This is a genomic window from Caldinitratiruptor microaerophilus (genome assembly GCF_025999835.1).
In the GTDB taxonomy this organism is placed as follows: Bacteria; Bacillota; Sulfobacillia; order Symbiobacteriales; family ZC4RG38; genus Caldinitratiruptor; species Caldinitratiruptor microaerophilus.
Genome location: NZ_AP025628.1, coordinates 286,451 through 401,412 on the forward strand (window position 1 = coordinate 286,451; position 114,962 = coordinate 401,412).

Here is a 114,962-nt window from a genome sequence, read left to right on the forward strand (position 1 = left end):
ATACGGCTCTGAGCTACTACGTCTTCGCCCGCATCCTCAACGTTCCCCTGCCGTAGGCTGCCGCTGGGGGTGTAAACGTGCTTGAAAACTTGTTAAGCGGGTTTGTGCTCGTCGCACAGTGGCAAAACCTCCTGGCCATCCTGGTCGGGGCCCTTCTTGGCTACTTCGTGGGCGCCTTGCCGGGGCTGGGGCCGGCTGTATCCGTCGCTCTGCTCCTACCCTTTACCTACGACCTGTCCCCGCTGACGAGTTTGGCCTTGCTCACCGCGCTTTACGGAGCCGCCGAGTACGCGGGTTCCATCACCGCCGTCACGATCAACGTTCCGGGCGAGGCCTCCGCCACGCCCACCACGTTCGACGGTTATCAGTTGACCCTCAAGGGGATGCCCGCCAAGGCCTTGGGCATCTCAATGATGGCCTCCTTCTACGCAGGGACCGTCAGTACTCTCGCGCTCTTCGCCCTCTCCGTGCCCCTGGCCAACGTCGCCCTGAAGTTCGGGCCGCCGGAGTATTTCGCGCTGGGCCTCTTCGGGTTGACGGTGGTGGCGAGCTTGGCCGGCAAGTCCTGGGTGAAGGGGACCATCTCCGTGCTGCTGGGCCTGCTGATCACCTCCGTGGGCCTCGACCCCATCACGGGCATGGCCCGCTACGCCTACGTCCCCGAGTTGTACGAGGGTATCCCGCTGATCCCGGCACTGGTCGGGCTCTTCGCCATTTCGGAAGTGCTGGTCACCATGGAGGAAGTCACGAAGGGGAATGTGACCTATCGGAAGATCTCAGGTGCGCTGCCGACCCTGAAGGAATACCTAAGCACCCACATGGCGATGCTCAGGGGCACCATCATCGGCTTCCTGATCGGCGTGATTCCGGGGGCCGGAAAGGCCATCGCCTCCTTCATCGCCTACAACGAGGAAAAGAGAGTCTCGAAGCACCCGGAGAAGTTCGGCACCGGCGTGCTGGAGGGCGTCGCGGCCCCCGAAGCGGCCAACAACGCGGTGGTGAGCGGAGCCTTGGTACCGCTCCTCGCCCTCGGGATCCCGGGCTCCGCCACCGCCGCGGTGCTAATCGGTGCCTTCATGATCCACGGCCTCCTGCCCGGGCCCATGCTATTCGTGAAGAATCCTGACCTGGTCTACGGCCTCTTCGCCGCCCTCCTGGTGGGCAACGTCTTCATGCTGGCCATAGGCCTGCTTGGCACGCAGCTCTGGGCCAGAGTCCTCACCATTCCCAAGTACGTCCTGATGCCCATCGTCCTTGCCGTCAGCCTGTTCGCGGCGTACGCCGAGTCCAACGACCGCTTCACCATGTGGCTGGCTGTTGGCTTCGGTGTGGTGGGCTATTTCATGCGCCGATTCGAATTCCCGGTCTCTCCGGTCGTACTGGCGATGGTACTTGGGGACATGATGGAAAGCTCCCTCCGCCGCACCCTGATCATCTCCGGCGGGAAATTGACCCTCCTGTTCACCCGCCCGGTGGCCCTTTCGATTCTGCTGCTCACGGCACTCTCGGTGGGTTACCAGGTTTACCGGGCCTTTCGCACCCGGAAGACTGAGACAGCGGTAGCCGAGCCTGTCCTTAGGCAGGCCGCCGAGTAAAGAGGAGGAAGCCAGATGACGGCTGCCATGCGCCGACTGCTGACAGGCAACGAGGCCATCGCGCATGGAGCATTCCACGCCGGCGTCGGCTACGGGGGATGCTTTCCCGGCGGCCCCACCACGGAGGTGACGTACACCCTCCGGGACCTGGCAGCCGCCGCCGGGGGCAAGCCATACCTGGAGTGGGCCATTAACGAAAAAGTGGCCTTGGAGGCCGCATCGGGGGCCGCCATGAGCGGGGTCCGCTCGATCTCCGTCATGAAGCATTTCGGCGTCAACAACGCAGCCGACCAACTCTTCGCCGTGGCGCTGATGGGGGTACCTGGGCTGGTGCTGGTGGTTGGCGACGACCCCGGCGGCCACAGTTCCCACAGCGAGCAGGACACCAGGAACTACGCCTTCGCCGCGGAGCTGCCTCTCATCGAGCCTGCCAACCCTCAGGAGGCATATGACCTCATCCAGGCGGCCTTTGTCCTCTCGGAGCAGGCGAAGCTGCCGGTGTACTTCCGGACCGTCAAGTGGCTTTCCCACTGGGCGGCCCCGGTGGCCCTGACCAGTAGCCCCCGCACCCCGGTGGCCCGACCCGCCTGGGACGCCACCCAATACGAGACCCGCCCAGTGGTAGACAGGCACAGGGCCCTGCACGAAAAGCTGGTTGCAGTCGGCGACCTCGTCCGTTCCTGGACCTGCAACCGGACCGAGGGGCCCGAAGGCTCGGCCAGGATCGGCGTCGTCGCCGCAGGGTTCGCCTATACCTACGTGCGGGAGGCCCTGGAGGTCCTTGGCCTTCGTGCGAGTGTGCCGCTATGCAAGGTCGCCACGCTCAACCCCCTCCCTGAGTGGGTCCTGGTCCCGTTCTTGAGCCGCTGCCAGCAGGTGCTGGTGGTAGAAGAGGGCGAGCCACTGGTACTCGACCGGCTGAAGCAACTCGCCCACACAGCCGGGCTGAATTGTCGCCTCACCCGGGGCACCGTCCCCACCGTGGGGGAGTTGACCCCGGATTCAGTTCTGGAGGCCATCGCCTCCCTGGCCGGGGTGGGCGTGGCTTCGCCTGCCCCACCGGCGTCGCTGAAGGCCCTGGCCGCCACCCTTCCCGAGCGCCAACCCGCTCCTCGTGCCGGCAACCCCCACCGTGCCACGTTCTACGCGGTGCGACGCTTCATCAGGGAAGCCCCCCGACAGGTGATCTTCATGGGGGATGTCGGGGAAGCCCCGGTGGTGGCCCGGCGGTGGATGAAAAGCCACGCCACCATGGGGGGCGGGATCGGCATGGCCATCGGCGCCGCCGGGGCTGACCCCGATGTCATCGCCCTGACCACTTGCGGCGACGGCACCCTGTTAGGCTTCGCCCTCGGCGGGCTCGCCAGTGCCGTCTACAACCGGAACCGGGTGATCACTCTCATCTGCGACAACGGCACGATGGAGTCCACCGGCTGGCAGGAGACGGCCACCACCGGCCGGAACCTTACGGGTCCCGCTCCGGTGCTGGACATCCCCGGTACCTTGCGGGCGCTAGGGCTGGACCGGGTGGAGGAGGTCGATGCCCGGGACGCCGGTGCGGTGCTCGCTGCCCTGAACCGGTGCGCCGCCGAGAACGGCCCGACGGCAGTGGTGGCAGTGGGACGTTACACCGATGACTACCCGTATGTCTCGGTCGAGATCGACGAGGTCCAGGCCCCCGGCCTAAAGTCCTTCGTGGAGGACTTTGCCTGCCCTGCCCTGGGTTGGGACGGCCAGCGTGCCTATATCGACAAGGCGGCCTGCGTGTGCTGCGGCGATTGCGCCAGGGCCGCCCCGACTGGAGCGATCCGGGCCATTCCGAAGGGGGTGGCGAGATGAAGAGCGTTCAGATCGTGGTGGCCGGAGTGGCGGACCAGCCGGTGTACGAAATTGCCTCACGGCTGGCTGAGAAGGCGATGGGGCGTGGGTTGGATGTCGCCGTCTCTGGCTCGCCGGAGGCTCGGGCGGGCAAGGGCGTCACGGCTGTGGTGAGATGGGGCCAGGGAGCTCTGTCCCCTCTGGTTGGCAGAGGCAGGTGCACGGCCGTGATCGGCCTGGAAGCCCTGGAGGGCGTCCGACAGGCCGTAGCCCACTACTCGCCCGGGCTGACGTTGATACTGAGTACCCGACAGATCCCGCCCACCAGTGTGCTCCACAAGGGGAAACGCTACCCCGACATGCGGGAGGCCACGAGAGAGCTGGAGACTGCAGGGATAAGGGTGATTTCGATAGACGCCGCAGGTAGGAGCGACATGGAGTTGGTACCGGAGATCGTGGAAGTGGCCGTATCTGTCTTGTTATGAACCGCATGGAATCGCTCCGGCGGCATTCCGTCGATGTGCCCTTGCTTCTGGGCCCTCCGGCAGCGGTGGTGGCGGGCAGCCTTCTCCTCGCTATGGGATTCCCGTGGCCCCAGGCCGGTATCGGGTCCATCTTGGTGCTCTCCATCGGCCTTTGGTCCAGTAGCACCCTGGCGCCGCCCCTGGCGGGGCTCATGGTGATCGCCCTCCTGCCCGTGCTCCGGGTCACCAACTTCGAGGCCGCCGTGGCGGGCCTTGCTTCGGGCACCGTGTGGCTCTTCCTCTCTGTCTCCATCCTCGCCATCGCCCTGCGGAAGGTCGGCATCGTCGCCTGGGTGGCAGACTGGGTGGTCCGGCTGGGACGGGGGAACGCCTCCCGGACTCTGTTGGCGATGATGGGGGCGATACTGCTCCTGACCACTGCCGTTCCCACTGCCGTCGCCCGCTCGGGCCTTGTGGCCCTCCTTCTGGACGGGATCGTTGCCGCCTACGGTCGGGAGCGGGAGGACATTCCTCGGGCCTTCGCCCTGGGGGCGGCCATGTCGGTCTTCGCCTTCCAGCTCAGCGTGATGACGGGTACGAACGGGGCGCTGTACGCCGTTGCCTGGTTTGAGCTGCATGGCCCCGTATCCATCACGTTTGGACGCTGGCTGGCGCTCATGGCCCCCCTTGGCATCATCCAGGCCCTGCTGGTCTGGTGGGTGCTGAGGCGCGAGTACCGGCTGGACCGGGTCCGGGTGGACCGAGCGACCGGAGGGCAGAAGAAGCTCCTGCTTTCGGGACAACAGGCCCGAGTGTTGGCCGTCTTCGCCGTCCTGCTCCTGGTCTGGGTCCTGGGACCATGGGCCGGACTGCCGATCCACCCCTACACCCTCCTGTTCGCGACGCTACTCTGTGTGCCCAAGGTGGGAGTCCTGGTCTGGGAGGACCTCAAGGAGGGCATACCCTGGGGAACGGCCTTATTGCTGGCCTCTGCCATCGCCGTGGGAGACGCCTTCAAGCAAACCGGCATGGGTACCGTGTTGGGTGCGTACCTGACAGAGGCGATGGGCGGCATCCCTGACTGGTTGGTCACCTTTGCCGTCCTGCTGGCGTTTCTCGTGGGCCGAATCCTCTTTGTCAACTTGCTCTCCTTGCTGGTCACCCTCCTGCCCCTAGTGGCCTCGGTCGGGCAGGACCTGGGATTCAACCCGGTCTGGCTCGTTCTCCTCGGCCTCTATACCGGGAGCATGGGGTTCTTCCTGCCTGCCCAGTCTCCGGTGGCCGTGACCCTGGCTGCCCAGGGAGATCTCCCGCTCGTCGAACTGAGCCGCCTGGGAATGCGCTTGGCCCCTCTATGGGTCGCTGTCCTCCTGGTGTCAGCCTACACCTGGTGGCCACTGTTAGGACTCCGCCCGTTCCCGTAATACGACTGATGAGGAGGATCCAGTGTAGATGTGGAAGCGTATGGTCATCCGAGGAATCGGCGTCGTCGTGGCTACTCCGCTGCGCCCAGACGGTAGCATCAACGAGCAGGAATACCGGCGCCTCCTGCGCTGGCTGATCCAATCCGGCGTCGGCTACGTCCAGCCCTCGGCGGCCACCGGTCAAGTGATGCAGACCACCGACGAGGAGTACATGCGGCTCTTGGAGATCGCTGTGGAGGAGTGCAAGGGGACAGGGACCCTGGTGACCGCCTATCCGGGTCGCGCAGATACTGCTCACACGATCCGGTTAACGCAGTACGCACAGAAGGTGGGGGCGGACGCCTACTTCCTTGTCCAGCCCCTCTTCAGCCGTCCCGACGCTGAGGGACTCTACGCCCACTACAAGGCCGTGATACAGTCCGCCCCGGGCTTCCCGGTAGTGCTGTACAACAACCCCGACCGCACCTGCGTCCAGCTTCCCCTGGAGGTGATCGAACGGCTTACCGACGAGTTCGAGGAGGTCGTGGGCCTGAAGCAGGCCGACCCGAACCAACTTATTGAAAGCTGCCGCCGCCTCATGCACAAGATCCCGGTTTGGTCCAGAGGCGAATTTGACCTCCTCACCGTTCTGGCTTTAGGTGCCCCCGGATCCATCAGCTTCTCGGGGAACATCATCGCCCCACAGCTGGTGCAGATCGTCAGGCTTTGGGAGGACGGGAAGATCAGCGAGGCCCGACAGCTCTTCTACAAGATGCTGCCCGTTATTCAGGCCTGCCACTGGGGTCCCATCCCAAGCACCATCAAGTACATGATGCGGCGCACCGGTTGGGATGTGGGCCTTCCCCGGCTTCCAATCCTGGACGTCTCCGAAGCGATGGCCAGGAAGCTGGACGCGGCCCTGGCGGAAGCCGGCGTGATCTGAGGGTGGTGGTTCGCGTGGACCGTATCTTGCGTGTGGACATGGCGGCGTTGGCGGCGCGGGTCGAACCGCTTCCGCAGGAGTATCGCCTACTCGGAGGTCGAGCCCTGACCAGTAGGATCGTAGCCGACGAGGTGGATCCGCGCTGCGACCCTCTAGGGCCGAAGAACAAACTCGTCCTCGCCCCCGGCCTCCTCTCTGGGACCCCGCTCTCCAGTTCCAGCCGGATCTCCGCGGGCGCCAAGAGCCCCCTGACCGGGGGTATCAAGGAGTCCAACGGCGGCGGACAGACAGGTGCCCGGCTGGCACAACTTGGTTACCGGGCGGTGGTGATCGAGGGCGCCCCCTCCGGCAACGGCTGGTGGCTGATGGTGGTGGAGCCCAATGGCGCCCGCTTCGAGCCGGCGGATGACCTGCTCGGCCTGGGCACTTTTGAGACGGCGCGGCGGCTCTTCGACCGGTTCGGTAAGAAGGCGGCCCTCATGGTGCTGGGCCCCGCGGGTGAGCAGATGATGAACATCGCCGGGATCTGCAACACGGACGTGGAGGGTCGCCCCAGCCGCCTCTGCGCTCGGGGCGGCCTGGGAGCGGTGATGGGTAGCAAGCGGTTGAAAGCGATCGTCATGCCCGACTGCGGCTGGAAGCCGCCGGTACCCGTGGATGAGAGTCTCTGGAAGATAGCCTCCAAGGCCTACATCAAGGAACTCCGAACCCAGCCGGCCACCTCCGTGCGATATCCACAGTTCGGCACAGCCGCCACGCTGGAACTGGTGAACAAGCTGGGTGGGCTGCCGATTCGCAATTTCCGATACGGGCAGGACCCCCGGACGGATGCGATCAGCGGATTCAGGATGCGGGAGATCATCCTCAAGCGAGGGGGTCGCCCCACCCACTCGTGCATGACGGGTTGTGCCATTCAGTGCTCCAACGTGTATACCGACGAGGAAGGCAACGAGATCGCGTCCTCCATGGAGTTCGAAACCAACGGGCTCCTCGGTGCGAACCTCGAGGTGTTCGACTTCGATGCCATCGCCCGGTTCACACGGGAATGCAACGACCTTGGAGTGGACACCATCGAGACCGGCGGGGCCATCGGGGTGGCCATGGAGGCCGGGCTGATCCCCTGGGGTGACGTGGACGGCATTTTCCGGCTGTTCCGGGAGATCCGGTCGGGAACCGTCCTGGGGAAACTCCTGGGCCAGGGGGCAGGAACCACGGGCAAAGTCCTGGGCGTACGTCGGGTGCCCGTGGTAAAGAACCAGACCTTATCTGCCTACGACCCGCGCGCCATCAAGGGGAACGGGGTCACGTACGTGACGACTCCGATGGGCGGGGATCACACGGCCGGGAACACCATTGCCCTACAGATCGACCACCTGGATCCAGCTGGCAAAGTGGCCATCTCCCGTCAGATCCAACTCCAGACCACATTGTTGGACGTCCTCGGATTCTGCAGCTTTGCGCGAGGCGTGCTGAACGCGACCCCGCAGACCTTTGCCGACCTGTTCAATGCACGGATGGGCAGCAACCTAACCCCCGACGACATGATGGCCTACGCGCTGGACGTGATCCGCCGGGAGGTCCGGTTTAACGTGGCGGCGGGCCAGCCGGCGTATGAGCGGCTGCCGGAGTGGATGAGGGAGGAGCCGCTCCCACCGCACAACGCGGTGTTCGACGTTCCCGAGGAGGAGTATAGCCGGATCTGGGATCTGTGATCCCGCTGGCGGGGCAATCCATGCCTCTAAGGAAGGGGGCCACCACGGCCCCCTGTTCGTTTTCTCCGTTCCCCCGACGGTCCAGCCATCGGGACAGGCCGGTTGACTACAGACAACTCCTCTGTATATAATTAGGTTGTCGCTTTCTCGGCGTGAGCTGACGCGGGACGCAGCGGCCGCGGGACCACCGGGGCCGCGCTTGTTTGGTCGGCTGCCTTTGCCAGCACGCCACGGGGAGGTGAGGAGGCAGGATGATTCGCTTCGAGGACGTGACAAAGGAGTACCCGGACGGCACCCGGGCCGTGAACCGGCTGAACCTCACCGTGAACCGGGGTGAGTTCGTCTGCCTGATCGGCCCGAGCGGCTGCGGCAAGACGACGACCCTGAAGATGGTGAACCGCCTGGTCGAGCCGACGAGCGGCCGGATCTACGTCGACGGCAAGGACGTGATGCACCAGGACCCGGTGAGGCTGCGGCGGAGCATCGCCTACGTCATCCAGCAGATCGGCCTCTTTCCGCACATGACGATCGCCGAGAACATCGCCCTGGTGCCGCGCCTTCTGGGCTGGGATGCGGAGCGGCGCCGGCGCCGGGTCGACGAGCTGCTCGCGCTTGTGGACCTCGACCCGGAGGTGTACCGCAACCGCTACCCCCGCGAGCTCTCCGGCGGTCAGCAGCAGCGGGTCGGGGTGCTGCGGGCGCTGGCCGCGGAGCCCGACCTGATTCTCATGGACGAGCCGTTCGGTGCCCTCGATCCCATCACCCGGGAGTCCCTGCAGGACGAGCTCAAGAAGCTGCAGGCCCGGCTCCACAAGACGATCCTCTTCGTCACCCACGACATGGACGAGGCGCTGAAGCTGGCCGACCGGATCGTCCTGATGAAGGACGGGGAGATCGTCCAGGACGGGTCCCCCGAGGACCTGCTGCGAAGCCCGGCCAATGACTTCGTCGCGACCTTCATCGGGCGGGACCGGCTGGCCGCGGCGGCCAGCAGCTTGCCGGTGTCCGACCTGATGATCCGCCGGCCCGTGACCGCCGGGCCGGAGCGCGGCCTGGCCGAGGCCATCCAGCTGATGCGCCAGAAGCGCGTGGACTCGGTGGTCGTGGTGGACGGGGACAACCGCCTCCTGGGCGTCGTGACGGCCCGGGACATCCAGCAGGCACCGCGTGAGGCCCGCACCCTGGAGGAGCTCATGCGCGCCGAGCCGGCGTGGGTCGACCCCGGTGCGCCGGTCTCGGAGGCCCTGCAGCGGATGTTTGTCGAGCGGCTCGACCACCTGCCGGTCGTCGACCCCGACGGGCGGCTCGTGGGGCTCATCACCCGGACCACGCTGGTGGACCTGCTCTCCCGTGGGGGCTGGCCCCAGAGCGGTCAGGGGGGAGCCGCATGAACGAGTGGGAGCGCATCCTGGAAGTCCTGAGCGACCCGGAGATTCACCGCGCGATCGTCGTGCAGGTCGGCAAGCACATCTACCTGTCAGTGGTCCCGGTGCTCGCGGCGGTCGTGGTGGCGGTGCCGCTGGGCATCTACCTCACCCGGACGCGCCGGATCGCCGAGCCGGTCATGAACGTGGTCGGGGTCCTGCAGACCCTGCCCAGCCTGGCGCTTTTGGCGCTGATGATCCCGCTCCTGGGCATCGGCGACCGGCCGGCCATGACGGCCCTGTTCCTCTACGCGTTACTCCCGATCCTGCGCAACACCTACACCGGCATCCGGGGAGTCGACCCGGCCCTCATCGAGGCGGGCAGGGGGATGGGCATGACGCCGACACAGCTCCTGCTGCGGGTGGAGCTGCCCCTGGCTTTCCGGGTGATCATGAGCGGGATCCGCGTCTCGACGGTACTGATCATCGGCTGGGCGACCCTCGCGGCGTACATCGGGGCCGGCGGGCTCGGCGACCTGATCGTCACCGGCTTCGCCACCGTGTCGAGCGGCCACATCCTCGCCGGCGGCATCCCGGTGACCCTGCTGGCGCTCCTCGCCGACTGGGCGCTGGGCCGGCTCGAGCACGCCGTCACGCCCCGGGGCATCCGGATCGGGTGACCGCTGCCGGCGGGACCGGGGAGGTGGGGATCGTGGAGTTCCTGTCCGACTTCGCGCGTTACCTCGGGAGCAACTCCGGGCGTCTCCTGGAACTCACGTGGGAGCACCTGCAGATGTCCCTCGCGGCGGTGTTCTTCGGTCTGCTCGTCGGGGTCCCGGTGGGCATCCTGATCGTCCGCTACCGGAAGCTCGTCCACCCGGTGCTGTGGGTTGCCAACGCCTTGCAGACCATCCCGGCCCTGGCATTTGTCGGGTTCCTGATGGTCCTGTTCGGACTCGGGCGGGACACGGGCATCGCCGTGCTCTTCTTCTACACGCTGATGCCCATCATCCGGGCGACGTACACGGGAATCACGTCCGTGGACCCGTCGATGGTGGAGGCGGCCCGGGGCATGGGGATGACCCGCTGGCAGATCCTTCGCATGGTGCAGCTGCCCATGGCCTTCTCGGTGCTCCTGGTCGGCGTGCGGGTGGCCACGGTGATCGCCATCGGCACGGCCACCATCATGTCGCTGGCCGGCGCCGGGGGTCTGGGTTACGAGATCTTCTCCGGGATCCAGCGGGTGAACGACGTGCGGATTGTCGGCGGGGCCATCCCCGCCGCGCTCCTGGCGGTGCTGACGGACGCGGTGATCGCCTGGCTGGAGCGCCGGCTCACTTCGCCGGGGCTCCGCATCCGGGCCGAGGCGGTGCGCTGAGCGGGCGCCTGTCCGCTCGCGGCCACCGTCCTGGCGAAACCCGATCAAGGAAACCAGGTCAAAGGGGGTTCGACCGTTGCGGAGGACGCTTGTGACCCTTCTCCTCGCGGCCCTGGGCGTCACGGCCCTGGCCGGCTGCGGCGGTGGCGGCAGCGGTGGCGGCAAGACGCTCGTGGTGGGTTCCAAGAACTTCACGGAGAACATCATCATGGGCGAGATGCTCGCCCAGCTCATCGAGGCGAAGACCAACTACAAGGTGGAGCGCAAGCTCAACCTGGGTGGCACGGACGTGAACTTCAAGGGCCTGAAAAGCGGCGATCTCGACCTCTACCTCGACTACGACGGCACCGCCTACGCCTTTCACCTCGGCATGAAGGACCCCATCACCGACCCGACAAAGGTATACGACCTCGTCAACGAGCGGCTCCAGAAGGAACTGGGGATGAAGTTCACGAAGCCGCTGGGCTTCAACAACACGTACACCCTGGCCCTGCCGAAGGAACTCGCGGAGAAGCACAACGTCAAGACATACTCCGACCTCGCCCGGGTCTCGGACCAGTTCGTCCTCGGCGTGGAGCACGAGTTCCTGAACCGGGAGCAGGACGGCTGGCCGGGCCTGCAGAAGGCCTACCCGTTCAAGTTCAAGAAGGTCGTGCCGATGGATACCGGCCTGAAGTACAAGGCCATCGAGCAGGGTGAGGTCCAGGTCATCAACGCCTTCGCCACCGACGGCATGCTAAAGAAGTTCAATCTCGTGATCCTCGAGGACGACAAGCACTTCTTCCCGCCGTACAACGCCGCTCCGCTGGTGCGCCTGGACACGCTCAAGGAATTCCCGGAGCTGGAGAACGTGCTGAACCTCCTGGCCGGGAAGATTTCCGACGCGGAGATGCAGGAGCTGAACTACCTGGTCGACAGCGAGGGGAAGTCGGAGGCCGAGGTTGCTCGGGATTACCTGAAGCAGAAGGGGCTCATCGACTGAAGCCGTAGCGACAGAGGGGGCCGCCCCGCCCCCTCTGTCGCTTTGGTGGCGCCCACCCGGCCGGCGTCCCCGGCGGCCGCACGCCGCTGGTCCACGTGCCGGCACGGCTGGCCGTCGAACGGGACAACTTGCACTGACTGCACCCCAGGTGGGGGCCAAGAAACGCGCTTTGACCCCCGTGGAGCGCCTCAAACGCCGCCGCACAGGGGTCAAGGTGCAGTTTCTGCACAACTACGCCGCCGTCCCACTGGCCCATCTCACCGTACCGCGGTGACGGCCGGGCCCCGATCACGCGATCCGCCCCATCTGCCCGAGGCCGTAATAGATGAAGTAGCTGGCGAGGGCGATCAGGAACACCCCGCTTCCTGCCAGGAGCCAGGCATGGGCGCGGGCGCCGAGCACCCGCCGGCCGGCGGCGACGCCGTACCCGACGGCACCGAACCAGATCACGTCGGCCAGGTAGTGGCCGATGTAGAACAGCGCGACGCCCAGGACACCGTGGCGCAGCCCCGCCACGACGTAGGCCGTACCCACCGTGGCCCACCACAACACCCAGTAGGGGTTGGAGACGCTGGCGATGGCGCCGCCCAGAACCAGGCTACCCGCGGGGGGGCTTCCTCTCGTCTCCGCCCCTGCGGCGACGAGGTCAGCCGGAGCGCGCAGGAGGCCCCACCCCATCCAGGCGAGCATCAGGCCGCCTCCGATGCCGATGGCCGCCGTCACGCCCGGCAGGGCGAGGAAGCGCGTCAGGCCGAAAGCGAGCCCCACCACCAGGGGTGCCTCCACGAGGCCGTGGCCCAGGGCCGTCAGGAGCCCCGCCCGGCCGCCGATCCGGGTGGCACCCGCCACGGTCATGGTGAAGAGCGGCCCCGGCACCACCGCCCCCGACAGGCCTACGACGAAGGCCGTGACGGCCAGGAGGACGAGTTCCAGTCCCTCTGCGATGGTGTCCCCCTCCCGCCCTGAAAAAGGCTTGTCCAGAGTCGCAAGAGGATTCGACGGGCCGGCGCACTTCCCCTACCGGGGGCAAACGGCTGCGCACTTCCCTTGCCGGTTGAGGCCATGGTTGCGTTTCCCGCCCCCCACCGGCACAATTGGGGGAAGGAGGGAGGTTCGATGTTCAATCAAAAACTGAAGCAACACGTGGTCATCGCTCTCGGGGCGGTCCTGATCGCCGTGCTGGCCGGCTGTAGCCGGGGCACGGCGCCCGCGGCCCAGCCGGCGACCCAGGACCAGACGCACGGCTCCGCCGGCTCCGGCCACGACGCGTCCGGTCCGGCGCAGACCGGCGGGAGCGGCCAGACCAGCGGCGCCACAGGGGGCGGCCAGGGAGCGGATCAGGCGGCCGGGCAGCGGCTGCGGATCATCGGGGACCGGTCGGAGGCCGCCTACCACGTCGACGAGACCTTCCTGCAGCGCCAGCAGTTCAACACGGCGGTCGGCCGGACGCAGGCCATCGAGGGCGAGCTGGTCGTCGACCTGCAGAAGGGGCTCGTGCTGCCGTCCTCGGTTCGCGTCGACCTGAGCACGCTCAAGAGTGACCAGGAGCGGCGGGACCGGGCCGTCCAGCGGGCGCTCGGGGTGGCGGAGTTCCGCTACGCCACCTTCCACATCGAGTCCGCCGGCGGCGCGCCGACGTTCCGCCCCGGACAGGAGGAAACCTTCACGCTCAGCGGGACCATGGAACTGCACGGGGTGAAGAAGCCCGTCACCTTCGAGGTCCGGTCCCGGCGCGAGGGCGAGACGCTGAACTGGGTTGCCTCCACCACGCTGAAGATGACCGACTTCGGGATCGAGCCCCCGAGCGTCGCCGGCATCGTTTCGGTTGAGGACGAAGTCCGGATCGAGGTGAAGATCACCGCACAGCCGGTTGGCTGAACCGGCCGATGGCCACGCAGACCGCCGGCCCTTCCGCCGGGTCGGCGGTCTGCTGGTCCCCCGGGGCCTGGCTCCCCGGACGAAGGAGTTGGGGGGCACCGGTGGGAATTCGACTTGCAGGCCCGTGAGACCCGCGGTTCCCGGTCGGGTCACGAATGGGGGAGGGACGGCCCGTGCCCGAAGCCCGGCTCTACTTCGCCTACGGCAGCAACCTGGACCGGGCGCAGATGGTCCGGCGGTGCCCCACCGCCCGTCCGCGCGAGCCGGCCGTGCTGCGGGATTACCGCCTCACCTTCCGGGCGAGGTCGGGCCGCCACGGCGTGGCCGACATCGAGCCGTGGTCCGGCGGGGCGGTTCCCGGCGGCCTGTGGGACGTGTTCCCGGCCGACCTCAAGGCCCTCGACATCTACGAAGGGGTCCCGTACCTCTACCGGCGGGAGACGGTCACCGTGGAGACAGCCATGGGGGCGACGGAGGCCCTGGTCTACGTGATGCAGCCCGGGCACGGGTACGCGGCGCCTCACCCCCGGTACCTCGAGGTCATCCAGCGGGGATACCGCGACTGGGGTCTGGACCCGACCCCGCTCCGGGAGGCCGTGAGACGGGTGGGCGGACCTGCGGTTGGGTGACGGAGCCCCCAGACCGGGTGAGCCCCCTGCTGCGCCAGCACGTGCCGATCCGCCGGCCCGGCGGCTACTTCCGCACCGCGAGCGGCGGCCTGGGCTGGGCGCTGCCGGCGGCCGTGGGGATCAAGCTGGCGTGGCAGGGCCGCCCGGTCGTGGCGGTGGTGGGGGACGGTTCGGACGTGACGGTTCTGATGGACGGCCGCACACCCACCGGAAGGGGGGCTTGGCGGTGCGGCAGCGGGTGGCCGGGTACCTGACCCTTGCCGGCCTCATGTCGTTGAGCGGAGGGCTACTCTACCTGCCCGTCGGCCACCCGTTCGCCCGACTCCTGGCGCTGTACGCACTGGCCGGCGGGGGGATCGGCCTCTACGGAGCGGCCCTCCTTCATGCCGACCCTCCGAGCGGTGCCCGGCGCCGCGCCCTGCAGCACCTGACGGCGCTGTCCGGCCTTGCGCTGTACGCGCTGGGCCAGCTACCGCCTCTCGTCGTCTATGCCGGTTTGCTTCGCCGTCACCCCCAGGCGACGCTTCCGATGATCGGCCATGGGGCGCTGTTCCTGGTCGCGTTGGCGGCGTTGCTCCCGGCCGCCCGGCTCGTGCTGGCCGAGCGTGTGAGGCGGTCCCTGTGGGTGACCGCACTCGCCGGCGTGACCGCGATCACGGTGTCGCCGTTCGCCATGCTGTGGCTGTGGAGTTCGGTGTGGAGCGTTACAGCCGATCCTCCCCCCGGCTCCGAGGTTCCACTCGACGCCGTGTTCCGTTTCACCTGGCCGGCCTGGCAGGGGGTCGGGACGACCGGTTACGTGGCATACGTGGATGCTACGGGGGCGCGGGAATACGTCGAGAGCGTCACGCGGGCCGGGTTCGGTCGTCTGATCGTCACGCCGGAACCGTTGGCTCCGGGCCGTGAGCTCGAGGTCATGGTCTGCAGTGGCCTGCGGTGCCGCCAGTTTCGCTACCGTACCGTGCCGGCTGTAACAGGTCGTGCCGCTCCGTCGGGGAGGTCCCGGGGGCCCGAAGAGACGCCCGTGCGAACGGCCGGCTGGCGTGTGAAAGATCGCTTGTGAACGCGCGCGGCGAGGCGAGGCCTGCGCCCCGCCTGTCGCATCCGACGAGGGCCTCCGGCCAGCTACGCCGTCACCCCCGCACCTCTCCCGGCCAGGATCCACCCGGCGACGGTGGCCAGGCGCTTGCCCTGGAAGCGGGCCGCCTGGAGCACGGGGGCGGGAATCTGGCCATCCGGGCCCTCCGGTACCGTCGCGCTCACCCCGTAGGGGTTGCCGCCGGCCTGGAACTGGATCGGGTCGGTGTAGCCGGGCGGTACGATGATGCAGCCCCAGTGCGCCAGGGTATGGTACAGGGCCAGGATCGTAGCCTCCTGGCCGCCGTGCGAGTTCTGGGCGCTGGTGAAGCAGGTGGCCGCCTTGTTCATGAGCTTGCCCTGTGCCCACAGGGGGCCCGTGGTGTCCAGGAACTGCTTGAGCTGGGCGGCGACGTTCCCGTACCGGGTGGGTGTCCCGAACGCGTAGGCGTCCGCCCACTCGAGGTCGGACAGGGTGGCCTCCGGGATGTTCGCCGTCTCGTCCAGGTGCCGCTTCCAGTCCGGGCGGCTGTTGATCGCCTCCGGCGGGGCGAGCTCCTTCACCTTGCAGAGCTTCACCACGGCCCCGGTCTCCTGAGCGCCTGCCACAACTTCCTGCGCCAGACGGTAGATCGTGCCGGTGGAGCTGTAGTAGATCACGGCAACCTTCGGTTTCACGCCCTCACCCCACCCCTTCCTGAAGTGAACCGGCGTTAGGGTGTGGCGCCAGGCGTGCGGGCATGCAAGGCGGCCAAGTCATGAGCTCCATCCCGGAGGCCTTCGGAACGATCCCCCCTCCTCGTAGATCGGTCTTCCGACAGGGGTGGCTTGCAGCCAGACCCGCCCGACGCGCCTTCCTGGGGAGGCGGGTCCATTCTACCCGGATGCCGCCGCCAGTCCCCGCCCACGCCACTCGGGACTGGTGTCTGCACCCTGTAGCGCAAAATGGCGGGGTGCGGGGACACCGACGGGCTCCGTGCGGGGCAGGGGACGGGCCGAAGTAGGAGATCGGTTCCCTCGGGTGGAAGTCGACACGGGAGCGAGAGGACCGGAGGTGCCAGCCGTGGGCGGCAACATCGATTGGAGTGCGCAGGCGGCCCGGGAGCCGTATCCCGGCGTCGTCGCCCGGCGCTGGGACGGCGCCAACATGACGGTGGTGCGGTACGAGTTTGCTCCGGGCGCCGTCTTTCCAGACCACCACCACCCGGAGGAACAGCTGGCGATCGTGCTCCAGGGGACCATCGAGTTTCACGTGGGCGCCCGGACGATCCTCCTCGGCCGGGGGGACGAGGCGTTCGTGCCCGGCGGGGTGCCACACAGCGCGAGGGCCGGCCCTACCGGGGCGGTCATGCTCAACATCGTCGCTCCCCGCCGGGGCGGCGAAAGCTTCCCGTATGCCGGCACGTAGCCGGGGAGAGGACGAGCAGCGCGCCGTGCACTCCCTGCCGACCGAGCCGACGACAAGACCGGGGGTGACATCCCCCGGCCACCGTCACGGCTTGCCCCGGCACCGCCCTTCATCCCCTTGCTCCATGCCCCGTCTACTTGAGCGGTCGGACTACCCGGTCACTACGCGCTCTGTTCGAAGGCGTGAGCGGCCCGAAGAATCGTTTCTTCCTCGAAGTGGCGGCCCACGAGCATCATCCCGACGGGCAGCCCGCCCGAGTCTCCGCAGGGGACGTTCATGGCCGGGTGACCGCTCACGTCGAACGGGCACGTGTTGTGAATCATGTGGAGGGCCATGGTCAGGTACTCTGCCAGATCGGGTGACGCGTTGAGGCGCATGGCCTTCTGCGGCGTGGTGGGCATCACGAGAAGGTCCACGTGCCGCAGAGCCTCGTCGTAGGCGGCCGTCAAGGCGCGCCGGAGGTTCTGTGCCCGGGCGTAGTACCGCCCGTGGTAGCGGTCACTCATGTAGTGGCCGAGCAGGGTGACAATCTTCACCGTGTGCGAGAAGTCGTTCGCCCGTACCCGTCGGGACCGGCCGTAGAACTCCATCACGTGGGTGTCGTAGTACCCGATCCAACCGTGCCCCATCCCCTCGTCACGCACCATGATGCTCCAGGCGCCCTCGACCGCGATGGCGTTCCAGATGTGGATGCCTTCGTGGTGGAGGGGGATCGAGACCTCCTCCACGCTTGCCCCCAGATTCTCGAACCGGGCCGCGGCCTCCCGCACGGCCTCGTCGACGTCGGGCTCGGAGGCGTTCGGCCAGGCGAAGCCCTCCCGCACGACCCCGATGCGAAGACCCCGGACGCCCTGTTCCAGCGCTCGCGTGTAGCGCGGCAAGTCGGTGGGTGTACGCGCCTGGCGGGGGTCGAGCCCGTCCCGTCCGGCGATGACCTCCAGGAGCAGCGCGACGTCCCGCACGGTTGCGGCCATGGGGCCGGTGTGGTCGAGGGAGAGTTCGATCGGGAAGACGCCGGTGTAGGGGACGAGGCCGTAAGTGGGCTTGAGGCCGAAGATGCCGCACCACGAGCTGGGGATGCGGATCGACCCGCCCTGGTCCCCGCCGATCGCCATGTCGCACTCCCCTGCCGCCACCAGAGCGGCGCTGCCGCTGGACGATCCGCCGGCCATGTACTCGGGATTGCGGGGATTGCGGACGGGCCAGGGGTGGGAGGTGTGGGACCCGCCGGAAAAGCACAGGTCCTCGCACGTGGCCTTGCCGACGATCTCGCCGCCGGCGTCCAGGATCCTGCGGACGATCACGGCGTCGACGTCCGGGATGAAGCCCTCCAGCAGCGCGGAGCCGTTCATCATCGGTACGCCGGCCACCGCGACGTTGTCCTTGATGGCGATCCGCTTGCCTGACAGGGGTCCTCCCTCGCGCCCCTTGATGGAGCACCGCCACGCCCAGCCGCCCGTGGGATTCTCCTCCGGCGCCGGGCGGCGGCCGGGATCGCGCGGGTAGGCGACCGGCAGCTTGGGTTCGGCGAACTGGTCCAGCCGGTCGTACGACTGGAGCGTTGCGTCGATGGCCGCCCGGTACACCTCCGCCTCCTCCGGCGTGATCTCGAAGTGGTACAGCCGCGCGATGCGCTCCAGTTCCTCCGCTGTAGGTCGGCGCACGGGCATCCCGCATTCCCCCTTGTGACTCGCACATGGGGCTCGTCCGGAAAGGACGGGCCCAGCGCCTCTTAGCGTACTATGAAATCGGTATTCATGCAATAGAATGGTAATTGTATGAATGGTAATTGTATAGACACACGTGGGCACACTCGGGTACCCAGGAGTGTGGGAGGCCTTCCGAGCCTCGGTGAACTTGTTGCGCGGGTGAGGTGCAGTTCCCGCGGTTCGATCGGGCGCGGCCGGCCCCCACATGGATGTTCGCGGCAACCGCGTCAGGTCGACGGCGGTACCCCGCGTCGATCACGTCACACCCTGCGCGGAGCCCATGACACGCCGCGAACGGTTTGATACGCTAGGGTCTGGACCTTGACCATCCCACCATGTCCTGATCCGGAGGAGGCGGAAGCGTTGGCCGTTCGGGAGCTGCACGTGGACCAGATCACCGACGCCGTCGCCCGCCTGGTCCAGGAGGCGAACTTCGTCCTCTCCGAGGACGTCAAGCTCGCCCTGGCCCAGGCCCGGCAGCGCGAGGAGTCGGCCGTGGGCCGGGCGATCCTCGAGGAGCTCGTCGAGAACTACACGATCGCCGAGACCGAGTCGGTGCCCATGTGCCAGGACACGGGCGCTGCCGTGGTCTTCATCGAGGTCGGCCAGGACGTGCACCTGGTGGGCGGCGACCTGAAGGAAGCCATCAACCGGGGTGTCGCCAAGGGGTACACGGAGGGCTACCTGCGGAAGTCCATGCTCGACGACCCCCTGCGCCGGAAGAACACGGGGGACAACACGCCGGCGATGATCCACATTGACCTGGTGCCCGGCGACAAGGTCCACATCGCCGTCGACTGCAAGGGCGGCGGCTCGGAGAACATGAGCCGGCTGGCGATGCTGAAGCCGTCCGACGGGTGGGAGGGCGTGAAGAAGTTCGTCATCGACACGGTGGCGAACGCCGGCCCCAACGCCTGTCCGCCTCTCATCGTCGGCGTGGGGGTGGGCGGCACGTTCGACAAGGTGGGCTACCTCGCCAAGCGCTCGCTCCTGCGCCCCGTGGGGCAGCCCAGCCCCGACCCCGAGTGGGCCGCCCGGGAGCAGGAGCTCTTGACCGAGATCAACAAGCTCGGCGTGGGCCCCATGGGCCTGGGCGGCCGGGTCACGGCGCTGGCGGTCCACATCGAGACCATGGGCTGCCACATCACGGCCCTGCCGGTCGCGGTGAACATCGAGTGCCACAGCCACCGGCACAAGCACACCGTCCTGTGAGGAGGCTCCTGCCATGGCAGAGCAGCGCGTGCACCGCGTGACCGCCCCCCTGAGCGACGAGGCCGTGGCGGCCATCCGTGCCGGGGACCGGGTGCTCATCACCGGCATCATCTACACCGCCCGCGACGCCGCCCACAAGCGGATGGTCGAGTCGCTGGAGCGCGGCGAGCCCCTGCCCTTCGACCCCAAGGGCGCGGTGATCTACTACGTGGGGCCGACGCCCCCCAAGCCCGGCCAGGTGATCGGCTCCGCCGGGCCCACCACCTCCGTCCGCATGGACAAGTACACCCCGGCCGTCCTGGCGCAGGGTGTCAAGGCGGTGATCGGCAAGGGGTACCGGAGCGAGGAGGTCAAGAAGGCGCTCGTACAGTACAGGAGCCTGTACCTCGTGAGCACGGGCGGCGCGGGGGCACTCCTGGCCCGGCAGATCAAGGCGGCCCGGGTCATCGCCTACGAGGACCTGGGGCCGGAGGCGATCCGGGAGCTGCAGGTCGTCGACTTCCCCACCGTCTGCATCCACGACATCTACGGCGGCGACCAGTACGCCGAAGGGCAGAAGGCCTGGAAGCTGGCCTAGGGCGCCGCCCTGTCCGTCAGGCCGGCGGCAAGAGGCGGGAGGCTGCCCGCCGCAGGTGCGGGGGCGGCCTCGCCGCGTCCGGAACTCACCAGATCCCGATCACCTTCCACCAGAGTCCGCCGAGCCCGACCCAGACGGCGAGGTTCACCAGCGACAGGAGGAAGCCATACTTCCACCACGTGGCCTGGTCCACGTACCCGGCGCCGAAGTAGATTGGTGCCGGACCGGTGCCGTAGTGCGTCAGCGAGGCGTTCAGGCTCGAGAACACGCCCAGGGAGATCGCCACGAGGTAGGCCGGCGCCCCGAGGGCGATGGCGACGGCCGCCAGCGGCACGAAGAAGGCCGTGACGTGCGCGGTCATGCTGGCGATGAAGTAGTGGAGGTAGAGGTAGAGCACGATGACCAGGAAGAGCACCAGGACCCAGCTGCCGACGCTGCCGAGGCTGGCCTGGACCGAGCCGGCCAGCGCCTTGATCACGCCCCACTTGCTGAGGCCGTTCGCCAGCGAGACGAGCCCGCCGAACCAGACCAGGGCGTCCCAGCCGCCGGTCTCGCCCAGCACGTCCTTCCAGGTGATGACCCCGAGGACGATGAGGGCCGCGACGCCGCCCAGCGCGATGGCCGTCTCGTGGAGGCCGTTCCACTGGCCGGTCGCCCACAGCACGAGGGTGAGGAGGAAGACCGCCAGCATGGCCTTCTCGCCGCCGCTCATGGGCCCCATGCGCTCGAGTTCGATGGCCGCGGTACGCGGCGCGTCCGGCGACTGCTTCACCTCCGGGGGGTACAGGCGGTAGAGGAGGTAGGGGATCAAGAGCAGCGACACGAGGCCGGGGACGATGGCGGCTGCCGCCCAGCCGAGCCAGGTGATCTCGACGTTGAAGTTCTTCCGGGCCAGCTCGGCGACGAGCGGCGCCGGCGCGACCGAGGTCAGGAACATCGCCGACGTGACGAGGTTCACCTGGTACTCCGTCAGCATGAGGAAGGCGCCGGCCTTGCGGGCGGTCGGACCCGGTTCCGACCCGAAGCTGGCTGCCAGGCTGCGCACGATCGGGAAGAGGATGCCGCCCGCCCGGGCCGTGTTCGACGGCGTGGCCGGGGCGATGATGAGGTCGCTGGCCGCGATGGCGTACGATAGGCCGAGCGTGCTCTTGCCGAAGGAACGGATCATCAGGTAGGCGATGCGCCGGCCGAGCCCGGTCTTGATGAAGCCCCGGGCGAACAGGAAGGCGGAGACGATGAGCCACACCGTGCTGTTGGCGAAGCCGTTCAGGGAGTCGCCGACGGACAGGGTACCCGTCAGGGCCGTCAGGGCGACGCCCAAGAGGACGACGGCGCCCTGTGGCAGGGGCTGCAGGATGAGACCCAGGATCGTGCCTACGAAGAGACCGATCATGTGCATGGCGCCGGGCTTGAGACCCCAGAAGGGGGGCAGGAACCAGAGGACGAGGGCGACGGCGACGGGGATCGCTGCCCTCCAGGCGGGCGACAGCCCGCTGCCGGCACGCGGGGGCTCCTTCGGAACTGCCGGTGCTGCCATACGTAGACCTCCCTCGGTCGTGCGTGGATTTGGAGGTGACCGCCTCCACCGTATCCTTCGCGTGTGTGAACGTGAACTCCTTCACATACCGACCGACGGTTTCCCGGCCGCGAGGGGCCGCCGCCCTGGGTGGCGAATCCTGAGAGGCAAGACGGACGGATGGCCACGGCGAAGGAGGGGGCGGGTTGCCGGGTCCGGTCCGGCCGACCACCGGAACGGCGTTCCGCATCGCGGCCCGGCACGGCCCGGGCCGCCCCCGGACAGGGTTTCACGCTCAGAGTCTGTCTGTTACAATCGGAAAGGACGCGCCGCCCCCGGCCGGGGACGGGCGCCGCAGCAGCTGGAGGTGTAGGGATGAAGCTCTACGAGTACCTCGCCAAGTCCTTCCTGGCCGAGGCGGGTGTCCCGACCCCGAAGGGCAGGCTGGCGACCACGCCGGAGGAGGCCGAAGCCGCCGCCCGGGAGATCGGGCCGTGCGCGGTGAAGGCCCAGGTGCTGGTCGGCGGCCGGGGCAAGGCCGGGGGCATCAAGCTGGCCAGCACGCCCGAGGAGGCCCGGCAGCGCGCCGCCGAGATCCTCGGCATGAATCTGAAGGGCTACGTCGTGGAGAAGGTGTGGGTCGAGCAGCAACTCAACATCGACCGGGAGCTCTACCTCTCCATCACCGTCGACGGCCAGACCCGGCAGCCCCTCGTCATCGCCTCCGCCCACGGTGGCGTGAACATCGAGGAGGTGCCGGAGGAGCACATCGTCAAGCGGAACGTCGACATCACGACGGGGCTCCTGCCCTTCCACGCCCGGGAGGTCGCCAGGCGGCTGGGGCTTTCCGGTAGCCTGGCGAAGCAGTTCGCCCAGATCCTCACGAACATGTACACGGTTTTCCGTCGCTATGACGCCGAGCTGGTGGAGATCAACCCGCTGGCGGTGGTCGGTGACCGGCTCGTCGCGGCGGACAGCCGCCTGAACGTGGAAGACGATGCCCTCTTCCGCCACCCGGACCTGCCGAAGGTGGAGGAGGGCACTGAGCTGGAGCGGAAGGTGAAGGCGGCGGGCCTGGCCTTCGTGCAGCTCGACGGGGACATCGCCGTGATGGCCAACGGCGCCGGCATGGCGATGGGCACGCTCGATGTGCTCTCGCACTACGGCGGCCGGCCGGCCAACTTCCTCGACGCCGGCGGCGGGGCGAGCGTGGAGCCCACCGCCCAGGCGATCCGGTTCCTGCTGGAGACCCGGCCCAAGGCGATCCTGATCAACATCTTCGGCGGCATCACCCGCTGCGACGACGTCGCCCGGGCCATCATCCAGGTCAAGCAGAGCGAGGGCATCCCGGTGCCGCTGGTGGTCCGCCTCGTCGGCACGAACGACGAGGAAGGGCGCCGCCTCCTGGCGGAGGCCGGGATCCACGCCTACACCGATATGGGCGAGGCCGCCCGTGCCGTGGTCGAGGCGGCCTACGGCAAGGGGGCTTGAGCGGGCATGGCGGTGATCATCGACGAGAACACCCGGGTCGTCGTCCAGGGCATCACCGGGAACCAGGGGTCGTTCCACACCGGGCAGATGCTGGCCTTCGGCACCCGGGTCGTCGCCGGCGTCAACTTCGACAAGGCGGGGCAGGAAGTCCACGGGGTGCCCGTGGTCGCCACGGTGCACGAGGCCGTGGAGAAGTACGGCGCCAACGCCTCCGTGGTGTTCGTGCCGGCCCCGTTCGCCAAGGACGCCGCCTTCGAGGCCATCGACGCCGGGATCAAGGTCCTGGTCCTGATCCCGGAGCACATCCCGACCCAGGACGCCATGGAGATCATGGTGCTGGCCCAGCGCCACGGCGTCCGGGTGATCGGGCCGAACTGCTTCGGCATCATCTCGCCCGGCAAGTGCAAGATGGGCATCATGCCGAACCACATCTACAAGCCCGGGCCCGTCGGCATCGTCGCCCGCTCCGGCACCCTATCGTACGAGATCGCCTACAACCTGACCCGGGCCGGCCTCGGCCAGACCACGGTGATCGGCATGGGCGGGGACCGGGTGATCGGCACGAACTTCGTCGAGGCCCTGAAGCTCTTCGAGGCTGACCCGGAGACGAAGGTCGTCGTCATGGTCGGCGAGATCGGCGGGATCCAGGAGGAAGTGGCCGCCGAGTACATCAAGACGATGTCCAAGCCCGTCGTCGCCTTCCTCGCCGGCAAGGCCGCCCCGCCCGGCAAGCGCATGGGGCACGCCGGGGCGATCATCGAGGGGAACCGGGGCACGTTCCAGTCGAAGGTCGACGCCCTCACCGCCGCCGGCGCCAGCGTCGCCTCCCTGCCGTGGGAGGTGCCGGAGCTCGTGCGGCAGCGGCTGGGTTAGGCCAGCCGGGCCCAGGCCGGTCCGTGTGAATCCGCGAGGCGCCCAGGCCGGGGTGGCGTGGGCGCCTCGCTTCCTGAGCCGCTCAGCGGGTGACCTCCACCCGCAGGGCCACGGACATGCGGTTGAAGGCGTTGAAGGCCCCGACGGCCGCGACGAGCTCGATGATCTGCCCCTCGTCGAAGTGGGCGGTGAGGCGGCTCCACAGCTCGTCGTCGACGGGTTCGTTGCGGGTCATGCGCTCGGCCAGCTCGAGGGCCGTCTTCTCGCGGTCGGAGAAGGCCGGGCTGAGCTTCCAGAGCGCCAGGTCCGCCAGCCGTTCTTCGGAAGCTCCGGCGCGCCTTGCCAAGGCGCTGTGGGAGGCCTGTCAGTAGGCGCTGTCGTTGATCTGCGAGACCCGCAGGATGCACAGCTCCTTGAGCTGCACGTCCACCGTGCCCGTGTAGGTGACGGCGTGCAGCAGGTTGGCGTACGCCGTCATGATCTCGGGCCGCCGGGCCAGGGTGCGGAAGAGGTTGGGGATGTTGCCGCGCTCCTGCAGGAAGCGGTCGAAGACCGGGCGGGCGGCGGGGTCGACTTCCTCCGGGGCGAGCGCCCGCATCCGCGGGGGCAGGGACATGGTGGGGCCTCCTCTCGATGGCGAACTGGCTCCCCACGGGGGTTCGACGGGTGGGGCAGCGGTTCCTGGCCGCCCCCGGTCACGCCCGGGCGGTGATCCGCTTCACGAGGCGGCCGGACACGTTTTCCTCCTTGACGATCTCGAACCCGGCCCGGCGGATGTTCTCCACCGTCCGGCGGTTGATGTTCACCCCCGTGAGGCCGACGCTGATCGGGTTGAGCAGGTCCATGAGCGTCCCGATGACGGGCGCGTCGATTCGGACGTGCTCCAGGAAGAAGGCCATGCCGCCCGGCTTCAGTACCCGGCGGATCTCCCGCAGGCCCAGGACGGGGTCGGGGACCGAGCAGAAGACGCACGTGGCGACGGCGGAGTCGAAGGTGTGATCCGGGAAGCCCATGCGCTGTGCGTCCATCTCCAGGAGGGTCACCGGCACCGGGCACAGGTGTGCGCGCCGGCGGGCCCGGGCGAGCATGGCCGGGCTGAAGTCGATGGCCGTCAGTTCGGTCACCCGGCCCGGGTCGTAGTAAGGCAGGTTCTTCCCCGTCCCCACGCCGACCTCCAGCACCTTGCCGAAAGCCTGGCCCACGACCGACCGGCGCCACTCCTCGCGGATCGCCCGGTCCATCGCGTCGTAGAAGATCGCGTTGCGGTTGTACCGGCGCCGGATCACCGCCGTGCGCCGCTCGTCCACGCTGCGGCCGGGCTCTGCCAAGGTGATCCCTCCCCGCGCTGCTCGGCGGTGTGAGCCACGCGCCTCTACGCCAAGTCTACCAGGGCCCGGGCGAGCCCGCAAAGGAAGGGCCGGCGCGGGTGGCGTAATGTAAGGGACAGGCCCTGCCGCCTGCGTAACCGGATCCGGCGGCCGGCCGTTACAAGGGTGGGCCGCCCACAGGGGGGATGGCCGTGTCCGCCCCGGAGCTGTCGGAGCAGGCCCTGGTCGAGCGGGCGAAACGCGATCCGGAAGCCTTCGGACAACTTTATGATATTTACTTTCCGCGAATCTACTCGTTCATCTACCGGCGCGCAGGGGACCAGGCGACCGCGGAGGACCTCACGTCCGAGACGTTCTTGAAGGTCCTGCGGAGCATCGGGCAGTACCAGTACACCGGCCAGCCCTTCTCGGCGTGGCTGTTCCGGATCGCCACCAACGTGGTCACGGACCATTTCCGCCGCAGCCGTGGGGTAGAGACGCTCACCGACCGGCTGCCGGTCCCGGACGGCGCCCCGGGGCCGGAGGAGGCGGCGCTCCGGGAGGACCGGCGGGAGGCCATCCTCCGGGCGCTGGCGGAGCTGACCCCGGAACAGCAGGACGTGGTGCTGCTGCGGTTCCAACAGGGGTTCCGGCTCAAGGAGATCGCCGGGCTGCGGGGGAAGACGGAGGGGGCCGTCAAGGCCCTGATGTTCCGGGCCCTGCACAGCCTGCGGGCGAAGCTGGAGGAAAGGGGGGTGCGGTCGTGACGCAGCCCGGAGCCTTCGGAGCCCTGCCCGAGGACGTGTACCAGCTCGTGCTGGAGCATGCGGACGGGGAGGCGGAGCGGGAGGCGCTGCTGGCCGCAGGACGGCAGCTGACCGCCGCGCTGGCCGCCCCCGTCGAGGCGCGCCCGGAATTCGTGGCCGCGCTGCGCGCCCGCCTGGTGGCCGAGGCCGGCAGGATCCTCGCCGGAGGGGCGACCGGCGCCGGGGAGGCCGGGGGCCCTGGGGAGGCGGAACCGGCCCGTGTGCTGCCGGTGGCTGAACCCGGTGGCGTGGTCGGGGCCGGCCGAGCGGGCAGGCGTGGACGGCTGCGCCTCTGGCTCGGGCTCGTGCTGCCAGCGGCGGCCGCGGCGGCGGTGGTGTCGGCCGCCCTCCGTGCGGACGGGTTGCCTCTCTGGCGGCGCGCGCGGCCCCTCACCCCCGCGGCCCAGATCGTCAGCGGGACCGCAGCTACGCAAGACCTGCCGGCCCCACCCGGCCGGGAGCCCGCGCCGGGCAGCGGGAGCGGTTCCGGCGGCGCGGGGATGCCCGGAGGCCCGGCGGCTCCCGACCCGGGCGGCGGAGGCGGGCGTGGGCTGGCGGGAGTGCTGGCCCAGACCGGGATCGCCAGCTACGCGCCGGCGGGCACCGAGCTCGTCCTGCCCGTGCCCCGCTTCGTGCCGGTCGACGACGGGGTCCAGGTCCCCCCGGGCGCGCAGCCGGTTGCGGGGCTCGCGCACGTCGACCTGGACCTGCAGGTCCTCGATGTCCCGCACAGCAACCCACCCGTGTTCCGGCTCCTGCCCGTGGGCTGGCCGGCCGAGCGCCTGGCGGCGGTCGCGCAGGCTCTGGACCTCGGCGCTCCGGGCGTGGGCGGGCCAGGAGAGCGGGTCGCCTCGTCCCCCGACGGTTCCCGGCGCCTGCGGGCCACGGCCGCCGGGGAGCTGGTCTACGAGGAGCGCCCGTCCCCTCCCGGTGACGCCCGGCAGGCCGGCGAGGCCGAAGCCCGCGCGGCCGTGGAAGCCTTCTTCGCCCGGTCCGGCCTGATCGCGCCGGCGGGCGACGCCACGGTCCGGCGGGCCACGTTCCCTGACCGGGGTATCCCCGATGCGCTGTGGCTCGAATGGCCCGGGCAGCTGCCGGGCGGGTACGTCCTCCTCGGCGCGCCCGACCGGGCGGTCGTGGCGCCGTGGGGGCAGGTGCTGCAGGTCCGCCTGCAGCCGATCCGGGCGGAGCGGCTGGCGATCGTCCCTCTCAAGTCGGTCGAAGAGGCGGCGCAGGAGCTGAACGGCCTGCCGATCGCCGCCCAGGGCCCCGTCACCCTCACGGCCGTGAAGCTGGTGTACGGGCGGCCGGAGGCCGTCGAGGCCGGGGAAGACCTGGTGGCTCAGCCGTACTACCGCTTCGTGGGACGAACTGCCGAGGGCTGGCCGTTCACGGGTTACGTCCCGGCGACCGCCGGGGCTCCCGGACCGGCGCGGCCAGGCCGGGCGGCGCCGGAGGCGCCCGCGCCGACCTCCGGGACACGCTAGGCCCCCAAGCGGCGGATCAGAACCAGGGCGAGACAGGTGGGCGCGCCGGACGGGAGGGCGCGCCCACGGCTTCCCGGAGTTCGTTCGTCACGTCCGGGCTGAGGGCGGCGGGCTCGGTCACCACCAGGACCCCGTCGGGCGCGGCCGGCGCCGGCAGGGCGGAGCGGGACGCCGCCTGCAGGATCGCGCCGGCGGGACCTCGCAGGGCGTGGTCTGCCCGCCCGGCCCGCACGTCGATGTCGAGGTGCTCCAGGCCGGCCGCCGTCAGGCTGCGGCGGACGCGGCCGGCCTGCACCCAGTCGGCGGCGAGGAGCACCACCCGCGTCGCCGCCGGCAACGTTCGCAGCCGCTCCCAGGCCGAGCGGACCTCGGGCCCCGCCGCGGCGATCACCGGCACGGCCAGCCCGAGCCGGGCGAGGGACTGGGCCGCCTCCGCGGCGTGGAAGAGGGTCGCAACCACCGCCCGGTAGCGCGTGAGGACGGGGGGCGGCGGCAGGTCGTCGCTCAGCGCCGTGTCGGCGTAGACCGGCAGGGCGGCTTCCAGTTCGGCCCGCAGCGCCTCGACCACGCGGCGGTGGCCGCCGACCACCAGGACCCGCTCGGGGCGCGTGGTGCGCCGCTCGACGAGCTGGCCGTACGCGAGGAGGGCGAGGCCGAGCTCGGCCGGCGCCACCCCGAGCGCGGCGGCGCGCTCCCGGCCGAACTCCAGGGCGGCGCGCAGGGTGCTGCCGGCGGGGCCGGGGGGGCGGTCGGCCACGAAGATGCCCCGGCCGTGCTCGCTGTGGACGTATCCCTCCGCCTCGAGCTCGGCGATGGCGTGGATCACCGTGTTGCGGTTGAGGCCCGTGCGGCGCGCGAGCTCCCTCAGCCCGGGCAGGCGGGCCCCGGGGCGCAGGAGGCCGAGGCGGATCTGGAGGCGGAGCTGTTCCTTCAACTGCAGGGTGAGCGGCACGGGGCTGGTCGGGTCGAGGGAGAAAGGCTGCACGGTCGGGTCCCCCGTCAGGGATGGGGTGCGGGGACGGGTGCCGGGCCCTTCACGGCTCGTCCACGGCCTCAGGGCCCATGCCCTGCCACTCGGCGTACAGGCCGCTGCGAATGCCGAAATGGTCCAGGACCCGGCCGACGAAGTGGTCGACCACGTCCTGGAGGGTCCGGGGCCGGTCGTAGAACGCCGGGACGGGCGGCATGATGATCGCCCCGGCCCGGCTCAGCCGTAGCATGTTCTCCAGGTGGATGGCGTGGAGCGGTGTCTCCCGGGGGCACAGCACGAGGGTGCGGCGCTCCTTCAGGCAGACGTCGGCGGCGCGGGTGAGGAGGTCGGCGGTGTAGCCGGCGGCCAGGGCACCCAGGGTCTTCATGCTGCACGGGAGGACCACCATGCCGGCCGTCTGGAAGGAGCCGCTGGCCACCGGGCTGCTGAGGTCCGAAGGGTGGTAGGAGGCCGTCGCCAGGGCGGTGACCTCGGCGGCCGGGCGGCCGAGTTCGTGCTCGATCGTCCGCCGCGCCCAGCCGGTCGCGATGAGGTGGGTCTCCACACCCAGCTCCCGCGCGACCTCCAGGAGCCGGACGCCGTAGATGACCCCGCTCGCCCCGCTGATGCCGACGATCAGCCGCATGCCTGTCTCCCTTCGCCTCCGCCGGGTGCCGGATGTGACGGCGCCATGGGGCCGCATCGTAGTAGTGTTCGACCTGCGGCGGGCAAAGCCTCCTGGACGGCCGGCTCAGGAAGTCAGCCAGGCGGGGTTCTGACCGTTGACCCGGATGTGACCCTGCTCCTCCCTCACTGGGTGGCGCGGCTGGCTCCTGCGGCCTCGACGGCCTGCCGGAGAGCCTCGGCGATCCGAGTCGGATCCGGGGGAGGAACCGGTGCTGTGGCTTCGACACGGATGGGCCACCGGAGCCAGCCCGCACGGGCCTCGATGCTCACGGTGGCGGTGGGTCGCGTGCCGGACGGGGTGGCGACCCTGACGTCGGTCACGCGATAGGCGCCCCGTTTCGGGAAGCCGAGCGAGAGCGCAGCCGTCGGCACCAGCCGCCTGGCCTCGGCGGTTGCGGCCGTCGGAACGCAGCGGGTGTTGAGGAGCTGGCCCATCCGGGCCGGGTTCAGGTCGTGCTCGAGCAGCACGTGTTGGGCCGACGTCTCCACGTCGCCGCAGCGCTGCGTCAGGGTGACGACGACTTCCGCCGTGTAGCCTCCGGCCGCTGCCACTGCGGCTTCCCGCACCGTGCGTAGCAGCTGCCTGCGGGCGACCTGGGCCCGGGCGAAGTCGATGGCGATCGCCGCGAGGAGCACGACGGCCGCAGGAGCCAGGAGTCGCATTCTGGGCGTCATCGGCTCACCTCGTGTGCCGTTCTCTGGCTTCAGGGGGACGCGGCCCACCCGTAGCACTTGCCGTGCGGGTAACGGGGGAGGGGGAACCCCGACCGCCACCGGGGCCGTCATATCCTTGCACGGTCCCGAATCTTCGACACCCGGGGCTACAGACGGGGGGTTTGCGCGGCCGGCGGTCCTGCCCCGGGCGGCCTGACGGATAGCCGCGAGCCCCGACGGTTGGATTCGACGCGCTTGCCGGATTCACCGTCCAGGGGGCCCTCCGCCCTCCAGGGGGTGGACGCTCCCAGGTGCCACCGGTCGTTCGCGTGGGGGAGGCGACGGGTCCCGTCGTGCCGGCGGAACGAGCGCCGTCGGAGCAGCCCGGACGGCGGTGCACGGGGCCACCCAGGAAGCCGGCCCGGGTCCCGGGCGGCGGGAGGCGGGACAGGGGCTGAGATGGCCACTGTGCTGCGGAAGGAGGGACAGCGTGCGTCGCCAGCGATCCACGAGCCTGGTCACAGCCCTCGTGCTGGCCGTCATGCTGCCCGCGTGCACGGCCGGCCGCCGCGGGGTCGGGCCGACCGACCCGGCGCCTACCAGCGCGATAGCGGCGGAGCGGCCGGAGGACACGCTTCTGGTCTCTGCGGAGGACGGCCTGTGGGCGGTCACCGGATCGGGTGAGCGGCGCCCGATCGCCGGCGTCCAGCCGGCCGCTCTGGTGGCACAGCTGAGTGACGGCGAGGCGGTTCTCTACCGGTTCCGGTGGGAGGACGGGAACGTCCCCACGACCGTGCTGGAGGCCGAGCGAATGCCATCCGGCGAGCCCGTCGTCTCCCACCGGCTCGAGGGGCGGTTCAACCCCATCGCGGCGACCGGCGACCGCGGGGTGTACCTGGCCAAGACCGTCGGCGGGTCGGCGAACGACCCGCCCGAACGGGTGGAGCTGTGGGCCCTCGACCCGGGCACGGGCAGGCTGCGGGGCCCGGCCCGCGGCGGGTGGGAAAAGGGGCCCCACGCCGGCTTCGGCGTGCCGTGGCAGATCGTGGTGGCCCCCGACGGACGGCGCCTCTACGCACTGTATCTCAACCTGGGCGTCCGGCGGCTGGAGGGCCCCGACGCCAAGGTGTTCGTGCGGCGGATCGACCTGGACGCGCTGGCGATCGGTCCGGACCTGCCCCTGCCGGTGCCCGAGGACCTGCAGTCCGACGAGGGCCTCATGGTCTACTCCATCGCCCTCTCGCCCGACGGCCGCAAGCTCTACGCGGCCTCCGGCGGCCTGCGGCAGCTGGCGGTGATCGACACCGCCGCGTGGAACCTGGAGCGGACCCTGGCCTGGGCGCCGGCGGGCGACACCCGGGCGGCCCGTTCGGCGAGCGTCCGCGCCGGTCTCTCGGTGCTGGCGGAGGTAGCCCGCCGGCTCGGGCTCGCCGCTTCCGTGGCGGAGGCCAAGCGGGCGCTCTTCCCCGGGGTGGCGATGGCCCCGGACGGCAGCGTTCTCTACGTGGTGGCCTTCCGCGAAGGTCGCTCGGGCCTGCTGCAAGGGGACGGCCTGTGGGCCATCGATCCGGCGACGGGTCAGGTGCGCGCCCAGTGGCTGGCGGGAAAGGAGGTCTTCAGCGTGGCGGCGGGCACGGACGGGCGGTTCGTGTACGCCGTGGCACAGGACGGCCTCTCCCCGCAGGCGGAGCGCCGCCTGTTGGCGGTCGACACCCGGACCGGCCAGGCAGTCGACCTGTGGCCGGATGCCACGGCCCGGCCTTGGCGGATCGAGACGGTGCTCCCGTAGGTCGGCTCAGGCACACGGAGACGGGGAAGGAGGGGGGTTGTACACGTGAGACGGGGTCCGGGCCGCCCGGGTTGGCGGGTGGCTCGTCCGCCGCTGCTCGTCGGCGTGGTTCTGACCGTAGCCTGGGCCCGGTGGAGCGTGAACGGCCCCCAGGCCCGTGCCCGGGAGACCGCGGCCCGGTTCTGGCGGGCGGTGGCGGACGGCGACGTCGGCACGGTCCGATCGCTCCTCCATCCCGACGCCGATCAGACGGCGGAAGAACTCGTGGCCATGTACCGGACGTACCGGTACGGCGGAGGCGCCACGGTCACCGACGCCGCCCCGCATCGGCGGGCGCAGGTGATCGTGACGGTAGGCCTGGGCAAACCCAACGGGTATACCACGCTCCAGCTGGTCGCCATGGCCCGGCACGGCGGCGAGTGGCGCGTGCTGCACGCCGGTCCGGGTTATGAAGAGGCGCCGGTGCCCGCGCCTTCGGGGAAGGGGTGAGCGGGTGCGGAGACATGCAGGCGACCGGGCGGATGTCGCCGGGATGGGGTACGGGTCCCTCGGCGTCGTGCTGTTCAGCCTCACGCTGCCGGCGACCCGGGCTGCCGTGGCGGCTTTCCACCCGGCAGTGGACGGGCCGGGGCGGGCACTGATCGCCGCCGTGCTGGCTGCGGCCGCCCTGTGGCTCACGCGCCAGCCCCGACCTGACCGGGCCCAGTGGCGTGGCCTCTTGGTGGTGGCGGCGGGCGTGGTGCTGGGATTCCCGCTCCTGACCGCCTGGGCCCTGGAGCGGGTGCCGGCGACGCACGGGCGTCGACCGGCAGCAACACGAGTTCTCCGTCCATCTCCCCCACCAGGGTGCCATACCGCTGGGTGCCGTGGAGGTAGTAGCGGACCGAATCCACCACGCGCGCGTACAGGGTCCCGGGACGCCACGGCCAGCGCAGCCCCTCGCCCTGGGAAACGTCCGTCCGGTCCATCCGACCACCCCTTCCCGCGGCCCGGCGGCGCCAATCGACACTGTTGCGGCTCGGGTGCTTGCCCTTTCCAGTACGCCAGACCCGCTGTACTCCCCTGCGGGGAGGTTTCGACGGCCGAAACGCCGTCACTGTGGGTGGAACGAAACGCATATCTTGACACGCTAACGTCCCCGTTGCCTGTCAGAATCTGCGGGCGGAGGCCCTGGCAGCGGTCGGCGAGAGGGGATAAACGGTAAAGTCGACGGCCACAGTCGACGAAAACCAAGTGTTATGTCTACTAGATCGCATGGCGGGCCAGGCCAAAACGCAGAAGTTGAACCCCATTGCCAGATCTTACCGCGCAACTTTTGCGAGGCGGGGGAAGACGCCCCGCTCAGCGGGACCATGTCCCGATACGCGGGACAAACCCCGCGGGCCGTCCACGCCCGACAGGCGGGGGAGACGGGGAGTTCCCCACGACCGGGAGTCTGTGCACCGACCGGGCCCCGGGTCCGCGTAGAAGCCGGGCCTCGGGAGGCGGTCACCTGGCCTCGCAGCCGACCACGGCCCCACCGCACGGGCCACACACCACACACGGGGGCCCCGCGTTGACACCCCCCTGCACCGCCGGTACACTGAAGACGGGCGCCGCCCCCCGGCGGGCGGCGCTTTTGCGTGCGATCGCACCCGGCCCCGGCTCGGCCGGGGCGTGGCAGGGGAGTGCATGGCGTGGCATTCCGGGACATCCAGGAGTTCGCGGCGGCCCTGGAGGAACGGGGCTGGCTGAGGCGGATCAAGACCCGGGTGAGCCCGATCCTCGAGATCACCGAGATCGCCGACCGGGTGATGAAGCAGCCGGGCGGCGGCCCCGCCCTCCTGTTCGAGAACGTGGAAGGGTCCCCATACCCGGTCCTCATCAACGCGTTCGGGTCGATGGAGCGGATGTGCCTGGCGCTGGGGGTGGAGCGGCTCGACCAGATCGGCGACGAGATCCGCTCGCTCATGGAGCTGCCCTCCCCGGGCACGGGCCTCCTGGACAAGCTTGGGGCGGGCCTGAAGCTGGTGGAGGCGGTGCGGCACACGGTCCCCCGGGTGGTGAGCCGGGCGCCCTGCCAGGAGGTCGTCGAGGAGGAACCGGACCTCTCCCGGCTGCCGATCCTCCAGTGCTGGCCGCAGGACGCCGGGCGGTTCATCACCCTTCCGCTCGTCTTCACCAAGGATCCCCGGACCGGCGTGAAGAACATCGGCATGTACCGGATGCAGGTGTACGACGCCCGTACAACGGGCATGCACTGGCACAAGCACAAGGTGGGCCAGCAGCACGCCGACCGGGGCCGGGAGGCAGGACTGCGGCGCCTGGAGGCGGCCGTGGCGCTGGGGGCCGACCCCGCCACCATCTACGCGGCGACCGCGCCCCTGCCCCCGCAGGTGCCCGAACTCGCCTTCGCCGGGTTCCTCCGCAAGCAGCCGGTGGAGGTCGTGAAGTGCCGGACGGTCGACCTCGAGGTCCCGGCGCACGCGGAGTTCGTGCTGGAAGGGTACGTCGACCTGGACGAGACCCGCGTCGAAGGACCCTTCGGCGACCACACGGGCTTCTACTCGCCTGCCGAGCCGTACCCGGTTTTTCACGTGACCACCATCACGCGCAAGCGCAACCCGGTGTACCCCGCCACCATCGTGGGCCGGCCGCCCATGGAGGACTTCTACCTGGGCAAGGCGACCGAGCGGATCTTCCTGCCGCTCATGCAGGCGGTGCTGCCGGAGATCGTCGATGTCAACATGCCCGCCGAGGGCGTCTTCCACAACTGCGTCCTCGTGCGCATGAAGAAGCGCTACCCCGGGCACGCGCGTAAGGTCGCCTACGGCCTCTGGGGCATGGGCCTCATGATGCTGGCGAAGTGCATCGTGCTGGTGGACGACGACTGCGACGTGCAGAACCTGTCCGAGACCGCGTGGCGGGTGCTGGCGAACATCGACCCGGAGCGGGACGTGTTCTTCGCCCGGGGACCGGCGGACGACCTGGAGCATGCCTCGCCGGCGTGGCGCTACGGCTCCAAGATGGGCATCGACGCCACGCGCAAGCTGCCGGAGGAGGGCCACCCGCGGCCCTGGCCGGACGACATCGTCATGAGCCCGGAGATCAAGGCGCTGGTGGACCGCCGCTGGCGGGAGTACGGGATCGACTGACAGACCGGCGGCAACGGGGGGAGGGACCGCACGGTGCCGGGGAAGGTCCGGACCTTTGCGGAACTGGTCAAGTTCGAGCACACGATCTTCGCGCTGCCCTTCGCCTACCTGGGCACCTTCCTCGCGTCGCGGGGGTGGCCGAGCCCCCGTGTGCTGCTGTGGGTGACCGTGGCGATGGTGGGCGCGCGGACGGCGGCGATGGCGCTGAACCGCCTGATCGACGCACGCATCGACGCCCTCAACCCCCGCACGGCCGGCCGGCACCTGCCGTCCGGGAAGCTCCGGCCCGGCGAGGTGCTCGCCCTGGCGGTGGGCTCGCTGGCCGTGCTGGGCGTGGCGGCCTGGCAACTGAACCCGCTCGCCCTGAAGCTGTTCCCGCTGGCCGTGCTGACGCTGGTGGTGTATTCGTACACCAAGCGCTTCACGTGGCTCTGCCACCTTGTGCTGGGGATCGCCGACGGCTGGGCGCCCTTCGGCGGCTGGGTGGCCGTGACGGGCAGCACCCATCCGGTGGCGTACCTCCTCTGGGCGATCGTGGCGCTCTGGGTCGGCGCGTTCGACATCCTCTACGCCACGCAGGACCTGGAGTTCGACCGGCGCCACGGGATCCACTCGATCCCGGCCCGCTTCGGCCTGGCGCCGGCGCTCCGGATCGCCCGGGCGGCCCATCGGGTCGTGGTGGGCCTGGTGCTGTGGGCCGGCTACCTGGCGGGGCTCGTCGGACCGGACCCGGCGGCGTGGGGCCTGAAGGGCTGGCTCTACATGGCCGGGTGGGCGGTCATGGCCGCGCTGCTCCACTACGAGCACTCGATCATCTCGCCGACCGACCTGTCCCGGCTGGACGCGGCCTTCTTCAACGTGAACGGGTACATCTCCGTGAGCTACTTCGTGTTCACCGCGGCCGCCGTCGTGGCGGCGTGACGGCGTGGCGACGGAGGGGCCGCGCATGTACCGGCATCCGACGCCGGAAGAAAAGGAAGCATACGTGCGGGCGCTGTTCGACCGGATCGCGAGCCACTACGACCGGATGAACCAGATCATGTCCCTGGGGCAGTGGGGGCGGTGGCACCGGATCTTTGCCCGCATGGCCGGGTACAGGCCGGGCATGCGGGTCCTGGACGTGGCCTGCGGCACCGGCGACCTCACCCTCCTGGCCGCCTCCCGTGTGGGGGCGGAGGGACGGGTCGTCGGGGTCGACATCTCGCCCGGCATGCTCGCCCGCGCCCGGGAGCGGGTGCAGGCGTCGCCCTGGGCCGGGGTGATCGAGCTCTGCGAGGGGAACGCGCTCGACCTGCCTTTCCCCGACGGGACGTTCGACATCGTCACGATGGGGTGGGCGATGCGCAACGTCCGCGACATCCCCCGCACCGTGGCAGAGGCGCTGCGCGTCCTCCGGCCCGGCGGCCGCTACCTGAACCTCGACGCCGCAGAGCCGCAAGGTCCGATTGGCCGGCTCCTCCTGCGGGCGTGGTGGGGGACGCTCCTGCCGGTCATCGACCGCCTGGTCGTGGGCGTCCGGGACCCGGACGAGCCCGTGCGGCCGTACACGTACCTGTCCCGCTCGCTGGAGGGCTACCCCTCGCCCGCCCGCCTCGAGGAGATCTTCCGCCAGGCAGGGTTTGTCGAGACCGGGCACGTACCCCTCATGATGGGCAGCGTGTGCATCCACTACGGGACAAGGCCCTGAGGGGTCGGGGGGTAGCGCCTTGGCGGTACGGGTTCGCCGGCTCGACTTCGCCCGCGACGCGGACCGGTTGCTCGCCTTCATGCCGGACCTTTACGAGACGAATTTCCCGGGCTTCCTGGCGACGCCGGAGTTCCTCGCCCGCCGGCGCCAGGCGCTGCGGGAGGCGGCGCGTGACCCGGCCCAGCGCGTCCTCGTGGCCGACGACGGCGTCCGGCCGGTGGGGTTCATCTGGCTGGTGCTCGAGATCGACGGCGCCGGGCGGCGGCGCGGGGAAGTGGCGGCGCTCTACGTCGACCCCCGCCTGCGCGGCCGGGGGGTGGGCCGGCAGCTCATGGAGGAGGGGGAGGAGGTTCTCCGCGGCTGGGGCTGCCACAGCGCTCACCTGATGGTAACGGTGGCCAACGAGGCGGCCGTGCGCCTGTACCGCGACCTTGGGTACGAGGTGGTGCGGTACCAGATGGAGAAGCGGCTGCCGCCGGCCGGCTCGGCGCAAGGCGGGGACCGCCGGGTGTAGCGGGCAATATCAATGGCCTGAGACGACCCGGTGGAGGTGATCCCCCGTGCCCGGGCGCCGCCGGGGTTTCAGCGACGAACGGGTCTCGCTGCTCCTGCCGGTCCTCTTGGTCGCGCTGCTCGCCCGACAGGTCCCCCGCCTCCAGGTGCGCACCCTGCTGGAAATCCTGCGGTTCATCCTGGATCGGATGGAGCGCGGTTAGGAGGCCGGCGTCCGCCTCTGGCGCGGGTTTCTTGACCATCAAAAAAGCCCGGTGTTACAATGCGCCCGTGCTGAAGGTGGGGGAAGCACCCATGCACCTGCTGGCACTGGGCCTGAGTCACCGAACGGCACCGGTGGAGCTCCGGGAGACCCTGGCCTTCGGGCCGGAGGAACTCCCCGGAGTCCTCGCGCGCCTGCGCGACGAGGCCCGGGTGGAGGAGGTCGCCCTGCTCTCCACCTGCAATCGGACGGAGCTGTACGTCGCCCACCCGGTCTGGCCCGACCCCGAGGTCCTGATTCGCTCCCTGGCCGCCCAGAAGCGCGTGGACCCGGAGAACATCCGACCTTACCTGTACCGGCGCGAGGACCTCGAGGCCGCGGCCCACCTCTTCCGGGTGGCTGCAGGCCTCGACTCGATGGTGCTGGGGGAGACCCAGGTTCTCGGCCAGGTGCGCGATGCCTACCAGGCCGCGGCGGCAGCGGGCACGGCCGGCAAGGTCCTGTCGAGGCTCATGACGGGCGCGCTGGCGGCGGCGAAGCGGGCGCAGACGGAGACGGGGATCGGGCAGAACGCGGTCTCCGTCCCGTACGCGGCGGTCGAGCTGGCCCGCAAGCTCTTCGAGACCCTCCAGGGTCGCGTGGTGATGGCGATCGGTGCCGGCGAGACCGCCAAGCTGACGGTCCGCCACCTGGCCGCCGCCGGAGTCGGGCGGATCTACGTCGCCAACCGCACCCTGGACCGGGCCCGGGAGCTGGCCGCCGAGGTCGGAGGGGTGCCGATCCCCCTGGAGGCCATCCGTCAGCACCTGCCGGAGGTCGACGTGGTCATCTCGTCGACCGGCTCTCCCCACCCGATCCTCCGGCGGGAGGACATCCAGCAGGCCCTGCGTGCCCGCCGTGGCCGGCCGATCTTCCTCTTCGACATCGCCGTGCCCCGGGACATCGACCCGGCAGCCGGGCAGCTGGAGGGTGTGTATCTGTACGACATCGACGACCTCGAGCAGGTCGTCGCCGCCAACATCGAGGAGCGGGCCCGGGAGGCCCGCCGGGCCGAGCGCCTCCTGGAGGAGGAGCTGGCCCGGTTCCGCGCCTGGCTGGCGGTCCAGGACGTGGTCCCGACCATCCGGCTCCTGCGCGAGAAGGCGGAGGACATCCGCCAGGCCGAGCTGCAGAAGGCGCTGCGCAAGCTGCCGGGCCTGGATCCGCACCAGCGGCGGGTGGTCGAGGCCATGAGCGCGGCCATCGTCAACAAGCTCCTGAACGACCCCACCCAGCGTCTCAAGGCGCTGGCCGAGGCCGGCGAGGCGGACGGGGCGGCGCGCCTCGTGACCCTCCTCTTCGACCTGGAGGGTCCGGACGTGGGGACCCGTGCCCTGCCGCTGCCCGCCCGGGCCGAGCGGGCGGCGCCGCCCGTCGGTCAGGGCTGAGGGGGTGACCCCGGTGCTGGCAGAATCCGGCCTCCTGGGCGGCACCGGTGCCGCGTACGCGGTCGCGGCCGCAGCCCACCTGGCGTTCGCGCGGTACCGGGAGTGGGGCGCGCTCGCCCGCTGGGCGACCCGGGCGGCCTACGCCGTCCACACCGCTGCCCTGCTGGCGGTCGTGCTCGCCACCCGGCGCTTTCCGGTGTACACTCAGTTCGAAGCCCTCTTCGCCCTGACCTGGCTCCTGGCGCTGGGCTACCTGCTGGTGGAGGCCCTCGGGCGCGACAGGGCTTCGGGGACCTTCCTGGTACCGGTGCTGAGCTTCCTGGTCCTCATGGGGCTGGCCAGCGCCCCGCCGGTGCCGGGGATGGGCGTCCGGGTGCACCTGCCCCCGGGCGTCGTGCTCTGGCACGTGAGCGGCATGCTGGGCGGGTACGTGTTCTTCGTCTCGGCCTTCGTGGTCGCGCTGATGTACCTGCTCCTGGACTACCAGCTCCGCCGCAAGGTGTTCTCGCCCCTCTACTACCGCCTTCCATCGCTGGAGACACTCGACCTCTGGGGCTACCGGTTCGTCGCCCTGGGGTTCCCGCTGATGACCCTCGGCCTCCTGTCCGGGGCGCTCTTCGCCGAGACCCTGTGGGGACCGCACCGCTGGTCCCTCGACGCGAAGGTCCTGTGGACCGTCGTCACCTGGGCCGTCTACGGCGGCTACCTGCTCCTCAGGCGCCGGCACGGGTGGGGCGGCCGGCGGTCGGCCTGGTGGGCGGTCGGCGGCTTCGTGGCCGTGGTGCTCAACTACTTCGTCATCAACACCGCGCTGACGGGCCTGCACCGCTTTGGCATCTGAGGCAGGTCCGGGAGGTGAGCGTCCTGCGGACGATCCGGGTGGCCACGCGGGGCAGCCGCCTGGCGCTGGCGCAGACGGAATGGGTCGTGGCACGGCTCCGGGAGGCGCACCCGGGGCTCGACTTTCAGGTGGTCACCTTGCGGACGGCGGGCGATCGCACGCAGCGGGCGGGCATCCCCCTGAGCCGGGTCGGGGGCAAGGGCCTCTTCACCCGGGAGCTGGAGGAGGCCCTCCTGGATGGCCGCGTGGACCTGGCCGTCCACAGCCTCAAGGACCTGCCGTCCGACCTGCCATCCGGCCTGACGCTCGGCTGCGTGCCGCCCCGCGAGGACCCGCGGGACGCGCTGCTCAGCCCCGACGGCCGGGGCCTTCGTGACCTGGCCCCCGGCACGCGGGTGGGGACGTCGAGCCTCCGCCGCACGGCGCAGCTGCGCCGGCTGCGCCCGGACCTCGAGCTGGCACCGGTGCGGGGGAACGTGGACACCCGGCTGCGCAAGCTGGCCACCGGCCAGTACGGCGCCCTCGTCATGGCGGCGGCCGGCCTGCACCGGCTGGGCCTCAGGGACCGGATCAGCGCGTACCTGGCGCCGGAGGAGTGCCTGCCGGCAGCCGGGCAGGGAGCGCTGGGCATCGAGGTGCGCGACGGAGACGAGGCGATCCTGGCGCTCCTGCGCCCCCTTCACGACCCGGTCACCGCTGCCGCCGTCCGGGCCGAGCGGGCCTTTCTCGCCCGCCTGACCGAGGAACTGGAGGGCCGGGGGCCGGTACCCGGCGACCCGGCGGCCGGCGTGCCCGGCCAGGCCCCGCCGCTCTCCGGCACGTGCCAGGTGCCGGTGGCGGCCCACGCCGCGCTGGACGGCGACCGGCTGCACCTGCACGGACTCGTCGCCCTGCCGGACGGCAGCCGGGTGGTGAAAGCGGCCGGTGACGGGCCGGCGGACGCCCCCGAGCAGCTCGGCCGGGCCGTGGCGGAGACGGTGCTGAGGACGGGCGGCCGGCAGATGCTCCGGCAGGCCCACGGCCTGGCCGGCGAGGAGGGGGAGTCGCCGTGACGGGCGGCGCACCCGGACCCCTCGCCGGGCGGCGGGTCCTCATCACCCGGGCGGCCGGGGAGGGCCGCAGCCTGGCCGAGGCGATCCGGCGGCTGGGCGGCGAGCCGTGGGAAGTGCCGGTGATCGCCATCGCCGGCCCTCCCGACCCCGCACAGGTGGCCGCCGCAGCGGCCCGCTTGCCGGAGTACGGTTGGGTGGTCTTCACGAGCCGGCACGGGGTCGAGCGGCTCGTGGCCGTACTGGAGGCAGCCGGGGTGGGCGCGCAGGCCCTGCGTGACTGCCGGCTGGTCGCCGTCGGGCCGGCGACCGCCCGGGCGCTCGAGGGGGAGGGTCTGGCGGCCGTACGCCTGCCGGAGTCACCCGATGCGACAGGCGTCCTGCGGCTGCTCCTCCAGGAGGTCCGTCCCGGCGACCGCGTCCTGGTGGTGCGGCCGCTGGAGGCGGCCATGGACCTGGCGACGCCCCTGCGGGCTGCCGGGGCGGAGGTCGACGAGGTGGTGGCGTACCGGACCGTCCCCGCCCTGCCGGCGGGAGCACTGGCCCCGGCGCTGAGGGAGCGGCCGGTACATTACGTGACGTTCACGAGCGGCTCGACGGTGCGTGCCCTGCTGGACGCCGCCGGCGGGCCGGGGGCCCTGCAGGGCGTGCGGGTGGCCTGCATCGGGCCGCGGACGGCCGAGGCGGCGCAGCGACTCGGACTCACGGTGCACGTGGTCGGGCCGGGGAACTCGGTGGAGGCGCTGGCGGAGGCGATCGGCGCCGACGCGGCGCGACATGCCGGCTGAGGCAGGCCGGCCGGCCCTGGGGAGAACGCCGACGGAGGTGCAGGATCGTGGCGGTGGAGAGCATCCGGGTGGGGACAGGCTTCCCGGTCCAGCGGCCGAGGCGGCTCCGGGCGAGCGAGACCATCCGGCGCCTGGTGCAGGAGACGCGCCTCGGCACGGACGACCTCATCTACCCGCTCTTCGTGGTGCCGGGCACGGGCGTGCGCGAGGAGATCGATGCGATGCCCGGCCAGTACCACCTCTCGGTGGACATGCTGCTGCGCCGGGTGGAGGAGAGCCTCGGCCTCGGAGTCCGCGCGTGCATCCTCTTCGGGATCCCCGAGCACAAGGACGCGACGGGATCGAGCGCCTTCGACCCGCAGGGCCCCGTGCAGCGGGCGATCCGGGAGATCAAGGCGCGCTTCCCGGAGATGTACGTCATCACCGACGTGTGCCTGTGCGAGTACACCGACCACGGCCACTGCGGGGTCGTACAGGACGGGCGCGTCGCCAACGACCCGACCCTGGACCTCCTCGCCCGCGAGGCGCTGAGCCACGCGGAGGCCGGCGCCGACATGGTGGCGCCCTCCGACATGATGGACGGCCGGGTGGCGGCGATCCGCAAGGCGCTCGACGAGAACGGGTTCGAGGAGATCCCCATCATGGCGTACTCGGCGAAGTACGCGTCTGCCTACTACGGGCCGTTCCGGGTGGCGGCGCAGTCGGCGCCCCGGTTCGGGGACCGGCGCTCGTACCAGATGGATCCCCCGAACGCCCGGGAGGCGCTGAAAGAGGTCGAGCTGGACATCGCCGAAGGCGCGGACATCGTCATGGTCAAGCCCGCCCTGGCGTATCTGGACGTCCTCTGGCGGGTCAAGGAGGCCACGAAGGTCCCCGTCGCCTGCTACAACGTCTCCGGCGAGTACGCCATGGTGAAGGCGGCGGCGCAGCGAGGCTGGATCGACGAGCGCCGGGTCGTCCTGGAGACGCTCACGGGCATGAAGCGCGCGGGCGCAGACCTCATCCTCACCTACCACGCGCTCGACGTGGCCCGCTGGCTGCGGGAGGATGCGTAGCGGCGAAGGGCCGGCCCCAGCGTGGGGGCCGGCCCTTCGCCGTCTCGGACGACCCGGTGACCGCCGCTACTCGGCGACCACGATGGTCCCGACCATGCCCGCTTCCTTGTGGCCGGGGAGGTCGCAGACGAACTCGATCTCGCCGGGGGTCCTGGGTGCCGTCCACTCGACGGTGCGGGTCTTGCCGGGCGGTACGACGATCTCTTCGAGCCCGCCTTCCTCGCCCTCGAACTCGTGGTCCTGGGTGCCCCTGTTCTCCACCGCGAACCGGATGCGCTCGCCGGGCTTGACCGTGATCCGGGAGGGCTCGAAGCCCATCTTGGCCCCGTTCTCGATGGCCGCCACCCGGATCTCCCGGGGGCCTGCCCCGGCGCCCGCTGCGGTGGCGCCGGGCTCCCTGCCGCAGGCGCTGAGAAGGCTCGCCCCGAGAACCGTCAAGATGAGTGCGGTCTGTATCTTCACGAACCCATACCTCCGAGGAGTTGTGTCCTTTCGGATGCGGTCAGGCGGGTCAGGCCCGCACGGGCGGGGTCTGCCCGGCCGGCCGGGCGGGGCGCGCCGGCCGCAGGTAGAGGCCCCCGGCCACGAGCAGGTAACCGAGGTGGGCGATCACCTGCACCAGGCTGGGGCTGGAGTCGTACCCGAAGAGCGCCGCGAGGAGCCGGCCCACGGTGCCGGTGTCGCTCACGATGTCGTACGTGTCCCACACGTGGGGGATGATCGGCGGCACCAAGCCGACCTCATGAAGCTCCTTGAACGCGTTCGACAGGAGCCCCGCCGCGAACAGGATCAGGAGGAGTCCGGTGTACAGGAAGAAGCGCCGCAGGTCCAGACGGACCGAGCCGCGGTAGAGGAGGTATCCCAGGAAGGCGGCCACCGCCAGGCCGAGCACCCCGAGGCCGGAGTAGGTCACGCCGCTCCCCGCCTGCATGGCCCCGGCCGCCAGGAACAGGACGGTTTCGAGCCCCTCCCGGACGACCACGGAGAAGGCGAGGACGCCGAGGGCGATGCGCGAGCCCCGCGAGAGGGCCTCGTCCACCTCGCGGTGCAGCTGGGCCTTGAGGTGCCGGGCGTGGGACCCCATCCAGAACACCATGTAGGTGAGCACGCCGACGGCCAGGAACATCGCAGCGGCCTCGAAGATGTCCATGGCGGCGCCGCTCAGTTCGCCCACGGTGCCCATGATCGCCAACCCGCCGCCCACGCTCAGGGCCAGGGCCGCGGCCACGCCGGCCCAGATGGGGGCCAGGCCGTCCGGCCGCCCGATCTTGTGCAGGTAGGCGACCAGGATGCCGATGATCAGTGCCGCCTCGAGCCCCTCACGCAGGGTGATGATGAAGGCGTAGATGGGGGCCACCTCCCGTGAGAATGATTCTCAGCATCACCGCAGCCCGGTTCTTATGGTAGCCATGGCACGGGCCTATCGTCAAGCGATCAAATGTGTCACTCGAGCATAGACCAGGCCGGGTGGCGGACCGATCCGCAGCCGGTTCCCGCGGGCGGTTGCGCCGGGGCGGGACTGATCGGCGCGGCAGCCTGCCCACCTGACGCCGGCCTGCCCGGCCGCGCCGGCTGGTGTCCCGGCTGCCGGCACCGGTCGCCATCCGCCGGGACGACGTGCGCTTTCTGCACGCCGGGTGGCGCGCAGAAATCGCGCTTTGGCGCCCACGAACCGCCCGAATCGGCGACGTACCGGGGCCAACTGGCACATCCTGCACGGCTGCGCCGCTGCAGACGCGGCCAACGCGCGAAAACTGCCCCCCCACCCCGGGGGTAGCCAGTGCACGTTGGCTCGGAGGCGGATCGGGAGCCCGGCCCCGCCGGCCCCCCGGCCCTCCGCCGGGGCGCCGGCGGTCGGCGGTGGCCGGGGGCAGGCAGCGGCGGGTCCGATCTCGAACCATTACGGCGCCATGGAGCATGGCACCACCGAGTGCGTCGCCACGGAATGCGTCGCCACGGGGTGCGTCACCACGGAATCGGAGGGATCTCCATGAAATACGCGGCCTTCATCCACTACGTCGCGGACCAGGACAAGGTCCAGTCCGTGCGGCCCGCCCACCGGGAGTACCTCAGCCGGGTCAAGGCGCAGGGCAAGCTGTGGGCTTCCGGCCCGTTCACCGACGGTAGCGGCGCCCTGATCATCTACGAGGCGGAGAGCGAGGAGGAGGCCCGCCGGCTGCTGGAGGACGACCCGTTCCACAAGAGCGGCGTCTTCGCCTCCTGGGAGCTTCGCCCCTGGCAGCAGGTGTTCTGAAGCCGTACGGAGCGCCGGAGGCCGGCCGGACCGCAGTCCGGGCAGGTCGTGGCGGCCGGGAAGGCCAGCCAGGCCTTGCCACGGAGGACGCGATGGACGTGGCGGGCATACGGCACCCGCGGTCTGTCCTTCGAGTCAGCGGAGGATCTCCCAGACCCTGCGCTTCTCCTCCAGCCGGGCGACGTCGGCCGCCGGCAGCGGGTGCGGCCGGTCCGGCACCTCGATCTGCCGCTCGGGCTCGAAGAGCTCGGTGGAGAAGTAGCGCCGGCCGTCGTCGTTGACCATGGTCACGATGAGCCGGAACTCCGGGTGCGCCCGCGCCACCTTGAGCACGGCGGCCACGTTGCACCCGCTCGAGATGCCGCAGAAGATGCCCTCCCGGCGGCTGAGCTGTTTCGCCATCTCGATGGACTCGTCCGAGGTGGTGGTCACCACCCCGTCGATCAGGTCCAGGTCGAGGTTCTTGGGCACGAACCCGTCGCCGATCCCTTCGATCTTGTGCGAGCCCCACCCGCCGCCGGAGAGGATGGCGCACTCGGCGGGCTCGACGGCGTAGATCCGGACGGCAGGGTTCTTCTCCTTCAGGAAGCGCGCCACCCCGGAGAGCGTGCCGCCGGTGCCCTGGCTGGCGACGAACGCGTCCACCCGGCCTTCGGTCTGCTCCCAGATCTCCGGGCCGGTGGTGAGGTAATGGGCCTCGACGTTGTCATCGTTGTCGAACTGGCCGACCTCCCAGTACTTGCCCGGCTCCCTCGCCTTCAGCTCACGGACCTTTGCCAGGACGAGGTCGACGTCGCTCTCCGCCCCGGGGGTGAGGATCAGCTCCGCCCCGTAGGCCCGGATCGCCTTCTTGCGCTCCTCGGACATGCCCGCCGGCATGACGATGACCACCGGGTAGCCCAGCGCGGCGCCGGCGGCGGCCGTGGCGATGCCGGTGTTGCCCGTCGTCCCCTCGATGAGGGTCATGCCCGGCCGGAGCTCGCCCCGGGCCTCCGCCCGGGCGATCATGTGGCGGAGGATCCGGTCCTTGAGGCTTCCGGACGGGCTGAAGTACTCGATCTTGGCCGCGACGGTCGCACCGATACCCTCGGTGACCCGCCGCAGCCGCACGAGGGGCGTGTACCCCGCCGTGTCGAGGATGCTGTCCAGCATCCGGGCCCGTGACTGCCAGTTGAGCACCGCAACCACTCCCTCCGGGTTTCCGTGCTTAGCCCGGCGTACGGGGGAGAAACCGGCCATGGCCGGCCTCGCCCGCGAACTGCCCGTCCGCCGCCACGGCGCGTCGCCGCATCAGGATGCAACGTGCCGCGCTGTCCCGCGCAACCAGGTCGGTGCCGGTGCCGGGGGTTACGACGCCCTCACGGGGTACCGCTCCCGGCCGAAGGCCCCGGGCGCGACCGCCCGGGGCCTCGTGGTGGCAAGCGAAACGCTCACGGTTCGTCGTGCCGGTACGTGACGTCGCTCCGGGCCGGCTCGTGCAGGTCCTCGCCCTGCCGGCGGGCCGGGTTCGTGCTGGAGACCCGGAAGTCCAGCGTCCGGAGCATGGCCTCCTCCTGGGTCCGGGGCATGTCTCCGGCGAACTGGTCGAGCCGTGACGGCTTCGCCCGCTTGTTGGGAGCATTCCGGGCACGGCCGGGGTCTTCGCCGCGAGTCTCGCTCAAGACGGATCGCCACCTCCGGCATGAACGGCGTTCACTCCGGTGGTCCCTGCCGTAGTATGGCCGCGGCGGGTGCCCCGGCAGTCGGCGGGGACGCCGCCCGCTAGCGGATGGCGATGGCCACCGGCGGCCGGGGCGCCGGGCGGGCGATGAGGTAGCCCTGCGCCAGATCGACCCCGATCCGGCGCAGGGCGTCGAGTTCTGCCCGCGTCTCGACCCCCTCGGCCACCACCTGCACCCCCACCCGGCGGGCGAAGTGCACCAGACCGGCCGCCAGGGCCTCCTGCCACGGACTCCGGTCGATGCCCCGCACGATCTCCATGTCCAGCTTGATGTAGTCCGGCTTGACCGCCAGGAGGGCCCGGAGACCCGAGTCGCCCGCCCCAAGGTCGTCGATGGCGACGAGACCTCCCATCCGGCGGAAGCCCTCCAGCGCCTCCAGGAAGTCCGGGCTCCGGTTGAGGACGGTGCGCTCGGTCACCTCGAGAACGATCTCGGAGGCGTGGACCCCGCTCCGAAGGAGTTCGGAGAGGGGACAGGAGCGATCGGCGATCGGGACCCGGGCGTCGACGTTGAGGAAGAGCTTCGTCCCGGACGGCAAGAGGCGCTGCTTGGCCTGGAGCGCTGTGGCCCGGGCGAGACGCTCCAGCACGTAGAGCACGCCCGCTTCCTCCGCCGCCCTGTAGAAGCGGTCCGGGCGCTCGACCTCCGTCCCGCGGGGCCCGCGCAGGAGCCCCTCGTACCCGACCACGGCCCCGGTGGCCAGGGACACGATGGGCTGGAAGTGTACGGAGACCTGTCGCCGGGTGAGCACCCGGAGGACGGTGAGCGGCCCGTGGTCGATCGCCGGCAGGGCGCTGTCCGCGCTGCGGGAGCCCGCCGCGCCCACGCTGAGGAGCACGTGGACCGGCCCGCCCGACGTGAGGAACTCGACCGCATGGAACGTGACCGGGCGCGAGACGAACGCCTCGCCCGGCCGCACGAGCTGCGGGACCGTCACCGTCGCCTCGTGGCCCCGGTCGCTGAGGCGGGAGGCGCCGCCCGCCGCCACGAGGTTGGCCAGTTCGGCGACCACGCTCTCGGCCATGGAGGACGGCGAACCGTCCCGGGCGTCGCCGCTCAGGCGCGTCGCCGTCTCACGGCTCGTCGAGGTCAAGATGAGGCCGCTCACCCGGCCGACCACCGCCACGAGAGCGGAGACGTCGTCCGGGGCGGCCTGGAGCTGGACCCGGGACTGAGGACCCGCCTTCACCGGGCCACCCGTCATGTTGGCCAGTGCGGACAGCGCAGCTTCGAGAAACAAGTCGACGAATGAGTGTGGCATCCACCGTTGCTCCCGATCGCCAGCTCGGGTGGCCGGGCGGCGGCCTCACCGGCCACCGGCCACCGGCCCCGGCAGCCGTTCCCTGGCGCAGTAAAATTCTCCGGGTCCGGGGCTGGATTCCTGCTGCAGCAGAACCGTTCGTTTGCCGGTTTGCTCGCGGACTCGCCAGGATTTCGGTTTCCGTGGGCGAAAAGGCAAGACGGGTCAGACCGTTTTGGCCCCTCGGGGAGGTGGTTCACGTGCCCGGAGGGCGGCACCGGACACGGCGGGAGTCCCTGCCCGCACCCCCGGCGGAAGTGCAGGAGGCGCTGGACCGGGCGCTCCGTCCCTTCGGCGACCGGCCGGCGCGGGACCGCGCGCTGCCCGTCCTGCAGGCAGCCCACCGGGCTGCCGGCGCGCTGTCACCGCCGGTCCTGGCCTACGTGAGCGAGCGCACCCGCCTGCCCCTCGCCCACCTGACCGCCCTGGTCACCTTCTACGAGGAACTGACCATCGACCCCGGCGGCCGGCCGGTGCTGCGGGTTTGTGACGACGTCGCCTGCCGGCTCGGGGGGCGGGCGGAGCGCGTCCTGGCGGCGGCCCGGGCGAGCGGGCGGTTCACCGTTCACCCCACGGCCTGCCTGGGCGCGTGCGACCGCGGGCCGGCGGCGCTCCTGGAGGGCGAGCTGGTGGCTCCGGTCGATCCCGAGGCACTCCCGGACCCGAACTCCGTGGGGGACCCGTCGCGCCGGGCGCCGGGCGGGGCGCGGCACGGCTGGCTGCCGGGCCACGCGCCCCGGCTCCTCAGGCGCTGCGGGCAGGTCGACCCCGAGTCTGCCGAGGCATACCGGGCGGCCGGGGGGTTCCGTGGCCTGGAGCGGGCGCTCGCCATGGACCCCGACGCGGTGATCGCCGCCGTGCGGGAGGCCGGCCTCCTGGGCCGGGGCGGTGCCGCCTTCCCGACGGGCGCCAAGTGGGAGGCGGCCCGGCGCGCCCCGGGCCAACCGAAGTACGTCGTGGTCAACGCCGACGAGTCGGAGCCGGGCGCGTACACGAACCGGAAGCTCCTGGAAGAAGACCCCTTCGCCGTCCTGGAGGGGATGCTGATCGCCGCCCATGCGGTGGGGGCTAGCCGGGGCTACGTCTACGTCCGCGGGGAGTACGCGCTGGCGACCCGGCGGGTCGAGCGGGCCCTGGCCGCCCTCCGCCGGCTCGGCTGGCTGGGCCCTGACGCCCTGGGCCACGGGCGGCCCTTCGACGTCGAGCTGCGCCGGGGCGCAGGCGCCTACGTGTGCGGGGAGGAGACGGCTCTCTTCGCCTCGATCGAGGGGTACCGGGGCGAGCCGCGGCCGAAACCGCCCTTCCCCACCACACACGGTCTCTTCGGCAAGCCCACGGTTGTCCAGAACGTGGAGACCCTGGCGTGCGTGACCCTCATCCTGGCGGAAGGCCCGGACGGCTTCCGGGCGGCGCAGCCGAAGCTCTTCTCGGTCAGCGGGCACGTGCGCCGGCCGGGCGTGTACGAGGTCCCCCTCGGCACCCCGCTGCGCCGGCTCCTGGAGGACTGCGCCGGCGGGGTAGAGGGGGAGCTGCAGGCCGTGCTGATCGGGGGGGCGGCCGGGATGTTCCTGCGCCCCGACCAGATCGACGTGCCGCTCGACCACGAGCCCCTGCGGGCCGCCGGGGCGACGCTGGGCGCCGGGGCGGTGCTGGTGCTGAACCACACCGTCGACCTGTGGCGAGACGTCGCGCTCCGGGTCGCGCGCTTCTTCGCCGACGAGTCCTGCGGCCAGTGCGTCCCGTGCCGGATCGGGACCGCCCGGCAGCTCGAGCGGGTCGCCGCCATGGCCGGACGGGGCGGGCGGAGCGACGACCTGGCCGTCCTGGAGCAGCTGGGGGCCGTGATGGCCGACGCCTCGATCTGCGGCCTCGGTCAGAGCGCGTCGTGGGCGGTCCTGAGCCTGGCGCGGCAGTTCGGGCTGCCGGCTGCGCCCGCCGCGCCGGCGGAAGGGGGGAAGGAGCGGTGAGCGAGACGGTGACCCTGACGGTGGACGGGCGTCCCGTGACGGTCCCGGCCGGCTCGACCCTGCGCGAGGCGGCGCAGGCCGCCGGCGTGCACGTGCCGGTGCTGTGCTGGCACCCGCAGGTCCGCACCGGCTCGAACTGCCGGGTGTGCGTGGTGGAGGTGGCTGGCAACCGGACCCTGGTCCCCTCCTGCAGCCGGCAGGCGGAGCCGGGGATGGAGGTCCGCACGGACTCCGAGCGCGTGCGGCGGGCCCGGCGGGTGGTGCTGGAACTCCTCCTCTCGGAGGCCGACGCCTCGCAGGCGCCGGAGCTGCTGGCGTACGCCGCCCACTACGGGGCGGATCCGGGCCGCTTCGGTGAGATCACCGCCCGAAAGCGGAGGGAGCCGATCCGGGACAACCCGTTCTTCGTGCGCGACTACGCCCGCTGCATCCTCTGCCGGCGGTGCACCGAGGTGTGCGGGGTGGGCGTCCAGCATACGTTCGCGATCGAGATCGCCGGTCGTGGAAACCGGGCGGCGATCGCCACCGGGGGCACGGGCCTCCTCCCCGACTCCCCCTGCGTCTTCTGCGGCAACTGCGTGGGCGCGTGTCCGACCGGGGCGCTGGTGCCGGTGGCGGAGTTCGAGGCCCGCCGCGACGGCATCTGGCCCCGGGAGCCCGCCCTGCGCTGGTCGCCGGCGACCGGCTTCGTGGCGGAGGAGGTGTGACCCGTGCGGCCCGTCGTGACCACCTGCTCATACTGCGGCGTGGGGTGCACGCTGGAGGTGCGTACCCTCCGGGGCCGGATCGTGAAGGTCACGTCGCCCCCGGATGCCCCGGCGAACCGCGGGAACCTCTGCGTGAAGGGCCGCTTCGGGCACGACTACGTGACGAGCCCGGATCGCCTGACCCGGCCACTCGTCCGCCGGGGCGACCGCCGGACGGGGCGACTCGAGCCGGCCTCCTGGGAGGAGGCCCTGGACCTCGTCGCCCGCCGGCTGGCGTCGGTGCGGGAGCGGTACGGCCCCGGCGCGGTGGCCGGCTTCAGCTCCGCGAAGTGCACGAACGAGGAGAACTACCTCTTCCAGAAGTTCCTGCGCGCCGTGATCGGCACCCACAACGTCGACCACTGCGCCCGGCTCTGCCACGCCTCGAGCGTCGTGGCGATGAACCTGGCCCTGGGGGCCACGGCGATGACGAACTCGATCGGCGAGATCCGCGACCATGCCGACGTCATCCTGGTGACCGGGTCGAACACGTCGGAGAACCACCCCATCGTCGCGCTGGAGATGAAGGCCGCCGTGGCGCGGGGAGCCCGCCTGATCCTCATCGACCCGCGGGAGATCGAACTCGCCCGCTTCGCCACGGTCTGGCTGCGGCAGCGGCCCGGGACCGACGTCGCGGTGCTGAGCGGCCTGGCGCACGTGATCATCCGTGACGGGCTCTGGAACCGGGAGTTCGTCGAGCGCTTCACGGAGGGCTTCGAGGAACTGGCCGCGGCCGTGGCGCACTACACGCCCCAGGTCGTGGAGGCGCTGAGCGGGGTGCCGGCCCGGGACGTCGAGGAGGCCGCCCGCCTCTACGCCACCTCGCCCGCCGCGGCCATCTTCTGGGGGATGGGCATCTCCCAGCACACCACCGGCACCGACAACGCCCTGGCGCTGGTGAACCTGGCGCTGCTCTGCGGCCAGCTCGGCCGCCCTGGCACCGGCCTGAACCCCCTCCGGGGGCAGAACAACGTCCAGGGCGCGGGCGACATGGGGGCGCTGCCCCACGTGCTCCCCGGGTACGTGCCGGTGACCGACGCGGAGGGCCGGCGCCGCTTCGAGGCGCTGTGGGGCGTCCGGCTGCCGGAGGCGCCGGGCCTCACCGCCACCGAGGTCACCGAGGCCGCCTGCGACGGCCGGGTGCGGGCCCTCTACGTCATGGGGGAGAACCCCGCCCTGACCGACGCCAACCTGAACCACGTCCGGCACTGCCTGGAGCAGCTCGAGTTCCTCGTGGTGCAGGACATCTTCCTGACCGAGACCGCCGCCATGGCCGACGTGGTGCTACCCGCCTGGTCCTGGGCCGAGAAGGACGGCACCTTCACGAGCACCGAGCGGCGGGTCCAGCGCGTGCGCCGGTTCCTCGATCCGCCGGGGGAGGCGCGGGCGGACTGGGACATCCTCTCCGACCTGGCGCGCCGGCTGGGGTCCGACTGGCGCTACGACTCGGCGGAGGCGATCTTCGAGGAGATCCGGCGCGCCGTGCCGGCGTACGCCGGGATCACCTACGCGCGGATCGAGGAGCGCGGCCTGCAGTGGCCGTGCCCCGCCGAGGACCACCCCGGCACCCCGTACCTCTTCGCCGGCGGCCTGCCCCGGGGGCGCGGCCGCTTCCACCCCGTGGGCTACCTCGACCCGGCCGAGCTGCCCGACGACGAGTTCCCGCTGATCCTCATCACCGGCCGGGTCCTCTACCACTGGCACGGCGGGGTGATCAGCCGGCGCAGCGCGGGCCTGAACGAGATCTACCCCGAGGCGCTGGTGGAGCTCCACCCGGACGACGCCGCCCGGCTGGGCGTGCACGACGGCCAGATGGTGCGGGTGCGCTCCCGCCGGGGGGAGGTCACCGCTGCGGCGAGGGTGACCGAGCGTTCCCGGCCGGGCAGCGTCTTCCTGACGTTCCACTTCGCCGAGGCGGCCGCCAACCTCCTCACCAACGACGCCCTCGACCCCCGCGCCCGGATCCCCGAGTTCAAGGTCGCCGCGGTGGCGGTGGAGGCCGTGGCCCGGTCGCGTTGACAGATCCGGGCGACAGCCCGTATGCTGGCGGAGGTGCATGTCCGGGACGGACGGGGAGGCGTGGGTGTTGACACTCGTGCAGGCAGCGGTGCTGGGGATCGTGCAGGGCATCACGGAGTTCCTGCCGATCTCGAGCACCGCTCACCTTTACCTGGTCCCGTGGCTGCTCGGCTGGCCCGAGCACAGCCTGGCCTTCGACGTCGGCCTGCACATGGGCACGCTGGTGGCCGTGACGGCCGTGTTCTGGCGGGATCTGCTCGACCTGGCCCTGGCAGCGGTCCGGGAAGGGATGCGGACCTCCCGGGGCCGGCTGGCGTGGGGGATCGCCGCCGGTACGGTCCCGGCGGCGCTGGCCGGCCTGATCCTGGAGGACGTGGTCGAGGAGGTCCTCCGCTCGCCGCTGGTGATGGCCGCCTCGCTGGCCGTGCTCGGGGTGGTGCTGTGGCAGGTGGACCGGCGCGCGGCCCGCGGCCGGCGGCTGGACCAGGTGGGGTTCGCCGACGTCGTGTACGTCGGATTCGCCCAGATGCTGGCGCTGGTCCCCGGCGTGTCCCGCTCCGGCATCACGATGACGGCGGGGCTCCTGGAGGGGCTGGAGCGGGAGGCCGCCGCACGGATCTCCTTCCTGCTGTCGTTCCCCGTGATCCTGGGGGCGGGAGTGCTGAAGCTGCCGGACATCGGCGGCGGAGCGGGCGATCCGGCCTTCTGGACGGGGGTCCTGACCTCGTCCGTGACGGGCTTCCTGGCGATCCGCTACCTGCTGGCCTACCTGCGCCGCGGCAGCTACAGCGTCTTCGCCGCATACCGGGTGGGTCTCGCCGTCCTGGTCGTGCTCTCCTACGCCCTGGGCTACCGGGGGTCCTGACCGGTCCCGTCCGGATCGCCTCCAGCCACGTCGCCGCCGCCGGTTTCACCACCGGCGGCGGTTGACATAGTCTGGAGTGGAGATACCGCACCTCCCGGGTACTGCCCGCTTCAGGAGGGAGGGGTTCGCCTCATGACCGTGGACTCGGTCAAGTGGGGTCCCGCGTCCCGGGGGTCCCCGGGGTCCGCGGGGGTGACGCAGGTACAGGTGGTACCCACGTCCGCTTCGGTGGCCACGTTCCGCCCGCCGGGCACGGTCCGCTCCGTATCGTTCGAGTTCCAGCAGGTCCAGGCCGGCCCGGCCGCCGCCTCCCAGCCCGCCCCCGGGGGCATGACCCAGGGTGTTCCCCCCGTGAGCGGCGGCGGGCTGGCAGCCGTCCCGATGTCGCCGCTGGTCCCCCTGGCCGACCCGCTGGCGTCGCTGCTGCTCCTGGGCGCCCTGACTTCGCCCATCGCCGCGCTCGCCGCCGCGCCCTTGGCCTTCCTGGACCCGGCGGCGCTGATGGCCATGGGCGCCGGGGTCAGCCCGTGGGTCCTCGGCTTCGACCCCAGCGTCCTGGCCGGGCCCCTCGCGATGGGCCTCGGTCTCTCCCTGTTCATGTGACCCGAGGATCGAAGGAGGTACACCCCATGCCGGCTCCCAGCCTTCCCCAGGCGGCCGCGGCCGCAGCGGCCCCCGTGAACCCGGCCCTGCAGTCCTTCGTCAACCCGGTCGCCCAGCTGGCGCAGCTGAACCCGATCGCCGCGCTGGCCGCCCTCAGCCCGGTGTCGGCCGTCTCGGCCCTGGGCCCCGCCCTGCGGTTCCTCAACCCGGCCCTGAACCCGGCCGCCGCCCTCCTGGCCTTCAACCCGGCGGCCGCGCCCACACTGGCGATCACGAACCCGGCGCTGGCGTCGCTGGTCAGCCCGCTGGCGGCTCTCAGTCTCCTGGGGTTCGGCGGGATCAGCCCGTTCGGCTTCGGCGGCTTCCCGATCAGCTCCTTCGGCTTTGGCGGTTTCCCGATCAGCCCCTTCGGGTTCGGCCTGCCGATCATCATCTGACCAACCCCGGGGCCGTGCGGCACCGCGACCCCGCTGCGCCGGGTCCGGTGCCGCGCGGCGCGGCCTGTACCGGCCGAGGTGACAGGCGGTGGCCGAAGCGAAAGGCGGAGTCCCGCCGCCCCTGGCGGTATTCGTCGACCCCGTGCACATGCTGGCGGCCATCCACCCGCTGCTGGCGCTGGCCGCGCTCTCGCCGTCCGCTGCGGTGGTGGCGGCCAGCAACCTCATGGACCTCTTCAGCCCCGCGCAGAACCCGGTGGCGGCTCTGGTGGCGTTCCAGCTCGGGTGGGAGTGGGCCAGCCGCCTGGCTGCCGGCGGGGAGTCCGGAGCTTCACGGTCGGGGTCGGGCGGCACCCAAACCGCCACGCTCCCTCGTCCGGGGCAGCCGGGTCCCGTCCCGGCGGACCAGGCGGCGCTCTTCCTCGCCACCGTCCTGGCGGCGGCGCGCGCCGGCGCCGCGCCCGTCACGGTCCCGCCGGCCGCGTCGCTCCTCTCGCTGGCGGTGCTGGGAGGCCCGTGGGCGCCGCAGTGGATCCTCCTCTGACGGAAGCGGGCCGGATGGCCTGTCGCCGGCCCGCTCCGTGCCTTGTCCGGAGCCGCGCCGGGCAGGAGGGAACTTGCGAAAGCCCGCCGAATACTGACGATAATCGGTGGGGTATTTTGCCCCCGCGCTCTACCAAACGGTTGGTCAATCGGCCGGGAGGAATGGTGGACATGGCGGAGAAGCACGACGGCCCGGGCGGCGCCGGCCGGGACACGGGCGAGTGGGCGGAGCGCAAGCTCCGCTTCGCCGGGGTGTCGGATCGCGAGGTGAAGCGGGTCTACCGGCCGGAGGACATCGCCGGCCTGGACTACGCGCGCGACCTGGGCGACCCCGGTGAGTACCCGTTCACCCGGGGCGTGTACCCCACCATGTACCGGGGCCGGCTGTGGACCATGCGCCAGTTCGCCGGGTTCGGCACGGCCGAGGAGACGAACGCGCGCTTCAAGTACCTCCTCCAGACCGGCCAGACGGGCCTCTCCATCGCCTTCGACATGCCTACCCTGCTCGGCTACGACTCCGACCACCCCTTCGCCAACGGCGAGGTGGGGAAGCTCGGCGTGGCCATCGACAGCCTGCGGGACTTCGAGATCCTGATGGACGGCATCCCCCTGGACAAGGTCTCCACCTCGATGACCATCAACCCGCCGGCGAGCATCATGCTGGCGATGTACCTGGTGGTGGCCGAGCAGCAGGGGGTGGGCTGGGATCAGGTCTCCGGCACGATCCAGAACGACATCCTGAAGGACTACATCGCCCAGAAGACCTACATCTACCCGCCGGAGCCGTCCGTGCGGCTCATCGTCGACACCATCGAGTTCTGCACGCGCCACGTGCCGAAGTGGAACACGATCTCCATCTCCGGCTACCACATCCGGGAGGCCGGCGCCACGGCGGCGCAGGAGCTGGCCTTCACCCTGGCGGACGGGATGTACTACGTGGAGGCTGCCATGGCCCGGGGGCTCGACGTGGACGAGTTCGCCCCGCGCCTCTCCTTCTTCTTCGACGTGCACAACGACTTCTTCGAGGAGATCGCGAAGTTCCGGGCGGCGCGGCGGCTCTGGGCCCGGATCATGCGCGAGAAGTACGGGGCGAAGAACCCGCGCTCGTGGATGCTCCGCACCCACGCGCAGACGGCGGGGGTGAGCCTCACCGCGCAGCAGCCGGAGAACAACATCGTGCGGGTGGCCATCCAGGCGCTCGCGGCGGTGCTGGGTGGGACCCAGAGCCTGCACACGAACTCCTACGACGAGGCGCTGGCCCTCCCCACGGAGGAGGCCGTTCGGATCGCCCTGCGGACCCAGCAGATCATCGCCGAGGAGACCGGGGTCGCGAACACGATCGACCCGCTCGCCGGTTCGTACTACGTCGAGTCGCTCACGAACCAGCTGGAGGAGGAGGCCCAGGCGTACTTCCGCAAGATCGAGGCGCTGGGCGGGGTGGTGAAGGCCATCGAGAAGGGCTTCTTCCAGCGGGAGATCGCCGACAGCGCCTACCGCTTCCAGCGCCGCCTCAAGTCCGGCGACTACGTCGTGGTGGGCGTGAACAAGTACGCCGACCCGAACGAGAAGGTCAGGACCAAGATCCTCAAGATCAACCCCGAGGTCCAGCGGCGCCAGATCGAGCGGGTGCGGGAGGTGCGGGCCCGCCGTGATCCGGCCCGGGCGCAGAAGGCGCTGGCCGAGCTGCGCAAGGCCTCGCAGAGCAGCGAGAACCTCATGCCGTACATCCTGGAGTGTGTCCGCGCTTACTGCACGGAGGGCGAGATCGCCGGGGTCTGGCGCGAGGTGTGGGGCGAGTGGCGCGAGGAGGCCATCTACTGACATGGACCGCAAGATCCGGGTGCTGGTCGCCAAGCTGGGACTGGACGCGCACGACCGCGGCGCGAAGGTCATCGCCCGGGCCTACCGCGACGCGGGCTTCGAGGTGATCTACACGGGACTGTACCAGCGGCCGGAGCAGGTCGCCGAGGCGGCCATCCAGGAGGACGTGGACGTGGTGGCGATCTCGAGCCTGGCTGGCGCCCACAACACGCTCATCCCCGAGCTGATCCGCCACCTGCGCGAGCAGGGGGCGGACGACGTCCTGGTGCTGGCGGGGGGCGTGATCCCGGAGGACGACATCCCGTTTCTGAAGGAGCAGGGCGTGGCCGGGATCTTCGGCCCCGGCTCCGACCTGGACGAGATCATCGAGTTCACCCGGCAGAACGTGAGGCGTGTGTAGCCCATGCAGATATACGAGCGCTTCATCCAGGGGGACCGGCGCGCCCTGGCCCGGGCCATCACGCTGGCCGAGAACGGGGCGCCCGAGGCGACGGCGCTCATCCGCGACGTCTTCGGCCGGACCGGACGGGCCCACGTGATCGGGGTGACGGGCCCGCCCGGGGCGGGGAAGTCCACCCTGGTGGACCGGCTGGCCGTGGCGCTGAGGGCCCGGGGCCGGACGGTGGCGATCGTGGCCGTCGACCCATCGAGCCCCTTCTCCGGGGGCGCCATCCTCGGTGACCGCATCCGGATGCAGCACTCCCTCGCCGACCCCGGCATCTTCATGCGGAGCCTGGCGAGCCGGGGCCACCTGGGCGGCCTCTCCCTGGCGACGGCCGACGTGGTGCTGCTCCTCGACGCCTTCGGCTTCGACGTGATCCTGGTCGAGACCGTGGGTGCGGGTCAGTCCGAGGTCGAGATCATGGGGCTCGCCCACACCACCCTTGTGGTGCTGGTGCCGGGCCTGGGCGACGACATCCAGGCGATCAAGGCCGGCATCCTCGAGATCGGCGACGTGTTCGCGGTGAACAAGGCCGACCGCGAAGGGGCGGACCGGACCGTCACCGAGATCGAGATGATGCTCGACCTGGGCCACGTGGGGGAACCCGGGATGAACCGCTGGCCGCAGGACGCCCGGGTGCCTGCCGCGGCCGGATACCAGGGTCTGGAGCGGCTCGACCCGCGCGGTCACCACGCCGACCTGCACGCGCTCCCCGAGGGGGTAGCCAGGGGGCCGGCGGCGGCCACGGGGCTCATGACGGCCGCCATGCGCCACACGGCCGCGCGGCACGGCCTGCCGGCGCCCGGCGCGATCTCCTGGCGGCCGCCCGTGGTGCGGACGGTGGCCCGGGACGACCGGGGCACCGAGGAACTGGTCGACCGCCTGCTCGAGCACCTCGCGTTCCTGCGCGAGTCGGGGCGGTGGGACGCCCGCCTGCGCCTGGACGCCGAGGCGCGCCTCCGCGAGCTCGTGTCGCTGTACGCCACCCGGGCGGTGCTCGGGCGCGCCTCGGAGTCCGGCGACCTGGAGCGGCTGGCGGGGGCCGTGGCGGCACGGGAGGTCGACCCGTACACGGCGGCGGAGACGCTCCTCTCCCGCCACCTGGGCGAGCCGCCGGGGTGACGCACAGGAGGGACCCGCATGAACTTCTTCCTCACCGACGAGCAACAGGCGCTGCGCGAGGCGGTGCGGGAGTTCGCCGAGGAGGAGATCGCCCCCCGCTCCGCCGAGTACAACCGGCGCCACGAGTTCCCGCGGGACAACTTCCGGCGTCTGGCGGAGCTTGGCTACCTGAACATGCAGCTCCCGGAGAAGTACGGCGGGCAGGGGCTCGACTGGGTCAGCTACACGATCGTGGTGGAGGAACTCGCCCGGGCATGCGCGGCCACGGCGGTGATCTACGAGGTCCACTCTTCCCTGCACTCCGAGGCCATCTACCGCTTCGGCACCGAGGAGCAGCGCATGCGCTACCTGCCCCGGCTCTCCCGGGGCGAACTCCTGGGCGCGTACGCGCTGACGGAGCCCGGGGCCGGTTCCGACGCGGCGGCGATCCAGACCCGGGCCGAGCGGCGCGGCGACGTGTACGTCCTGAACGGGCAGAAGGCGTTCATCACGAGCGGCGGGGTGGCGGACAGCTACATCGTCTTCGCCCGCACGGACCCCGCGCCGGGCCACCGCGGGATCACGGCGTTCATCGTCGAGAAGGGTGCGCCGGGCCTGCGCTTCGGCCCGCCGGAGCGGAAGATGGGCCTCCACGCCTCGCCGACCACCGCCATGTACCTGGAGGACTGCCGGGTCCCCGTGGCCAACCGGCTGGGGGACGAGGGGCAGGGTTTCGCCATCGCCATGGCGATCCTGGACCGGGGGCGGGTCGGCATCGGCGCCCAGGCGGTCGGGATCGCCCAGGCGGCGCTGGACGACGCTCTCGCCTACGCCCGGCAGCGCCACACGTTCGGCAAGCCGATCGCCGAGCACCAGGCCATCGCCTTCAAGCTGGCCGACATGGCGACGGAGATCGACGCCGCCCGGCTCCTGGTCTACCGCGCGGCCTTCCTGCTGGGACAGGGGCGCCCCTGCCGCAGGGAGGTGTCGATGGCCAAGCTCTTCGCCTCGGAGGTCGCGATGCGGGCGACCACCGAGGCCGTGCAGATCCTCGGCGGCTACGGGTACATGGAGGACTACCGGGTCGAGCGCCTCATGCGCGAGGCGAAGGTGACCCAGATCTACGAGGGCACGTCGGAGATCCAGCGGATCGTGATCAGCCGGGAACTGCTCCGGGGGCTGCGGGAGGAGGCCGCGGTCCGCTGACGGCGACGCTCGCCCGGACACGCCGTGTCGCGCTCAGGAGGTGCCGGCCGGCGGCCGGCGGGCCACCAGCGTGGCCAGCCCCCGGACCGCATCCTCTCCGTAGTGCAGGACCTCCCAGTCCCGGAAGGTATCGAGGAGTTCCCCGGGCCTCAGCGTGTGGTCCGGCCGGTGGCGGAGCCCCGGCCCGGCGGCGTAGAAGCTGTGGTAGAACACGACGCCGCCGGGCCGCACCGCGCGGCGGATGTGCGGCAGCAGCGGGCGGTGGAGGTAGAGGGTGACGACCACCAGGTCGTACGCTTGGGGAGGGATGTCGACCGGGCCCGCCTCCAGGTCGACCTGGCGGGTGCGCAGCCGGTCCCGGTTCCCGGCGGGGACCTCCTCCCGCAGGATGCGGAGGCCCTCGTCGCTGACGTCCCAGGCGTCGACCTCGTAGCCCAGGCTCAGGAGGTAGAGGGTGTTCCGCCCGGCGCCGCAGGCCAGGTCGAGGGCGCGCAGCGGTCGCCCCGGCGGCCGGGAAGTCGCGTGGGGCAAGAGGTGGGACAGTTCGACCAGGCGGGGGCTGGGTAGCCGGGAGAACTCCCCGGCGGCGTAGCGGCGGTTCCAGCGCTCCTGCGCGCTCTCGGGCTCAGGGGCCTCGGGCACGGCACGCCCCTCCTCCACGTCGCCTCCATCATAGCACGAGGCGCGCGGCGTGGGGCCCGATCGCTGCCGCGCTGCGTATGCCCGCGGGGGTCACGACTGCAACCCCGAAATACGGGCCTTGCGTTGCCGACCCGCCAGTGTGGCGCGGCCGGCCCGTCGCCATGACTAGGTCGGACAGGCGGTGTCGCGCAGGACCGCACCCGCCGTTTGGGGCAGGTGCGGTCGCGCACGCGTCCCGCCGCCCGGCGGATGCCTCAGAGGCCGAGGGAGAGCAGGAGCGCTGTCGTGTCGTCCAGGACGCCCAGCGGCCCCGTCACGGCGATACCGGGCACGCCGAAGAAGGGGGTGCCGAAGACGGCCGCGAACTGGCCGGTGAGGATCGGGTTCACCGCCACCTGAGCCAGCAGGGCCGGGCATGCGGCCATGATGGAGGCGACGGTCGGGTTGGCGAGGAGGAGGTTCACCAGCTGGATGTTGGCGGCCACCTGCGCGGCCAGGGTCGGGTTGGCCCGCAGCACGGCGGCCAGGCTGGGGTTCACGGTGGAGATCAGGTTGATGAGCTGCTGGGCGGTCAGGGAAACCCCGATCGCGCTGGGGCCCACAGCCGGAGCCACGGTCGGGATCGCCGCCGGAGCCGTGAGGCCGGTGATCCCGGTCACGGCGGGCGGTACCGCCGCCGGCGGGCAGTTGACCACCACCGTGGGTGCCGCCGCCGGGGTCACCGGGGTGACGCGGACCTCGGTCACGCCGCCTCTCTTGTCCATGCTTTCACCTCCGGGGCAGAGAGGCTCACGGGTATCTTATGTAAAGCCCCGGCCAGCGGCGCGCCGCGGCCCCGGCGGCCGGCGAGATGGAACATGGAGGCCGCGGATGGGAGTCGAACCCATCTCCGGACGCTGTGGTCCGGACGCCAGGGTTTGCAGCCCCGGGGGAACACCGGTTCCATCGCGGCCAGGCTCATTTTACCCCGGCTGCGCGCTCCGTCCCCCGCACCGCGAGGCTTGTCCCGGCGGTCGTAGCGCTCGGAGGGAAGCCGAACCCGCACGGAGAATCCCTCCTGGCAACTGCCGGACAGCGGGCGTGGAGGGGAGCAGGGGTGGATCAGGAGCTGCGAGAGTACCTCGACAGGCGCTTCGGAGGGGTCGAAGAGCGGATCGGGCGTGTCGAGGAGCGAATCGGCCGCGTCGAAGGGCGCCTGAGCCGACTGGAAGAGCGCATCGGAGGAGTGGAGGGAAGCCTCGAGCATCTGGGAGGCCGCCTCGACAGGGTGGAGGAGCGCCTCGACGGCATGGCCCGGCGCCTCGACGGGGTGGAGGAGCGCCTCGGCGGCGTGGAGGAGCGCGTCGGCAGCGTGGAGGCGCGCGTCGGGCGTGCAGAAGAAGAGCTGAGGGCCCTGCACGCCGAAACCGGCCGTGTCGGAACCAATCTGGACTCGCTGCAAGACCAGGTTCGACTCGTGGCGGAGAGCCACTCGATCCTGTACGGGGCCATCGACCGCCAGTACGAGGAAGTGAGGGCCGAGATGCGGGACGTGCGCTCTCTGCTCAAGGTGTGGAACGAGCTGGTCCCGCTGCGGCTGCGCGATGTCGAGGAGCGGATCCGCGAGCGGGCCGGCCCTGCGTCGTGACCGGGCCGGCAGGCCCGGCACCCGGTCCTGGAGGGCTGGCTGGCCAGAGCGCCGCTACCGCCGGGCGACGTACTTCTCCCGGATCCGGCGAAGCCACTCGAGCTGAGCGGCGAGCGCCTCGTCCTTCCGGGCCGCCAGGTCGGGGTTCGCCGCGGCCATGGTCTCCATGTTGCCCACGATGTCCGCTTCGACGCTGTCCAGGAACTCCGCCAGCAGCTCGGGGCTGACCGGTCCGAAATCCCCTGCGACCACCCTGTCCAGGAACTCGGTCAGGTCCGGGTGGCCGTCCATCTGAAACGCCACGTACCGATCCCGCAGTTCCTCCAGGTTCATACCGGTTCCCACCTCCGCGCGGGTCCGCACCGGAGATTGACGAGGGGCCCGTCGTAGCCGGCGCACGTCCGCCTGCCGGCGGGGCCCTCATCGTGTTCATCGCGCCTCCCGGCGATCCCTTCCGCCGGCGGGCAGGATGATACCGGCGAGGTCAGGCGCCGCGGGCAAATCCCACGTGAACAAATCGGAATTACAGTATATGATGGAGGTGGCGCCGGCACGTGCGGCAGACCCGGCGCGCAACACACGACAAGGGGTGCGTGCGGTGGCAAGGGTCGCAGAAGGCATCCGTGACCTGGTGGGCAACACGCCGCTCATGCGGCTTCGGAACATGGGTGTCCCCGACGGGGTCGAAGTCTACGCCAAGCTGGAGATGTTCAACCCCGGCGGCAGCGTGAAGGACCGGATCGGGGTGGCGATGCTGGACCGGGCGGAGGCCGAGGGCCGTCTGCGCCCGGGGGGGACGGTGATCGAGCCCACGGCCGGCAACACGGGGATCGGCCTGGCCCTGGCGGCGGTGGGCAGGGGCTACCGGGTCATCTTCGTGATGCCGCAGAAGTTCGACGGGGAGAAGTCGGCCCTCATGCGGGCCCTGGGCGCGGAGATCGTCCTCACGCCGAACGAGGAGGGGATGGCCGGGGCGATCCGCCGGGCGCACGAGCTGGCTGCGGCGATCCCGGGCAGCTTCGTGCCGAACCAGTTCGAGAACCCGGCCAACCCGGACGCCCACTACCGCACGACGGGTCCGGAGATCTGGCGCGACCTGGACGGCCGGCTCGACGTGTTCGTTGCCGGGGTGGGCAGCGGCGGCACGTTCACCGGCGTGGCCCGCTACCTCAAGGCGCAGGACCCGGCCATCCGCTGCGTGGCGGTGGAGCCGGAGGGCTCGATCATCGGCGGCGGCCCGAAGGGCACCTACAAGGTCGAAGGGATCGGCAACTGGTTCGTCCCCGCCGTGATGGACGTGTCCCTGGCCGACCGCTTTCTCCGCGTGCCGGACCGGGCCGCCTTCGACACGGTTCGGGAACTCGCCCGTCGGGAGGGGCTCCTGGTGGGGTCCTCGAGCGGGGCGGCCGTCTGGGCCGCGCTGGAGGTGGCACGGGAGTCGGCGCCCGGCACTCGCATTGCCGTGGTCCTGCCGGACTCGAGCGAGCGGTACCTGTCCCGGCGGATCTACGAGCAGGAACTCTGAGCGTGCACGTCCGGAGGTGGGATCCGTGCGATTCGCCACCCGCTGCATCCACGGTGGACCCGGGCCCGATCCCCTCACCGGGGCCGTCAACGTGCCGGTGTACCTCACGTCCACCTACCGTCAGGAGGCCATCGGCCGCCACAAGGGGTACGAGTACTCGCGCACCGGCAACCCCACCCGCGCGGCGCTGGAGCAGCTGATCGCCGGTCTCGAGGGCGGGAGCCGGGGGCTGGCCTTCGGTTCCGGGCTGGCCGCGCTCACCACGATCCTGCTCCTCTTCCAGGCCGGCGACCACCTGATCCTGGGGGACGACGTGTACGGGGGCACCTTCCGCCTGCAGGACAAGGTGTTCCGGCGCTTCGGGCTCGAGGCCACCCGGGTGGACACCACCCGCCCGGAGGCGGTGGCCGCCGCCTTCACCCCCCGCACCCGGGCGGTGCTGGTGGAGTCGCCCACCAACCCCCTGCTCAAGATCTCCGACCTGCGCGCCCTGGCCGAACTGGCCCACGCGCGTGACGCCCTCCTCATCGTGGACAACACCTTCATGACCCCCTACTTCCAGCGACCGCTCGAACTGGGCGCCGACGTGGTGTGGCACAGCGCCACCAAGTACCTGGGTGGTCACAGCGACGTGGTGCTCGGCCTCGTGGTGGCCCGCGACCCGGCGCTGGGGGAGCGGCTCGCCTTCCTCCAGAACGCGGCGGGAGCGGTGCCCGGGCCGCTGGACTGCTACCTGGTCATCCGGGGCATCGCCACCCTGCCGCTCCGGATGCAGGCCCACGAGGCGGGTGCCCGGCGGGTCGCGTCGTACCTTGCCGCCCATCCCCGCGTCCGCCGGGTCTACTACCCGGGCCTCCCGGATCACCCGGGCCGGGAGGTGCACGAGCGTCAGGCGACGGGCTACGGCGGCATGATCGCCTTCGACGTGGGCTCGGCCCGTGCGGCCGAGCGCGTGGTGGAGCGGGTCAGGCTGTTCTACCTGGCGGAGAGCCTCGGCGGGGTGGAGAGCCTCATCGAGGTGCCCTCCCGCATGACCCACGGCTCGCTGCCCGCCGAGGTCCGGGAGGCCCTCGGGATCACGGACGGGCTCATCCGCCTCTCGGTGGGGGTCGAGGACCCCGAGGACCTCGTCGCCGACCTCGACCAGGCGCTGGCGGGCATCTGAGGGCCGCGGCAGGGCGCCGCCCCGGTGACCGGGCCGTCCGGGAGGAAGTGCCAGGCCGGTGGGCGAAACTCGTTCCAAGCGGTGCACACAGATTACAGCACCCGTGAGGACCACCGGACCGGGGGAGAGGGGCCGGTCCACAGGGCAGGGGGCAGGACGGATTGGCGCGCTGGCTCGACTACCGGCAGTGGAGCGTCCGTTTCAAGTTCACCGCCACGCTCGTCATGGGTTCCCTTTCCACCGCCGTCCTCGTGGCCGGAACCCTTTTGTGGCTGCAGTGGCACGGCGGCATCGTCGATCCGGCGGTGTTCCGGCGCAACATCCTGTACGCGGCCCTGGCGGCGTCCATCCCGTTCGTGGTGAGCATCTTCGTCGGGATCGGTATCTCGATCCTGGTGGCGACGCCGCTACGCGCCATCCGCCAGGCGATGAGCCGGGTGGCGCAGGGCGACCTCCGGGTGGACGAGGTGCGGACCCCCTTCCGGGACGACATGGGCCTCATCGCCGAGGCGTTCGGCCAGATGGTGGCGGACCTGCGGCGGGTCGTGGGCGAGATGACCCAGAGTGCCCGTGAGGTGGCAGCCGCCAGCCGGGTCGGGCAGGAGAGCTCGCAGGCCATCGCCCAGGTGGCGGCGGAGCTGCGCGCCGAGTCCGACCACCTCGCCGAGGCGGCGGGCAAGCAGCGCGACCAGGCCCGGCAGGCGGTCCAGGTGATCGACGAGCTGCGGCGGGCCGTGCGGGACGTGGCGACCGGCGCCCAGAACCAGGCGGCGCAGGCCTCCAGCGGCCTGGAGGCGATCCGGCAGATGGCCTCGGCCATCGACCAGGTGGCGGCCAGCGCCGGGCAGGTGGCCGCCGCCGCCCAGAACGCCCACGCGGCCTCGACGAAGGGGAGCCGGCAGATCGCCCAGGCGGTCGACGGGATGCTGCGGGTGCGCGACCAGGTGACGGGCGCCTCGGACCGTATCCACGCGCTCGAGGCCAGCCTCGCGCACGTCGACGAGATCCTCCGCCTCATCACGGACGTGGCGGAGCAGACGAACCTGCTCGCCCTGAACGCCGCCATCGAGGCGGCGCGGGCGGGGGAGCACGGCCGGGGCTTCGCCGTGGTGGCGGACGAGGTGCGGCGCCTGAGCGAGCGATCCCGGGAGGCGGCGGAGCAGATCGGGGAGCAGCTGAGGCAGCTCCAGGCCAGCGCCCGGGAAGTGGTCGAGGCCATGAGCGTCACCAGCCGGGAGGCGGAGGCAGGGGCGCAGCTCGGCGCCGGGGTGCGGGACGCCCTGCAGTCGATCATCGTGGCCGTGGAGGAGACCGACCGTGCGGCGCAGAACATCTCGGCCGCGGCGCAGCAGCTCGCCGCCTCCAGCCAGGATGTCGTGCGCGCGACCGAGGAGCTGGCGGCGATCGCGGAGGAGAACTCGGCCGCCAGCGAGGAGATGCTGGCTTCGGCGGAAGAGGTCGGCGGGCTGGTCGGACAGATGGCGGAGGTGGCCGAGTGGGGCGCCGGGGCAGCGGGGCGCCTGTCGGAAGCCAGTCACCGGCTGATGGTCTCCACCGCCGAGGCAGCGGTGTCCGCCGGTCAGCTCAAGGACCTGAGCGAGCGATTGACCGCCCGGGTGAGCCGCTTCACCACCTGAGTCACCACCCGCAGGAGGAAAAGGACCGCCGGCGGGGGAAGTTAACGGGAGAAGGGAGGCGTCGGGCGTGTTCCGCAACCTGGGGCCGATGGAGATCGGGCTCATCCTGCTGATCCTCCTGCTGCTCTTCGGGGGGTCCAAGCTCCCGGAGCTTGCCCGCGGTCTGGGCAAGGGGATCCGGGAGTTCAAGCAATCCATGCGGGACGAGGGGCCGGCGGAGGAGAAGCCACCGGCCGGCGGCGCTCCGGAGAAGACCGCGGCGGAGGGTTCCGCGCGCAAGGAAGGCTAGCCGGGGGTGCTGCGCGTTTGTGGCTGGTCCTCCTGGTGGCCGGCAGCCTCCTCATGGGACTGTCGGTCAACCTTTTTCTGCTCCCGCTGCGGCTCGCCGAGGGCGGCGTGGTCGGGGTCGGGATCGTGCTCGAGCACACCCTCGGCGTGCCGGTGCCGGTGAGCTTCTTCCTGCTCAACCTGCCCCTGGCCGTGGTCGCGTGGCGCCATCGCGGCTGGGACTTCGTCGCGCGCTCGGTCCTGGGGATCGTGGCGTTCACCCTGTCCCTGGCCCTGACGCGGGGCGTGCACCCGATCACCTCCGAGCCCCTCCTGGGAATCGTCTACGGGGGGCTCACCATGGGGGTCGGCCTCGGCCTGGTGCTGCGCGCCGGCGCCACCACCGGCGGCACGGACCTGCTCGCCTCGCTGTTCCACCACCACCTGGGCCTGACAGTGGGCAACGTGATCCTGGCGGTGGACGCGCTGGTGCTGCTCCTGGCGGGCGTCACCTTCGGGTTCGAGCAGGCCCTCTACTCGGGCCTGACGCTGGCCATCTCCAGCCGGATGGTCGACTACGTCCAGGAGGGTTTCTACGGCGCCAAGGGGGTCGCGGTCATCACCACCCGGCCGCAGGAGATCACCCGGGCCATCATGGAGGGGCTGGAGCGCGGGGTGACCCTCCTGGAGGGGACGGGAGGGTGGACCGGGGAGCGACGGACCATCGTCTACTCGGTGGTGCAGCGGAGCGAACTGAGTGCCCTGAAGCGCATGGTCTACGGACTGGACCCCGGGGCGTTCGTGGTGGTCGGAGACGTGCGCGAGGTGCTGGGGGAGGGGTTCCGCCCCTGGGACACGGCACGACCGTAAGGCGGCGCAGCACGCGCGTGGGCCCCCCGGTCCCTGGTCAGGGCACGGGGGGCCTTTGACTTCTGCTACCGCGTGATGAGGAGATAGAGCGGGAGCCCCAAGCTGGCGGCCGCCAGGACCAGGAGGCCGGCCGCGCCGCGGAGGAGCCGCTGCCGGAGCGCCCAGCGCGCGTAGTTCACGGAGTAGGCGGCAGCCGCCAGCGCGATCAAGAGGGCTCCGAGCTTGTAGAGCACCGCAGTCCCCCCTCTCAACGTGCCGGCGCGATTCGGGGAGGATCGAGGCGCGTACCCGGGCGGCGGATCTGCACGGGGATGCGCACCTCGACCTCCGCCTCCGGGAAGCGGCGGCTCCAGTCGTACTCCCGCCATTCCGGGTAGGTGGGAAAGAGGCGCGCCACCTTGAGGCCGAACCCGAACGGATCGGCCCGCCACTCGGTCTGCGCCTTGCGGATCAGTTCCCGAGCCGTCGCCTCGAGAAGGGCCGACGTTGCCCCCGCCAGACGGGCGATGCGGGTCTCGTCCCGCGCGTAGTCAACACGGCTCTGGACTCCGAGCAGCGTCGCCTCCTGCGGTGCGACCACCGTGAGGCGCGGGTGCTGCCCGCCCAGTGCCGCGCGGACGACGGGGAGCCGTCCGGGCCGGATCTCGAGTCCGACTTCCTGGCCCGGGGCCAGCGGGTCCGGAACCGACAGCACGGCGCGCCGCAGGTCCCCGCGCAGGAGGTTGATGACCCGCATCTCCTGGCCGGTGGCAACCCCGACCATGCGCGCGTCCCGGAGGATGGCCGCTCCCACCATCTCCGCGTTGGGTCCGCCGCGCCGGGGGAGGTTGCCGGCCACCCATTGCTCCGGCCGCTCCGGGCCGGCGGTGTCACCCCCCCCACCGGTGCCGTCCCCGGCCTCGCCGCCCGGCCGGGCGCCCTCCTCCGTCGAGCCCTCCTGCTGGTGCTGCCCCGGCTGAGGGCGCAGCGCGATCAGGTACGCGATCCCGTCCATGCCCGGGTTCTCCGTGGCGGCCAGAAGGTCGTTGAAGCGGGCCGAATGCGGGATCAGGCCCGTCTCCCGGTCCTGCAGCGGCAGGAACTCGAGGAAGCGGTGGGGGTCCCGCTCGACCTGCGGGTGCAGGCGGCTGAGCAACTCCACTGCCGGGCCCTGGCTGATGACCACGGCCATGGTGGCCCGGATCGGGCGGCTGCGGTCCAGGAAGTCGAGAAACGGGGCCAGGCCGTCGTGCTCTGCGAGGTCCCGCCCCACGACCAGGACCTTGGCGTGCTCCAGGGACAGCGTGCGGGCAAGGTACGAGTTGAGGAGGTTTGCCGCCTCCGGGATCGTCGCGGCGGTGACGGTGGAGACCGTGACGACGTCCTCCTCGCCGCCGCTCCCACCGCCGTCGCCATTCCCGCCGCCGCCGGCCATCTTGCTCGGGATGGCGATCATCGCCGAGACCTGAACGCCGTGTGGTGCCCGGTCCAGACCGAGGGCCAGCACGAAGGCGAGTTCCTCCAGCTCGCGCCGGTCCCAGCACCCCGTCAGGAGCGGGGTCAGCACCAGCGCAATACCCGCGAGCCACACCCGGCGGGTGCGGGGCTGCCGGCTAGTCGTCGCCGGTCGGGGCATGTGCGGGCACCCCCTTGCGGCGCAGGAGCCGGAGTCCGTAGGCGAGGATGGGCACCCCGAACACCGGCCCGACCGCCCAGGTGCGCACGGCCAGGTCCGCCCGCAGGGCGGTGATGGTGTCCGGCGGCAGCAGGCTGATCGAGAAGGCCACCACCGCCAGCGGGAACAGGAGGGGGCGGTAGTACGGAAGGGCCAGCGTCACGGAGGCGAGCGAGGCGGTCGCGTGCAGGGAGATCGCCATGTACACGAGCGCGCCCACGATCCAGAACAGGACGAACAGGCCCTCGGCGCGCTGGAAGAACCGCCCGAGGTACACGAGGCGGGCGAGACGGTAGAAGAGGAAGGGGTGCCGGGCGGCATCCTCGGGTCCCAGCACCGCCGTACCCAGCGCGACCGTCCCCGCCAGGGCGATCGCCGACGTGGCCAGGGCCCACATGGCTGCTGCCCGCAGATGGCCCGGGCTGCGCGCCGCGTACGCGTAGACCCCGGTCAGCCCCAGGTCCGCCCACAGGCCGATGTCGCGCAGGCTGGCGGCCACCAGTCCCGACAGGCCCGGCCCGGCCAGCGGGAAGAGCCAGTCCGTGTGGGCTTCCGGCAGCACGGCGGCGGCGACCGCCAGGACGGAGAGGGTCAGCGCCGGCCAGACGATGACGTTGGCCCGCGCCACGGGCTCCAGCCCCAGGTAGGCGCCGTAGACGGCCATCGCCAGGACGGTGGCGCCGATGGCCGTCGGGGGGGTGCGCGGCAGGATGGCCACGGCGAAGGTCTCCATGACCAGCCGCACGCCGAGGGCGGTCTTGAGGACGAGCCACAGCGTCAGGGCGACGTTGGCCACGAGGCCCGGCACAAGGCCGAACGTCTCCTGCAAGGCCTCGGGCAGCCCCCGCCCCGGGAAGTCCTGCATCAGCGACACGATCGGCAGGGTGAGGATCCCGGCCCACACGGCGGACAGCAGGGCGACCGCCCACCCGGCCGTGATCCCCTGCTGGGCGACGAGTGCCGGGTGCGGTAGCACCACGACCCCGGCCAGAACCGTGAACCCGAGCAGGGCCAGCTCCCGGAACCCGAGGTGGCCTTCCTGGTACACTAGCGCGTGCCTCCCTTGCCGTGGGTGCCGGAACCGGGCGGCCGGGTCCGGCGCTCGGGGCGTGCCGCCGGCCCCGCCGCCCCGCTGTGCCAGCGGCGGGAGATCTCCGGCTGCCGCCAGGGGTCCAGGGGCCGCACGTGCCGGGGGCGCTGTTCCATGTAGAAGAGGGGCTCGCGGCGCAGCGTGTCCTCGGCCCCGGCCCGGAACGGGGCGACCGGCGAGAGGTACGGCACCCCGAACGAGCGCAGCGCCGCGAGGTGGAGCACGACCCCGAAGATCCCCAGGGCGATGCCGTAGAGCCCCAGCGTCATCCCGAGGAAGATGAACACGAACCGCAGCACCCGGATGCCCCAGGCCGTCGAGTAGTTGGGGATGGCGAAGGAGGCCAGGCCCGAGATCGCCGTGATGATGATCACCACCGGGCTGGCGATCCGGGCGGCGACGAGGGCCTGTCCGAGGATGAGGGCGCCGACGATGCCGATGGTCGGCCCGATCACGCTGGGGATCCGGATCCCCGCCTCGCGAACCAGCTCGAAGAAGAACTCCATGAACAGCAGCTCGAGCGCGGCGGGGAAGGGGACCCGCTCCCGGGCCGCGGCGATGGCCAGGAGAAGCTCGGTGGGGAACATCTCCTGGTGAAAGTTCACGGTGGCGATGTAGATCCCGCCGGTCAGGACCGCCAGGAGCAGGGCGATGATCCGGAGGCTGCGCAAGAGCGACCCGTACGGCCAGCGGATGTAGTAGTCCTCGGCGGTCTGCATGAGCGACCACCAGGTGACGGGTACGACCAGGGCGAAGGGCGAGTTGTCCGCCAGGATGACCGCGTGGCCTTCCGCCAGGTAGGCCGCCGCCCGGTCCGGCCGCTCGGTGGAGAGGGTCTGGGGGAACAGGGCGAACGGGCGGTCCTCGACGAACTGCTCGAGGATCCCTTCGGTCCCCACGTAGTCCAGGTCCAGGCTGGCGATGCGCCGCTTGATCTCCCCCGGGAGCTTCGGGTTCACCACGCCCGAGATGTACATCACGGCTACGAAGGTCCGGCTGATCCTGCCGACCGGGATCATCTCGGTGACCAGGCGCGGGTCCTTGATCCGCCGCCGGATGAGGGCGATGTTCATCCGGATGGACTCGTTGAACGCGTCCAGCGGACCCCGGATCACCATCTCCTGCTTCGGGGTGGTGACGCTTCGCACCGGGAACCCCTTGGTCTCGACCACGACGGCCCGGGGCACCCCGTCGAGCAGGATGACGGTGTCGCCGCTCAGGATGCCGTCGATGACGCCCTCGATCGTGGGCTTCTCCTCGACCTGGTTGCCGGGCAGGAGGCGGAACAGCACGCGCTCGAGGAGCGGTCGCCAGGGCTCGGGCCCGTCAGGGCGCGTGCCGGTGCGCCCGTCCTGGCGCCCGGCGGGCGGCGTGCCGGCCTGGCCCGGGGCCCCGCCCTGCGGGCCGGGTCCGGGGTCGCCGGCCGGCTGCGGCGGGCGCAGGTCGTGGTCCATGTGGGCCAGGAGCATGAGCGGCTCCAGCACCGCCATGTGGATCCGGGCGCTGTCCACCAGGCCGTCGATGTAGAGGACGGCCGCCCGGACCGGCGGGTGGAGGCCGAGGAGGATCTCGCGGAACTTGACGTCGATGTTGTCCGGCGCCCGGAAGAAGGCGCGCAGGCAGGCCAGGTTCTCGTCGAGGGACGCGGCGAGGTCCCCAACGTCCGCGCCGGGGGCCGGGCCCCCGCCTTGCCCGGCCTGCTGCAGGGCGTCGAGGAACCGGTCGATGCGCCGCACGGCCGCGCGCGCCGACTCGCCGGTCTCCCGCAGCCGCCTCCGGACTTCCGCGAGTTCCTCCGGCGGCCGCTGGCCCCGGTCCCCGAGGGTGAACTCCCGGGGCGCCGCGGTGGCGCCCGGGTCGAGCAGGGCGCTCACCCGCTGCCAGACGCCCATCCGCATCCCCCCGCCGGGATAACCTACCCCGGCGGGGGGTCCGCTATCCGCCGGAGGACTTCAGGGGACGTCGACCCAGGCGTTGGGCTCCGGGGTGAGCACGCGGGTGCCGGGGCGCGCCGCCTCGGCCGCCCGGCGGCAGGCTTCGAGGTCGAAGGGCTCGAGCCAGCCGTCGACGTCCCAGTGCACCGGCACCAGCGTCCGCGGGCGGAGGCGCTCCAGGAGGGCGGGGACGTCCGCCAGGGTCAGGACCGGGGCCTCGGGGACCTTCGTGCGGGGGTTGGGCATCCGGGTGCCGATGTTCACCACGGCCAGGCGGCACCCGCCCACGTCCGGGATGCCCTCCAGGCGAGTGTCTCCACTCACGAAGGCCTTCCCGTCGGGGCCGGTGATGAGGATCTCCAGCATGGCGCCGCCGCTCGGCATGGCGCCGTAGTGGTGGGCGAGCTTCTTGGCCGCCTCGTCGCCCTCCGGGCCGGTGAACCAGTGTGCGCCGCGCCAGGCCCGCACCTCCAGGCCCCCGTCGAGGGCGAGGGACCGGCCGGGTTCGAGCGGCAGACACCGCTCCGCCGGCACACCGCAGACGTCCTGCAGCACCCGGGTGGCCTCGGGGGTGGCGATGTAGCGGGGCGCGGCGGCGGGGTCGATCCACTTGATGGCCTCGGGGTCGAAGTGGTCGAAGTGCCCGTGGGTGATCACGACGTAGTCGGGCCGGAAGTCGCGCAGGTACTGCGTGGGCGTGGGCGCGCGCCGGTTGGGGATGTACCAGTCGCCGTACGCGCCAGGGCGCGAGAAGTACGGGTCGACCGTGAAGCGCCTTCCTCCCACCTCGAGGCTGCTGCAGCCGGCGCCGTGCCAGGCGAACCGCATCGGGCGTCCTCTCCTATGGATCCGGGTGTGGGACCGGTCACCGAGAGCGGTGTTCGGCGGGATGGCGGCCGAGTCCTCCCCGTACCCTGGTACCGGGGCCCCGGCAAGGCCGCGGAACAGGAAAAGCCATCCGGCGGAGCGAATGGGCTTGCGAGGGAGGTGCCGCGGGCCTTGGCGGAACCCGGACTGCCGGAAGCGCCGCCGCGGATGTACGACGCGACCGGTGCCATCCACTGCCACTCCACGTACTCGGACGGGTCCGGGACGGTGGAGGAGATCGTGTCGGCCGCGCAGCGGGCCGGTCTCGAGTACCTGGTGATGACCGACCACGACACGCTCGCCCCCCTGCGGGAGAAGGGGGAGGGCTGGCACGGCCGCACCCTCGTGCTCTACGGCGTGGAGATCAGCCCCCGGCACAACCACTACCTCGCCTACGGGATCGAGGAGGTGCCCAGCTTCCACCTCCCGCCCGCGGAGTTCATCCGGGCGGTGCGGGAACTCGGTGGGGTGGGCTTCCTGGCGCACCCGTGGGACTACGGCAGCCCCGTCCTCGGCCTGGGCGAGTACAGCTGGCAGGACTGGGAAGTCGACGGGTTCACCGGCATCGAGATCTGGAACTACTTCTCCGGCTGGGTGGGCAGCATCACGAGTGTGTGGGACCTGGTGAGGGGGCTCCTGAACTGGCGGGCGGTCAGCATGGACCCCGACCCGCGCACGCTCGCGCGCTGGGACCAGCTGGCCCTGCGCCGTCCGGTGGTCGGGATCGGCGGGGTCGACGCGCATGGCATCCGCCGGCGGATCCTGGGCGTGCCCGTGACGTTCCACCCGTACGAGCGGGCCTTCCGCACGGTCCGCACTCACCTTCTCCTGCCCCGGCCGTGGGCGGGCGACGTGGCGGAGGATCGCCGGCAGGTGCTCGGCGCCCTCCGGCACGGGCGGGCGTACGTGGCCAACTGGGAGCAGGGCGACCCCCGGGGCTTCCGGTTCCTGGCGTGGGCCGGCGGGCGGTGGCTCGGCATGGGCGACCGGTTTCCGCACCCGGGGCCGGCCGGCAGCGTGCACTTCTCGGTGGAGACGCCCCGGGACGTCCCCGGGGTGCGCATCGCCCTCTTCTGGAACGGCCGGCCCATGGTCGAGACGGACGGGCCGGTGCTCCAGGGCCGCGACGCCGGGCCGGGGGTGTATCGTGTCGAGGTCTACCGGCGCGGCCGGGGCTGGATCTACTCCAACCCCATCTGCCTCGAGGCCCCCATGCCCTAGCCGGCCGGGGGGGTGCACGCGTGACGAAGCTGGCGATCATCGGCGGGGGCAGCGCCTACACGCCCGACATCCTCGAGTCCTTGCTGGCCGAACCCCACCTCTTCCAGGGGTGGGAGTGGGTGCTTCACGACGTGGACCGGGCAGCGGTCGCGACCATCGCCCGCCTGGGCCAGGGGCTGGCGCGCGCCGCCGGGTGCGAGGTGCGGGTGCGCCCCACGCTGGACCTGGCCGAGGCGCTGGCGGGTGCCCGCTTCGTCCTCGCCCAGCCCCGCCCCGGCGGCTTGCGGCACCGCGCCCTGGACGAGCGCATTCCCCTCCGGCACGGGGTCATCGGCCAGGAGACCGTGGGGCCGGGGGGACTGAGCTTCGCCTGGCGGTCGATCCCGGTCATGGTCGAGGTGGCCCGGCAGATGGCCCGGCTGGCGCCGGGTGCGTGGCTCATCTCGTACACGAACCCGGCCGGGATGGTCTGCGAGGCGCTCCTCCGGGTCCAGCCGGGGGTCCGCTTCCTCTGCCTGTGCGACATGCCGAGCGGGCTGCAGCACGAGATCGCGCGGGTGCTGCGCGCGGATCCGGGCCGGGTGGCCCTGGAGTACCGTGGCCTGAACCACGCCGGGTGGTCGGCCCGCGTGCTCCTGGACGGAGAGGACGTGACCCCGCGCCTCCTCCGCCTGGCCCGCCGGCTGCCGGTGGAGTGGCTCTGGCCGGGCGAGGTGGCGGGCACCGTGCGGCTGTTCAAGGAGCACGGGCACCTTCCGGACCCCTACCTGCGCTACTATTACTACACCGACGCGATCCTGCGGCGGCTGCGGCGCGCCCGGCGCACCCGGGCCGAGGTCCTGCTGGAGCGCCTGCCCCGACTCTACGCGCACTTCCGGGCCCAGGCCGCCGCGCCCCGGCCCCGCCTGCGCCTGCACCGCGGCCACGCCACCCACGGCGATCTGGCGGCGGGGATCATCCGGGCGATCGCCGCCGGGCGGAGAGAGCGCTACGTGATTCAGCAGCAGAACGCCGGCCACGTCGGCGGGCTTGTCCCGGGGCACGCGGCGCAGTTTCCGGCGGAGGTCGGCCCCGACGGGTGGCGGCCCCTGCCGGTGCCGGCCCTGGACGGGCCGGAGGGCGAGCTCATCCGGCGCATCCAGGCCGCCGAGCTGCGGAACGTCGACGCCGCCCTGACCGGCGACCGGCAGGCGGCCGTCGAGGCCATGGCCCTGAACCCGCTGGTGCCCTCGCGGGCGGTGGCGGAGCGGCTCGTCGAGGAGCTCCTGGCCGCCCACCGGGAGTACCTGCCGCAGTTCGGCGGGTGAGCGCGCCGGCCGGAGAGGGGGCGAGGGACCTGCGCGTGCTGATCGTGAACGCCGACGACTACGGGCTCTCGCCCGCCGTGAGCCGCGGGATCCTGGCCGCGTGGCGGGAGGGGATCGTGACCTCGACCACCTTCCTGGTCAACCTGCCCGCCAGCGCCGAATCCGCTCGCCTGCTGGCCGGGGCACCCGGCCTGGGGGTCGGCCTGCACCTGAACCTGACGACCGGCCGGCCGGTCCTGCCGCCCCGGTCCGTGCCCTCCCTGGTAGGGCCGGACGGGACGTTCGTGAAGAGCCTGTGGCGCCTCCGCTACCGGGTGCGGGCGGAGGAGGTGCGGAGGGAGTGGGAGGCCCAGGTGGACCGCTTCATCGAGCTCGTGGGCCGGCTGCCGACCCACCTGGACAGCCACCACCACGTGCACGCCCTGCCGGGGCTGGCGGCCGTCTTCGCCGACCTCGCCCGCCGCCGCGGCATCCGGGCCGCCCGGGTGGTCCGCCCGGCCGACCTGCCCCCCGTCCGGTCCCTCGCCGGCTGGGCGACCGGGCTGCTGTACCGCCGCTACCTGGCGGGCTCCGCCCGAGTCCTCGCCCGGTCGGGGCTGGCGCTGCCGGACCGGGTGCTCCTCGCCGACTTCGACCGGCGCCGCCTGGTCGAGTGGATCCGCGGGCTTCCGGAAGGCGTCACCGAGCTCGTGTGCCACCCCGGCTACGTCGACGGCGAGCTCCGCCGCCTGTCGGGCCGGGTGGAGCCCCGGCCGGCGGAGATGGCGGACCTCGTCTCGGCGGAGGTGCGTGAGGCCGTCCGCGCCGCGGGCGTCCGCCTGGCGCACTACGGGGAGCTCACCTCGGCGGAGAGGTAGCTCGCCTGCGGGGGCTCGTTCGTTCCTTGTACTGGAAGGAATCTCCCCCAGGCGGAGCGAAACTCTGTTCGACAGACTCGCTTGGACCGTGGGGAGGCGGGTAGCATTCTCTACCAGACCACCCTTGACGTCGGTTTGCAGCCGGGCTGTGACCCGTGCGGAGTCGAGCAGGCAGTCCGGATCGCCCGGCGATTTCCCCGCCTTCGCTACATGGGGAGCAAGTACAAGCTGATTCCCCATCTGGCGGAGGTGTTCGGGTCGCTACAGTTCAAGACCGTTCTCGATGCGTTCTCCGGCAGCGGTGTCGTGGCCTATCTTCTCAAGGCCATGGGAAAGACAGTCCACGCGAACGATTTCCTCCGCTTCTCCGCGGAGGTGGCCCGGGCGACGGTCGAGAACCCCGGGCGAACCCTCACGGAGGCAGACGTCCGCGCACTCCTGGAGCCGAACCCTGCACGTAGCCACTTCATCGAAGATACCTTTGATGGCCTTTACTTTTCGAGGCAGGACAATCAGTTCTTGGACAACGTCTGGTCCAATCTCGGTCGCCTCGACGACCCCTACAAGCGCTCTCTTGCGATCGCCTCCCTGGTGCTGGCGGCTGCCAAGAAGCAGCCTCGCGGCGTGTTCACCGTGGTGGGCAGGCGATACGACGACGGGCGGCTCGACCTCCGGCTTTCGATGCAGGAGCAGTTTCTTCGGGCCGTTAAGATGTACAACCGCACGGTCATGCCTGGAGCACCCGGTAACCGCGTGACTTGTTCGGATGTCTTTGACCTGCCAGATGATCGATATGATCTTGTGTATCTCGATCCTCCGTATGTCCCACCCAGGGACGACAACTGCTACATAAAGCGCTATCACTTCCTTGAGGGTCTTGCTTGTTATTGGAAAGATGTAAAGATCCTGTATAATACACGAACAAAGAAGATCGAGAAGAAGTGGACGCTGTTTTCCTATAAGCACACAATTGTAGACGCTCTCGATCGGTTGTTTGCCAAGTTTTCGCGAAGCATCATCGTGCTTTCGTATTCATCGAACAGCATTCCGCCCCGTGAGGTCATCATGGACCTGCTCAGGCGCTACAAGAAGACTGTGCACGTCGTCGCGGTACCCCACCGATACTCGTTCGGTACCCACCAACACGTGGGTGTAGGCCGAAACGAAGTGTCCGAGTACATCTTTGTGGGGATGTAGTCGGTGAGATTCCCAAGTGTTTCCGTTGAGGAGCTCCTACAGCAATTTCAGGAGGCTCCATCGGAGTGGCTGGACGACGCAGGGCGTGAAACCCTCCGCGCGATCGGCCGGTTTCTGGACGAGGCGAAGACGGGGGTCGACGCGGAAAAGCTTGACGCCCTGCTGGCCAGCTCGCCGAGAACCCTCGATGTGATCCGACTTTTTCTCGGTCTTTCGCAGGATGAGATGGCCAACCACCTCCGGGCGGCCGGTGGGGGCGCGCTCAGCGGAACGTATGCATCCATCCGAGACCGGCTGAAGCATGATCACGTCCGGGCTACGGTTGTATCTGCCCTTGTTCGACTAGGGGCAGTCCACACGATCGGTGCCCATCTGAGGAAACGATGGACGATCCGCGACGTTTTGCTGGAACGCTACCAGTTTGGTCGCGGACGAGCGGTGAAGGGACAGTTGCGGGGCCGATCGCTGGAAAATGAGGTGGAACAGCGGCTCCGGCGGCTCGGGGTCCCATACGTGGCGCGGGTCACCTTCATCGGTCGGGACGGTAAGCAGGCGAAAGCGGACTTTGCGATTCCTGGCGCACAGCGCCCCAAGACTGTCATTGAGAGTAAGGTATATGAGGCCACGGGTTCCAAACAGACAGACGTTCTCGGAGACATCCTGAAGATTGTGGAGGCCCGCGACTATCTGACCTACTTCTTTGTCGTGACAGACGGCCTGGGGTGGCACAACCGGGTGAGCGATCTGCGGCATCTGGTGGAGTTCCAGCAGCGAGGCATGGTGAGCATGATCTTTACCCGAGCAACGCTCGGGAAACTTGAAGAAGCAGTCCGCTACATTTACCAACACGAATACGGGCGCCAGAGCGAAGAAGAGTAGCCGGGGAACTCACCTGCCAGGTTCGGAGCGAACCTGGCTTTGCGTGGTCCTGGCTGGGAGGGAGAGCATGTCGCGTGCAGTTTTCGACAAGCTGAGCGCGACGCTCGTCGTGCCGATCGTGGTCCTCCCGGTTGCCGCGCTGCTGCAGGCGTTCGGGTTCATCCTGGGCCTCGAGCCCCTCACGGCCGGCGGACGGGCGATCCTGGTGCACTTCCTGCCGGCCCTGTTCGCCCTCGCCGTGGCCGTGGGCTTCGCCGGCGCCGATGCGATGGCTGCCTTCGCCGCCCTGACGGCCTACGCGGTGATGTGGGGGGTGGGGAGCGCGGTGGCGCGCGACCCCGCCCTGAACCCCGGGGCGATCGGCGGCCTGGCGGCCGGCGCCGTGGGGGTGTGGCTCTTCCGGCGCTTCCATCGCGTGGAACTGCCCGAGTTCCTGGCCCTCTTTTCCGGCAAGCGCCTGGTCCCCACCCTGGCAGCCCTCGCCGCGCTGCCGCTGGGACTCCTCCTCGGGTACGGGTGGCCGTGGGTGCTGGGTGGCCTCCGCACGCTCGCCGGGTGGGTCTTCTCGGCCGGGCCCGCCGGGGCCTTCGTCTACGGGGCCATGGATCGGATCCTTGTGCCCACGGGCCTGCACCACATCGTCAACAACCTGGTGGAGTACCAGCTCGGTGCTTACACCGACCCGGCGACCGGCCGGGTCGTCACCGGGGAGATCCAGCGCTTCTATGCCGGGGACCCTTCCGCGGGGCTCCTCATGAGCGGCTTCTACGTCTTCAACAACTTCGCCATCCCGGCGATCGCCCTGGCCATCGCCCACGCGGCACCCCCGTCCCGGCGGCGCCGGGTGAGCGGCCTCATGTGGACGGGCCTCCTCACCTCGGTGATGACCGGGATCACCGAGCCCGTGGAGTTCGCCTTCGTCTTCGGCGCGCCCGTGCTCTGGGGCGTGCACGTCGTCCTCACCGGCCTGGCCTCGTACATCACGTACGCGCTCGGCATCCGGGACTGGGGCTATGCCCTGCCCATGTACGTGATCAACTGGCCTTACGCCTCGCGGGCCGCCCTGATCCCCGTGGTCGGGGTCCCGTTCTTCGTGCTGTACTACGCCCTGTTCCGCTACTACATCGCCCGCTTCCGGCCGCCGGTCCTGGGGCAGGAGGCGGACCCCGGCCCGGGACCGGCCGGCGCCGTGCCGGCGGAGCCCGGCGCCTCGGACGTGGCGCACCTCGCGCAGGCCGTCCTCGCCGGGCTCGGCGGGCCCGGAAACCTCCGGAGCCTCGACGCGTGCATGAGCCGGCTGCGCGTGGACGTGGCCGACCCAGCCCAGGTCGACGAGGCCGCCCTGCGGCGCGCCGGCGCGCGGGGCGTCATGCGGGCCGGGACGGCCGTGCAGGTCGTCCTGGGGCCCCGGGCCGGCGCCGTGCGGGCGGCGATCGAGGCCGCGTCGAAGCCGCCCGCGGCGGACGGTCACCCCCCGGCGGAAGTGGGCGAACCCGCGCCGGAGGCGCGCCCGGGCGATGACGGGCCGGTCGAGGTCGTCCTCCTCTCCCCTCTCACGGGGCGCTGCCTGCCCCTCGGCGACGTCCCGGACCCAGCCTTTGCCAACCGCCTCGTGGGGGACGGGGTGGCGGTGGCGCCCGAGGCCGGCCTCCTCCTGGCCCCGGCCCCCGGCGTGGTCGCCCACGTGTTCCCCGGCGGGCACGCCGTGGGGATCGTCACCCCGGAGGGGCTGGAGGTGCTGCTCCACGTGGGCGTCGACACGGTGAAGCTCGGCGGCCGGCACTTCCGGGTGCGGGTCCGGGAGGGAGACCGGGTGCGGGCCGGTCAGGTGCTGGTCGAGTTCGACCGGGAGGCCGTGGAGGGGGAGGGCTACTCCACGGTCTCGCCGGTGGTCATCACGAACATGGACGCCGTGGCCGAGGTCACCCCGCTCTGCTGGGGGCCGGTCCGGGCCGGGGTTACGCCGGTCCTGCGGGTGAGGCGGCGGTGAGGCGCTTCCGGTTCTGGCTGCACGCGGCCGGGCTGGCCGCGGCGCTCTACCTCCTGACCGTCCGCTTCGTGATCCAGCCCTACGCCGTGCGGGGCGGCTCCATGGAGCCGACCCTGCACGCGGGCGAGCACGTCCTGGTGGAGAAGATCGCCTACCGCTTCCGGGCGCCCCGTCCCGGCGAGATCGTCGTCCTCCGCGACCCCACGGAACCCGGCCGGGATCTGGTCAAGCGGGTGGTGGCGGCAGGCGGACAGGTCCTGGAGAAACGGGCGGGCCACTACCTGGTCGACGGCGAGGTGGTGGCGGGTCCCTGCCCGGGGGACCCGTTCCCGCCGCGGCTGCCCCCCCGGGTGCTGGGCCCGGACCAGGTGTGGGTCCTCGGCGACAACTGGTGCGACAGCCGCGACAGCCGGGCCTTCGGGCCTGTGAGCGTCGACCTGGTCAGGGGGCGGGTCGTCTTCGCGCTGTGGCCGCCCCGGCGTCCTGCCGCGTACGCGAGCGGCGTCAGCGAGATGTGGTATCGCGCGGAAGGTCCCCGGCGGCAGGAGGCAGTTCCACGGCAGGCCGCTGCCTTCCCCGGCGCCGGCGCACCGCCGCGAGCGCCAGGAGGATGAAGGCAGCGGCCACCACGACGGCGTCAAGATAATGGAAGTACGCCCGCAGTGCCTCCCAGTTCTCGCCGAGCTTCACCCCGGTCCACACCAGGGCGGCGGTCCAGGGAAGGACCCCGAGGGCGGAGTACAGGGTGAAGCGCCCCAGCGGCATGCGGGCGATGCCGGCCGGGAGCGAGATGAAGGTGCGGACCCCCGGCAGGAGCCGGCTGAAGAAGGCCGTGACTTCGCCCCACCGGGCGAACCACCGCTCGGCCACGGCCAGCTCGTGTTCACGGAGAAAGACGTAGCGGCCGTAACGCTCGAGGAAGGGACGCCCGCCGTACCGGCCGGCCACGTACGCGGCCCACGACCCGACCAGCTGTCCGAGGGTGGCCCAGGTGACGGCTTCCCAGAAGCCCATGCGGCCGCGCGCGACCAGAAAGCCGGCGAACGGGAGGACCACCTCGCTCGGCAGGGGGAAGCAGGCGCTTTCCAGCGCCATGGCCAGGAAGATGCCGCCCGGCCCGGCACGGTCGAGGAAACCGACGAGGGCCTGAATGAGCGCGTCGATCATGGCGAGGCACCTTCTCTCTTGGCATCCGCGGGGGCAGACCGCTACCCCTCATCCTGCCCTTGGCCGGCGTGGCCGTCAACCCCGGCCGGGTGCCAGGAGTTACGCAACTCCGGTTTCTGAGAGGCCGAAAAGGTGGGTTGGAGCAGGTCTGCGTGGGGACCGGGGAAGAGAGTGAAAAGGAGAACGTACAGAGCGAGGGCTCTGTTGCTGCCAGTAGATGGATGTTGCACTTCGTTCCTGCGTCTCCCCACCCGTTCGTGCGCGGATGCCGTCAGCCGGCGGCCAGGTAAGGCAGTTGCTCAGCAGGCGCGACCCGTAGGGCGGCATACAGTTCCTGGGCGAGCCAGCGAAGCGGCTTGTTGCCCTGCCTGCCTGCACGAAGCCGGCGGTAGACGAAGGTGAGGAAGAGGTTGAAGGCCACCGCCAGGAGCAGCCAGGTGTTGAAGAGTGCCCCGGGACTCTGGTGGGCGAAGGCATGGTTCCAGTGGAACTCGTGCTTGAGCTGATGAAAGCCGGTGTTTTCCAGGTTCCAGCGGTGATGAGCCGCTTCCCACAGAGCCCGGGTAGGGAGCTGCCCCGGGGAGAGGTTGGTGACGTAGAAGGCCCGGGGGCGGAGCCTGCCGGGGGAGGGCATGCGTCGACGGCGGGTGGCGGGTTCGGGGAGTTCCTCCTCGTCCACGATCAAGACCCGGAGGGTACCAGGGTAGGAATCCCACGAAGTGAACCCGTCCTCATCCCAGGCATGGACGCGGAGGCGGTGGTGGCCCCAGGCGGCCTCCCACCGGTCGGCTTGGGAGCGGGCGGCCAGGGCCTGGGCGTCGCGGAGCAGGTGGCGGCGCTCGTGGTCTTTGACCCGGACGATGAAGCCGCGGCCAAACCGGTGGATCTGGGCCAGGAAGGGTCCGTTGGCGAAGCCGGCGTCGAGGAGGAAGACATGGAGCCAGGGAAAGGTGTTGGCAAGCCGTTCGAGCAGGCGACTGGCCGCGGCCACTTCGGACTCGCCCGGAAGGACGGGTTCCAGGTCGAGGAGGATGCGGGGGTGGGTGCCGACGGTAGAGGCGACGACGACGCGGTGGTAGTACTCGACCTGGCCGTCGGCTCGGGTGCGGGTGGCACAGTGGGTACAGTGGCGGTGGTCCGAGCGGATGGGTTCGGTGCCGTCGATGGCGACCATGACGAAGGGGCCGATGGAGCCGGGGGACCAGAGTTTGTTGCGGCGCATGCGGCGAATGAGCGGGACGAGAAGTTGGGCGCGAAGGCAGTCGCGGTCGAGCTGAGCGGCGATCCGGGCGAGGGAGTCGGCGCTGATGTGGCGGCGGGTGAGGCGGTGGAGGGAACGACGGTCGAGGAGGCGGCCGAGTTCCTCGCGGCTGTGAACGCGGGCGGCGAAACCGAGGATCCAGGCCAAAAGGGCGGAGTCGGTGGGGATCTGAACCCGGGTGGGATGGCGGCGGGCGTGAACGCGGCGGAGGTGCTGGGGGAGCAGGAACGTGTTGGAGACGTAGCGAAGGAACTGCTTGAGCAGTTTCATTCTCGACCTCCCCGGCCACCCGTTTGGGAGAGGATGGGTGGGCCGGGATTCTTCTTCGCGCCTTACCAACAAATTCCTTCCGGACCGCGAATTTTGCCGCTCAAGGGAAAGGCCGCGAATTGTCACTGCGGTGCGGCACAGCAGGAGGAGTTGCGTAGCTCCTGGCCGGGTGCCAGGAGTTACGCAACTCCGGTTTCTGAGAGGCCGAAAAGGTGGGTTGGAGCAGGTCTGCGTGGGGACCGGGGAAGAGAGTGAAAAGGAGAACGTACAGAGCGAGGGCTCTGTTGCTGCCAGTAGATGGATGTTGCACTTCGTTCCTGCGTCTCCCCACCCGTTCGTGCGCGGATGCCGTCAGCCGGCGGCCAGGTAAGGCAGTTGCTCAGCAGGCGCGACCCGTAGGGCGGCATACAGTTCCTGGGCGAGCCAGCGAAGCGGCTTGTTGCCCTGCCTGCCTGCACGAAGCCGGCGGTAGACGAAGGTGAGGAAGAGGTTGAAGGCCACCGCCAGGAGCAGCCAGGTGTTGAAGAGTGCCCCGGGACTCTGGTGGGCGAAGGCATGGTTCCAGTGGAACTCGTGCTTGAGCTGATGAAAGCCGGTGTTTTCCAGGTTCCAGCGGTGATGAGCCGCTTCCCACAGAGCCCGGGTAGGGAGCTGCCCCGGGGAGAGGTTGGTGACGTAGAAGGCCCGGGGGCGGAGCCTGCCGGGGGAGGGCATGCGTCGACGGCGGGTGGCGGGTTCGGGGAGTTCCTCCTCGTCCACGATCAAGACCCGGAGGGTACCAGGGTAGGAATCCCACGAAGTGAACCCGTCCTCATCCCAGGCATGGACGCGGAGGCGGTGGTGGCCCCAGGCGGCCTCCCACCGGTCGGCTTGGGAGCGGGCGGCCAGGGCCTGGGCGTCGCGGAGCAGGTGGCGGCGCTCGTGGTCTTTGACCCGGACGATGAAGCCGCGGCCAAACCGGTGGATCTGGGCCAGGAAGGGTCCGTTGGCGAAGCCGGCGTCGAGGAGGAAGACATGGAGCCAGGGAAAGGTGTTGGCAAGCCGTTCGAGCAGGCGACTGGCCGCGGCCACTTCGGACTCGCCCGGAAGGACGGGTTCCAGGTCGAGGAGGATGCGGGGGTGGGTGCCGACGGTAGAGGCGACGACGACGCGGTGGTAGTACTCGACCTGGCCGTCGGCTCGGGTGCGGGTGGCACAGTGGGTACAGTGGCGGTGGTCCGAGCGGATGGGTTCGGTGCCGTCGATGGCGACCATGACGAAGGGGCCGATGGAGCCGGGGGACCAGAGTTTGTTGCGGCGCATGCGGCGAATGAGCGGGACGAGAAGTTGGGCGCGAAGGCAGTCGCGGTCGAGCTGAGCGGCGATCCGGGCGAGGGAGTCGGCGCTGATGTGGCGGCGGGTGAGGCGGTGGAGGGAACGACGGTCGAGGAGGCGGCCGAGTTCCTCGCGGCTGTGAACGCGGGCGGCGAAACCGAGGATCCAGGCCAAAAGGGCGGAGTCGGTGGGGATCTGAACCCGGGTGGGATGGCGGCGGGCGTGAACGCGGCGGAGGTGCTGGGGGAGCAGGAACGTGTTGGAGACGTAGCGAAGGAACTGCTTGAGCAGTTTCATTCTCGACCTCCCCGGCCACCCGTTTGGGAGAGGATGGGTGGGCCGGGATTCTTCTTCGCGCCTTACCAACAAATTCCTTCCGGACCGCGAATTTTGCCGCTCAAGGGAAAGGCCGCGAATTGTCACTGCGGTGCGGCACAGCAGGAGGAGTTGCGTAGCTCCTGGCCGGGTGCCAGGAGTTACGCAACTCCGGTTTCTGAGAGGCCGAAAAGGTGGGTTGGAGCAGGTCTGCGTGGGGACCGGGGAAGAGAGTGAAAAGGAGAACGTACAGAGCGAGGGCTCTGTTGCTGCCAGTAGATGGATGTTGCACTTCGTTCCTGCGTCTCCCCACCCGTTCGTGCGCGGATGCCGTCAGCCGGCGGCCAGGTAAGGCAGTTGCTCAGCAGGCGCGACCCGTAGGGCGGCATACAGTTCCTGGGCGAGCCAGCGAAGCGGCTTGTTGCCCTGCCTGCCTGCACGAAGCCGGCGGTAGACGAAGGTGAGGAAGAGGTTGAAGGCCACCGCCAGGAGCAGCCAGGTGTTGAAGAGTGCCCCGGGACTCTGGTGGGCGAAGGCATGGTTCCAGTGGAACTCGTGCTTGAGCTGATGAAAGCCGGTGTTTTCCAGGTTCCAGCGGTGATGAGCCGCTTCCCACAGAGCCCGGGTAGGGAGCTGCCCCGGGGAGAGGTTGGTGACGTAGAAGGCCCGGGGGCGGAGCCTGCCGGGGGAGGGCATGCGTCGACGGCGGGTGGCGGGTTCGGGGAGTTCCTCCTCGTCCACGATCAAGACCCGGAGGGTACCAGGGTAGGAATCCCACGAAGTGAACCCGTCCTCATCCCAGGCATGGACGCGGAGGCGGTGGTGGCCCCAGGCGGCCTCCCACCGGTCGGCTTGGGAGCGGGCGGCCAGGGCCTGGGCGTCGCGGAGCAGGTGGCGGCGCTCGTGGTCTTTGACCCGGACGATGAAGCCGCGGCCAAACCGGTGGATCTGGGCCAGGAAGGGTCCGTTGGCGAAGCCGGCGTCGAGGAGGAAGACATGGAGCCAGGGAAAGGTGTTGGCAAGCCGTTCGAGCAGGCGACTGGCCGCGGCCACTTCGGACTCGCCCGGAAGGACGGGTTCCAGGTCGAGGAGGATGCGGGGGTGGGTGCCGACGGTAGAGGCGACGACGACGCGGTGGTAGTACTCGACCTGGCCGTCGGCTCGGGTGCGGGTGGCACAGTGGGTACAGTGGCGGTGGTCCGAGCGGATGGGTTCGGTGCCGTCGATGGCGACCATGACGAAGGGGCCGATGGAGCCGGGGGACCAGAGTTTGTTGCGGCGCATGCGGCGAATGAGCGGGACGAGAAGTTGGGCGCGAAGGCAGTCGCGGTCGAGCTGAGCGGCGATCCGGGCGAGGGAGTCGGCGCTGATGTGGCGGCGGGTGAGGCGGTGGAGGGAACGACGGTCGAGGAGGCGGCCGAGTTCCTCGCGGCTGTGAACGCGGGCGGCGAAACCGAGGATCCAGGCCAAAAGGGCGGAGTCGGTGGGGATCTGAACCCGGGTGGGATGGCGGCGGGCGTGAACGCGGCGGAGGTGCTGGGGGAGCAGGAACGTGTTGGAGACGTAGCGAAGGAACTGCTTGAGCAGTTTCATTCTCGACCTCCCCGGCCACCCGTTTGGGAGAGGATGGGTGGGCCGGGATTCTTCTTCGCGCCTTACCAACAAATTCCTTCCGGACCGCGAATTTTGCCGCTCAAGGGAAAGGCCGCGAATTGTCACTGCGGTGCGGCACAGCAGGAGGAGTTGCGTAGCTCCTGGCCGGGTGCGGCCTTCGTTGACACCGCCAGGGGCGAACACTATAATGGACCCCGGACTTCACGTCGTGTGTCTTTCGTTATAAGAAGCGGCGCAGAAGGGGGCCTACCCATGCGCGTGCGCTCGGCGGCGGCGCTGTTGGCTCTGCTGCTCCTCATCGGCGGAGCCGGCTATTATTTTCTGCGGGTTAAACCACTGTATAACCTCATGAAGCAAGGGCTGGATATCAAGGGCGGCGTGCGCCTGGTGCTGGAAGGGGTGGACACCCCCGAGGCCAAGGTGACCCGGGACGCCATGCAGCGTGCGATGGACGTCATCGAGTACCGGGTCAACAAGCTGGGGGTCAGCGAGCCGAACATCCAGCTCGAGGGCGACCGCCGCATCATCGTCGAGCTCGCCGACGTGCCCAACGTGGAGCAGGCCCGCCAGGTGATCGGCAAGACGGCGCTCCTCAAGTTCGTCGACCCCGACGGCAACACCGTCCTGACCGGCAAGGACCTGGTCAAGGCCCAGGTCATCCAGACCGGCCAGGGCCGCACGGAGTTCGGCGTGTCCCTGGAGCTGTCGCCCGAGGGCACCAAGAAGTTCGCCGACGCCACCACGAAGTTCGTGGGCCGGCAGATCGCCATCTACCTCGACGAGGACGTGATCTCCGCCCCCGTTGTCAACGAGCCGATCCCCAGCGGCCGGGCGCAGATCACCGGCAACTTCACGGCCGAGAGCGCCAAGCAGCTGGCCGACCTCCTCAACGGCGGCGCGCTGCCGGTGAAGCTCAACATCATCGAGAACCGGACGGTCAGCGCCACGCTCGGGCGGACGGCCCTGGCGCTCAGCCTGCGGGCCGGGCTCATCGGGCTCGGGCTGGTGGCGGCCTACATGGTGCTCTTCTACCGGGTGCCCGGCCTCCTCGCCGACTTCGCCCTCGTCCTGTATCTCCTCCTGACCCTCGGCGTCCTGTACGGCATCGGCGCCGTGCTGACCCTGCCCGGCATCGCCGGCATCGTGCTCTCCCTGGGCATGGCCGTCGACGCCAACGTGCTCATCTTCGAGCGGGTGAAGGACGAGCTGCGCCGGGGGACGGGGCTCCGGAGCGCGATCGACGCCGGCTTCAAGCGGGCGTTCTCCGCGATCCTGGACTCCAACGTGACGACGGTCGTGGCGGCGGCGGTGCTGTACTGGCTCGGCACCGGGCCCATCCGGGGCTTCGGGCTGACCCTGGGCCTGGGCGTCCTGATCTCGATGTTCACGGCCATCACGTTCAGCCGCTGGCTCCTGAAGCTGGCGGTGGGGACCGGCTGGTTCGGGCCCAAGACCCTCTTCGGCGCCCACGGCATGACCATCCAGAGGGAGGTGACGGCCTGAGATGCGTCGTTACCTTCCCTTCATGCGGCTTGCCCGGATCTGGGTGGGCATCTCCGTCCTCACCCTGGTCGTGGCAGTGGTGAGCCTCGCCACGCGTGGGGTGAACCTCGGCATCGATTACCGGGGCGGTACCCAGCTGGAGCTCCGCTTCGACCAGCCCCGCACCGTCCCGGAGGTGCGCGAGGCGGTGGCTCGGAGCGTGGGCAGCGTCCCCACCGTCCGGCAGGCGGAACTCAAGGGGCAGGCGACGGGCGCGGAGTTCCTGGTCACGACCGTCTCGCTCACCCCGGAGCAGCGGACCCAGCTGCGGGCCGACCTCGAGAAGGCGCTGGGCAAGTTCGAGGTCGTGTCCGAGTCCGAGGTGAGCCCCACCATCCGCAGGGAACTGATCGAGAAGGCGCTGCTGGCGGTGGCGATCGCCTCCGTGCTGCAGCTCATCTACATCGCGATCCGCTTCGAGTTCAAGTTCGGCGTCGCGGCCGTCGTGGCGCTGCTGCACGACGCCATCGTCCTGCTCGGGTTCTTCTCTCTCCTCGGCATGGAGGTGGGGCCGGCGTTCCTCGCCGCCGTGCTCACGGTCATCGGTTACTCCATCAACGACACGATCGTGGTGTTCGACCGCATCCGGGAGAACCTGCACCGGCCGCACAAGGGCGAGCCCCTCGAGGCCCTCGTCGACCGCAGCATCAACGAGACGCTGGTGCGCTCCCTCAACACCGCCGGGACGACGCTCGCGGCGATCGCCGCCATCCTCTTCTTCGGCGGCGAGACCACGCGGGACTTCGCCCTGGCGCTGTTCGTGGGGATCCTCAGCGGCACGTACTCGTCGATCTTCGTCGCCAGTCCCCTCTGGTTCTGGTGGAAGCGGGCGGAGAAGCGGCAACCCGGCACCCGTGCCGTCCTGGCACGCTGAACGGGAAGGGCATCCGGGCACGGACAGAAACCGGCCCCGGCTCCCTTCGAGGGCGGCCGGGGCCGGTGCCATTCACACCGCCAGCTGTGGGATCAGTCCCCCGTGTGGGCTGCCGGCCGGGGCCGGACCGGGAGCAGGCGGCGGACCCAGCGGGCCTGGAGGGCGTCCTCGAGGATCGTGTACACCGTGGGCACGAAGACCAGGGTGAGGAGGGTGGAGAAGATGAGCCCGCCCATGACCACCGTGGCCATCGGCGCCTGCTGGTCCGTTCCCTCGCCCAGGCCGAGGGCCAGCGGCAGCAGGCCCAGCACGGTGGTGAGGGTGGTCATGAGGACGGGCCGCAGGCGGGTCGGGCCGGCCCGGAGGATGGCCTCCTCCCGGGTGAGCCCCCGGCGCCGGAGCTGGTTCACGTAGTCGATGAGCACGATCGCGTTGTTCACGACGATGCCGACCAGCATGATGACGCCCAGCATGCCGGCGATGTCGAGGGAGCGCCCGGTCACCGCCAGCGCGTACACCGCGCCGGCGAAGGCGAACGGCACGGAGAACATGATCACGAGCGGGTGCAGGAACGACTCGAACTGGGCAGCCATGACGAGGTACACCAGCACCGTGGCGAGCGCCAGCGCCTGGCTGAGGCCGGAGAAGGCGTCCGCCATCTCCCGGCTCTGCCCGCCGTAGTCGATGCTGTACCCCGGCGGCAGCGGCAGGGCGGCGAGGCGCTGCCGGATCTCGGCCATCGCGCTCCCCAGGTCGCGGCCGAAGAGCTGCGCCGTGACCGAGACGACCCGGGCCTGGTCCTCCCGGTTCACGCTGGTCGGGCCGGTGGCCCGGACGAGCTGGGCGACCTCGCGGAGCGGCACCTGCTCGCCCCGCGGGGTCGGGACGTAGAGGTTGCCCAGGGCCTCCAGGTCCTCCCGGGCCGGCTCGGCCGCGCGCACCCGGATGTCGTACTCGTTGCCGCCCACGCGGTATCGGGTGGCGACCGTGCCCCGGACCGCCGTCTGCACCACCTGGGCGATCTGCGCGGCGCTCAGGCCGAGGTCGGCGGCGCGGCGGCGGTCCACGACGACCTGCACCTCCGGCAGGCCCCGGGTGACGGAGGACTTGACCTCCCGGGTGCCCGGCACGCGGGCGACCTCGGCCTCGACCCGGGCGGCCAGGCTCTTGAGCACGTCCAGGTCCTCGCCCTTGATCTGGACCTCGACCGGCGAGCCGCCCGGCCCCAGGGCGCCGGAGAGCTGGACGCGGATGGTCGCCCCGGCGATCGACCGCGTCCGGGTCCGGACCTCGTCCATGATCTCGTCGAGGGAGCGGTCCCGTTCGTGGGGCCGCACGAGCAGGGCGTAGATGCCGGCCACGTTCGAGGCCGTGCTCCTGTCGAAGGCGCTGCCGGAGCTGCCGACGCTCGTGTAGATCGTCCGCACCTCGGGGATCGTCCGGACGATGGCCTCGACCTGGTGGGCGACGCGCTCGGTCTCCTCGAGCCGGGTGCCGTTCGGCAGCTCGATGCTCACCTGGAACTCGCTGGTGTCCATCTTGGGGATGAACTCGACGCCGACCAGCGGCACCAGCGCGCCGGCGAGGACGAAGGCTCCCACGGCGATCGCGACCACGCTCTTGCGGTGCTGCAGGGCCCAGGCCAGGAGCCGGGCATAGGCCGCGTCGAGCCGGTCCCACACCCGGCCGATCCAGCGGGAGAGCCGCGGCGGCTCGCCGGGCGTGCGCCCGGGGCGGTCGGCGAGGAGGCGGGAGGCCATGAGGGGCACGAGCGTCAGGGAGACGGCCAGCGAGGCCATGAGCGAGAAGGTCACGGCCAGGGCGAGCTCCTGGAAGTACTGCTTGGCCAGGCCCTGGATGAACACGATCGGGAGGAACACGCAGACCGTGGTGAGGGTGGACGCGACGACGGCGAGCGTGACCTCGCCCGCCCCCTCCTCGGCGGCGCGATGGGGATCCTTCCCTTCCTTCTGCTTGTGCCGGAAGATGTTCTCCAGCACCACGATGGCATTGTCCACCAGCATGCCCACGCCCATCGACAGTCCGCCGAGGGACATCATGTTCAGCGTCACGCCGCCCAGGTAGAGCGCGCCGAAGGTCACGACGATGGAGATGGGGATGGCGAGCCCCACGGCGAGGGTGGCGCGGAAGTGGCGCAGGAACAGGTACAGGATGACGATGGCCAGGAGGCCGCCCTGGACGGCGCTGTCGCGCACGCCGTTCAGCGAGTCGAGGATGTAGCGGGACTGGTCCAGGAGCACGTGCGCCTGGATGCCGCCCGGTAGGGTGCGGCTGAGCTCCTCCAGCGTCTCTTTGACCCGGCGGGCCACCTGCACCGAGTTGGCCCCGCTCTGCTTCAGCACGCTCAGGCTCACGGACGGGCTGCCGTTCACCCACGTCTTGCTCCGGGCCTCGGCGAAGGTGTCCTTCACCTCCGCGATGTCGCCGAGGCGCACCACCTGGCCGCGCGGGGTGAGGAGGCGCAGGTCCCGGATGTCGTCGACCGAGCGGAACTGCCCGATCGACCGCACGAGGAGCCGCAGCTGGCCCTCCCGGACGTCGCCGCCGGGCAGGTTCAGGTTGTCCGTGGCCAGGGCCTGTGCCACCTGGGGGATCGACACCCCGGCCGCGTGGAGCCGGGCCGGGTCGACCAGGACCTGGATCTCCCGGTCCACGCCGCCCGTGACGTTCACGGATGCCACGCCGTCCTGGCGCTCCAGGATGGGCTTGATGTCGTCCTCTGCGATCCGCTTCAGCTCGGCGAGGTCCTGGCTCCCGGTGAGGCCGATCACCAGCACCGGGATCGACTGCGGGTCCATTTTGAAGACGAGCGGGCTCTTGACCTCATCGGGGAGGAAGCCCCTGACGCGGTCGATCCGCTCCCGCATCTGCAGCGTGGCGAAGTCCATGTCCGTGCCCCAGTTGAACTCGGCCAGGACGAAGGACGTGCCCTCGCTGCTCCAAGAGCGGATCTTCTTGAGGCCGGGGGTCGTCCCCAGGGCCTCCTCCAGGGGGCGGGTGACCAGGGATTCGACCTCCTGCGGCCCCGCACCCTCGTACTCCGCGACCACGACGGCCATGGGGAACTCCATGGCGGGGTAGAGGTCGACGGCCAGCCGGGTGTACGAGACGAACCCCACCACCAGCGCGACCAGGAAGAAGACGATCGCCGGGACCGGGTGGCGGAGGGAGAACCGGGCCCAGCTCACGGGGATCCACCCCCCGAACCTCCGGCCTCCTCGCTCACGGTGACGGGGGTGCCGTCGGTGAGGAGGTCCTGGCCGGCGACCACCACCCGGGCGCCCTCGGCGACGCCCTCAACCAGCACCCGGTCGGCGTCGGCCAGGCCTGTCCGGACCCGCCGCTCACGCGCCTTGCCGTTCTCGACGACGAAGACGACCTTCTCCCCGCCGCGCTCGATCACCGCCCCCGTGGGGACGGCGATGCCGGTCTCCCGGCGCGTCGCGACCTGCACCTCGACGTACATCCCGCCGCGCAGGCGCCCCTCGGGGTTCTCCAGGGTCACCCGGGCGGCGTAGGTCTTCTGACCCGGTGTGGTGGTCGGGCTGAGCGCCTGCAGGGTTCCCCTCAGCGTGGCGCCCAGCGAGGGAACCCGCACCGTGACCTCCTGGCCGGGCTCTAGCCGGACGGCGTCCTGCTCGGACACCTGCACGTCGACGTGGACCCGGGACACGTCGACGAGGGTGAGCAGCGGCACGCCCGGCGCCACCCAGGCGCCCGGCTCGACCCGCCGCTCGGCGACCACCCCGGCGGCGGGCGCACGGATCACCGTGTGCTCAACCGCCAGCCGGGCCTGCTCGGCCGCGGCAGCGGCCTGCTGCAGGGCGGCCTGCGCCTGGACGGCGCCGGCCCGGGCCTGGTCGATCTGCTGCTGGCTCACCGCCCCGGCCAGAAACAGCGCCTCGAGCCGGTCGCGGCTCTTGGCGGCCTCCTCGGCGGCGGACCGGGCCTGGGCCAGGGCGGCCTCGGCCCGCTGGAGCTGGGCCCGGGCCTCACGGTCGTCGAGCTGCACCAACGGCTGGCCGGCCTGCACGCGGTCGCCGAGTTCGACGTGCACGGCGGCGACCTGTCCCGGGATGGCGCTGGAGAGCTGCACCTGCAGGCCCGGGGTCACGGTGCCGGTGACGACGGAGGTCTGAACGATCTCCTGCCGGCTGGCCGGAACGGCCCGGACCGGGACGGCCGGCGGGACGGCCGCCGCCTGGGCGCCCCGGGCCCGGGAAGAACACCCGGCCAGGGCCGGGAGAACCCCGAGTAGCGCCAGGACGGCCGCCTGGCGCACGTGGCGTTGGCGCTGTGGCATTCCGATTGCCCTCCTACCTCTACACCACACCCGACCATTCTACCATGTTTCAGCCAGGGCTCCTATTCACAGACCTGTGCACAGGCAGAGCGGGTTCACGGGCGCCGCCGGCCCCGGGCTCTGCCGTGCACGGCCGGCAGCGGTCCGGTGCGCGCGGGCTTCTCCTTCTCGCTGGGCAGACTAGGGAATGGCCGGTCCCGGAGGGGCCGGACCCCGATCGCCCGCTGGGGGGACCGGATTGGACTCGGTTCTGGGCCTTGTCCGGCACAAGGGGAACGCCGCCCTCTTCTCCGCCGTCGAGATGTCGATCGTGTCCACGCTGGCTGGCACGCCCCTGCACCTTCACGCCGAGGGGCTACGGGGCACCGGCAAGACCACGATCCTGCGGGCGGCCCGCCGCGTGCTGCCCCGCATCCGGCGTGTCAAGGGGTGCCTGTACAACTGCGACCCGGACGCGCCCCACTGCCCGCAACACCGCGGGCTCGACCCGGAGGCACTGGCGCGGATCGGGTCGGAGTGGGTGACCATACCCTTCCTGGAGATCTCCCACTCGGCGAAGGTGGGCACGGTGGTCGGGTCGATCGACCTGGGGCGCCTGGTGAGCCCCACCGACCCGGCCGCGGCGCTCCTGCCGGGCACCCTGCCGCAGGCGCACCGGGGCATCGTCCTGGTCGACGAGGTCAACCGCCTGGCGGAGACCTCCCCGGAGCTGGCCGACATCCTCCTCGACGCCATGGGCACCCGGCCCGGGCGGGTGCAGATCGAGGAGACGGGGCTCCCGGCGGTCGAGATTCCCCTCGTGGTCTCCGTCTGGGCGGCCTCCAACCCCGACGAGGACCCGGGACCCCTGGAGGAGATCCGGAGGCAGCTGTCGGACCGCTTCGACTTCGTGATCCCGACCGGCCGCCCGGACGACGCGGCCGTGGTCGACACGATCCTGGCCCGGCTGGAGGGCCTCACCGCGGCGCCGCCGGACGAGGAGGCGCTCGAGGCCTGCCGGGCCCGGTTGGCCGAACGGGCCGGCGCCCTCCGGGACGTGTCGGTGCCGGCCTGGCTGCGGTCAGAGGTGGCCGGGCTCTACACCCGCTTCGGGCTCGAGAGCCTGCGCAGCGTCCAAGCGATGCTCCGGGGGGCCCGCCTCAGCGCCTGCCTGGCCGGCCGGAGCGAGGCCACCTGGGAAGACCTGGCGGCCGTCGCCCCCCTGGCCCTCCACCATCGCGTCGACGGCGACACCCTGGCCCGGGCACTCCAGCACCTGCGCGGGGTGCCGGGCGCCCGGGCGCACGGGGAGGGCGGCTTTGCGGGCCGCGGCCCGGGATCGGTGGCGGTGGCCGCGCCGGCGACGCCGGCGGGCGCGCTGGCGCGCCCCGGGGCCCCGCCGGTGGGGGCGGCAGCCCCGCCCGGCCTGGCCACCCCCGGACCGGGCGCAGGCGACGCGCCCCCGGCCGCACCGCTGGCAGATCGCACCCCCGCCGCGGCCGGGGAGGGCCGCGGGGGACAGGCGGCGGCCGCCCCGGGGACGGCTCCGGGGCGAGGGGCCGGCCGGCCGGACGTTCCCCCGCTCTGGCAGCGCCTGTGGTCGTACCTGCGGAGGCGGGGCTCGCAGGCGGGCGACGGGAGCAGCGCCGCTGCCGTCAGCGTGGACCCCGCCCGCCACCCGCCGGCGGCGCCGCCGCACCGGGCCCGGCCACTGTGGAAGCTGCCGGACAGGCTCCTGGTCTCCACCGAGGACGACCTTCGCCGCCGGCGCTGACGGGGTAGGCCATGGACTGGGAGGAGCGGCTGCGGGCCGCGCTGCGGCGGGGCGAGGGGGTCCGCTTCGGCGAGACCGCGGTGGTGAGCCGGCGGGTACACACGGTCGAGCTGAGGGAACCCGGCGTGGTGTCCGTCCTGCGCCACCTCGACGCCGGGCAGGTCTTCTACGGCCGGCGGCGCCCGGACGAGATCCTCCACGTGGACCTGTTCCACGCGGTCGCCCGGGTCGACCCCCGCGGGGTCGCCGCGGCGATCTGCCGCGCCCTGCAGGCCTGCGGCGCGCCCGACCGCGCCCACGACATCGACATCCAGACCGGCGCCGGCGGCGGGCGCCTCACCGGCAGCCTCACGTGGGGCCAGCGCCCGACGCTCCTGGCCTCCCACCGCAACCACGTGCACCTGGCGGCCCTCTTGCCGGACGAGGCGCTGGGCCTCGTCCTGCCGATCCTGCGCGCCGTGGAGGCGGAGATCCTGGCGCAGGGCGTGGAGCTGCGGCGGGTCGAGGGCCTGCGCCACCCGCCGCCCACGGGCGGCGGTCCGGCGCTCGACCTCTCCCACTACGCGGACTTCACGGACTCCCGCCTGCGTGAGCCGCCGGAGCCCCGCACGGCCACTGCCGGGGTGACCGCCTCGCCGGCTGCAGCGGGATCCGGGGCGGCGGTCCCCGCCCAGGCGAGCACGGGCACGGCGGGGACCGGAGCGGCCGTCTCAGGAACTCCTGCCCCCGCCGGAGCCACCCAGGGTACGCCCACGGCCGTCTCCCCCGGACTCGCCTCCGATGCGGCCGCGGGCGGACCCATCCCCGCCCCGGACGGGGCAGAGGCACCACCCGGGCCCGCAGCGGGCGCGGGGTCCTGGGCGCCGTGGGAGGCGCTCGCGCACGAGACCCGACTGCAGGAGGTGCTCCGCCTCGCCTCCCGCCTCGGCAGCCCCGCCGAGATCCACCGCGCCCTCGACGCCGTGCGGTCGGGACAGGCGGCCGCCGGCAGCGTGTCCCCCCTGGGGTCGCAGCAGGCCAACCCCCTGCTGCGCGACCTGGAGGAAGAGGGACTCGTCCGGCGCGACGGCCGCGCCCTGCGCCTCACCGAGGCCGGCAAGGCCCTGGCCGCCTTCCTGGACGGACACCTGCGGGAGGTGACGATGCGCTTCCGCCGGCGCATCCGGCGCGTGCCGCGGGAGGCGTTGCCGGTCCGGCCACGGCCGGGGGAGCGTCCTTCGCTGCGGGCCCGGTACGGGCCCACCCGGCCTCCCGTCCCTGCTCCGCCGGGCTCCTGGCTCGGCGACCTGGCCGTCCCCGAGACGGTGATCGCCGGGGTCCGGCGCGCCCACCTGGTGCGGGTCGGGGCAGGAGGCGGACCGGCGCCGGCCCTGTGTCTCGAGCGCGGGGACCTGCACGTGTACCGGCGACCGGCGGAGGAGCCGCTCTACATCTGCCTTCTCATCGACGCCAGCGCCTCCATGGCCGGCCGGCGAATCCGGGCCGCCAAGCACCTCGTGCGGCACCTGCTGGCGATTACCCGGGACCGCATCGCCGTGGTGGCGTTCCAGGAACGGGAGGTGCGCGTCCAGGTGCCGTTCACCCGGGACTGGGCCCGGGTCGAGGCGGCCCTGGCCCGGCTGCAGCCGATGGGACTCACCCCGCTCGCCCACGGCCTGGTGGCGAGCCTCGAGCTGATCCAGCGCTCCCGGGTGCGCCGTCCGCTGCTCCTGCTCGTCACGGACGGCATCCCCACGGTGCCGCGCTGGAGCATCGACCCGCTGGCCGACGGCCTGGAGGCGGCCCGGCAGGTGGCCCGCAGCCGGGTGCCCTTCGGCTGCGTGGGCCTCATGCCCTCCCGGCGCTACCTGGAGGAACTCGCCCGAACGGCGGGCGGCACACTTCACGTGGTGGAGGAGCTCGAGGAAGGGGCGCTCCTACGCATCGCTCACCACGAACGCCGGCGCCTCATGCGGACGTCGTGAGGTCGGGCGGACGCAGTGCAGCTTGTCGTCCCGGCCGCGGCGCAGTGCGGCCACCGGCGGACGGGCCGGAGTCACCTATAGTGACTGACGAGATACCACATTTCCCGGACGGTAGTGCAGAACAGGGACCGCGAGCAGGACCTTAGCGGTTCCTGAAGTGCACAGCGAACGCTCAACCCCCGAACTCAGATTTACAGAACACCGACTTCCGGTAAACTTGCGGCTCGATTTCGACCGCAACCCCCCGTGTTCTTGACCTGGCGCGGCCGACCCGGGGGGCTGCTGTGCAGTTGAGGCACCACAACGCAAACGCTAGCGGACCCGATCGTGCACCGCTTCCCGACCGACGGCACGGCGTCCCGCCGTGCGGTACCGCACCGTGTCAGGCCGCGTCGCGAAACTTGCCACGGCGGTGGTGGCGCGCCGGGGAAGCTTGGGGTAGAATGAACGTGAAACCGCGGACGTGCGGCCCCGGGACTCCGGCTGGCCGCCGCTTCGCATACGGCGGCCCGAGCACACCGGCGGGAAGGGAGGTGCGGCGTGTGGACCTGGAGACCCTGAAGCAGAAGATCCTCAAGACCTACCCGGGGGCCGACCTGTCCCTGGTGGAGTCGGCGTACGAGTTCGCCAGCCAGGCCCACGCCGGCCAGTTCCGCCGCTCGGGCGAGGCGTACATCCAGCATCCCCTCGAGGTCGCTGCCATCCTCGCCGACCTCCAGATGGACGCGACCACCGTGGCGGCGGCGCTCTTGCACGACGTCGTCGAGGACTGCAGCGTCTGCATCCCGGACCTGGAGACCCGGTTCGGCAAGGAGGTCGCTTCCCTCGTCGACGGCGTGACCAAGCTGTCGCGGCTGGACTTCACTTCCCGGGAAGAGGCGCAGCTCGAGAACCTGCGCAAGATGTTCCTGGCAATGGCCCGCGACCTCCGGGTCATCCTGATCAAGCTGGCAGACCGCCTGCACAACATGCGGACGCTGGGGTACCTGCGGGAGGACAAGCAGCGGAGCATCGCCCAGGAGACGCTGGAGATCTACGCGCCGCTCGCCCACCGCCTCGGCATGGCGGACATCAAGTGGGAGCTGGAGGACCTCGCCTTCCGGTACATGGAGCCGGAGAAGTACCGGGAGATCGCCCGGCTGGTTGCCCAGAAGCGCGAGGAGCGGGAGTCGCTCACCCAGGAGCTCATGGCCCAGCTCCGGCAGAAGCTCGACGAGGTGGGCATCAAGGCGGACATCTCCGGCCGCCCGAAGCACCTCTACAGCATCTACAAGAAGATGTACCGCCAGGGCAAGGACATTACCGAGCTTTACGACCTCATCGCCATCCGCGTGATCGTGGACGAGGTGAAGGACTGCTACGGCGCCCTCGGAGTCATCCACTCGTTCTGGCGCCCGCTGCCGGGCCGGTTCAAGGACTACATCGCCACCCCGAAGCCGAACCTGTACCAGTCCCTGCACACCACGGTGGTCGGGCCGCACGGGCAGCCCTTCGAGATCCAGATCCGCACGTGGGACATGCACCGGACGGCGGAGTACGGCGTGGCCGCCCACTGGCGGTACAAGGAGGGGCGGACCGACCCGGACTTCGACCGCAAGCTCTCGTGGCTCCGGAGCCTCCTGGAGTGGCACACGGAGATGCGGGAGGCCCGGGACTTCGTGGAGGCCGTGAAGGTCGACATCTTCGCCGACCAGGTCTTCGTGTTCACCCCGAAGGGCCACGTGGTCGACCTTCCTGCCGGGGCGACGCCGATCGACTTCGCGTACGCCATCCACACCGACATCGGCCACCGCTGCGTCGGCGCCCGGGTGAACGGGAAGCTGACGCCGCTGGACACCCCGCTCAAGTCCGGCGACATCGTCGAGATCCTGACGTCGAAGTCGAGCCCGGGCCCGAGCATCGACTGGCTCAAGATCGTCAAGACCTCGACGGCCAAGAACAAGATCCGCCAGTTCTTCAAGCGGGAGCGGCGGGAGGAGGACCTGCAGCGGGGCCGGGAAGCGCTCGACCGGGAGATCCGCCGCCTGGGCTACGAGCCGCACGAACTGCTGAAGGACGAGTGGCTGGCCGAGGTCCGCAAGAAGCACAACCTGGCCTCCGACGACGAGCTGCTGGTGGCGATCGGCATCGGCACCTTGACCGCTTCCACGGTGGCGGGGCGGCTGCGCGACCTCTTCGAACGGGAGCGCCAGAGGGCCGAGGGCGTGGCTGCGGTCACCCCGCCGCCGGCGACGGAGCGCAAGGAGTGGGAGGGCTACCGCAAACCGTCATCCGGTATCCACGTCAAGGGCGTGGACGGCGTGCTGGTGCGGTTCAGCCGGTGCTGCAGCCCGGTGCCCGGGGACCCGATCATCGGCTACGTGACCCGGGGGCGCGGGGTGGCGGTGCACCGGCTCGACTGTCCCAACCTGCCGGCGATGGCCCGCGACCCCGACCGGCTCATCGAGGTCGGCTGGGAGGAAGGGTACAGCGCCAGCCACCCGGTGGAGATCCAGATCGTCGCGATCGACCGGGCGGGGCTCCTGGCCGAGGTCGCGGGGATCGTCGCCGACAGCCGCATCAACGTGCTCTCGTCGATGTCCCGGGGCCACCGCAACAAGCTCGCCACCATCGACATGGTGCTCGAAGTCCGGGACCTGACCCAGCTCCAGTACGTGCTGCAGAAGATCCGCAAGGTGCGGGACGTGCTCAGTGCCGACCGGGTGGTGCACGAGAACCGCGCCCGGGGCAGCGTGGGGTCCTGATGCGCGCGGTCGTGCAGCGGGTGAGCCGCGCCCGGGTGACGGTCGTGGAGGGGCAGACCGGGAGCGAGGTCCCCGTCGGGGAGATCGGTCCCGGGCTCGTCGTGCTGCTCGGCGTCCGCACGGGGGACGAGCCCGCCGCTGCCCGCTACCTGGCAGAGAAGGTCGCCCACCTGCGGATCTTCGAGGACGACGCCGGCAAGATGAACCGCTCCCTCCTCGACGTGGGGGGATCGGCCCTGGTCGTCAGCCAGTTCACCCTGTACGGCGACGTCCGCCGCGGCCGCCGGCCCGGCTTCGACTGGGCGGCCCGGCCCGAGGTCGCCGAGCCCCTGTACGAGGCGTTCTGCGCGGAGTTGCGGGCCCTCGGGGTCCCGGTGGCCACCGGCCGGTTCCAGGCGCACATGCGCGTGGAGCTCGTGAACGATGGGCCCGTGACCATCTTGCTGGACAGCGACAGGGAGTTCTGAGGCGCAGGGGGTGGCGCCCGGGCGGCCGCCGGGGGCCGGGCGCGCGGAAGAGAGGAGACCAACGCTTTGGACGATGTGTTATTATTATGGAGAAAAGCCGTCGGTCCTCTGGCAGCGAACTGCTACATCGTCGCCTGCCCGAGGACCCGTGTTGCTGCCGTCGTCGACCCCGGGGCGCCGGACCCGTGGATCGAGGAGACCGTCCGGTCCGAAGGCCTGAGGGTGGAACGGATCCTGCTCACCCACGGGCACGGCGACCACATCGGGGGTGTGGAGTGGGTGAGGGGCTGGTCGGGGGCCCCGGTCGCCTGCCATCCGGGCGACGTGCCACTCCTGCGGGAACCCCAGCTCAACGGCTCGGCCTGGTTCGGCAGTCCCGTGTCCCTGCCCGATCCGGAGCACCTCCTGGAAGAGGGGGGCCGGGTGGTGCTCGGTGAGGTGCACCTCGAAGTTCTTCACACACCTGGACACACCCCCGGCGGGGTCTGTTTCCGCGGGCCGGGCCTCGTCCTGGCCGGCGACACGCTCTTTGCCGGCTCGATCGGCCGGACGGACCTGCCGGGAGGGGACCACGCGACGCTTGTCCGTTCGATCCGGGAGAAGCTCTTCATCCTGCCCCCGGACACTGTGGTTTACCCCGGCCACGGGCCTGAGACAACGATCGAAGACGAGAAGAAGTACAATCCGTTCGTCGGTGTGGATTAGGCGTCCGGGGGCTCACGGCTCCGCCAGAGGAGGGCGCCGATGAGCACCAGCACCACGGATTCGGCTATCCTTGACCGCCTTGAGGACCTGATCAGCCGTGTCTTCCGGCACCTTGCCGCCCGAACGGGCGGGGAGACGGGCCTTTCCCTCAGCCAGCGGTTGGTCCTCCGCGCGCTCAGCCAGAGCCGCATGCAGGTTTCGGACGTCGCCGCCACCCTGGGGGTAACCCTGAGCGCCGCCACGGGGCTCATCGACCGCATGGCCCGGGCGGGGCTCGTCACCCGGGAGCGGGACCGGGGCGACCGGCGGGTCGTGTGGGTGCGGCTCACCCAGGAAGGCCGGCAGGCCCTCGCCGCGGTCGACGAGGCCCGGCGCCAGGCCGTGGCCCAGGCCGTCTCCCGCCTGTCCTCGGGGGAGGTCGAGCAGCTCCTGACGCTCCTCGAGCGCGTGGAGACCGGAACCTGAGGGACACCGGACGTGAAGACCGGTGCCGGCCCCAGCAAGCGTGAGCCCCCGGCGGCGCTGCCGCACGGGGGCGACGTCCGTCTGGCTGCCTGGCGTGCGGGTCACGGCAGGCTCTCGCACGCGATCCCGTCGTGGTCGCCGTCCAGCCGGTGCGGGTCCCGGGCCGGGCCGCCGTTCGCCTCGAAGAAGGCCTGCGCCTCGGCCTGGGTGCGGAAGTCGGAGCAGTCGCGGTCGGCGAAGGCCCCGCCCGGGGCAGCAGGGGCGGCCGGCCCGGCGCCGCTCAGTGTGCGCGAGTCCGGCTCGAGCCCCCACAGGCCCCGGTTCCCCTCCCGGGCCTCCCGCTGGAGCTGGACGAAGAGCTCCGCGTACCTCACGTTGGGCGGCACGGTCATGACCTGGGCGTAGCCCCCGGCCAGGAGGATGGCGTTGAACATCTTCTCCCGGACCTCCCGGGCGTCGCCATTCTGCGGGGGCGAGAGCCAGACGTAGGCGAGCAGGCGGCCGTACCGGTCACGGCGCTCGACGTCGAACTCGAGGTGCACGGTCTTCCCCTGCAGCCGGGACCGGGTGAAGGCCGACGCTTCCTTTCCATATGGCTCCACCGGCCGGTTCGGCGCCACCGTCTCGGGCGTGTTCACGCCGATGAAGCGGACGGTCTCCGCCCGGCCGCCCTCGAGCCGCATCTCGGCCGTATCCCCGTCGACGACCCGGATCACCGTGGCCGGGACGGTTTCCGGGGCGGCTGGCGTGTCCTCTTCGGGCGCAGCTGGGGCCGGCGTCGGAGGCGCTGCGGGCGGCGCGGCCGCCCCGGCCTCCGCCGGCGCCCGCGCCGCGGGCCGGGGCGCGTCGGGTTCGCCGTCCAGCGCCTGGGCGACGACGACGGCGACGGCCAGCAGGACGCCGGCGAGGATCCCCTTGCCTGCAGGGGGACGGACGGTGCGGGATGACGGCGACACGTGAGGCCACCTCGGGACTCCGTCCTCCTCCGGGCTCGCCCGCCCGGCTGCCGGCCGGGCACCGCGCGGCCCGGAGGGCGCCGGCGCCGGCACGTCAGGGTGGGCCGTGCGCCGCACGATCGGCGCCGGGTCACCGATCCGAGTGTACCACGAACGTGCCGGTTGGAGCCCTGGGGGACCGGCGCGGATCTCGTACGGGACAGGAGGCGCACGCGGCCCGGACGGGCGGCGATCGCTCCTGGGGCCTCACAGAATCTCCACAACCCCTCCAAGGCCCGACCACAGGCGGCTGCTATCCTGGGGCCAGAAACGAACGAACCGGACGGAGGGACCGCAGATGACGCGTACTCGGAGAGTCATTCTGGGGATCGTTGGTGCAGCCACGCTGGGCGCAGGAGTCTTCTTCCTCACCCCGTACGGCCGCGCCGTGGCGGCTTCCACGAACAGCTGGACGGCGGTCCACAACCGGCACATGGCCCAGGCCGGCGCAGACATGACCGCCATGCACGCCGCCATGACCTCCCTGGCGGGCGAGATGCCGGCGATCCACGAGCGGATGACGGCGGCGCTGGCGGAGAAGCTCGGGATCACGCCGGCCGAGCTCCGGCAGGCCCTCGGCGCCGGCCAGACGCTGGCGCAGCTCGCGCAGGAGAAGGGTGTCGAGCCCCAGGCCCTGCGGGCGGCGATGATCGGGGAGATGCAGCGGATCCTCACCGACCTGGTCCAGGCGGGCAAGCTGGACGCTCAGACCGCGGCCCGGATGCGGGGGCTGATCGAAGCGCACTCGGCCGACTGCCTGACCACCGACATGAGCGGGATGCACGGCTCCGGCGGGACCGCCGGGATGGCCGGCATGGCCGGCATGATGGGTCCGTTCTGATCCTGCCGGTCACCCACCTGGCCTTCCGCGACGCCAGCGGCCGGGCACTCACGTGACCCGGCCGCTGGCGTCCTTGCGCTGGCTACCCCTTGGCGTCTGGGTGCTGCCGGAACCCGCCAGCATCCGCACCGCTGCCAGGGCATAGATGCGGGCGGCCTCGACGAGGCGGTCGACCTCCACGGACTCGTCCGGCTGGTGCGCCAGGCGGGGGTCGCCGGGGCCGCAGATGATCATCGGCGCGCCCAGCACGGGCACCAGTTCGGTGGCGTCGGTGTAGTAGCGCACCCCGGTCGGCTCCGGCCGGCGACCCCGCACGGCGCCGGCGGCGTCCAGGAACGCCTGCACGGCGGGGTGGGCCGGGTCGGTGACGACCGGCCGGCGGTCGTTCACCACCCGCACCTCGGCCCGGAAGCCCGGGTGGCGCCGGGCGAGGTCGGCGATGAGCCCCTCCACCGCCCGGACGATCGCCCCGTGGTCCTGGCCGGGTACGGTCCGCATGTCGACGGTGGCCACGCACCGGTCCGGCACCACGTTCGTCTTCACTCCGCCGGCCACGGTGCCCACGCTGCGGGAGAGCGTGCCGAGGAGGGGGTGGGGGGTGTGGGGGATCTCGAGGCGATCGAGTTCTGCCAGGAGCGTGACCATCATCATGACGGCGTTCCGGCCCAGCTCCGGCGACGACCCGTGCGCCGTCCGTCCGTGCGTCACCAGTTCGAGCCACAGCGCGCCCTTCTCTGCGATGTACACGTCGTTGCCGCTGGGTTCCCCGATCACGATCGCCTGCACGGGCGTCCCGGCCAGCCGGCGGGCAGCCGCGGCGGCGCCGAGGGAGTCGACCTCTTCCCCGGCCGTCGCCGCAAAGAGGAGGTCGCCCTGCAGGCGCAGGCCCCCCGGACCCCCGCCGGGGTCCTCCGACCGGCAGGCCGCCGCCACCGCCTCGACCGCCGCCAGCATGGCGGCCACGCCGCCCTTCATGTCCGCCGCGCCCCGGCCCCAGATGCGGCCATCCGCCACCTCGCCCGCGAAGGGGTCCCGGCTCCAGGGCTGGTCCCCGACCGGCACCGTGTCCAGGTGGCCGCTCAGGAGGAGCGCCGGCGCCCCGCCCGATCCCCGCAGCCGGCCGATCACGCTCGCCCGCCCGGGGCCGTGCCCGAGCACCTCGACCTCCAGGCCCGCCTCCCGCAGCCGGCGGGCGACGTACTCGGCCGCCGGCCCCTCGTCCCCCGGCGGGTTCACCGTCCGGATGCGGATGAGGTCCTGGCACAGGGCGACGACGTCGACCGCCGCCAGGCTGCCGAGCACCTGCGCCGCCACGCCCGAACCCCCGTCTGGTCCCCGCGCGTTCACCGCTGTCTCGCCCCTTCATGGTTTCCCGGATGAGGTACCGTCCAGGCCGCCGGATCGCGGGGCCGAGTCGAACCGTCCCGGTCTGGCAACCCGGCGAGCAGCTCCTCCCGTGTCCGCGGGAGCCCGGCCGCCGGGGGAATCCAGCCCGTCGCGGCGAGCCGCCGGCCCACCTCCAGCACCCACGGCGTGCGCAGGCCGGCGGAGGCCAGGAGAGCCGCGTCCTGGAGCACGACCTCCGGCGGCCCCTGCCGCAGGACGGCGCCCCGGTGGAGCACCGCCACCTCGTCTGCCCAGCCGTAGGCCAGGTCCATGTCGTGGGTGGCCAGGATCAGGGTGGTCCCGGCCCGGTGGAGCCGGTCGAGCGTGGCCAGGAGCCGCTGCACGCCGGCGGGATCCAGCCCTGCCGTCGGCTCGTCCAGGACCAGCACCCGGGGCCGCATGGCGACCACACCGGCGATCGCCACCCGCTTCTTCTGCCCGAAGCTGAGGAGGTGCGTGGGGCGGTCCCGAAGGTGCTCGATCTCCAGCGCCGCCAGCGCCTCCTCCACGCGCTGCCGGGCGGCAGCCTCGGACAGGCCGAGGTTGAGGGGGCCGAAGGAGACGTCCTGGTACACGCTGGCGGCAAAGAGCTGGTCGTCGGGATCCTGGAGGACCAGGCCCACCTGCTGGCGCCAGCGGATCAGGCCCCGGCGGGAGTAGTCGGCGGGATGCCCGTCCAGGTAGACGGTACCCCGGTCCGGGCGGAGCGTGCCGTTGAGGTGCAGGAGGAGGGTCGACTTTCCGGCCCCGTTGGCACCGAGGATGGCCAGCCTGCGGCCGGGGGCCACGGTGAGGTCCAGCCCGCTCAGGGCCTGCGTGCCGCCTTCGTAGCTGTACTCCAGGCCCCGCGCCTCCAGGATCACCTGCGACACGTGCATCACCCGCGCAGAGCCGCACTCAGGAGTCCCAGGGCGATTTCCAGAAGGAGGATGCCCGCCAGCGCGGCGATGGAGATTTCACGCTGCGGCAGCAGGACGTGCAGGTCCCCCTGAAATCCCCTCGCCGCCAGGCCGTGTTCGAGCCGGCGTGCGCGCTCCAGGGCCCGGGGGAAGAGTGACGCGGCCAGAAGACCAAGCGAGCGATAGGCGTGGCGGATGCCGGCGTGGCCCAGGCGGGAGGCCTGAGCGGTGCGGGCGGCCCTCGCGCGGTCCGTCAGGACGTGCAGGAACCGGTAGACCAGCAGTACGAGGTCCAGGACGGCCGGGGGCAGGCGCCAGCGCCGGAAGAGGGGCACGAACTCGACCACGGGCGTGGTGAGGGCCAGGAAGCTGAGGCAGGCGAGGGCCGCCAGGGAGCGGAGGAGGACGGCCGCGGCGGCCGCCGTCCCCCCGGGCGCGAGAGCCAGGCGCCAGCCACCCTCCGGCTTCGCGGCGATGCGGAAGAGCATGGCTGCCGCGCCGGTCAGGGCAAAGCCGGCAGGCACCCGCAGAACCCGCAGGTGCACCCGGAGAGGAATGCCCGCCAGGCCCACCGTCGTCACCGCCATCACCGCGAGGATCAACATTCCCCCGGGCCACGGAGGCACCGTGAGACTCAGGAGAAGCATCCCGGCGGCCAGCGTCAGCTTCTCGACGGGGTGACGGCAGCGCCAGCGGTTGGCGTAAGCCCAGCGGTCAATCGTGTACACGCTCGCGTGTTCCCCCGGCACTCAGGTTCCTGCCGCGGGCGAAACCCAGGTAGTACCCGATCAGCCCCGCGCCCAGGCTGGCCTGCAGCGCGAACAGCAGGCTCTCGATCTCGCCGCTGGGGGGTTCCCACAGGGGACGGAACCAGGGGGTATAGTCGGGCCGGAGCCGGGTGATCAGGGCCTCTGCCCGGGCGTCCGCTCCGCTGAACGGTTCTTCCTGCCCGGCGGGAGACGGCAGCGCCAGCGGGAGAACCGTCAGGAGGAGCACCAGGAGCAGGATGGTGCCGCTCCGGAGCCGCACCGCCTATACCTCCTTCGAGAGCACGCGGAGCTGCTGGAGCTCCGGCCGGCTGTACTGGGCGAGCCAGTTCATGACCAGCACCGTCAGGAGCCCTTCGCTGATGGCGAGGGGAACCTGGGTGAGCGCGAAGACCCCCATGAACTTCGCCGCCGCGCCGGCAAAGCCGCCGGCAGGGTCCGGGAAGGCCAGGGCGAGCTGGATCGAGGTCGTCACGTAGGTGGCCAGGTCGCCCAGGGCCGCCGCCAGGAAGGTCGACACGGCCAGCGAGGCGCCGGACCGGCGGGCCAGCCGGTAGGCGGCGTAGGCCACCCAGGGGCCCACCACCGCCATCGAGAAGATGTTGGCGCCCAGCGTGGTCAGCCCGCCGTGGGCGAGGAGGAGGGCCTGGAAGAGCAGGACGACCCCACCCAGGACGGTCATGGTGGGCGGGCCGAAGAGCACCGTCCCCAGGCCGGTGCCCGTGGGGTGAGAGCTGCTCCCCGTCACGGACGGCAGCTTCAGCGCGGAGAGGACGAACGCGAAGCCTCCCGAAGCGCCCAGCAGCAACTTCGTCTCGGGGTTTTCCTTCATCTGCCTCGCGAGCTTTCGGACGCCATGGACCACGAACGGGGCCGCGGCCAGGTTCCACCCGACGGCGTGGGCCAGCGGCAGGAAACCCTCCATGATGTGCATCACCGACCGCTCCTTTCGGGCAGTGGATTCCGCACCCGGGGCTCCCTGCGCTGACCCTTGCCGGCCGGCCGGTGCCACGGCCGGTGCCACGGCCGGCGCCACGGCCGGTCCGGCAAAACAGCTGCGCCTTCCCGCCCGGATACGGGACGAGAAGGCGCGCACCGCCGCACTGGGCGTGCAGTCCGAGTCGCCACACCTTCCCCTGTCCGCGCAGGGAGCCGGGGTCCTTCGGGCCCGGGCAGGTCTCCTGGCTCTCGGGTCCTCGCCTGCCGGCGCCTTCCCAGGACGTGGCGTCCCAGTGGCATTCTGCCGGCAGCGCTCGCCGATCACAGTTGCGGGACAGCGGCAGATTCGCACTGCGCTTCCCTGCACCCGGCTACGAAGCGGTGGCCGGGCTCACCGGGCCCTTCACGTTGTCAGAAGCGTTGTCACAAGCTACGCAAAGACGCATTCGACGGGCATCCGCAGTTTCCTGCCAACCGCCCTGGCCCCCGCTCGCGACCCTGGCAGCAGCCGTCCCCGCGCTCCGGCCCGTGCTCACGCGGTCAGACCTGACCGAGTCAGCCCTCAGTCTCTCCCATCCAGCGGGAAGTGACAGGCGACCTGGTGGCCCGTGCCCACGAATGCCAGGGCGGGCGGAACCTCCCCGCACGAGGGGCCGCGGTACGGGCAGCAGGGGTGAAACCGGCAGCCCGGGGGTGGCGTGCTGCCGCCCGGGATGCCGTCCACGGAGAAGAAGGAACCGTCCCCACCACCCGCGCCGGTGGTCAGGATGCCCCGGTCGGCGGCCAGAAGCGTCCGCGTGTACGGGTGGGCTGGGCGGGTGAACACGGTCTCCGCCGGCCCCAGCTCCACGAGCTGACCCCGGTACATGACCGCCACCCGGTCGGCCAGGTACCGCGAGAGGGCGAGGTCGTGCGTGATGGTCAGGAGCGTCAGCCCCCTCTCCTCGCGCAGCTCCTGGAGCAGGACGGCGATGGAGGCCTGGACGGAGGCGTCCAGGGACGAGAAGGGCTCGTCGGCCACCACGAGCCGGGGCGCCAGCGCCAGGGCGCGGGCGATCCCGACCCGCTGCCGCTGGCCGCCGCTGAGCTCGTGTGGAAGGCGATCGGCCAGGGTGCCGCCGAGGCCGACCCGGGCGAGGAGTTCCCGCGCCCTGGCAGTCGCCTCGCGCCGGGGGACTCCGTGGGCCAGGAGCGGCTCGGCTACCGCCAGGGCGGCCGGCAGCCGCGGGTTCAGCGAGCCGCGAGGATCCTGGAACACGGCGGATACCTCACGCCGGAAGCGCCGGCGCAAGACCCGCTCCGGCAGCGTGGAGACGTCCTCACTTCCGTAGCGCACCCGCCCGGAGTCCGGCACGTAGAGGCGCAGTATCAGCCGGCCGAGTGTCGTCTTCCCGCATCCGCTTTCCCCGACGAGGACCAGACTCTCGCCGGGGGCGATCGCCAGGCTGACCCCGTCCACTGCCCGCACGACCTGGCGGCCCAGGAAGTCGCCCACGCGGAAGACCTTGACCACGGCATCCAGTTCGACCAGCGGCTCGGGCTGCCCCCCGCCTCGGGGTGCGCCGGGTGGCTCCAGAGCCTCCGGCTGCACCGCGCGGCCGCACCCCGAGCCCGCGGTGACCCGGGACACTTGTACCGGTGACACGGCGGCCGGTCCGCCGTCCTGCGGCCGGACCTGCCAGCAGGCAGCCTCCCGGCCCGGTTGCAGCCGCGTGAGAGGAGGGCGGTTCACCCGGCAGACCGGCAGCACGACCGGGCAGCGCGGCGCATACGGGCAGCCTTCCGGGACTTCCCCCGGTGCCGGGGGCAGACCGGGAATGGCGGCGGCCCCCGACCCCGCCCGGTGTCCAGGCTCCGGGAGCGCTGCGAGGAGCTCGGCCGTGTACGGGTGCGCGGGGTGGCGGAGGACGTCGGCGGCCGGCCCCGCCTCCACCACCCGGCCCGCGTACATCACCACCAACTGACGGGCGAGGGCGGCGGCGGTCCGGAGGTCGTGGGTGATCAGCAGCACGGCCAGGTTCAGGTCCCGCTGCAGGCGCCGGATGAGGTCCAGGATCTGCACACGCAGCGTGGCATCCAGGGCCGTGGTGGGCTCGTCGGCGATCAGGAGCCGGGGCGAGCGGGCGAGCGCCATGGCGATCAGCACCCGCTGCCGGAGACCGCCGCTGAGCTGGTGCGGGTACTGGCGGAGCCGGGCGGAGGGATCGGGCACTCCAGCCAGTGCGAGCAGCTCGGCGGCCCGCCGCCGGACCCACGCCCGGGGCTGCTCGCGCCGGGGGTCGATGGCCTCCGCGATCTGGCTTCCCACCGTGAGGAACGGGTTCAGAGAGGACAGGGCGTCTTGCGGCACCAGGGCCAGGGTGGAACCGCGCAACCCGTCCAGGTCGGGTTCCGGCAGTGCGAGGAGGTCCTGGCCGTCCAGGTGCACCGAGCCCCGCACGATCCGGCCGCCCGGCGGCAGCAGCCGCAGGAGCGACAGGGCGAGGGTGCTCTTCCCGCACCCCGATTCCCCCACCAGCGCCACCGTCTCGCCGGATGCCACGTCGAGCGAGACGCCGTCGAGCGCGAGCACCTCGCCAGGCCCCGGCGACGCGACTTGGGGCCCGGCGCCGGCACGCGTTGACGCGGCAGCGCCCGACCCCCCGTAGGCCACGGTCAGGTTGCGCACGCGGAGGAGTGGCTGGTCCGAGTCCCCACCCGGGCCGGGGGCAGCGGCGCCCGCCCGGAGGCCCGTTGCGGTCCCCGCCATCATGGCCTCACTCCCCGGCGGTGCGGGTCCCAGGCGTCCCGCAGGCCCTCGCCCAGGAGCGTGAACCCCAGCACGGCCAGCATGATCGCGACGCCGGGCCACAGGAGCAGGTGGGGGTGGGTGCGGAAATAAGGGCGGGCCTCGCTGACCATCATCCCCCATTCGGGCGCCGGCGGCTGCACGCCGAGTCCCAGGAGCGAGAAGGCCGAGAGGGACATGAGAAACCAGCTCATATCCAGGGCCATCACCACGGCCACCTGCGGCAGCACGGCCGGAAGAATGTGCCGGAGCACGATCGCCACGGGCCGGAGGCCGCAGACCCGGGCGGCCAGAACGTACTCCTGCTCCCGTGCAGCCAGGGTGAGGCCCCGCACGAGCCGGGCCTGGGAGACCCAGGATACGGCGACCATGGCGAGCATCAGACTCTTGAGGCCCGGGCCCAGGGCCCCTACCAGGACCAGCGCCAGGATGCGTCCCGGGAAGGCCCGCACCAGGTCCGCCAGGCGCATGAGGACCGCGTCCACCCAGCCTTTGAAGTAGCCCGCCACGATTCCCACCGTGAGCCCGAGGAGCAGGGTCGCGGTAGCCACCACTCCGGCGGCCCCCAGGGAGTAACGACCGCCGTACAGGAGGCGGGCCAGGAGATCCCGTCCCAGCGGATCCGTGCCCAGGGGGTGGCCCGGCCCCGGAGGCAGCAGGCGGGCGTGAACGTCACCGTTCAGGGGATCGGCGGGCGTCAGCCACGGCGCGAGGAGGGCGAGCAGGGCCAGCCCCAGGACGAGCAGCCCCCCTGCCGCGGCGGAGCCGGAGCGCAGACCGGTCCGCAACCTGGACCGGTGCGCGCCGGATGTTCTCCAGGGACGGCCACCGGCCGGCAGGGCCGGCGCCGCCGCCATGGCGGCGTGTGCCGCGGCCCGCCGGCTATCCTGGCTAGCGGCTGGTGGCATCGCGTTCCCCTCCCTCCACGGCGATGCGGGGATCCAGGAGGGGGTAGGACAGGTCCACAGCCAAGTTCACCACCACCACCAGGGTGGCCATGGCCAGGGCGTACCCCTGGAGCACCGGGAGGTCGCGCGTACCGACGGCCCGCACGGCCAGCTGTCCCACCCCGGGCCAGCCGAAGATCGCCTCCACGACGACCGAGCCGCCCAGGAGGAAGCCCGTGGCGTTCCCGAGGGAGGTCACCACCGGCACCAGAGCGGCCCGCAGGGCGTGGCGCAGCAAGACCGTCCGCCGCCCCAGGCCCCGGGCCCGGGCGGCGGCGATGAAGGGCTCACGCAGGACCTCCAGGAGGCTTGCCCGCAGGAGCCGGGCCTGGGTGGCGCCCAGGCCCAGCCCCAGCACGAGGGCGGGCAACACCAGGTGTCGCCACGTGCCGGCACCGGTGAGCGGGAGCACGGGCCAGCGCACGGCCAGGAAGTACAGCAGCACGAAACCCAGCACGAAGTCCGGCGTGCACCTGAGGAGGAGGGTGGTTCCCAGGGCGAGGCGGTCCGCCAGGCCGCCCGGGCGCGCTGCGGCCCATGTCCCGAGCCCCAGGGCCACCCCCACACCGACGGTGAGGGCAGTGCCCGTCAGGACCAGCGTGGCCTGGAGGCGCTCCAGGAGGAGGGGGCCCACCGGCTCCCCGGTCTGCCACGACTGCCCCAGGTCCAGGCGCGCCACCCGCGCCAGCCAGCGCAGGTACCGCACGGGGCCGGGGTCGTCCAGTCCCAGCTGGGCCCGTAGCGCCGCCACGGCCTCCGGGGTAGGCTGCCCTCCGCTGCGGAGGATGAGCTCTTCGGCCACATCGCCCGGGATCAGCCCCGTGAGGAGGAACGTGAGGAGGGTGACGCCCACCAGCACGGCCGGCAGCGCCAGCAGGCGCCGGAAGGCGTGGCCCAGGGCGGCGGGCACCGCTCGTTCACCTCCCGCCCCGCCGGGAGACCTTCCAGAGGAACCGAAGGGGATCCATGGTCCCGGCGGACTCCCAGCCTTCGACATCGGCGCGGACGACCGTCACCCTGGCCGGGTGGTAGAGGTAGGCGCCGGGCAGGATCTCCATGATCCGGGCCTGGATCTCGTGGTAAAGCCGTTCCCGCTCGCCGGGGTCCAGGGTCGACAGGGAGCGGGCGATGAGGCCGTCCAGCCCGGGATCGTGGAGGAGCGAGCCCCGGCCCCGGGAGCTGTAATACCAGACCAGGTAATAGTAGGGATCCACCAGGCTCTTGCCGATGCTCCCCTGAGCCGCCGCCTCGAAATCGCCCTTCTTCTGTAGGTCCCGGATGAGGGCTCCGTCGCGCATCTCCAGCCTCAGGTCCATGCCGACCTGCCGGAGCTGGGTGCGAAGGGCCTCGGCCACCAGTTTCCAGTCCCGGGTGGGTTCGAAGAGAAGGGTGGCGCGGAGAGGACGACCGTCCCGTTCCCGGATACCGTCGCCGTCCGTGTCTTTCCAGCCCGCCTCCTCCAGGAGCGCCCGGGCCCGCTCGGGGTGGTGGCGGTACCCCTCGATGGCGGTGTTGGTCCAGGGGATGCTTGCGTCGTAGCCGATCGGCCCCCGGGCCGGAACGGCGTAGCCCTCCAGGACCTGCCGGGTGATGGCCTCCCGGTCGACAGCATAGTTGAAGGCCTGACGCACCCGCAGGTCGTCGAAGGGCGGCCGGTGCAGGTTGAAGCCGATCCACTCGAGCGCGGCGTCCTTCGTGTTGACCAGCACGCGGAAGCGCGGGTCCGCTTCCAGGCGGCGGATCTCGTTCCGGGGAACGCCGTACCCGTCGGCCCCGATGACATCGACCTCCCCGGCTTCCAGCGCCAGGATCATCGTGGCGGGGTCGGGGATGTACTTCACCTCGACCTCTTCGAGCGCCGGCACCTGCCTCCAGTGCTTCTCATAGCGGGCCAGCAGCACGTGCTCCCGGGTGAAACGCGTCACCTGGAACGGACCGGTACCGACCGGCTTCACGAGGTTGCCGTCACTGCCGTACGCGTTCGGGCCCGGAATCACCGTGGAAAAGCTGCCCACGACGCTGAGGAAGGGGGCGTGGGGCCGGTTCAGGTGGAAGCTCACGGTGTAGTCGTCCACGATCTCGACGCGGGGTTCGCCCAGCCGGCGGGCTTTCTCGGGGTCCCGGAGGTGCCGCTCGTAGGCCCGGACAACGGCACGGGCGTCGAAAGGGGTGCCGTCGTGGAAGGTCACCCCGCGGCGGAGGTGGAAGGTCCAGTGCGTGCCGGTCGGGTCGGACTCCCACCGCTCGGCCAGGGCGGGCTCCAGCTTCCCGTCCGCGGTCTCGAGGAGGAGCGGCTCGTAGATGATGGTCGCCAGCAAGGTGTTCTCGCGCCCGGGGCCCAACGGGTCCACCCCGACGTAGTCGAGGCCGTGGCCGATGGCGATCCGCAGACGCTGGCCACCGGCCGCACCGGCGGGCGCACCGGCAGCCGAGCCCGCGGCGGCCTGACCGTGGGCCTCGTGGCCGCCGTGCGCACCTTCGCCCGTGCCGCCACCGACCGCCGGGGGCCGGCCACAGGCGGCCATGGTCAAGAGGCCGAGCGTGAGGAGTGTGGATACGAGTCCCTTCCTGTAACCCTTCATGTTCCGCGTCCCTCTTCCGTTTGACCGTGATCCGTCAGGTGAAGTGCAATCCCCTTCCCGTCCGCAGCGCCTGTCCCGGCGAAGGCGAACGGCGCCGGGCGCCGGACCGCGCCGCCAGGGCCTGGCGGGTCCGCCGGCACGTCTTCCGAGGCGGCAAGGACTGCCTGCGCCAGGTTGCGGTAGATCCCGGCCAGGGCAGAGTCCGGCGCCCCCTCGATCACCGTCACCCCCCTTTCCTCGCACGCCTGCACCACCGGGTCGCGGGGGATGGTGGCGAGGACCTCTGTGCCCAGGTCGTCCCGGGCTACCTCCGCGACGATCCGTTCTTCGTCGGGGATCCCCCGGCGGTTCAGGATCACGCCCGCAAGCCGTGCGTAGCCCCGCCCCCGGAATTGCTGCACCGCCTGGGCGATGTTGTACGCCGCATAGAGGGCCATCCGCTCGCCCGAGGTGACAATGAAGACCTCCCGGGCGTAACCGGCCCGGATCGGCATGGCGAAGCCGCCGCACACCACGTCCCCCAGAACGTCGTACAGGACGACGTCCGGGCGGTACACGGCAAAGGCCTGCAGGGCGTCCAGTTGCTCGAAGGCGGTGATGATCCCCCGGCCGGCGCAACCAAGGCCGGGCGTGGGGCCGCCGGCCTCGACGCACAGGACCCCCCGGAACCCCTCGTGGACGATGTCCGGCAGGGTCAGCGCGCGCTTCTCCTTCAGGAGGTCGAGGACGGTCCGCAACCGGCGTCCGGTCAGGTACAGAGTCGAGTCCGCCTTGGGGTCGCACCCGACCTGCATCACGCGCAGGCCTTGCTCCGCCAGTGCGGCCGCCAGGTTGGCCGCCGTGGTCGACTTGCCGATGCCGCCCTTGCCGTAGATGGCGATCTTCCGCATGCGCCCTCCCCCGTCAGTCCGGCCACCGACCCGTTGCCCGGGCGGTGAGCATACCGCCTGCGAGTACCTGTGCCACGTAGCGTGCGCCGCGTGGGCCCACGAACGGTGTGCCGTCGTGGAAGTGCAGTTGGTCCCACGACGGCAGCGCCGCGCGCACCCGCACCGGGACGTGCGGAGCCAGCCGCTCGTCGTCGCTGCTGCCCAGGAGGACGTGCGGCTCCAGACGGGTCAGGGCTGTCGCCAGCTCCTGCTCGTCGGGGGCCACCAGCACCCGGGCGGCGCCTGCCTCCTGAAGCCTTCGCACGGCCTCACCCGCAGGGTCCGGTCCCGGCCCCAGGGGCGGTACGGGCAGGACGACGAGCGCCACGGGTAGGCCCCATTCGCCCGACAGGAGCCGGGTGAGACCCAGAGCGTAGTCGTACGGCGTGCAGATGGCCACCCGCAGGTCGTGATGGACGTCTCGCCACGGAGAGAGCGTGCGGAAGTCGACCCGGTAACGGCGCAGATCCCTTTCCACCGCGTCCCGGGCTCGCCCGCCGATCCCCAGCGCGCCCGCGACCTCTTCCAGCCAGCGGCGCGTGTCCGACGCACCGAAGGGCAGGCCGTACAGGTACGGGGTGCCAAACCGCTGCCTGAGGATCTCCGCGGCTTCCAGGCCCACGTCCCGCACGACCAGGTTGAGGTGCGCGCCACCGGCGCGGCGCAGCGCCGCGACCGAGGTGCCGGCAGCCAGGACGGTCCCCACCCGCACCCCCAGGAGACCAAGCAGCCGCTCCAGCTCGGCGCGATCGGACGCCCAGTTGAACATCTCCCACGTTGCTCCGATGAGATTCACCAGGGGCCCCTGCTCCTCACCGCCGAGAGGCGCGCGCTGGACCACCTCTGCCGCCAGCGCCGCCAGTGCCTCGGACTCGCCGAGGGTGTAGGGCCCGCGGTACCCGCCGCCGCCGAAGCCCAGGAGCTTCGCCCC

Annotated in this window: 108 protein-coding genes, 1 tRNA gene, 1 pseudogene and 1 riboswitch (2 of these 111 running past the window's edge); of the genes and pseudogenes, 69 read left to right on the forward strand and 41 right to left on the reverse strand. The window is 71.3% G+C overall.

All coding sequences use genetic code 11. From position 1 onward, the window contains the following. The 11 genes from caldi_RS01385 to caldi_RS01435 all read left to right on the forward strand — a co-directional run. On the forward strand, window positions 1-56 hold the 3' portion of the coding sequence (locus tag caldi_RS01385) for a tripartite tricarboxylate transporter TctB family protein (RefSeq protein WP_264843297.1). It extends 352 nt beyond the left edge of the window; 56 of the gene's 408 nt are visible here — the last part of the coding sequence; its start codon lies beyond the left edge, outside the window; the stop codon is at window positions 54-56. A 21-nt stretch (window positions 57-77) separates the two neighbouring features. Beyond that, window positions 78-1,595 (forward strand): tripartite tricarboxylate transporter permease, encoded by a 1,518-nt coding sequence (locus caldi_RS01390; RefSeq protein WP_264843298.1) that lies wholly within the window; start codon window positions 78-80, stop codon window positions 1,593-1,595. A 15-nt stretch (window positions 1,596-1,610) separates the two neighbouring features. Further along, complete coding sequence (locus tag caldi_RS01395; RefSeq protein ID WP_264843299.1) at window positions 1,611-3,434, forward strand: thiamine pyrophosphate-dependent enzyme; 1,824 nt, start codon at window positions 1,611-1,613, stop codon at window positions 3,432-3,434. After that, complete coding sequence (locus tag caldi_RS01400; protein ID WP_264843301.1) at window positions 3,431-3,898, forward strand: hypothetical protein; 468 nt, start codon at window positions 3,431-3,433, stop codon at window positions 3,896-3,898. Before caldi_RS01395 ends, caldi_RS01400 begins: the two co-directional genes overlap by 4 nt. Window positions 3,899-3,933: 35 nt before the next feature. Continuing rightward, the gene (locus caldi_RS01405; RefSeq protein ID WP_264843302.1) at window positions 3,934-5,301 is read left to right on the forward strand and encodes an SLC13 family permease; all 1,368 of its coding nucleotides are present in this window, start codon (window positions 3,934-3,936) and stop codon (window positions 5,299-5,301) included. Between the two features lie 28 nt (window positions 5,302-5,329). Beyond that, window positions 5,330-6,223, forward strand: a complete 894-nt coding sequence (locus tag caldi_RS01410; protein WP_264843303.1) for a dihydrodipicolinate synthase family protein — start codon at window positions 5,330-5,332, stop codon at window positions 6,221-6,223. Between the two features lie 14 nt (window positions 6,224-6,237). Further along, entirely contained in the window at window positions 6,238-7,935 is a 1,698-nt protein-coding gene (locus tag caldi_RS01415; protein WP_264843304.1) for an aldehyde ferredoxin oxidoreductase C-terminal domain-containing protein, read from the forward strand. Between the two features lie 251 nt (window positions 7,936-8,186). Next, window positions 8,187-9,326, forward strand: coding sequence for an ABC transporter ATP-binding protein (locus tag caldi_RS01420; protein WP_264843305.1), 1,140 nt, complete (start codon window positions 8,187-8,189; stop codon window positions 9,324-9,326). After that, a complete protein-coding gene (locus caldi_RS01425; RefSeq protein WP_264843306.1) occupies window positions 9,323-9,979 on the forward strand; it encodes an ABC transporter permease in 657 nt (218 codons plus the stop codon). Before caldi_RS01420 ends, caldi_RS01425 begins: the two co-directional genes overlap by 4 nt. Window positions 9,980-10,011: 32 nt before the next feature. Then, window positions 10,012-10,677 carry an ABC transporter permease gene (locus tag caldi_RS01430; RefSeq protein WP_264843307.1) on the forward strand — a complete coding sequence of 222 codons (666 nt, stop codon included), beginning with the start codon at window positions 10,012-10,014 and terminating at the stop codon, window positions 10,675-10,677. Window positions 10,678-10,753: 76 nt separating this feature from the next. Then, on the forward strand, window positions 10,754-11,659 hold the full coding sequence (locus caldi_RS01435; RefSeq protein WP_264843309.1) for a glycine betaine ABC transporter substrate-binding protein: 906 nt from the start codon (window positions 10,754-10,756) through the stop codon (window positions 11,657-11,659). A 288-nt stretch (window positions 11,660-11,947) separates the two neighbouring features. Here caldi_RS01435 and caldi_RS01440 read toward each other — a convergent pair whose 3' ends face one another. After that, the gene (locus tag caldi_RS01440; protein ID WP_264843310.1) at window positions 11,948-12,538 is read right to left on the reverse strand and encodes a LysE family translocator; all 591 of its coding nucleotides are present in this window, start codon (window positions 12,536-12,538) and stop codon (window positions 11,948-11,950) included. A gap of 237 nt (window positions 12,539-12,775) precedes the next feature. Between caldi_RS01440 and caldi_RS01445 the strand changes: the two genes are divergently transcribed. The 4 genes from caldi_RS01445 (at window position 12,776) to caldi_RS01460 (ending at window position 15,229) form a co-directional block, all read left to right on the forward strand. Next, a complete protein-coding gene (locus caldi_RS01445; RefSeq protein ID WP_264843311.1) occupies window positions 12,776-13,537 on the forward strand; it encodes a YceI family protein in 762 nt (253 codons plus the stop codon). Window positions 13,538-13,710: 173 nt separating this feature from the next. Then, window positions 13,711-14,166, forward strand: a complete 456-nt coding sequence (locus caldi_RS01450; RefSeq protein ID WP_264843312.1) for a gamma-glutamylcyclotransferase family protein — start codon at window positions 13,711-13,713, stop codon at window positions 14,164-14,166. Next, entirely contained in the window at window positions 14,163-14,420 is a 258-nt protein-coding gene (locus caldi_RS01455) for a thiamine pyrophosphate-dependent enzyme (protein ID WP_264843313.1), read from the forward strand. Before caldi_RS01450 ends, caldi_RS01455 begins: the two co-directional genes overlap by 4 nt. Next, a complete protein-coding gene (locus caldi_RS01460; protein ID WP_264843315.1) occupies window positions 14,393-15,229 on the forward strand; it encodes a hypothetical protein in 837 nt (278 codons plus the stop codon). Before caldi_RS01455 ends, caldi_RS01460 begins: the two co-directional genes overlap by 28 nt. Window positions 15,230-15,291: 62 nt before the next feature. Here the strand turns inward: caldi_RS01460 and wrbA are convergent, their stop codons facing one another. Further along, window positions 15,292-15,921: an NAD(P)H:quinone oxidoreductase gene (gene wrbA / locus caldi_RS01465; RefSeq protein ID WP_264843317.1), complete on the reverse strand. Its 630-nt coding sequence runs from the start codon at window positions 15,919-15,921 to the stop codon at window positions 15,292-15,294. Between the two features lie 385 nt (window positions 15,922-16,306). Here wrbA and caldi_RS01470 point away from each other — a divergent pair, with 385 nt between their 5' ends. Beyond that, complete coding sequence (locus tag caldi_RS01470) at window positions 16,307-16,651, forward strand: cupin domain-containing protein (protein ID WP_264843318.1); 345 nt, start codon at window positions 16,307-16,309, stop codon at window positions 16,649-16,651. 161 nt (window positions 16,652-16,812) lie between these two features. Here caldi_RS01470 and caldi_RS01475 read toward each other — a convergent pair whose 3' ends face one another. Beyond that, entirely contained in the window at window positions 16,813-18,321 is a 1,509-nt protein-coding gene (locus tag caldi_RS01475) for an amidase (RefSeq protein ID WP_264843319.1), read from the reverse strand. 402 nt (window positions 18,322-18,723) lie between these two features. Here caldi_RS01475 and caldi_RS01480 point away from each other — a divergent pair, with 402 nt between their 5' ends. Next, the gene (locus caldi_RS01480) at window positions 18,724-19,572 is read left to right on the forward strand and encodes a fumarate hydratase (RefSeq protein WP_264843320.1); all 849 of its coding nucleotides are present in this window, start codon (window positions 18,724-18,726) and stop codon (window positions 19,570-19,572) included. A 13-nt stretch (window positions 19,573-19,585) separates the two neighbouring features. After that, on the forward strand, window positions 19,586-20,149 hold the full coding sequence (locus tag caldi_RS01485; protein ID WP_264843321.1) for a Fe-S-containing hydro-lyase: 564 nt from the start codon (window positions 19,586-19,588) through the stop codon (window positions 20,147-20,149). A gap of 85 nt (window positions 20,150-20,234) precedes the next feature. Here the strand turns inward: caldi_RS01485 and caldi_RS01490 are convergent, their stop codons facing one another. Then, entirely contained in the window at window positions 20,235-21,686 is a 1,452-nt protein-coding gene (locus caldi_RS01490; protein WP_264843322.1) for an anion permease, read from the reverse strand. 354 nt (window positions 21,687-22,040) lie between these two features. Here caldi_RS01490 and sucC point away from each other — a divergent pair, with 354 nt between their 5' ends. Both sucC and sucD read left to right on the forward strand, forming a co-directional pair. Beyond that, window positions 22,041-23,156 (forward strand): ADP-forming succinate--CoA ligase subunit beta, encoded by a 1,116-nt coding sequence (gene sucC / locus caldi_RS01495; RefSeq protein ID WP_264843323.1) that lies wholly within the window; start codon window positions 22,041-22,043, stop codon window positions 23,154-23,156. A gap of 6 nt (window positions 23,157-23,162) precedes the next feature. After that, on the forward strand, window positions 23,163-24,029 hold the full coding sequence (sucD, locus tag caldi_RS01500; RefSeq protein WP_264843324.1) for a succinate--CoA ligase subunit alpha: 867 nt from the start codon (window positions 23,163-23,165) through the stop codon (window positions 24,027-24,029). A gap of 82 nt (window positions 24,030-24,111) precedes the next feature. Here the strand turns inward: sucD and caldi_RS01505 are convergent, their stop codons facing one another. Both caldi_RS01505 and caldi_RS01515 read right to left on the reverse strand, forming a co-directional pair. Continuing rightward, window positions 24,112-24,645: a carboxymuconolactone decarboxylase family protein gene (locus tag caldi_RS01505; RefSeq protein WP_319951788.1), complete on the reverse strand. Its 534-nt coding sequence runs from the start codon at window positions 24,643-24,645 to the stop codon at window positions 24,112-24,114. 79 nt (window positions 24,646-24,724) lie between these two features. Next, window positions 24,725-25,357 (reverse strand): class I SAM-dependent methyltransferase, encoded by a 633-nt coding sequence (locus caldi_RS01515; RefSeq protein WP_264843325.1) that lies wholly within the window; start codon window positions 25,355-25,357, stop codon window positions 24,725-24,727. A 191-nt stretch (window positions 25,358-25,548) separates the two neighbouring features. On the opposite strand from caldi_RS01515, the gene caldi_RS01520 reads away from it, so the two are divergent. Next, window positions 25,549-26,103, forward strand: a complete 555-nt coding sequence (locus caldi_RS01520) for a sigma-70 family RNA polymerase sigma factor (RefSeq protein WP_264843326.1) — start codon at window positions 25,549-25,551, stop codon at window positions 26,101-26,103. Then, a complete protein-coding gene (locus caldi_RS01525; RefSeq protein WP_264843327.1) occupies window positions 26,100-27,629 on the forward strand; it encodes a hypothetical protein in 1,530 nt (509 codons plus the stop codon). The genes caldi_RS01520 and caldi_RS01525 overlap by 4 nt, the downstream gene beginning before the upstream one ends. Before the next feature lie 16 nt (window positions 27,630-27,645). Here caldi_RS01525 and caldi_RS01530 read toward each other — a convergent pair whose 3' ends face one another. The 3 genes from caldi_RS01530 to caldi_RS01540 form a co-directional block, all read right to left on the reverse strand. Then, the gene (locus caldi_RS01530; RefSeq protein WP_264843328.1) at window positions 27,646-28,614 is read right to left on the reverse strand and encodes a GntR family transcriptional regulator; all 969 of its coding nucleotides are present in this window, start codon (window positions 28,612-28,614) and stop codon (window positions 27,646-27,648) included. A 49-nt stretch (window positions 28,615-28,663) separates the two neighbouring features. Next, window positions 28,664-29,245 carry a UbiX family flavin prenyltransferase gene (locus caldi_RS01535; RefSeq protein ID WP_264843329.1) on the reverse strand — a complete coding sequence of 194 codons (582 nt, stop codon included), beginning with the start codon at window positions 29,243-29,245 and terminating at the stop codon, window positions 28,664-28,666. A gap of 164 nt (window positions 29,246-29,409) precedes the next feature. Next, the gene (locus caldi_RS01540; RefSeq protein WP_264843330.1) at window positions 29,410-29,961 is read right to left on the reverse strand and encodes a hypothetical protein; all 552 of its coding nucleotides are present in this window, start codon (window positions 29,959-29,961) and stop codon (window positions 29,410-29,412) included. 469 nt (window positions 29,962-30,430) lie between these two features. Between caldi_RS01540 and caldi_RS01545 the strand changes: the two genes are divergently transcribed. From caldi_RS01545 to hemB, 13 genes are all read left to right on the forward strand, one after another. Then, window positions 30,431-31,729 carry a YncE family protein gene (locus tag caldi_RS01545; RefSeq protein ID WP_264843331.1) on the forward strand — a complete coding sequence of 433 codons (1,299 nt, stop codon included), beginning with the start codon at window positions 30,431-30,433 and terminating at the stop codon, window positions 31,727-31,729. Between the two features lie 45 nt (window positions 31,730-31,774). After that, window positions 31,775-32,218: a sigma-70 family RNA polymerase sigma factor family protein gene (locus tag caldi_RS01550; RefSeq protein ID WP_264843333.1), complete on the forward strand. Its 444-nt coding sequence runs from the start codon at window positions 31,775-31,777 to the stop codon at window positions 32,216-32,218. A 43-nt stretch (window positions 32,219-32,261) separates the two neighbouring features. Then, the gene (locus caldi_RS17855; protein WP_454464617.1) at window positions 32,262-32,933 is read left to right on the forward strand and encodes a hypothetical protein; all 672 of its coding nucleotides are present in this window, start codon (window positions 32,262-32,264) and stop codon (window positions 32,931-32,933) included. A gap of 472 nt (window positions 32,934-33,405) precedes the next feature. Beyond that, window positions 33,406-34,863 (forward strand): menaquinone biosynthesis decarboxylase, encoded by a 1,458-nt coding sequence (locus caldi_RS01555; protein WP_264843334.1) that lies wholly within the window; start codon window positions 33,406-33,408, stop codon window positions 34,861-34,863. Between the two features lie 33 nt (window positions 34,864-34,896). After that, the gene (locus caldi_RS01560) at window positions 34,897-35,784 is read left to right on the forward strand and encodes a UbiA-like polyprenyltransferase (protein ID WP_264843335.1); all 888 of its coding nucleotides are present in this window, start codon (window positions 34,897-34,899) and stop codon (window positions 35,782-35,784) included. 25 nt (window positions 35,785-35,809) lie between these two features. Beyond that, a complete protein-coding gene (locus tag caldi_RS01565; RefSeq protein ID WP_264843337.1) occupies window positions 35,810-36,550 on the forward strand; it encodes a ubiquinone/menaquinone biosynthesis methyltransferase in 741 nt (246 codons plus the stop codon). Window positions 36,551-36,569: 19 nt separating this feature from the next. After that, window positions 36,570-37,064, forward strand: coding sequence for a GNAT family N-acetyltransferase (locus caldi_RS01570; RefSeq protein WP_264843339.1), 495 nt, complete (start codon window positions 36,570-36,572; stop codon window positions 37,062-37,064). Between the two features lie 46 nt (window positions 37,065-37,110). Further along, entirely contained in the window at window positions 37,111-37,266 is a 156-nt protein-coding gene (locus caldi_RS01575; protein WP_264843340.1) for a hypothetical protein, read from the forward strand. Window positions 37,267-37,357: 91 nt separating this feature from the next. Then, window positions 37,358-38,692 (forward strand): glutamyl-tRNA reductase, encoded by a 1,335-nt coding sequence (hemA, locus tag caldi_RS01580; protein WP_264843341.1) that lies wholly within the window; start codon window positions 37,358-37,360, stop codon window positions 38,690-38,692. Window positions 38,693-38,705: 13 nt separating this feature from the next. Next, window positions 38,706-39,533, forward strand: a complete 828-nt coding sequence (locus tag caldi_RS01585; RefSeq protein WP_264843342.1) for a cytochrome C assembly family protein — start codon at window positions 38,706-38,708, stop codon at window positions 39,531-39,533. A gap of 14 nt (window positions 39,534-39,547) precedes the next feature. Next, complete coding sequence (gene hemC / locus caldi_RS01590; RefSeq protein ID WP_264843343.1) at window positions 39,548-40,585, forward strand: hydroxymethylbilane synthase; 1,038 nt, start codon at window positions 39,548-39,550, stop codon at window positions 40,583-40,585. Then, a complete protein-coding gene (locus caldi_RS01595; RefSeq protein ID WP_264843345.1) occupies window positions 40,582-41,370 on the forward strand; it encodes a uroporphyrinogen-III synthase in 789 nt (262 codons plus the stop codon). Before hemC ends, caldi_RS01595 begins: the two co-directional genes overlap by 4 nt. 47 nt (window positions 41,371-41,417) lie before the next feature. Further along, a complete protein-coding gene (hemB, locus tag caldi_RS01600; RefSeq protein WP_264843346.1) occupies window positions 41,418-42,425 on the forward strand; it encodes a porphobilinogen synthase in 1,008 nt (335 codons plus the stop codon). 66 nt (window positions 42,426-42,491) lie between these two features. On the opposite strand, the gene caldi_RS01605 is transcribed toward hemB, so the two are convergent. Then, window positions 42,492-42,887, reverse strand: a complete 396-nt coding sequence (locus tag caldi_RS01605; protein WP_264843347.1) for a cupredoxin domain-containing protein — start codon at window positions 42,885-42,887, stop codon at window positions 42,492-42,494. Window positions 42,888-42,936: 49 nt separating this feature from the next. Then, on the reverse strand, window positions 42,937-43,782 hold the full coding sequence (efeU, locus tag caldi_RS01610; RefSeq protein ID WP_264843348.1) for an iron uptake transporter permease EfeU: 846 nt from the start codon (window positions 43,780-43,782) through the stop codon (window positions 42,937-42,939). Window positions 43,783-44,415: 633 nt separating this feature from the next. Here efeU and caldi_RS01615 point away from each other — a divergent pair. Continuing rightward, entirely contained in the window at window positions 44,416-44,679 is a 264-nt protein-coding gene (locus caldi_RS01615; protein ID WP_264843350.1) for a YciI family protein, read from the forward strand. 135 nt (window positions 44,680-44,814) lie between these two features. Here caldi_RS01615 and cysK (caldi_RS01620) read toward each other — a convergent pair whose 3' ends face one another. The 3 genes from cysK (caldi_RS01620) to caldi_RS01630 all read right to left on the reverse strand — a co-directional run bounded on the left by cysK (caldi_RS01620) (window position 44,815) and on the right by caldi_RS01630 (window position 47,661). Then, window positions 44,815-45,858: a cysteine synthase A gene (gene cysK, locus caldi_RS01620; protein WP_264843351.1), complete on the reverse strand. Its 1,044-nt coding sequence runs from the start codon at window positions 45,856-45,858 to the stop codon at window positions 44,815-44,817. Between the two features lie 251 nt (window positions 45,859-46,109). Beyond that, window positions 46,110-46,340, reverse strand: coding sequence for a hypothetical protein (locus caldi_RS01625; RefSeq protein ID WP_264843352.1), 231 nt, complete (start codon window positions 46,338-46,340; stop codon window positions 46,110-46,112). A gap of 100 nt (window positions 46,341-46,440) precedes the next feature. Next, window positions 46,441-47,661 carry an EAL domain-containing protein gene (locus caldi_RS01630; RefSeq protein WP_264843353.1) on the reverse strand — a complete coding sequence of 407 codons (1,221 nt, stop codon included), beginning with the start codon at window positions 47,659-47,661 and terminating at the stop codon, window positions 46,441-46,443. Window positions 47,662-47,900: 239 nt separating this feature from the next. Here caldi_RS01630 and caldi_RS01635 point away from each other — a divergent pair, with 239 nt between their 5' ends. The 11 genes from caldi_RS01635 to caldi_RS01685 all read left to right on the forward strand — a co-directional run bounded on the left by caldi_RS01635 (window position 47,901) and on the right by caldi_RS01685 (window position 59,450). Next, the gene (locus caldi_RS01635; protein ID WP_264843355.1) at window positions 47,901-49,667 is read left to right on the forward strand and encodes an NADH-ubiquinone oxidoreductase-F iron-sulfur binding region domain-containing protein; all 1,767 of its coding nucleotides are present in this window, start codon (window positions 47,901-47,903) and stop codon (window positions 49,665-49,667) included. Continuing rightward, on the forward strand, window positions 49,664-50,374 hold the full coding sequence (locus caldi_RS01640) for a 2Fe-2S iron-sulfur cluster-binding protein (RefSeq protein ID WP_264843356.1): 711 nt from the start codon (window positions 49,664-49,666) through the stop codon (window positions 50,372-50,374). The genes caldi_RS01635 and caldi_RS01640 overlap by 4 nt, the downstream gene beginning before the upstream one ends. Window positions 50,375-50,377: 3 nt before the next feature. Continuing rightward, complete coding sequence (gene fdhF / locus caldi_RS01645) at window positions 50,378-52,432, forward strand: formate dehydrogenase subunit alpha (protein WP_264843357.1); 2,055 nt, start codon at window positions 50,378-50,380, stop codon at window positions 52,430-52,432. 64 nt (window positions 52,433-52,496) lie between these two features. Beyond that, complete coding sequence (locus tag caldi_RS01650) at window positions 52,497-53,297, forward strand: undecaprenyl-diphosphate phosphatase (RefSeq protein WP_264843358.1); 801 nt, start codon at window positions 52,497-52,499, stop codon at window positions 53,295-53,297. Between the two features lie 132 nt (window positions 53,298-53,429). Beyond that, a complete protein-coding gene (locus caldi_RS01655) occupies window positions 53,430-53,900 on the forward strand; it encodes a hypothetical protein (protein WP_264843359.1) in 471 nt (156 codons plus the stop codon). A gap of 26 nt (window positions 53,901-53,926) precedes the next feature. After that, the gene (locus tag caldi_RS01660) at window positions 53,927-54,337 is read left to right on the forward strand and encodes a hypothetical protein (RefSeq protein WP_264843360.1); all 411 of its coding nucleotides are present in this window, start codon (window positions 53,927-53,929) and stop codon (window positions 54,335-54,337) included. An 88-nt stretch (window positions 54,338-54,425) separates the two neighbouring features. Next, window positions 54,426-54,881 carry a hypothetical protein gene (locus caldi_RS01665; RefSeq protein WP_264843362.1) on the forward strand — a complete coding sequence of 152 codons (456 nt, stop codon included), beginning with the start codon at window positions 54,426-54,428 and terminating at the stop codon, window positions 54,879-54,881. Between the two features lie 170 nt (window positions 54,882-55,051). After that, window positions 55,052-56,701 carry an acyl-CoA mutase large subunit family protein gene (locus caldi_RS01670; RefSeq protein WP_264843363.1) on the forward strand — a complete coding sequence of 550 codons (1,650 nt, stop codon included), beginning with the start codon at window positions 55,052-55,054 and terminating at the stop codon, window positions 56,699-56,701. Between the two features lies 1 nt (window position 56,702). Beyond that, window positions 56,703-57,101, forward strand: a complete 399-nt coding sequence (locus caldi_RS01675) for a cobalamin B12-binding domain-containing protein (RefSeq protein ID WP_264843364.1) — start codon at window positions 56,703-56,705, stop codon at window positions 57,099-57,101. A 3-nt stretch (window positions 57,102-57,104) separates the two neighbouring features. Beyond that, entirely contained in the window at window positions 57,105-58,265 is a 1,161-nt protein-coding gene (gene meaB, locus caldi_RS01680) for a methylmalonyl Co-A mutase-associated GTPase MeaB (RefSeq protein ID WP_264843365.1), read from the forward strand. 18 nt (window positions 58,266-58,283) lie between these two features. Then, complete coding sequence (locus caldi_RS01685) at window positions 58,284-59,450, forward strand: acyl-CoA dehydrogenase (RefSeq protein WP_264843366.1); 1,167 nt, start codon at window positions 58,284-58,286, stop codon at window positions 59,448-59,450. A gap of 33 nt (window positions 59,451-59,483) precedes the next feature. Here caldi_RS01685 and caldi_RS01690 read toward each other — a convergent pair whose 3' ends face one another. The 3 genes from caldi_RS01690 to caldi_RS01700 all read right to left on the reverse strand — a co-directional run bounded on the left by caldi_RS01690 (window position 59,484) and on the right by caldi_RS01700 (window position 61,045). Then, a complete protein-coding gene (locus caldi_RS01690) occupies window positions 59,484-60,092 on the reverse strand; it encodes a methyltransferase domain-containing protein (RefSeq protein ID WP_264843367.1) in 609 nt (202 codons plus the stop codon). A 254-nt stretch (window positions 60,093-60,346) separates the two neighbouring features. Beyond that, window positions 60,347-60,856 carry a hypothetical protein gene (locus caldi_RS01695; RefSeq protein ID WP_264843368.1) on the reverse strand — a complete coding sequence of 170 codons (510 nt, stop codon included), beginning with the start codon at window positions 60,854-60,856 and terminating at the stop codon, window positions 60,347-60,349. Between the two features lie 94 nt (window positions 60,857-60,950). Further along, window positions 60,951-61,045, reverse strand: a tRNA-OTHER gene (locus caldi_RS01700). A 143-nt stretch (window positions 61,046-61,188) separates the two neighbouring features. Here caldi_RS01700 and caldi_RS01705 point away from each other — a divergent pair. Then, window positions 61,189-61,719: a hypothetical protein gene (locus tag caldi_RS01705; protein WP_264843369.1), complete on the forward strand. Its 531-nt coding sequence runs from the start codon at window positions 61,189-61,191 to the stop codon at window positions 61,717-61,719. Between the two features lie 54 nt (window positions 61,720-61,773). Here the strand turns inward: caldi_RS01705 and caldi_RS01710 are convergent, their stop codons facing one another. Continuing rightward, entirely contained in the window at window positions 61,774-62,052 is a 279-nt protein-coding gene (locus caldi_RS01710) for a hypothetical protein (protein WP_264843370.1), read from the reverse strand. Between the two features lie 265 nt (window positions 62,053-62,317). Between caldi_RS01710 and cysK (caldi_RS01715) the strand changes: the two genes are divergently transcribed. The 5 genes from cysK (caldi_RS01715) (at window position 62,318) to caldi_RS01735 (ending at window position 67,183) form a co-directional block, all read left to right on the forward strand. Then, window positions 62,318-63,244: a cysteine synthase A gene (gene cysK, locus caldi_RS01715; protein WP_264843371.1), complete on the forward strand. Its 927-nt coding sequence runs from the start codon at window positions 62,318-62,320 to the stop codon at window positions 63,242-63,244. Window positions 63,245-63,269: 25 nt separating this feature from the next. Beyond that, window positions 63,270-64,409 carry a trans-sulfuration enzyme family protein gene (locus caldi_RS01720; protein ID WP_264843372.1) on the forward strand — a complete coding sequence of 380 codons (1,140 nt, stop codon included), beginning with the start codon at window positions 63,270-63,272 and terminating at the stop codon, window positions 64,407-64,409. 161 nt (window positions 64,410-64,570) lie between these two features. Next, window positions 64,571-66,046: a methyl-accepting chemotaxis protein gene (locus tag caldi_RS01725; RefSeq protein ID WP_264843373.1), complete on the forward strand. Its 1,476-nt coding sequence runs from the start codon at window positions 64,571-64,573 to the stop codon at window positions 66,044-66,046. Window positions 66,047-66,113: 67 nt separating this feature from the next. Further along, on the forward strand, window positions 66,114-66,335 hold the full coding sequence (gene tatA, locus caldi_RS01730; RefSeq protein ID WP_264843375.1) for a twin-arginine translocase TatA/TatE family subunit: 222 nt from the start codon (window positions 66,114-66,116) through the stop codon (window positions 66,333-66,335). 17 nt (window positions 66,336-66,352) lie between these two features. Further along, window positions 66,353-67,183 carry a YitT family protein gene (locus tag caldi_RS01735; protein ID WP_264843376.1) on the forward strand — a complete coding sequence of 277 codons (831 nt, stop codon included), beginning with the start codon at window positions 66,353-66,355 and terminating at the stop codon, window positions 67,181-67,183. Window positions 67,184-67,248: 65 nt separating this feature from the next. Here the strand turns inward: caldi_RS01735 and caldi_RS01740 are convergent, their stop codons facing one another. Genes caldi_RS01740 through caldi_RS01760 form a run of 5 tightly spaced genes read right to left on the reverse strand, consistent with a single transcriptional unit; the run spans window position 67,249 to window position 72,689 of the window. Then, window positions 67,249-67,416 (reverse strand): hypothetical protein, encoded by a 168-nt coding sequence (locus caldi_RS01740; RefSeq protein WP_264843377.1) that lies wholly within the window; start codon window positions 67,414-67,416, stop codon window positions 67,249-67,251. A gap of 14 nt (window positions 67,417-67,430) precedes the next feature. Further along, window positions 67,431-68,798, reverse strand: a complete 1,368-nt coding sequence (locus caldi_RS01745) for a Ger(x)C family spore germination protein (protein WP_264843378.1) — start codon at window positions 68,796-68,798, stop codon at window positions 67,431-67,433. After that, window positions 68,776-69,885, reverse strand: coding sequence for a GerAB/ArcD/ProY family transporter (locus caldi_RS01750; protein WP_264843379.1), 1,110 nt, complete (start codon window positions 69,883-69,885; stop codon window positions 68,776-68,778). Before caldi_RS01750 ends, caldi_RS01745 begins: the two co-directional genes overlap by 23 nt. Beyond that, window positions 69,885-71,819, reverse strand: a complete 1,935-nt coding sequence (locus caldi_RS01755; protein WP_264843380.1) for a spore germination protein — start codon at window positions 71,817-71,819, stop codon at window positions 69,885-69,887. The genes caldi_RS01750 and caldi_RS01755 overlap by 1 nt, the downstream gene beginning before the upstream one ends. Before the next feature lie 60 nt (window positions 71,820-71,879). Beyond that, a complete protein-coding gene (locus tag caldi_RS01760) occupies window positions 71,880-72,689 on the reverse strand; it encodes an MBL fold metallo-hydrolase (protein WP_264843382.1) in 810 nt (269 codons plus the stop codon). A 171-nt stretch (window positions 72,690-72,860) separates the two neighbouring features. Here caldi_RS01760 and caldi_RS01765 point away from each other — a divergent pair, with 171 nt between their 5' ends. The 7 genes from caldi_RS01765 to lepB all read left to right on the forward strand — a co-directional run bounded on the left by caldi_RS01765 (window position 72,861) and on the right by lepB (window position 80,793). Then, a complete protein-coding gene (locus caldi_RS01765; protein ID WP_264843384.1) occupies window positions 72,861-73,949 on the forward strand; it encodes a PHP domain-containing protein in 1,089 nt (362 codons plus the stop codon). 20 nt (window positions 73,950-73,969) lie between these two features. Further along, window positions 73,970-75,256 (forward strand): family 4 glycosyl hydrolase, encoded by a 1,287-nt coding sequence (locus caldi_RS01770; RefSeq protein ID WP_264843385.1) that lies wholly within the window; start codon window positions 73,970-73,972, stop codon window positions 75,254-75,256. A 35-nt stretch (window positions 75,257-75,291) separates the two neighbouring features. Further along, the gene (locus tag caldi_RS01775) at window positions 75,292-76,113 is read left to right on the forward strand and encodes a carbohydrate deacetylase (RefSeq protein ID WP_264843386.1); all 822 of its coding nucleotides are present in this window, start codon (window positions 75,292-75,294) and stop codon (window positions 76,111-76,113) included. Window positions 76,114-76,194: 81 nt separating this feature from the next. Beyond that, entirely contained in the window at window positions 76,195-77,310 is a 1,116-nt protein-coding gene (locus caldi_RS01780; RefSeq protein ID WP_264843387.1) for a DNA adenine methylase, read from the forward strand. A 3-nt stretch (window positions 77,311-77,313) separates the two neighbouring features. Next, entirely contained in the window at window positions 77,314-78,189 is an 876-nt protein-coding gene (locus caldi_RS01785) for a DpnII family type II restriction endonuclease (RefSeq protein ID WP_264843388.1), read from the forward strand. A 67-nt stretch (window positions 78,190-78,256) separates the two neighbouring features. Continuing rightward, window positions 78,257-80,179, forward strand: a complete 1,923-nt coding sequence (locus caldi_RS01790) for a glucose PTS transporter subunit IIA (RefSeq protein WP_264843389.1) — start codon at window positions 78,257-78,259, stop codon at window positions 80,177-80,179. Beyond that, window positions 80,176-80,793, forward strand: coding sequence for a signal peptidase I (gene lepB / locus caldi_RS01795; RefSeq protein WP_264843390.1), 618 nt, complete (start codon window positions 80,176-80,178; stop codon window positions 80,791-80,793). The genes caldi_RS01790 and lepB overlap by 4 nt, the downstream gene beginning before the upstream one ends. On the opposite strand, the gene caldi_RS01800 is transcribed toward lepB, so the two are convergent. The 4 genes from caldi_RS01800 to caldi_RS01815 form a co-directional block, all read right to left on the reverse strand. Continuing rightward, complete coding sequence (locus caldi_RS01800; RefSeq protein WP_264843391.1) at window positions 80,684-81,346, reverse strand: DedA family protein; 663 nt, start codon at window positions 81,344-81,346, stop codon at window positions 80,684-80,686. The two genes, lepB and caldi_RS01800, sit on opposite strands and share 110 nt — an antisense overlap. Before the next feature lie 271 nt (window positions 81,347-81,617). Beyond that, window positions 81,618-82,877: a transposase gene (locus caldi_RS01805; RefSeq protein WP_264843392.1), complete on the reverse strand. Its 1,260-nt coding sequence runs from the start codon at window positions 82,875-82,877 to the stop codon at window positions 81,618-81,620. Between the two features lie 351 nt (window positions 82,878-83,228). After that, window positions 83,229-84,488, reverse strand: coding sequence for a transposase (locus caldi_RS01810; RefSeq protein WP_264843392.1), 1,260 nt, complete (start codon window positions 84,486-84,488; stop codon window positions 83,229-83,231). Window positions 84,489-84,839: 351 nt separating this feature from the next. Then, entirely contained in the window at window positions 84,840-86,099 is a 1,260-nt protein-coding gene (locus caldi_RS01815) for a transposase (protein ID WP_264843392.1), read from the reverse strand. 273 nt (window positions 86,100-86,372) lie between these two features. Between caldi_RS01815 and secD the strand changes: the two genes are divergently transcribed. Together secD and secF are read left to right on the forward strand one after the other, a co-directional pair. After that, complete coding sequence (gene secD, locus caldi_RS01820) at window positions 86,373-87,623, forward strand: protein translocase subunit SecD (protein ID WP_264843393.1); 1,251 nt, start codon at window positions 86,373-86,375, stop codon at window positions 87,621-87,623. Window position 87,624: 1 nt separating this feature from the next. Continuing rightward, window positions 87,625-88,536, forward strand: coding sequence for a protein translocase subunit SecF (gene secF, locus caldi_RS01825; protein WP_264843394.1), 912 nt, complete (start codon window positions 87,625-87,627; stop codon window positions 88,534-88,536). A 92-nt stretch (window positions 88,537-88,628) separates the two neighbouring features. Here the strand turns inward: secF and caldi_RS01830 are convergent, their stop codons facing one another. Continuing rightward, a complete protein-coding gene (locus caldi_RS01830; RefSeq protein ID WP_264843395.1) occupies window positions 88,629-91,745 on the reverse strand; it encodes an efflux RND transporter permease subunit in 3,117 nt (1,038 codons plus the stop codon). Further along, window positions 91,742-92,860 carry an efflux RND transporter periplasmic adaptor subunit gene (locus caldi_RS01835; protein WP_264843396.1) on the reverse strand — a complete coding sequence of 373 codons (1,119 nt, stop codon included), beginning with the start codon at window positions 92,858-92,860 and terminating at the stop codon, window positions 91,742-91,744. Before caldi_RS01835 ends, caldi_RS01830 begins: the two co-directional genes overlap by 4 nt. A gap of 238 nt (window positions 92,861-93,098) precedes the next feature. On the opposite strand from caldi_RS01835, the gene caldi_RS01840 reads away from it, so the two are divergent. The 6 genes from caldi_RS01840 (at window position 93,099) to caldi_RS01865 (ending at window position 100,958) form a co-directional block, all read left to right on the forward strand. Beyond that, the gene (locus caldi_RS01840; protein WP_264843397.1) at window positions 93,099-94,613 is read left to right on the forward strand and encodes a hypothetical protein; all 1,515 of its coding nucleotides are present in this window, start codon (window positions 93,099-93,101) and stop codon (window positions 94,611-94,613) included. Between the two features lie 11 nt (window positions 94,614-94,624). After that, window positions 94,625-96,577, forward strand: coding sequence for a VWA domain-containing protein (locus caldi_RS01845; RefSeq protein ID WP_264843398.1), 1,953 nt, complete (start codon window positions 94,625-94,627; stop codon window positions 96,575-96,577). A 542-nt stretch (window positions 96,578-97,119) separates the two neighbouring features. Then, entirely contained in the window at window positions 97,120-99,321 is a 2,202-nt protein-coding gene (locus caldi_RS01850) for a RelA/SpoT family protein (RefSeq protein WP_264843399.1), read from the forward strand. Next, window positions 99,321-99,788, forward strand: coding sequence for a D-aminoacyl-tRNA deacylase (gene dtd, locus caldi_RS01855; RefSeq protein ID WP_264843400.1), 468 nt, complete (start codon window positions 99,321-99,323; stop codon window positions 99,786-99,788). Before caldi_RS01850 ends, dtd begins: the two co-directional genes overlap by 1 nt. A 75-nt stretch (window positions 99,789-99,863) precedes the next feature. Next, complete coding sequence (locus caldi_RS01860; RefSeq protein ID WP_319951816.1) at window positions 99,864-100,493, forward strand: MBL fold metallo-hydrolase; 630 nt, start codon at window positions 99,864-99,866, stop codon at window positions 100,491-100,493. A gap of 39 nt (window positions 100,494-100,532) precedes the next feature. Further along, the gene (locus caldi_RS01865; RefSeq protein WP_264843403.1) at window positions 100,533-100,958 is read left to right on the forward strand and encodes a MarR family winged helix-turn-helix transcriptional regulator; all 426 of its coding nucleotides are present in this window, start codon (window positions 100,533-100,535) and stop codon (window positions 100,956-100,958) included. A gap of 101 nt (window positions 100,959-101,059) precedes the next feature. Here the strand turns inward: caldi_RS01865 and caldi_RS01870 are convergent, their stop codons facing one another. Continuing rightward, complete coding sequence (locus tag caldi_RS01870; protein ID WP_264843404.1) at window positions 101,060-101,914, reverse strand: thermonuclease family protein; 855 nt, start codon at window positions 101,912-101,914, stop codon at window positions 101,060-101,062. A 337-nt stretch (window positions 101,915-102,251) separates the two neighbouring features. Here caldi_RS01870 and caldi_RS01875 point away from each other — a divergent pair, with 337 nt between their 5' ends. Next, window positions 102,252-102,794: a hypothetical protein gene (locus caldi_RS01875; RefSeq protein WP_264843406.1), complete on the forward strand. Its 543-nt coding sequence runs from the start codon at window positions 102,252-102,254 to the stop codon at window positions 102,792-102,794. A 48-nt stretch (window positions 102,795-102,842) separates the two neighbouring features. Here caldi_RS01875 and caldi_RS01880 read toward each other — a convergent pair whose 3' ends face one another. The 11 genes and pseudogenes from caldi_RS01880 to caldi_RS01930 all read right to left on the reverse strand — a co-directional run. Continuing rightward, window positions 102,843-104,108: a M20 family metallopeptidase gene (locus tag caldi_RS01880; RefSeq protein ID WP_264843407.1), complete on the reverse strand. Its 1,266-nt coding sequence runs from the start codon at window positions 104,106-104,108 to the stop codon at window positions 102,843-102,845. A gap of 29 nt (window positions 104,109-104,137) precedes the next feature. Further along, entirely contained in the window at window positions 104,138-105,052 is a 915-nt protein-coding gene (locus tag caldi_RS01885) for an energy-coupling factor ABC transporter ATP-binding protein (protein WP_264843409.1), read from the reverse strand. A 5-nt stretch (window positions 105,053-105,057) separates the two neighbouring features. Next, on the reverse strand, window positions 105,058-105,807 hold the full coding sequence (gene cbiQ, locus caldi_RS01890) for a cobalt ECF transporter T component CbiQ (RefSeq protein ID WP_264843410.1): 750 nt from the start codon (window positions 105,805-105,807) through the stop codon (window positions 105,058-105,060). After that, window positions 105,794-106,108 carry an energy-coupling factor ABC transporter substrate-binding protein gene (locus tag caldi_RS01895; protein WP_264843412.1) on the reverse strand — a complete coding sequence of 105 codons (315 nt, stop codon included), beginning with the start codon at window positions 106,106-106,108 and terminating at the stop codon, window positions 105,794-105,796. Before caldi_RS01895 ends, cbiQ begins: the two co-directional genes overlap by 14 nt. A 3-nt stretch (window positions 106,109-106,111) precedes the next feature. After that, the gene (locus caldi_RS01900; protein WP_264843414.1) at window positions 106,112-106,780 is read right to left on the reverse strand and encodes an energy-coupling factor ABC transporter permease; all 669 of its coding nucleotides are present in this window, start codon (window positions 106,778-106,780) and stop codon (window positions 106,112-106,114) included. A gap of 220 nt (window positions 106,781-107,000) precedes the next feature. Beyond that, a riboswitch (cobalamin riboswitch) is annotated at window positions 107,001-107,171 on the reverse strand. A gap of 176 nt (window positions 107,172-107,347) precedes the next feature. Continuing rightward, complete coding sequence (locus caldi_RS01905; protein ID WP_264843415.1) at window positions 107,348-109,534, reverse strand: dipeptide ABC transporter ATP-binding protein; 2,187 nt, start codon at window positions 109,532-109,534, stop codon at window positions 107,348-107,350. Continuing rightward, on the reverse strand, window positions 109,534-110,481 hold the full coding sequence (locus caldi_RS01910) for an ABC transporter permease (RefSeq protein ID WP_264843417.1): 948 nt from the start codon (window positions 110,479-110,481) through the stop codon (window positions 109,534-109,536). Before caldi_RS01910 ends, caldi_RS01905 begins: the two co-directional genes overlap by 1 nt. Next, window positions 110,465-111,430 carry an ABC transporter permease gene (locus tag caldi_RS01915; RefSeq protein WP_264843418.1) on the reverse strand — a complete coding sequence of 322 codons (966 nt, stop codon included), beginning with the start codon at window positions 111,428-111,430 and terminating at the stop codon, window positions 110,465-110,467. Before caldi_RS01915 ends, caldi_RS01910 begins: the two co-directional genes overlap by 17 nt. 7 nt (window positions 111,431-111,437) lie before the next feature. After that, complete coding sequence (locus caldi_RS01920) at window positions 111,438-113,102, reverse strand: ABC transporter substrate-binding protein (RefSeq protein WP_264843419.1); 1,665 nt, start codon at window positions 113,100-113,102, stop codon at window positions 111,438-111,440. Between the two features lie 143 nt (window positions 113,103-113,245). Beyond that, window positions 113,246-113,992, reverse strand: a pseudogene (locus tag caldi_RS01925) (nucleotide-binding protein); the annotation flags it as partial. A 13-nt stretch (window positions 113,993-114,005) separates the two neighbouring features. Next, window positions 114,006-114,962 carry the 3' portion of a nitrogenase component 1 gene (locus caldi_RS01930; RefSeq protein ID WP_264843421.1) on the reverse strand. 351 nt of this gene lie beyond the right edge of the window, so only the last 957 of its 1,308 coding nucleotides appear in the window; its start codon lies beyond the right edge, outside the window — the gene reads right to left on this strand; the stop codon is at window positions 114,006-114,008.

What these genes read in the sequence shown, in the direction of transcription:
- caldi_RS01395 (WP_264843299.1), top strand. Translation starts at nt 1,611, where the DNA reads ATGACGGCTGCCATGCGCCGACTGCTGACAGGCAACGAGGCCATCGCG.
- caldi_RS01400 (WP_264843301.1), top strand. Translation starts at nt 3,431, where the DNA reads ATGAAGAGCGTTCAGATCGTGGTGGCCGGAGTGGCGGACCAGCCGGTG.
- caldi_RS01410 (WP_264843303.1), top strand. Translation starts at nt 5,330, where the DNA reads ATGTGGAAGCGTATGGTCATCCGAGGAATCGGCGTCGTCGTGGCTACT.
- caldi_RS01420 (WP_264843305.1), top strand. Translation starts at nt 8,187, where the DNA reads ATGATTCGCTTCGAGGACGTGACAAAGGAGTACCCGGACGGCACCCGG.
- caldi_RS01425 (WP_264843306.1), top strand. Translation starts at nt 9,323, where the DNA reads ATGAACGAGTGGGAGCGCATCCTGGAAGTCCTGAGCGACCCGGAGATT.
- caldi_RS01445 (WP_264843311.1), top strand. Translation starts at nt 12,776, where the DNA reads ATGTTCAATCAAAAACTGAAGCAACACGTGGTCATCGCTCTCGGGGCG.
- caldi_RS01475 (WP_264843319.1), bottom strand. Translation starts at nt 18,321, where the DNA reads ATGCCCGTGCGCCGACCTACAGCGGAGGAACTGGAGCGCATCGCGCGG.
- caldi_RS01485 (WP_264843321.1), top strand. Translation starts at nt 19,586, where the DNA reads ATGGCAGAGCAGCGCGTGCACCGCGTGACCGCCCCCCTGAGCGACGAG.
- caldi_RS01490 (WP_264843322.1), bottom strand. Translation starts at nt 21,686, where the DNA reads ATGGCAGCACCGGCAGTTCCGAAGGAGCCCCCGCGTGCCGGCAGCGGG.
- sucC (WP_264843323.1), top strand. Translation starts at nt 22,041, where the DNA reads ATGAAGCTCTACGAGTACCTCGCCAAGTCCTTCCTGGCCGAGGCGGGT.
- sucD (WP_264843324.1), top strand. Translation starts at nt 23,163, where the DNA reads ATGGCGGTGATCATCGACGAGAACACCCGGGTCGTCGTCCAGGGCATC.
- caldi_RS01535 (WP_264843329.1), bottom strand. Translation starts at nt 29,245, where the DNA reads ATGCGGCTGATCGTCGGCATCAGCGGGGCGAGCGGGGTCATCTACGGC.
- caldi_RS01540 (WP_264843330.1), bottom strand. Translation starts at nt 29,961, where the DNA reads ATGACGCCCAGAATGCGACTCCTGGCTCCTGCGGCCGTCGTGCTCCTC.
- caldi_RS17855 (WP_454464617.1), top strand. Translation starts at nt 32,262, where the DNA reads ATGGGGTACGGGTCCCTCGGCGTCGTGCTGTTCAGCCTCACGCTGCCG.
- caldi_RS01565 (WP_264843337.1), top strand. Translation starts at nt 35,810, where the DNA reads ATGTACCGGCATCCGACGCCGGAAGAAAAGGAAGCATACGTGCGGGCG.
- hemA (WP_264843341.1), top strand. Translation starts at nt 37,358, where the DNA reads ATGCACCTGCTGGCACTGGGCCTGAGTCACCGAACGGCACCGGTGGAG.
- caldi_RS01615 (WP_264843350.1), top strand. Translation starts at nt 44,416, where the DNA reads ATGAAATACGCGGCCTTCATCCACTACGTCGCGGACCAGGACAAGGTC.
- caldi_RS01630 (WP_264843353.1), bottom strand. Translation starts at nt 47,661, where the DNA reads ATGCCACACTCATTCGTCGACTTGTTTCTCGAAGCTGCGCTGTCCGCA.
- caldi_RS01655 (WP_264843359.1), top strand. Translation starts at nt 53,430, where the DNA reads ATGACCGTGGACTCGGTCAAGTGGGGTCCCGCGTCCCGGGGGTCCCCG.
- caldi_RS01660 (WP_264843360.1), top strand. Translation starts at nt 53,927, where the DNA reads ATGCCGGCTCCCAGCCTTCCCCAGGCGGCCGCGGCCGCAGCGGCCCCC.
- caldi_RS01670 (WP_264843363.1), top strand. Translation starts at nt 55,052, where the DNA reads ATGGCGGAGAAGCACGACGGCCCGGGCGGCGCCGGCCGGGACACGGGC.
- caldi_RS01675 (WP_264843364.1), top strand. Translation starts at nt 56,703, where the DNA reads ATGGACCGCAAGATCCGGGTGCTGGTCGCCAAGCTGGGACTGGACGCG.
- meaB (WP_264843365.1), top strand. Translation starts at nt 57,105, where the DNA reads ATGCAGATATACGAGCGCTTCATCCAGGGGGACCGGCGCGCCCTGGCC.
- caldi_RS01685 (WP_264843366.1), top strand. Translation starts at nt 58,284, where the DNA reads ATGAACTTCTTCCTCACCGACGAGCAACAGGCGCTGCGCGAGGCGGTG.
- caldi_RS01695 (WP_264843368.1), bottom strand. Translation starts at nt 60,856, where the DNA reads ATGGACAAGAGAGGCGGCGTGACCGAGGTCCGCGTCACCCCGGTGACC.
- caldi_RS01710 (WP_264843370.1), bottom strand. Translation starts at nt 62,052, where the DNA reads ATGAACCTGGAGGAACTGCGGGATCGGTACGTGGCGTTTCAGATGGAC.
- caldi_RS01745 (WP_264843378.1), bottom strand. Translation starts at nt 68,798, where the DNA reads ATGCCCCGACCGGCGACGACTAGCCGGCAGCCCCGCACCCGCCGGGTG.
- caldi_RS01755 (WP_264843380.1), bottom strand. Translation starts at nt 71,819, where the DNA reads ATGGGCGTCTGGCAGCGGGTGAGCGCCCTGCTCGACCCGGGCGCCACC.
- caldi_RS01760 (WP_264843382.1), bottom strand. Translation starts at nt 72,689, where the DNA reads ATGCGGTTCGCCTGGCACGGCGCCGGCTGCAGCAGCCTCGAGGTGGGA.
- caldi_RS01790 (WP_264843389.1), top strand. Translation starts at nt 78,257, where the DNA reads ATGTCGCGTGCAGTTTTCGACAAGCTGAGCGCGACGCTCGTCGTGCCG.
- caldi_RS01800 (WP_264843391.1), bottom strand. Translation starts at nt 81,346, where the DNA reads ATGATCGACGCGCTCATTCAGGCCCTCGTCGGTTTCCTCGACCGTGCC.
- caldi_RS01805 (WP_264843392.1), bottom strand. Translation starts at nt 82,877, where the DNA reads ATGAAACTGCTCAAGCAGTTCCTTCGCTACGTCTCCAACACGTTCCTG.
- caldi_RS01810 (WP_264843392.1), bottom strand. Translation starts at nt 84,488, where the DNA reads ATGAAACTGCTCAAGCAGTTCCTTCGCTACGTCTCCAACACGTTCCTG.
- caldi_RS01815 (WP_264843392.1), bottom strand. Translation starts at nt 86,099, where the DNA reads ATGAAACTGCTCAAGCAGTTCCTTCGCTACGTCTCCAACACGTTCCTG.
- secD (WP_264843393.1), top strand. Translation starts at nt 86,373, where the DNA reads ATGCGCGTGCGCTCGGCGGCGGCGCTGTTGGCTCTGCTGCTCCTCATC.
- secF (WP_264843394.1), top strand. Translation starts at nt 87,625, where the DNA reads ATGCGTCGTTACCTTCCCTTCATGCGGCTTGCCCGGATCTGGGTGGGC.
- caldi_RS01835 (WP_264843396.1), bottom strand. Translation starts at nt 92,860, where the DNA reads ATGCCACAGCGCCAACGCCACGTGCGCCAGGCGGCCGTCCTGGCGCTA.
- caldi_RS01845 (WP_264843398.1), top strand. Translation starts at nt 94,625, where the DNA reads ATGGACTGGGAGGAGCGGCTGCGGGCCGCGCTGCGGCGGGGCGAGGGG.
- dtd (WP_264843400.1), top strand. Translation starts at nt 99,321, where the DNA reads ATGCGCGCGGTCGTGCAGCGGGTGAGCCGCGCCCGGGTGACGGTCGTG.
- caldi_RS01865 (WP_264843403.1), top strand. Translation starts at nt 100,533, where the DNA reads ATGAGCACCAGCACCACGGATTCGGCTATCCTTGACCGCCTTGAGGAC.
- caldi_RS01875 (WP_264843406.1), top strand. Translation starts at nt 102,252, where the DNA reads ATGACGCGTACTCGGAGAGTCATTCTGGGGATCGTTGGTGCAGCCACG.
- caldi_RS01900 (WP_264843414.1), bottom strand. Translation starts at nt 106,780, where the DNA reads ATGCACATCATGGAGGGTTTCCTGCCGCTGGCCCACGCCGTCGGGTGG.
- caldi_RS01905 (WP_264843415.1), bottom strand. Translation starts at nt 109,534, where the DNA reads ATGGCGGGGACCGCAACGGGCCTCCGGGCGGGCGCCGCTGCCCCCGGC.
- caldi_RS01910 (WP_264843417.1), bottom strand. Translation starts at nt 110,481, where the DNA reads ATGCCACCAGCCGCTAGCCAGGATAGCCGGCGGGCCGCGGCACACGCC.
- caldi_RS01920 (WP_264843419.1), bottom strand. Translation starts at nt 113,102, where the DNA reads ATGAAGGGTTACAGGAAGGGACTCGTATCCACACTCCTCACGCTCGGC.